The sequence below is a fragment of the Leifsonia sp. Leaf264 genome (assembly GCF_001422325.1).
GTDB lineage: Bacteria > Actinomycetota > Actinomycetes > Actinomycetales > Microbacteriaceae > Orlajensenia.
Window position 1 is genome coordinate 1 of the sequence record NZ_LMMR01000005.1, and the last position, 107,528, is coordinate 107,528.

General features: G+C 65.0%; 127 protein-coding genes, 40 tRNA genes, 1 other RNA gene and 1 riboswitch (1 of these 169 running past the window's edge). Of the genes, 60 read left to right on the top strand and 108 right to left on the bottom strand.

Going from position 1 to position 107,528, the window contains the following annotated elements; all coding sequences use genetic code 11:
• Positions 1–208: 208 nt before the first annotated feature.
• The 32 genes from ASF30_RS08745 to ASF30_RS08895 all read right to left on the bottom strand — a co-directional run bounded on the left by ASF30_RS08745 (position 209) and on the right by ASF30_RS08895 (position 11,954).
• Positions 209–469 carry a hypothetical protein gene (locus tag ASF30_RS08745; protein ID WP_055904888.1) on the bottom strand — a complete coding sequence of 87 codons (261 nt, stop codon included), beginning with the start codon at positions 467–469 and terminating at the stop codon, positions 209–211.
• 20 nt (positions 470–489) lie between these two features.
• Entirely contained in the window at positions 490–765 is a 276-nt protein-coding gene (locus tag ASF30_RS08750) for a hypothetical protein (protein WP_055904891.1), read from the bottom strand.
• Positions 766–786: 21 nt separating this feature from the next.
• Complete coding sequence (locus ASF30_RS08755; protein ID WP_055904894.1) at positions 787–1,323, bottom strand: HAD domain-containing protein; 537 nt, start codon at positions 1,321–1,323, stop codon at positions 787–789.
• Positions 1,324–1,458: 135 nt separating this feature from the next.
• Entirely contained in the window at positions 1,459–2,508 is a 1,050-nt protein-coding gene (locus ASF30_RS08760) for a DUF4190 domain-containing protein (RefSeq protein ID WP_157497112.1), read from the bottom strand.
• A gap of 122 nt (positions 2,509–2,630) precedes the next feature.
• Positions 2,631–3,113, bottom strand: a complete 483-nt coding sequence (locus tag ASF30_RS08765) for a hypothetical protein (protein WP_157497114.1) — start codon at positions 3,111–3,113, stop codon at positions 2,631–2,633.
• Positions 3,110–3,517, bottom strand: coding sequence for a hypothetical protein (locus ASF30_RS08770; protein ID WP_055904904.1), 408 nt, complete (start codon positions 3,515–3,517; stop codon positions 3,110–3,112). The genes ASF30_RS08765 and ASF30_RS08770 overlap by 4 nt, the downstream gene beginning before the upstream one ends.
• A gap of 56 nt (positions 3,518–3,573) precedes the next feature.
• Positions 3,574–3,948 (bottom strand): hypothetical protein, encoded by a 375-nt coding sequence (locus ASF30_RS08775; protein ID WP_055904907.1) that lies wholly within the window; start codon positions 3,946–3,948, stop codon positions 3,574–3,576.
• A 50-nt stretch (positions 3,949–3,998) separates the two neighbouring features.
• Positions 3,999–4,178, bottom strand: a complete 180-nt coding sequence (locus ASF30_RS08780; protein ID WP_055904910.1) for a hypothetical protein — start codon at positions 4,176–4,178, stop codon at positions 3,999–4,001.
• A complete protein-coding gene (locus ASF30_RS08785) occupies positions 4,178–5,239 on the bottom strand; it encodes an RNA ligase (ATP) (RefSeq protein ID WP_055904913.1) in 1,062 nt (353 codons plus the stop codon). The genes ASF30_RS08780 and ASF30_RS08785 overlap by 1 nt, the downstream gene beginning before the upstream one ends.
• 17 nt (positions 5,240–5,256) lie before the next feature.
• The gene (locus ASF30_RS08790; RefSeq protein ID WP_055904916.1) at positions 5,257–5,493 is read right to left on the bottom strand and encodes a hypothetical protein; all 237 of its coding nucleotides are present in this window, start codon (positions 5,491–5,493) and stop codon (positions 5,257–5,259) included.
• Positions 5,490–5,858 (bottom strand): hypothetical protein, encoded by a 369-nt coding sequence (locus ASF30_RS08795; RefSeq protein WP_082467651.1) that lies wholly within the window; start codon positions 5,856–5,858, stop codon positions 5,490–5,492. Before ASF30_RS08795 ends, ASF30_RS08790 begins: the two co-directional genes overlap by 4 nt.
• A 35-nt stretch (positions 5,859–5,893) precedes the next feature.
• Positions 5,894–5,970, bottom strand: a tRNA-Arg gene (locus ASF30_RS08800).
• A gap of 85 nt (positions 5,971–6,055) precedes the next feature.
• Positions 6,056–6,128: transfer RNA gene (locus ASF30_RS08805), tRNA-Thr, on the bottom strand.
• Positions 6,129–6,136: 8 nt separating this feature from the next.
• Positions 6,137–6,211 (bottom strand) — tRNA-Arg (locus ASF30_RS08810).
• A 77-nt stretch (positions 6,212–6,288) separates the two neighbouring features.
• Positions 6,289–6,361 (bottom strand) — tRNA-Gly (locus ASF30_RS08815).
• A gap of 42 nt (positions 6,362–6,403) precedes the next feature.
• A tRNA-Gly gene (locus ASF30_RS08820) sits at positions 6,404–6,475 on the bottom strand.
• A gap of 57 nt (positions 6,476–6,532) precedes the next feature.
• Positions 6,533–6,604, bottom strand: a tRNA-Arg gene (locus ASF30_RS08825).
• Position 6,605: 1 nt separating this feature from the next.
• Positions 6,606–6,682 (bottom strand) — tRNA-Ser (locus ASF30_RS22615).
• Between the two features lie 23 nt (positions 6,683–6,705).
• A complete protein-coding gene (locus ASF30_RS08830) occupies positions 6,706–7,473 on the bottom strand; it encodes a tRNA(His) guanylyltransferase Thg1 family protein (protein WP_055904922.1) in 768 nt (255 codons plus the stop codon).
• A 32-nt stretch (positions 7,474–7,505) separates the two neighbouring features.
• A tRNA-Gly gene (locus tag ASF30_RS08835) sits at positions 7,506–7,577 on the bottom strand.
• 36 nt (positions 7,578–7,613) lie between these two features.
• Positions 7,614–8,195, bottom strand: coding sequence for a hypothetical protein (locus ASF30_RS08840; protein WP_055904925.1), 582 nt, complete (start codon positions 8,193–8,195; stop codon positions 7,614–7,616).
• Positions 8,196–8,268: 73 nt separating this feature from the next.
• Positions 8,269–8,341: transfer RNA gene (locus tag ASF30_RS08845), tRNA-Gly, on the bottom strand.
• A 21-nt stretch (positions 8,342–8,362) separates the two neighbouring features.
• Positions 8,363–8,435, bottom strand: a tRNA-Val gene (locus ASF30_RS08850).
• 23 nt (positions 8,436–8,458) lie between these two features.
• A tRNA-Lys gene (locus ASF30_RS08855) sits at positions 8,459–8,530 on the bottom strand.
• Between the two features lie 139 nt (positions 8,531–8,669).
• Positions 8,670–10,232 (bottom strand): TROVE domain-containing protein, encoded by a 1,563-nt coding sequence (locus tag ASF30_RS08860; protein ID WP_055904928.1) that lies wholly within the window; start codon positions 10,230–10,232, stop codon positions 8,670–8,672.
• A gap of 272 nt (positions 10,233–10,504) precedes the next feature.
• Positions 10,505–10,579 (bottom strand) — tRNA-Val (locus ASF30_RS08865).
• Positions 10,580–10,714: 135 nt separating this feature from the next.
• Positions 10,715–10,789: transfer RNA gene (locus ASF30_RS08870), tRNA-Pro, on the bottom strand.
• 4 nt (positions 10,790–10,793) lie between these two features.
• A tRNA-Pro gene (locus ASF30_RS08875) sits at positions 10,794–10,866 on the bottom strand.
• 29 nt (positions 10,867–10,895) lie between these two features.
• Positions 10,896–11,249, bottom strand: a complete 354-nt coding sequence (locus ASF30_RS08880; protein ID WP_055904932.1) for a hypothetical protein — start codon at positions 11,247–11,249, stop codon at positions 10,896–10,898.
• Positions 11,250–11,343: 94 nt separating this feature from the next.
• A complete protein-coding gene (locus ASF30_RS08885; protein WP_055904935.1) occupies positions 11,344–11,643 on the bottom strand; it encodes a hypothetical protein in 300 nt (99 codons plus the stop codon).
• Positions 11,644–11,709: 66 nt separating this feature from the next.
• Positions 11,710–11,783 (bottom strand) — tRNA-Pro (locus ASF30_RS08890).
• 99 nt (positions 11,784–11,882) lie between these two features.
• Positions 11,883–11,954 (bottom strand) — tRNA-Phe (locus ASF30_RS08895).
• Between the two features lie 62 nt (positions 11,955–12,016).
• Positions 12,017–12,134, top strand: a riboswitch (SAM riboswitch).
• A gap of 24 nt (positions 12,135–12,158) precedes the next feature.
• On the opposite strand from ASF30_RS08895, the gene ASF30_RS08900 reads away from it, so the two are divergent.
• Entirely contained in the window at positions 12,159–12,557 is a 399-nt protein-coding gene (locus ASF30_RS08900; RefSeq protein ID WP_055904938.1) for a hypothetical protein, read from the top strand.
• Positions 12,558–12,569: 12 nt separating this feature from the next.
• Here the strand turns inward: ASF30_RS08900 and ASF30_RS08905 are convergent, their stop codons facing one another.
• From ASF30_RS08905 to ASF30_RS09110, 47 genes are all read right to left on the bottom strand, one after another.
• Complete coding sequence (locus ASF30_RS08905; RefSeq protein ID WP_055904941.1) at positions 12,570–13,115, bottom strand: hypothetical protein; 546 nt, start codon at positions 13,113–13,115, stop codon at positions 12,570–12,572.
• A 20-nt stretch (positions 13,116–13,135) separates the two neighbouring features.
• Positions 13,136–13,214: transfer RNA gene (locus ASF30_RS08910), tRNA-Met, on the bottom strand.
• A gap of 29 nt (positions 13,215–13,243) precedes the next feature.
• Positions 13,244–13,317, bottom strand: a tRNA-Glu gene (locus ASF30_RS08915).
• A 68-nt stretch (positions 13,318–13,385) separates the two neighbouring features.
• Positions 13,386–13,628 carry a hypothetical protein gene (locus ASF30_RS08920; RefSeq protein ID WP_055904944.1) on the bottom strand — a complete coding sequence of 81 codons (243 nt, stop codon included), beginning with the start codon at positions 13,626–13,628 and terminating at the stop codon, positions 13,386–13,388.
• A gap of 11 nt (positions 13,629–13,639) precedes the next feature.
• A complete protein-coding gene (locus ASF30_RS08925) occupies positions 13,640–13,930 on the bottom strand; it encodes a hypothetical protein (protein ID WP_055904947.1) in 291 nt (96 codons plus the stop codon).
• 15 nt (positions 13,931–13,945) lie between these two features.
• Positions 13,946–14,311, bottom strand: a complete 366-nt coding sequence (locus tag ASF30_RS08930) for a hypothetical protein (RefSeq protein WP_055904950.1) — start codon at positions 14,309–14,311, stop codon at positions 13,946–13,948.
• Positions 14,312–14,412: 101 nt separating this feature from the next.
• Positions 14,413–14,811, bottom strand: a complete 399-nt coding sequence (locus tag ASF30_RS08935) for a hypothetical protein (protein ID WP_055904953.1) — start codon at positions 14,809–14,811, stop codon at positions 14,413–14,415.
• Positions 14,812–14,924: 113 nt separating this feature from the next.
• Positions 14,925–14,997, bottom strand: a tRNA-Glu gene (locus ASF30_RS08940).
• Between the two features lie 35 nt (positions 14,998–15,032).
• On the bottom strand, positions 15,033–15,350 hold the full coding sequence (locus tag ASF30_RS22225; RefSeq protein WP_157497116.1) for a hypothetical protein: 318 nt from the start codon (positions 15,348–15,350) through the stop codon (positions 15,033–15,035).
• Positions 15,351–15,441: 91 nt separating this feature from the next.
• A tRNA-Ile gene (locus ASF30_RS08945) sits at positions 15,442–15,515 on the bottom strand.
• A 10-nt stretch (positions 15,516–15,525) separates the two neighbouring features.
• Positions 15,526–15,611 (bottom strand) — tRNA-Leu (locus ASF30_RS08950).
• A gap of 108 nt (positions 15,612–15,719) precedes the next feature.
• Positions 15,720–15,803 (bottom strand) — tRNA-Leu (locus ASF30_RS08955).
• Between the two features lie 6 nt (positions 15,804–15,809).
• Positions 15,810–16,118, bottom strand: coding sequence for a hypothetical protein (locus ASF30_RS08960; protein ID WP_055904956.1), 309 nt, complete (start codon positions 16,116–16,118; stop codon positions 15,810–15,812).
• A gap of 84 nt (positions 16,119–16,202) precedes the next feature.
• A tRNA-His gene (locus tag ASF30_RS08965) sits at positions 16,203–16,278 on the bottom strand.
• Between the two features lie 2 nt (positions 16,279–16,280).
• Positions 16,281–16,353: transfer RNA gene (locus ASF30_RS08970), tRNA-Gln, on the bottom strand.
• 54 nt (positions 16,354–16,407) lie between these two features.
• Positions 16,408–16,497: transfer RNA gene (locus ASF30_RS08975), tRNA-Ser, on the bottom strand.
• Between the two features lie 205 nt (positions 16,498–16,702).
• A tRNA-Ser gene (locus ASF30_RS08980) sits at positions 16,703–16,787 on the bottom strand.
• A gap of 197 nt (positions 16,788–16,984) precedes the next feature.
• Positions 16,985–17,266 carry a nucleotidyltransferase family protein gene (locus ASF30_RS08985; protein WP_055904959.1) on the bottom strand — a complete coding sequence of 94 codons (282 nt, stop codon included), beginning with the start codon at positions 17,264–17,266 and terminating at the stop codon, positions 16,985–16,987.
• Positions 17,267–17,310: 44 nt separating this feature from the next.
• Positions 17,311–17,649, bottom strand: a complete 339-nt coding sequence (locus ASF30_RS08990) for a hypothetical protein (protein WP_055904961.1) — start codon at positions 17,647–17,649, stop codon at positions 17,311–17,313.
• 273 nt (positions 17,650–17,922) lie between these two features.
• Positions 17,923–18,011, bottom strand: a tRNA-Ser gene (locus tag ASF30_RS22620).
• A 229-nt stretch (positions 18,012–18,240) separates the two neighbouring features.
• Positions 18,241–18,314: transfer RNA gene (locus ASF30_RS08995), tRNA-Ala, on the bottom strand.
• A gap of 9 nt (positions 18,315–18,323) precedes the next feature.
• Positions 18,324–18,398, bottom strand: a tRNA-Thr gene (locus ASF30_RS09000).
• A gap of 22 nt (positions 18,399–18,420) precedes the next feature.
• A tRNA-Ala gene (locus ASF30_RS09005) sits at positions 18,421–18,493 on the bottom strand.
• Positions 18,494–18,641: 148 nt separating this feature from the next.
• Positions 18,642–19,035, bottom strand: a transfer-messenger RNA (tmRNA) gene (gene ssrA / locus ASF30_RS22230).
• A gap of 522 nt (positions 19,036–19,557) precedes the next feature.
• Positions 19,558–19,633, bottom strand: a tRNA-Asn gene (locus ASF30_RS09010).
• A 58-nt stretch (positions 19,634–19,691) separates the two neighbouring features.
• Positions 19,692–19,764 (bottom strand) — tRNA-Asn (locus ASF30_RS09015).
• Positions 19,765–19,868: 104 nt separating this feature from the next.
• The gene (locus ASF30_RS09020; RefSeq protein WP_055904964.1) at positions 19,869–20,615 is read right to left on the bottom strand and encodes a hypothetical protein; all 747 of its coding nucleotides are present in this window, start codon (positions 20,613–20,615) and stop codon (positions 19,869–19,871) included.
• Positions 20,616–20,667: 52 nt separating this feature from the next.
• Positions 20,668–20,751, bottom strand: a tRNA-Leu gene (locus ASF30_RS09025).
• Positions 20,752–21,033: 282 nt separating this feature from the next.
• Positions 21,034–21,121: transfer RNA gene (locus tag ASF30_RS09030), tRNA-Ser, on the bottom strand.
• A gap of 104 nt (positions 21,122–21,225) precedes the next feature.
• Positions 21,226–21,304 (bottom strand) — tRNA-Asp (locus tag ASF30_RS09035).
• A 5-nt stretch (positions 21,305–21,309) separates the two neighbouring features.
• A tRNA-Asp gene (locus ASF30_RS09040) sits at positions 21,310–21,384 on the bottom strand.
• Positions 21,385–21,433: 49 nt separating this feature from the next.
• The gene (locus ASF30_RS23145; protein WP_200918452.1) at positions 21,434–21,580 is read right to left on the bottom strand and encodes a hypothetical protein; all 147 of its coding nucleotides are present in this window, start codon (positions 21,578–21,580) and stop codon (positions 21,434–21,436) included.
• Between the two features lie 32 nt (positions 21,581–21,612).
• Positions 21,613–21,689: transfer RNA gene (locus ASF30_RS09045), tRNA-Ile, on the bottom strand.
• Position 21,690: 1 nt separating this feature from the next.
• Positions 21,691–21,767: transfer RNA gene (locus tag ASF30_RS09050), tRNA-Lys, on the bottom strand.
• Positions 21,768–21,961: 194 nt separating this feature from the next.
• A tRNA-Tyr gene (locus tag ASF30_RS09055) sits at positions 21,962–22,044 on the bottom strand.
• 235 nt (positions 22,045–22,279) lie between these two features.
• A tRNA-Trp gene (locus ASF30_RS09060) sits at positions 22,280–22,352 on the bottom strand.
• 97 nt (positions 22,353–22,449) lie between these two features.
• Positions 22,450–22,587, bottom strand: a complete 138-nt coding sequence (locus tag ASF30_RS22625) for a hypothetical protein (protein WP_157497118.1) — start codon at positions 22,585–22,587, stop codon at positions 22,450–22,452.
• 189 nt (positions 22,588–22,776) lie between these two features.
• Entirely contained in the window at positions 22,777–23,154 is a 378-nt protein-coding gene (locus ASF30_RS09065) for a hypothetical protein (protein WP_055904967.1), read from the bottom strand.
• A 99-nt stretch (positions 23,155–23,253) separates the two neighbouring features.
• Entirely contained in the window at positions 23,254–24,240 is a 987-nt protein-coding gene (locus ASF30_RS09070) for a hypothetical protein (protein ID WP_055904970.1), read from the bottom strand.
• A gap of 31 nt (positions 24,241–24,271) precedes the next feature.
• Entirely contained in the window at positions 24,272–24,808 is a 537-nt protein-coding gene (locus tag ASF30_RS09075; protein ID WP_055904973.1) for a hypothetical protein, read from the bottom strand.
• A gap of 68 nt (positions 24,809–24,876) precedes the next feature.
• Entirely contained in the window at positions 24,877–25,188 is a 312-nt protein-coding gene (locus ASF30_RS09080; RefSeq protein WP_157497120.1) for a hypothetical protein, read from the bottom strand.
• A gap of 209 nt (positions 25,189–25,397) precedes the next feature.
• Positions 25,398–26,153 (bottom strand): hypothetical protein, encoded by a 756-nt coding sequence (locus ASF30_RS09085; RefSeq protein WP_055904979.1) that lies wholly within the window; start codon positions 26,151–26,153, stop codon positions 25,398–25,400.
• Positions 26,146–26,970, bottom strand: a complete 825-nt coding sequence (locus ASF30_RS09090) for a hypothetical protein (protein WP_055904982.1) — start codon at positions 26,968–26,970, stop codon at positions 26,146–26,148. The genes ASF30_RS09085 and ASF30_RS09090 overlap by 8 nt, the downstream gene beginning before the upstream one ends.
• A gap of 29 nt (positions 26,971–26,999) precedes the next feature.
• A complete protein-coding gene (locus ASF30_RS09095) occupies positions 27,000–27,938 on the bottom strand; it encodes a hypothetical protein (RefSeq protein ID WP_055904985.1) in 939 nt (312 codons plus the stop codon).
• A 23-nt stretch (positions 27,939–27,961) separates the two neighbouring features.
• Positions 27,962–28,471, bottom strand: coding sequence for a hypothetical protein (locus ASF30_RS09100; RefSeq protein WP_055904988.1), 510 nt, complete (start codon positions 28,469–28,471; stop codon positions 27,962–27,964).
• Between the two features lie 14 nt (positions 28,472–28,485).
• Positions 28,486–29,646 carry a hypothetical protein gene (locus ASF30_RS09105; protein WP_055904991.1) on the bottom strand — a complete coding sequence of 387 codons (1,161 nt, stop codon included), beginning with the start codon at positions 29,644–29,646 and terminating at the stop codon, positions 28,486–28,488.
• The gene (locus ASF30_RS09110; RefSeq protein ID WP_055904994.1) at positions 29,646–30,458 is read right to left on the bottom strand and encodes a hypothetical protein; all 813 of its coding nucleotides are present in this window, start codon (positions 30,456–30,458) and stop codon (positions 29,646–29,648) included. Before ASF30_RS09110 ends, ASF30_RS09105 begins: the two co-directional genes overlap by 1 nt.
• A gap of 73 nt (positions 30,459–30,531) precedes the next feature.
• Between ASF30_RS09110 and ASF30_RS09115 the strand changes: the two genes are divergently transcribed.
• The gene (locus tag ASF30_RS09115) at positions 30,532–30,990 is read left to right on the top strand and encodes a DUF1643 domain-containing protein (RefSeq protein ID WP_055904997.1); all 459 of its coding nucleotides are present in this window, start codon (positions 30,532–30,534) and stop codon (positions 30,988–30,990) included.
• A 72-nt stretch (positions 30,991–31,062) separates the two neighbouring features.
• On the opposite strand, the gene ASF30_RS09120 is transcribed toward ASF30_RS09115, so the two are convergent.
• A complete protein-coding gene (locus tag ASF30_RS09120; protein WP_055905000.1) occupies positions 31,063–31,938 on the bottom strand; it encodes a hypothetical protein in 876 nt (291 codons plus the stop codon).
• A 120-nt stretch (positions 31,939–32,058) separates the two neighbouring features.
• On the opposite strand from ASF30_RS09120, the gene ASF30_RS09125 reads away from it, so the two are divergent.
• Complete coding sequence (locus ASF30_RS09125; RefSeq protein WP_055905002.1) at positions 32,059–32,412, top strand: hypothetical protein; 354 nt, start codon at positions 32,059–32,061, stop codon at positions 32,410–32,412.
• On the opposite strand, the gene ASF30_RS09130 is transcribed toward ASF30_RS09125, so the two are convergent.
• From ASF30_RS09130 to ASF30_RS09190, 13 genes are all read right to left on the bottom strand, one after another.
• Positions 32,409–33,203: a hypothetical protein gene (locus ASF30_RS09130; RefSeq protein ID WP_055905005.1), complete on the bottom strand. Its 795-nt coding sequence runs from the start codon at positions 33,201–33,203 to the stop codon at positions 32,409–32,411. The genes ASF30_RS09125 and ASF30_RS09130 overlap by 4 nt on opposite strands.
• A gap of 24 nt (positions 33,204–33,227) precedes the next feature.
• Positions 33,228–33,872, bottom strand: coding sequence for an NUDIX hydrolase (locus ASF30_RS09135; RefSeq protein WP_055905008.1), 645 nt, complete (start codon positions 33,870–33,872; stop codon positions 33,228–33,230).
• A gap of 2 nt (positions 33,873–33,874) precedes the next feature.
• Complete coding sequence (locus ASF30_RS09140; RefSeq protein WP_055905011.1) at positions 33,875–34,168, bottom strand: hypothetical protein; 294 nt, start codon at positions 34,166–34,168, stop codon at positions 33,875–33,877.
• Positions 34,165–35,757 carry a nicotinate phosphoribosyltransferase gene (locus ASF30_RS09145; protein ID WP_055905014.1) on the bottom strand — a complete coding sequence of 531 codons (1,593 nt, stop codon included), beginning with the start codon at positions 35,755–35,757 and terminating at the stop codon, positions 34,165–34,167. The genes ASF30_RS09140 and ASF30_RS09145 overlap by 4 nt, the downstream gene beginning before the upstream one ends.
• Before the next feature lie 13 nt (positions 35,758–35,770).
• Positions 35,771–36,625 (bottom strand): ribose-phosphate pyrophosphokinase, encoded by an 855-nt coding sequence (locus ASF30_RS09150; protein WP_055905017.1) that lies wholly within the window; start codon positions 36,623–36,625, stop codon positions 35,771–35,773.
• A 183-nt stretch (positions 36,626–36,808) separates the two neighbouring features.
• Positions 36,809–39,238, bottom strand: a complete 2,430-nt coding sequence (locus tag ASF30_RS09155) for an FtsK/SpoIIIE domain-containing protein (RefSeq protein ID WP_055905020.1) — start codon at positions 39,236–39,238, stop codon at positions 36,809–36,811.
• Positions 39,239–39,428: 190 nt separating this feature from the next.
• On the bottom strand, positions 39,429–40,319 hold the full coding sequence (locus ASF30_RS09160; RefSeq protein ID WP_055905023.1) for a hypothetical protein: 891 nt from the start codon (positions 40,317–40,319) through the stop codon (positions 39,429–39,431).
• A 36-nt stretch (positions 40,320–40,355) separates the two neighbouring features.
• On the bottom strand, positions 40,356–40,652 hold the full coding sequence (locus ASF30_RS09165) for a hypothetical protein (protein WP_055905026.1): 297 nt from the start codon (positions 40,650–40,652) through the stop codon (positions 40,356–40,358).
• A gap of 108 nt (positions 40,653–40,760) precedes the next feature.
• Positions 40,761–42,842 carry a DNA gyrase/topoisomerase IV subunit B gene (locus tag ASF30_RS09170; protein WP_055905029.1) on the bottom strand — a complete coding sequence of 694 codons (2,082 nt, stop codon included), beginning with the start codon at positions 42,840–42,842 and terminating at the stop codon, positions 40,761–40,763.
• A gap of 14 nt (positions 42,843–42,856) precedes the next feature.
• Positions 42,857–45,223: a DNA gyrase/topoisomerase IV subunit A gene (locus ASF30_RS09175; RefSeq protein ID WP_082467775.1), complete on the bottom strand. Its 2,367-nt coding sequence runs from the start codon at positions 45,221–45,223 to the stop codon at positions 42,857–42,859.
• Between the two features lie 216 nt (positions 45,224–45,439).
• Entirely contained in the window at positions 45,440–45,772 is a 333-nt protein-coding gene (locus ASF30_RS09180; protein WP_055905035.1) for a hypothetical protein, read from the bottom strand.
• Positions 45,769–45,957, bottom strand: coding sequence for a hypothetical protein (locus ASF30_RS09185; RefSeq protein ID WP_055905038.1), 189 nt, complete (start codon positions 45,955–45,957; stop codon positions 45,769–45,771). Before ASF30_RS09185 ends, ASF30_RS09180 begins: the two co-directional genes overlap by 4 nt.
• Positions 45,954–46,187, bottom strand: coding sequence for a DUF3039 domain-containing protein (locus ASF30_RS09190; protein ID WP_055905041.1), 234 nt, complete (start codon positions 46,185–46,187; stop codon positions 45,954–45,956). The genes ASF30_RS09185 and ASF30_RS09190 overlap by 4 nt, the downstream gene beginning before the upstream one ends.
• 99 nt (positions 46,188–46,286) lie before the next feature.
• Here ASF30_RS09190 and ASF30_RS09195 point away from each other — a divergent pair, with 99 nt between their 5' ends.
• A complete protein-coding gene (locus tag ASF30_RS09195) occupies positions 46,287–46,553 on the top strand; it encodes a hypothetical protein (protein WP_157497122.1) in 267 nt (88 codons plus the stop codon).
• On the opposite strand, the gene ASF30_RS09200 is transcribed toward ASF30_RS09195, so the two are convergent.
• From ASF30_RS09200 to ASF30_RS09255, 12 genes are all read right to left on the bottom strand, one after another.
• Complete coding sequence (locus ASF30_RS09200; RefSeq protein WP_055905047.1) at positions 46,550–47,455, bottom strand: hypothetical protein; 906 nt, start codon at positions 47,453–47,455, stop codon at positions 46,550–46,552. The two genes, ASF30_RS09195 and ASF30_RS09200, sit on opposite strands and share 4 nt — an antisense overlap.
• Positions 47,456–47,464: 9 nt before the next feature.
• Entirely contained in the window at positions 47,465–48,406 is a 942-nt protein-coding gene (locus ASF30_RS09205; protein WP_055905051.1) for a hypothetical protein, read from the bottom strand.
• A gap of 42 nt (positions 48,407–48,448) precedes the next feature.
• Positions 48,449–49,420 carry a hypothetical protein gene (locus ASF30_RS09210; protein WP_055905055.1) on the bottom strand — a complete coding sequence of 324 codons (972 nt, stop codon included), beginning with the start codon at positions 49,418–49,420 and terminating at the stop codon, positions 48,449–48,451.
• Positions 49,421–49,438: 18 nt separating this feature from the next.
• On the bottom strand, positions 49,439–50,293 hold the full coding sequence (locus ASF30_RS09215; RefSeq protein WP_055905058.1) for a hypothetical protein: 855 nt from the start codon (positions 50,291–50,293) through the stop codon (positions 49,439–49,441).
• A 23-nt stretch (positions 50,294–50,316) separates the two neighbouring features.
• Entirely contained in the window at positions 50,317–50,727 is a 411-nt protein-coding gene (locus ASF30_RS09220) for a hypothetical protein (protein ID WP_055905061.1), read from the bottom strand.
• A gap of 22 nt (positions 50,728–50,749) precedes the next feature.
• Complete coding sequence (locus ASF30_RS09225; protein ID WP_055905064.1) at positions 50,750–52,885, bottom strand: helicase-related protein; 2,136 nt, start codon at positions 52,883–52,885, stop codon at positions 50,750–50,752.
• Positions 52,886–52,904: 19 nt separating this feature from the next.
• A complete protein-coding gene (locus ASF30_RS09230; protein WP_055905067.1) occupies positions 52,905–53,753 on the bottom strand; it encodes a hypothetical protein in 849 nt (282 codons plus the stop codon).
• A gap of 21 nt (positions 53,754–53,774) precedes the next feature.
• Positions 53,775–54,707 carry a thioredoxin-disulfide reductase gene (gene trxB / locus ASF30_RS09235; RefSeq protein WP_055905070.1) on the bottom strand — a complete coding sequence of 311 codons (933 nt, stop codon included), beginning with the start codon at positions 54,705–54,707 and terminating at the stop codon, positions 53,775–53,777.
• A gap of 105 nt (positions 54,708–54,812) precedes the next feature.
• Positions 54,813–55,949 carry a hypothetical protein gene (locus ASF30_RS09240; protein WP_055905073.1) on the bottom strand — a complete coding sequence of 379 codons (1,137 nt, stop codon included), beginning with the start codon at positions 55,947–55,949 and terminating at the stop codon, positions 54,813–54,815.
• Positions 55,950–56,003: 54 nt separating this feature from the next.
• The gene (locus tag ASF30_RS09245; RefSeq protein WP_055905076.1) at positions 56,004–56,444 is read right to left on the bottom strand and encodes a hypothetical protein; all 441 of its coding nucleotides are present in this window, start codon (positions 56,442–56,444) and stop codon (positions 56,004–56,006) included.
• A gap of 28 nt (positions 56,445–56,472) precedes the next feature.
• Positions 56,473–57,261, bottom strand: a complete 789-nt coding sequence (locus ASF30_RS09250) for a hypothetical protein (protein ID WP_055905079.1) — start codon at positions 57,259–57,261, stop codon at positions 56,473–56,475.
• Positions 57,262–57,363: 102 nt separating this feature from the next.
• Positions 57,364–58,341: an HNH endonuclease family protein gene (locus ASF30_RS09255; protein ID WP_082467777.1), complete on the bottom strand. Its 978-nt coding sequence runs from the start codon at positions 58,339–58,341 to the stop codon at positions 57,364–57,366.
• 113 nt (positions 58,342–58,454) lie between these two features.
• On the opposite strand from ASF30_RS09255, the gene ASF30_RS09260 reads away from it, so the two are divergent.
• The 9 genes from ASF30_RS09260 to ASF30_RS09290 all read left to right on the top strand — a co-directional run bounded on the left by ASF30_RS09260 (position 58,455) and on the right by ASF30_RS09290 (position 67,034).
• Positions 58,455–58,910 carry a hypothetical protein gene (locus ASF30_RS09260; RefSeq protein ID WP_157497124.1) on the top strand — a complete coding sequence of 152 codons (456 nt, stop codon included), beginning with the start codon at positions 58,455–58,457 and terminating at the stop codon, positions 58,908–58,910.
• A 30-nt stretch (positions 58,911–58,940) separates the two neighbouring features.
• Positions 58,941–59,132: a hypothetical protein gene (locus tag ASF30_RS22630; RefSeq protein WP_157497126.1), complete on the top strand. Its 192-nt coding sequence runs from the start codon at positions 58,941–58,943 to the stop codon at positions 59,130–59,132.
• A gap of 665 nt (positions 59,133–59,797) precedes the next feature.
• Complete coding sequence (locus tag ASF30_RS09265; protein ID WP_055905084.1) at positions 59,798–60,319, top strand: hypothetical protein; 522 nt, start codon at positions 59,798–59,800, stop codon at positions 60,317–60,319.
• 241 nt (positions 60,320–60,560) lie between these two features.
• On the top strand, positions 60,561–60,701 hold the full coding sequence (locus ASF30_RS22635; RefSeq protein WP_157497128.1) for a hypothetical protein: 141 nt from the start codon (positions 60,561–60,563) through the stop codon (positions 60,699–60,701).
• 70 nt (positions 60,702–60,771) lie between these two features.
• Positions 60,772–61,371: a YgjV family protein gene (locus tag ASF30_RS09270; RefSeq protein WP_055905087.1), complete on the top strand. Its 600-nt coding sequence runs from the start codon at positions 60,772–60,774 to the stop codon at positions 61,369–61,371.
• A 21-nt stretch (positions 61,372–61,392) separates the two neighbouring features.
• Positions 61,393–62,616 carry an MFS transporter gene (locus ASF30_RS09275; protein ID WP_055905090.1) on the top strand — a complete coding sequence of 408 codons (1,224 nt, stop codon included), beginning with the start codon at positions 61,393–61,395 and terminating at the stop codon, positions 62,614–62,616.
• Between the two features lie 56 nt (positions 62,617–62,672).
• Positions 62,673–64,451 (top strand): RCC1 domain-containing protein, encoded by a 1,779-nt coding sequence (locus tag ASF30_RS09280; protein ID WP_157497130.1) that lies wholly within the window; start codon positions 62,673–62,675, stop codon positions 64,449–64,451.
• Between the two features lie 128 nt (positions 64,452–64,579).
• Positions 64,580–66,292, top strand: a complete 1,713-nt coding sequence (locus tag ASF30_RS09285) for a hypothetical protein (RefSeq protein ID WP_055905097.1) — start codon at positions 64,580–64,582, stop codon at positions 66,290–66,292.
• Between the two features lie 31 nt (positions 66,293–66,323).
• Positions 66,324–67,034: a DUF262 domain-containing protein gene (locus ASF30_RS09290; RefSeq protein WP_082467657.1), complete on the top strand. Its 711-nt coding sequence runs from the start codon at positions 66,324–66,326 to the stop codon at positions 67,032–67,034.
• 66 nt (positions 67,035–67,100) lie between these two features.
• Here ASF30_RS09290 and ASF30_RS23150 read toward each other — a convergent pair whose 3' ends face one another.
• The 3 genes from ASF30_RS23150 to ASF30_RS09305 form a co-directional block, all read right to left on the bottom strand.
• Positions 67,101–68,711 (bottom strand): right-handed parallel beta-helix repeat-containing protein, encoded by a 1,611-nt coding sequence (locus tag ASF30_RS23150; RefSeq protein ID WP_200918453.1) that lies wholly within the window; start codon positions 68,709–68,711, stop codon positions 67,101–67,103.
• A gap of 158 nt (positions 68,712–68,869) precedes the next feature.
• Positions 68,870–69,571 carry a hypothetical protein gene (locus ASF30_RS09300; protein ID WP_055905105.1) on the bottom strand — a complete coding sequence of 234 codons (702 nt, stop codon included), beginning with the start codon at positions 69,569–69,571 and terminating at the stop codon, positions 68,870–68,872.
• Positions 69,568–70,230 carry a hypothetical protein gene (locus ASF30_RS09305; RefSeq protein ID WP_157497132.1) on the bottom strand — a complete coding sequence of 221 codons (663 nt, stop codon included), beginning with the start codon at positions 70,228–70,230 and terminating at the stop codon, positions 69,568–69,570. The genes ASF30_RS09300 and ASF30_RS09305 overlap by 4 nt, the downstream gene beginning before the upstream one ends.
• A gap of 103 nt (positions 70,231–70,333) precedes the next feature.
• Between ASF30_RS09305 and ASF30_RS09310 the strand changes: the two genes are divergently transcribed.
• From ASF30_RS09310 to ASF30_RS09520, 47 genes are all read left to right on the top strand, one after another.
• Entirely contained in the window at positions 70,334–70,660 is a 327-nt protein-coding gene (locus ASF30_RS09310) for a hypothetical protein (RefSeq protein ID WP_055905111.1), read from the top strand.
• A complete protein-coding gene (locus ASF30_RS09315) occupies positions 70,653–71,051 on the top strand; it encodes a hypothetical protein (protein WP_055905113.1) in 399 nt (132 codons plus the stop codon). Before ASF30_RS09310 ends, ASF30_RS09315 begins: the two co-directional genes overlap by 8 nt.
• Positions 71,048–71,581, top strand: coding sequence for a hypothetical protein (locus tag ASF30_RS09320; RefSeq protein WP_055905117.1), 534 nt, complete (start codon positions 71,048–71,050; stop codon positions 71,579–71,581). The genes ASF30_RS09315 and ASF30_RS09320 overlap by 4 nt, the downstream gene beginning before the upstream one ends.
• Complete coding sequence (locus tag ASF30_RS23575; RefSeq protein WP_162240739.1) at positions 71,578–72,453, top strand: group I intron-associated PD-(D/E)XK endonuclease; 876 nt, start codon at positions 71,578–71,580, stop codon at positions 72,451–72,453. Before ASF30_RS09320 ends, ASF30_RS23575 begins: the two co-directional genes overlap by 4 nt.
• Positions 72,450–73,511: a DNA-methyltransferase gene (locus tag ASF30_RS09325; protein ID WP_162240740.1), complete on the top strand. Its 1,062-nt coding sequence runs from the start codon at positions 72,450–72,452 to the stop codon at positions 73,509–73,511. Before ASF30_RS23575 ends, ASF30_RS09325 begins: the two co-directional genes overlap by 4 nt.
• Positions 73,504–74,040: a hypothetical protein gene (locus ASF30_RS09330; protein ID WP_055905123.1), complete on the top strand. Its 537-nt coding sequence runs from the start codon at positions 73,504–73,506 to the stop codon at positions 74,038–74,040. Before ASF30_RS09325 ends, ASF30_RS09330 begins: the two co-directional genes overlap by 8 nt.
• 213 nt (positions 74,041–74,253) lie before the next feature.
• Entirely contained in the window at positions 74,254–78,831 is a 4,578-nt protein-coding gene (locus ASF30_RS09335; protein WP_055905125.1) for a hypothetical protein, read from the top strand.
• Between the two features lie 64 nt (positions 78,832–78,895).
• The gene (locus tag ASF30_RS09340) at positions 78,896–79,360 is read left to right on the top strand and encodes a hypothetical protein (protein WP_055905127.1); all 465 of its coding nucleotides are present in this window, start codon (positions 78,896–78,898) and stop codon (positions 79,358–79,360) included.
• Positions 79,361–79,395: 35 nt separating this feature from the next.
• A complete protein-coding gene (locus ASF30_RS09345) occupies positions 79,396–80,301 on the top strand; it encodes a hypothetical protein (RefSeq protein ID WP_055905130.1) in 906 nt (301 codons plus the stop codon).
• A 59-nt stretch (positions 80,302–80,360) separates the two neighbouring features.
• Positions 80,361–81,011 carry a hypothetical protein gene (locus ASF30_RS09350; protein ID WP_055905133.1) on the top strand — a complete coding sequence of 217 codons (651 nt, stop codon included), beginning with the start codon at positions 80,361–80,363 and terminating at the stop codon, positions 81,009–81,011.
• Positions 81,012–81,059: 48 nt separating this feature from the next.
• Complete coding sequence (locus tag ASF30_RS09355) at positions 81,060–82,259, top strand: metallophosphoesterase family protein (RefSeq protein WP_055905136.1); 1,200 nt, start codon at positions 81,060–81,062, stop codon at positions 82,257–82,259.
• Entirely contained in the window at positions 82,256–82,870 is a 615-nt protein-coding gene (locus ASF30_RS09360; RefSeq protein ID WP_055905142.1) for a peptidyl-tRNA hydrolase, read from the top strand. Before ASF30_RS09355 ends, ASF30_RS09360 begins: the two co-directional genes overlap by 4 nt.
• A gap of 80 nt (positions 82,871–82,950) precedes the next feature.
• Complete coding sequence (locus ASF30_RS09365; RefSeq protein ID WP_055905145.1) at positions 82,951–85,389, top strand: AAA family ATPase; 2,439 nt, start codon at positions 82,951–82,953, stop codon at positions 85,387–85,389.
• An 84-nt stretch (positions 85,390–85,473) separates the two neighbouring features.
• Positions 85,474–86,367: a metallophosphoesterase gene (locus tag ASF30_RS09370; RefSeq protein ID WP_055905148.1), complete on the top strand. Its 894-nt coding sequence runs from the start codon at positions 85,474–85,476 to the stop codon at positions 86,365–86,367.
• A gap of 93 nt (positions 86,368–86,460) precedes the next feature.
• The gene (locus ASF30_RS09375) at positions 86,461–86,622 is read left to right on the top strand and encodes a DUF4236 domain-containing protein (RefSeq protein ID WP_200918454.1); all 162 of its coding nucleotides are present in this window, start codon (positions 86,461–86,463) and stop codon (positions 86,620–86,622) included.
• A gap of 93 nt (positions 86,623–86,715) precedes the next feature.
• A complete protein-coding gene (locus tag ASF30_RS09380; RefSeq protein ID WP_055905154.1) occupies positions 86,716–87,996 on the top strand; it encodes an acyltransferase family protein in 1,281 nt (426 codons plus the stop codon).
• A 20-nt stretch (positions 87,997–88,016) separates the two neighbouring features.
• Positions 88,017–88,313, top strand: a complete 297-nt coding sequence (locus ASF30_RS09385; protein WP_055905157.1) for a hypothetical protein — start codon at positions 88,017–88,019, stop codon at positions 88,311–88,313.
• A gap of 93 nt (positions 88,314–88,406) precedes the next feature.
• Complete coding sequence (locus ASF30_RS09390; protein WP_055905160.1) at positions 88,407–88,625, top strand: hypothetical protein; 219 nt, start codon at positions 88,407–88,409, stop codon at positions 88,623–88,625.
• Between the two features lie 28 nt (positions 88,626–88,653).
• Positions 88,654–89,121 carry a hypothetical protein gene (locus tag ASF30_RS09395; RefSeq protein ID WP_055905163.1) on the top strand — a complete coding sequence of 156 codons (468 nt, stop codon included), beginning with the start codon at positions 88,654–88,656 and terminating at the stop codon, positions 89,119–89,121.
• Positions 89,122–89,154: 33 nt separating this feature from the next.
• Positions 89,155–89,709, top strand: coding sequence for a hypothetical protein (locus tag ASF30_RS09400; protein ID WP_055905165.1), 555 nt, complete (start codon positions 89,155–89,157; stop codon positions 89,707–89,709).
• Entirely contained in the window at positions 89,696–89,887 is a 192-nt protein-coding gene (locus ASF30_RS22640; RefSeq protein ID WP_157497134.1) for a hypothetical protein, read from the top strand. Before ASF30_RS09400 ends, ASF30_RS22640 begins: the two co-directional genes overlap by 14 nt.
• A 57-nt stretch (positions 89,888–89,944) precedes the next feature.
• Complete coding sequence (locus ASF30_RS09405; RefSeq protein WP_055905168.1) at positions 89,945–90,376, top strand: hypothetical protein; 432 nt, start codon at positions 89,945–89,947, stop codon at positions 90,374–90,376.
• 70 nt (positions 90,377–90,446) lie between these two features.
• Entirely contained in the window at positions 90,447–90,854 is a 408-nt protein-coding gene (locus tag ASF30_RS09410; protein WP_055905170.1) for an NADAR family protein, read from the top strand.
• A 28-nt stretch (positions 90,855–90,882) separates the two neighbouring features.
• Complete coding sequence (locus ASF30_RS09415; protein ID WP_157497136.1) at positions 90,883–91,437, top strand: hypothetical protein; 555 nt, start codon at positions 90,883–90,885, stop codon at positions 91,435–91,437.
• A 116-nt stretch (positions 91,438–91,553) separates the two neighbouring features.
• Entirely contained in the window at positions 91,554–93,476 is a 1,923-nt protein-coding gene (locus ASF30_RS09420; protein ID WP_162240741.1) for a BRCT domain-containing protein, read from the top strand.
• Positions 93,477–93,560: 84 nt separating this feature from the next.
• A complete protein-coding gene (locus tag ASF30_RS09425; protein WP_055905178.1) occupies positions 93,561–93,749 on the top strand; it encodes a hypothetical protein in 189 nt (62 codons plus the stop codon).
• 77 nt (positions 93,750–93,826) lie between these two features.
• Complete coding sequence (locus ASF30_RS09430; protein WP_055905182.1) at positions 93,827–94,420, top strand: RNase H family protein; 594 nt, start codon at positions 93,827–93,829, stop codon at positions 94,418–94,420.
• A 58-nt stretch (positions 94,421–94,478) separates the two neighbouring features.
• A complete protein-coding gene (locus ASF30_RS09435) occupies positions 94,479–94,775 on the top strand; it encodes a cyclic-phosphate processing receiver domain-containing protein (protein WP_055905186.1) in 297 nt (98 codons plus the stop codon).
• Entirely contained in the window at positions 94,772–95,020 is a 249-nt protein-coding gene (locus ASF30_RS09440) for a hypothetical protein (RefSeq protein WP_055905189.1), read from the top strand. The genes ASF30_RS09435 and ASF30_RS09440 overlap by 4 nt, the downstream gene beginning before the upstream one ends.
• A gap of 24 nt (positions 95,021–95,044) precedes the next feature.
• Positions 95,045–95,398 (top strand): hypothetical protein, encoded by a 354-nt coding sequence (locus ASF30_RS09445; RefSeq protein ID WP_055905191.1) that lies wholly within the window; start codon positions 95,045–95,047, stop codon positions 95,396–95,398.
• A gap of 78 nt (positions 95,399–95,476) precedes the next feature.
• On the top strand, positions 95,477–95,878 hold the full coding sequence (locus ASF30_RS09450; protein ID WP_055905194.1) for a hypothetical protein: 402 nt from the start codon (positions 95,477–95,479) through the stop codon (positions 95,876–95,878).
• Positions 95,879–95,961: 83 nt separating this feature from the next.
• Positions 95,962–96,510, top strand: coding sequence for a ribonuclease HI (locus tag ASF30_RS09455; RefSeq protein WP_055905197.1), 549 nt, complete (start codon positions 95,962–95,964; stop codon positions 96,508–96,510).
• On the top strand, positions 96,510–96,665 hold the full coding sequence (locus ASF30_RS23155) for a hypothetical protein (RefSeq protein ID WP_200918455.1): 156 nt from the start codon (positions 96,510–96,512) through the stop codon (positions 96,663–96,665). Before ASF30_RS09455 ends, ASF30_RS23155 begins: the two co-directional genes overlap by 1 nt.
• Before the next feature lie 72 nt (positions 96,666–96,737).
• On the top strand, positions 96,738–97,571 hold the full coding sequence (locus tag ASF30_RS09460; protein WP_055905200.1) for an endonuclease/exonuclease/phosphatase family protein: 834 nt from the start codon (positions 96,738–96,740) through the stop codon (positions 97,569–97,571).
• A 41-nt stretch (positions 97,572–97,612) separates the two neighbouring features.
• Positions 97,613–98,455, top strand: a complete 843-nt coding sequence (locus ASF30_RS09465; RefSeq protein ID WP_055905203.1) for an endonuclease/exonuclease/phosphatase family protein — start codon at positions 97,613–97,615, stop codon at positions 98,453–98,455.
• 56 nt (positions 98,456–98,511) lie between these two features.
• The gene (locus ASF30_RS22645; protein ID WP_157497138.1) at positions 98,512–98,730 is read left to right on the top strand and encodes a hypothetical protein; all 219 of its coding nucleotides are present in this window, start codon (positions 98,512–98,514) and stop codon (positions 98,728–98,730) included.
• Positions 98,727–99,299, top strand: a complete 573-nt coding sequence (locus ASF30_RS09470; RefSeq protein WP_055905206.1) for an exonuclease domain-containing protein — start codon at positions 98,727–98,729, stop codon at positions 99,297–99,299. The genes ASF30_RS22645 and ASF30_RS09470 overlap by 4 nt, the downstream gene beginning before the upstream one ends.
• A 4-nt stretch (positions 99,300–99,303) precedes the next feature.
• Positions 99,304–99,747, top strand: a complete 444-nt coding sequence (locus tag ASF30_RS09475; RefSeq protein WP_055905209.1) for a hypothetical protein — start codon at positions 99,304–99,306, stop codon at positions 99,745–99,747.
• Positions 99,748–99,802: 55 nt separating this feature from the next.
• Positions 99,803–100,219: a DUF4870 domain-containing protein gene (locus tag ASF30_RS09480; RefSeq protein WP_055905212.1), complete on the top strand. Its 417-nt coding sequence runs from the start codon at positions 99,803–99,805 to the stop codon at positions 100,217–100,219.
• Positions 100,220–100,240: 21 nt separating this feature from the next.
• On the top strand, positions 100,241–102,451 hold the full coding sequence (locus tag ASF30_RS09485; RefSeq protein ID WP_157497140.1) for a WD40/YVTN/BNR-like repeat-containing protein: 2,211 nt from the start codon (positions 100,241–100,243) through the stop codon (positions 102,449–102,451).
• 278 nt (positions 102,452–102,729) lie between these two features.
• Positions 102,730–103,506, top strand: a complete 777-nt coding sequence (locus ASF30_RS09490) for a sigma-70 family RNA polymerase sigma factor (protein WP_082467667.1) — start codon at positions 102,730–102,732, stop codon at positions 103,504–103,506.
• A gap of 202 nt (positions 103,507–103,708) precedes the next feature.
• On the top strand, positions 103,709–104,560 hold the full coding sequence (locus ASF30_RS09495; RefSeq protein WP_055905222.1) for a flagellin N-terminal helical domain-containing protein: 852 nt from the start codon (positions 103,709–103,711) through the stop codon (positions 104,558–104,560).
• Between the two features lie 138 nt (positions 104,561–104,698).
• Entirely contained in the window at positions 104,699–106,093 is a 1,395-nt protein-coding gene (fliD, locus tag ASF30_RS09500; RefSeq protein ID WP_055905224.1) for a flagellar filament capping protein FliD, read from the top strand.
• 30 nt (positions 106,094–106,123) lie between these two features.
• Positions 106,124–106,522: a flagellar export chaperone FliS gene (fliS, locus tag ASF30_RS09505; protein WP_055905227.1), complete on the top strand. Its 399-nt coding sequence runs from the start codon at positions 106,124–106,126 to the stop codon at positions 106,520–106,522.
• A complete protein-coding gene (locus ASF30_RS09510; protein WP_055905230.1) occupies positions 106,515–106,808 on the top strand; it encodes a hypothetical protein in 294 nt (97 codons plus the stop codon). Before fliS ends, ASF30_RS09510 begins: the two co-directional genes overlap by 8 nt.
• A 181-nt stretch (positions 106,809–106,989) precedes the next feature.
• A complete protein-coding gene (locus tag ASF30_RS09515; RefSeq protein ID WP_055905233.1) occupies positions 106,990–107,331 on the top strand; it encodes a flagellar basal body rod protein FlgB in 342 nt (113 codons plus the stop codon).
• Positions 107,331–107,528, top strand: partial view of a flagellar basal body rod protein FlgC gene (locus ASF30_RS09520; RefSeq protein WP_055905236.1) — the start only. The gene runs 198 nt beyond the window's last position; the window shows 198 of its 396 coding nt (coding positions 1–198); the start codon lies at positions 107,331–107,333; the stop codon falls past the right edge of the window. Before ASF30_RS09515 ends, ASF30_RS09520 begins: the two co-directional genes overlap by 1 nt.

Consider the following 107,528-nt stretch of genomic DNA (forward strand, 5'->3'; position numbering starts at 1 on the left):
CCACGAAGAGTGTTACACACGCCTCCTGGCGTCGAATATCCACGAAGAGTGTTACACACGCCTCCTGGCGTCGAATATTCAGTTGTGGGGTATCGCGCTTCTCTTGGTGACACGGCGGCACTGTTACACGCCATTTCCGCAGCAAAAGAGCGGCACTCTGGCCTCTGAGTTACTGGGGCATGGCGACCGGTTGAGCCGGTCAGGCTTTCTAGTAGTCGAACTTGTGGGCGCCGGCCGGGTGCTGGACCAGGCCATCCTTCTCGAGGTGGTCGATCAGCGGGACGCTGGCGACGAACATGCCGACGAATGCGAGCATGCCTTCGAAACCGACGGTCAGCAGCATGTGTGCGCCGGCGGGGATCAGGATGGGTGCGAGCGCGTGGCCCAGGCAGGCACCGGCGAGGCCAGCTGCGACGACAAGGGCGGAGAGGAGGATGAGCTTCTTCATGACACCCACATGTGCGGACATCCTGGTTCCTGCAGACAGCCTCAGATCGTCATCTTGTAGACGGTGGTGACCGAAGTCACCTCGTTGTCCTGGACGACGTCGATGACGCCGGTGATCCCGTCGAGCTCGGCGAGGTAGCGGACAGCACCTCGGTACGACTTGACGAACTTCTCGTCCGATCCGTCGATCGTGACGACGTAGTGGCCGCCTTCGGAACGCCACACATGGGCTGTCTGCTCGCCGACCATGACCATGGCGGAGCCCGCCTGCATGATGTCGATGGTGGCCTGCGTCTTGGACGGGTGTGCGATCTTCATGTCACCAACATGTGCGGACGATCAGGACTCTGCAGGCAGCCCTTCGAGGAACTCACGGATCTGGGTCAGGTGAGCCGGCTTCAGCCCGAAGTCGAACTGCGGCTCCACCAGCAGGCTGGGCGTGGTGCCGACAGCCTGAAGGACGAACGGGCCGTGCGGCGCGACTTCGAAGTCGTCAACCCAGATGAACGGTGCCGGCGACGCAACCTGATCGGCGATGATCCCGTCCCGTTTCCACCATCCGGCGCCGTCCCACCCGCCGTCGACGTACGGCATGACACGGCCGGAGCTGATCCCGGGAAGGTCCTCGTTGGCGTTCAGGTTCGGGACCACACCGGTGAGGATGGAGTCGTCTTCGCACCAGGTGGTGACCCAGACGAGCTCGACGTCGAACTCGGTGATGATCTTGTCGAGGGCGCGGACCATGTCGGGAGCCCACTGGATCTTGAACACAGCCTGGGTGGTGCCGGCGTAGGCGACAGCCTTCTCGTCCCAGAGGGCAAAGGCGAGGGGTGCGTTGATGCAGCCATCGAAGTCGAGGTAGAGGCGGGGTCGCATGAGAGGGTCCTTCGGTCGGGGTAGGGGTGGAGCACCGGGAGGGCATGTGGCACACAGAGAACGGGCCGTCCCAGGAGGTGGGACGACCCGTTCGGATCCGGTCAGGATGGGCGGCAGGGCGCCCAACCGGCCAGGTTAGACAGCCTTGAAGAAGTACGGTTCGTCACCGAACAGCGGCGAGATCGCCCACGTGCCCTTCTCCGCATCCGCTGAGGGGATCAGGATCAGCACAGACGCATCCGTTGACGCGCCGGTGAACATCTCCGTGGTGCTGTCCAGGTCACCTTCGATGTACCCGCTTGCGAGCTCGTTGTACGTCTCGTACGTGTTCCCGTCAGCGCCGACGAACTTCACCTGGATGTCGTACCCGGGAGTGGAGGACCCCTCACCGATGTAGGTGAGGTGCAGCGGCAAAGTCGCCCACTGGTACCCGTCCGGGGCGGGGTCGCTGAACTGGTTCGTCGCAGCGACAGTCTCACCGGCGTTCAGGTTCGAAGCGCCCGGGGTGATCTCCCAAGTGCTCGCACCGTTCTCCGTCATCGTGATCGTTGTCCCCAGCGCAGCCGGGTTGTCACGGGTTCCTACCTCAGGAGCGGCAGGCTCAGCAGGCTCCTCAGCCGGTTCCTCCGCAGCGTCAGACTCAGCCGGGGCTTCCGTGGCGGTGTCCACCTTCGGGAGGCTGTCATCGACCGCCTTCACGAACACGGCGGCGTACACGACGATCATGATGATCGCCAGGACCGCAGCGACACCGGACAGGATTGTGCCGACCAACGCCAGCGTCTTCACCTTGTTCTTCTGCGCCAGACCGATCGCGCCGAGGACGACACCGACGAGCGCTACGACGATGGCGAAGAAGTTCACGCCGGGGATGAACGCGAACAGGAACGCGACAGCGCCCAGGATGACCGACGCCAGGCCGAGCCCGTTCTTCTTCGACGGGGCAGAGGCGTTCGGGTCGACGAGAGTGGGAGCGGCGTACGGTGCGGCCGCAGGGGCGCCGGGGTACACAGGCTGAGCATCCGGGGCGGGCGGAGCGGCCGCGGCGGGGGTCGCGGTGTCAGGGGCCGGCGGCGCTGCGGGCACGGTGTTCTCAGGTGCCGGCGGCGCGGGAGGTGCCGGCTGGTCGGAGCCGGAAGGCTGCGCCGGCTGTTCGGGTTCGGTGGGCGGGAATGTGTTGGACATGCGCCTAGGGTGACAGACACCCTCTGACATTGGAGAGCGCTATGAGGTCCCTGACCCCGAACTGGGGGCGCACTCTGGTGTTCCTGAAAGTCGGAAGGAGGTCAGCCGAGCTTGCGTTCGGCTCAGATGTCCACCTTGGACCCGGCGGGCGCTTCCGGGACGTCGTCGATCCGGCTGAACACGTCGCCCTGCTTGATCGCTGCGTTCAGGATCTGGACCATGTAATTGAATCGGCCGCGGAGCTCTGTGAGCGACCGCGCCTTGCGGTCGGCGTACTCCAGTCCGCTTTCCGGTGTTCCTTCACTGCCGGAGGTGAGCATGTCGGCGTTCTCCCACAGGGTGTTCGACGCCTCCCATGACATCTCGTTGAGGATGAACCGGAAGTAGTCGTGGTTGATGTCCACGCCGTAGTGCTTGGCGCGCGCCTCAGGGTAAGAGATGACGGGGTAGCCGTCCGCTTGGAACTCCACCGTCATGTCCAGGTTCGTCACGACGGTCAGAACCCTGCGGCGCATGGCACGGTCCTCGTCGTCGAGAGGTCGGCCGCGTAGCCACGCGATCGTCTCGAACGCCTCGTAGACGGTGCCTTCGTTCGACTTGGTCACGCCGCGCCCCACCTCGTCGCGTCGGCGACATCGTCGAAGAGGAGCGGCACGCCGCTGTGGCCGTCGGCCGGGACGATGCCGATGATGCGTGTCCGCTCTCCGGCCTCGCGGACCACCTTGATGGGCTGGCCGACCAGTTCCTCCCAGTTGTTGACGCCGACGGCGCGGATGATCGCGGAGATCATCTGCATGCCGTACTCCGTCGGGATGCGCTCACCGCGGTGGCCCGGGTGGGGATGTGGTCGGTCGAGGGCGTAGTCGCCGAACCCGTGCCCGCCGCCGCCTTCGAGGTCCACCCACACCCAGAAGGTGAAGAACAGACGCTCAGGGTCGAACCCGAGGGTGGTGCGGGTGATGGTGGCGTTCTCTTGGAAGAGGTACTTGGGGATCGTCGAACCGGTCATGGGGTGGTTCCTTTCGTCACCACCCACATGTGCGGCTCCCACGGAAAGCGCGGGAGTTACAGCGAACCGCCTTGCTGAACGGTCAGCGACTCGAACAGGCAGTGGGCGAGGGACGCGTTGGCGTACTCCGTCCAGTTGCGACCGGTGGTGTCCTGGTAGGACCAGATTGTGGGGATTCCGTACCCGGTCAGCAGCCCGCCTGTCTTGCTCGTGCGGGTGCCAAGCCGTTCGCTTCTCACGACGACGCCGACGGGTTCCCCGTCGAGGAACACGTCGCGCTCCACCAGGGCGTGCCAGCCGCCGTGGCGCAGTTCAGAGCCGTCACCGCCGTCCCGGGACGGCTTGTCGAGCTCACGCGGTGTGCCGACGGTGATTCGCCCTTCGAGCGCGCGAGCGCCGTTGTGGCCGTGGCGGGGTTTGCGGATCAGCATGCGTTCCTGTTCGTGAGTATTGGCCCCATCGTATGAGCGTTGGATGGCGGTCAGAGAAACAGCGCGACTTTCATCTCCGGTCGGAGGTCGTAGCGCCGGGGCTCGTCACGGCTCGGTGCCGGGTTGGGCACCATGACCCGCCGGCCGATGTTGGCCTTCACTGTTCGAGTCTCCTGGACGGGTGCGGTGCGACGCGTGAGCTTCGTCCGCACCTGGCCGAGAAGTTCCATCAGCGGTCAGCCTTCATGAGGTATGCGTTCGAAACCACTTTCGCGCTTGCGCGGACGAACCGCTCGTTCACCTGGATGAGTGTCTTGTCGGTGGCTCGCCAGACGAGGCCTTCGGCGTTGCGGGTCGGGTTCACCAGCGACTTCAGCTTGTCCACTTGGGCGAGTGCCTCATCGACGGTCTCCGGGAACGGGAGCGGGTGGATGGGGACGGCGATCGCCTGAACGAACTCGGGCCACTCGTCGCGGGGGATCTCGACCCCGTCGACGATGACGGTGAACGCAGCGAATGTCGCCTCGGTCACCTGCAACGGGTTCGACGTGGCGCCGGACCCGGGGCCGAACAGCTCACCCTGCACTGCAGCGCGAGCGCCGGGGTAGGCGGCGGCGATCTGCTCGTGCAGGTTCAGCTTGGCGGCGACCTTCCACATGATGTTGTTCTCGTCGAACTTCAGCTCGTAGTTCCGGAACGCCACCCCACAGTAGTCACCGTCGGTGAGGACAGTCATGGAGGTGCCGTCGATCTTCTCGGTGGCGACCCAGTTGGCGTCACGGCCGTCGCGGAGGAGGTCGCCGAAGTTCTGCAGGCGCTCCTCGCCGGTGCGTGGGATGCCAGCGGGGAACCCGCCGACGACGATGTGCTTGATGTCCTCCGGGATCGGCTGGTCCCACTTCACGACACCGAGCTCGTCGGTGACGTTGTCGCCGGGCTGGCGGCCGGCGAGTTCCGGGAACAGGTTGATCGGGAGGACGAGGCCCTGGGAGTACTGGCCGCGCAGCTTCGCGGTCTTCAGCACGTGGCCGGTGAATCCGTCCTCGTTGGTGCGGATGCCGCGGGGTGCGAGGAACTCGTAGCGGGGGTCGGTGGTGTCCAGGTGGGAGTCGACCTCGAAGTAGACGGCGAGGTCACCGACGACGAACTCGCCCTTCTTCACGACGACGTCCCAGCCGCGAACACGGGCGCGGACGATGGCGTCAGCGTCGGGGATGGGGTGGATCTCGGTGATCGTCTCGACGGTGGCGAGGGAGCGGATCTCGGCGGGGGCTTCAAGGGTGATGGTCATGGCTGTTCTCCTGATGGTCAGTTGCCGGCGCCGGTGGCGCCGCAGTCGTTGCAGACGGTGTCGTTGTTCTCCGGGCGGGCGACGATCGTGTACTCGGGGTTCTCCGGAGCGTCGTCCGCGTCAGCGGCAGCCAGGAGTCCGTGCGCGACGTTGTCGTGCTGGTGGAGGTGCTCGGCGCAGTAAGCCGTCTCGTTCATCGGGGCGCCGGACGGGTCCGGGGTGTGGATGGCGTAGATGATGACTGCGGCGCTCATGCGGCGGCCTGCTTCTGGTCTTCGAGAGCACCGAGGATGTGGGCGGCCGACTCGACAAGGTAGCGGCGGCGGGTGTTGACGTCGCCGAAGATGCCGAACCCGTCGTCGCCGGCTGTTTTCTCGAAGAAGGGACGGCTGAGCTTGTCGCCTTCGAACAGGTAGACACGGAACACGCCTCCGCGGAGGCGGACGAACGCGGCGGGAAGGTCGCTGTCGGCTAGGAACACCTCATGCGTTTCAGCTGCGGCGATCCGGGTCCGGACGAAGGTGAGCTCGCCCACCTGGATCTCCGTGCCGATCTCCTCGTCGGGGTTTGCCGTTCCCAGCCATTCATGGTCGGCGGGGTTGGTGATCGTCTTCTCCATGTCACCCACATGTGCGGATGGCGGGAAGACTGCGGTGGTGCGCCCGGAGAGACTTGAACTCCCGGCCTTCGGATTCGTATTCCGACGCTCTATCCAACTGAGCTACGGGCGCGTGTCCCGGAACCTCCGGGGCAGGGTTCTTGCCGCATCCGCAGTTCTGCTTATCTCCTTGCGGAATAAGCAAAAGGGCGGTGTTGAGCCTCGTGTCGGAGTTGAACCGACGGCCTATCCCTTACGAGGGGATCGCTCTGGCCACTGAGCTAACGAGGCGAGGATGGTGGTGCCCCCGGAGAGGATCGAACTCCCGACACGCGGTTCCGAAGACCGCTGCTCTTCCGCTGAGCTACGAAGGCGTTTGCCCAGCGCACGGCCGGGCGGGATGCAATAGATTCACACGGAAGCGGCTCCTGTGTCGAAGTATTGCGGTGAGAGCGGACAGCGGGACTTGAACCCGCAACCTCCACCATGGCAAGGTGGCGCTCTACCAATTGAGCTATGTCCGCGTGGCCGGCTTTTGAGGCAGCCGACGAGCCCTAGTTCATGTGAGCGGATGACGGGATTCGAACCCGCAACCCTCTGCTTGGGAAGCAGATGCCCTACCGTTGGGCCACATCCGCGTACGACACGGCGCACGTGTCATTGATGACTGTCGGCGGTGGCCGCCTGACGGTCAGTGCGCTCGGCGGGGATCGAACCCGCGGCCTACCGCTTAGGAGGCGGTCGCTCTTCCGCTGAGCTACGAACGCATGGTGTGAGGAGCCGGGTCTCGCACCCCGGATCTCTCCGCGGTTCTCGCAGAGGCTCTGGTTGAGCTACTTCCTCACTGGTCTTGGATGTGCGGCGAGCCTCAGCTCGCGTTCCGCAGCTCCGCGACTGTCCCGTCGACGAACTCGTCGAGCCCGTCTGCTGGTGCGTCAGCGAAGTACGGTTTGCGGCGGGTGAACGCCGCGACGCCGGTCTCTCCGGTTCTCGTGTTGACGAACTCGCTGAGCCCCGATGTCATTCGCTTGTACAGGTGTCGGCCGTTCCGGAACCCGTCCGGGGTGAAGTCCGGGTCGGTGCCCTGCTCGGCGATCCTTCGTCGGACCTCGTTGACTCCGACGCCGTCCAGCTGGTGGTGGGAGAAGAACGTGCGGGCGGTCATCGTCATGGAGTTCGCCCACCCGACCTGCTGGCGCCACAGGAAGTACCGTCCGATCTCGTCCCATCTGATGTTGAACGCGCGGCCGTCGAACGCGGCTGCCGCGTCGCCACCGTCAGCGCTGCGCTGCTCGTTGAACGCGGTCGATGCGACGGATGCTGCGATCGACACCAGCTTCTGCTGGCCGGCGCCGTAGGGGAGCTCGCCGAGCGCAGACGGGAGGATGAGGATGTTCGCCTCGTCGGACTGCACGAACACGTACTCGACCTGCGGGATCCGTTCGGCGAGAGCGCGAGCGGAGGCGTTCATCGCGTCGATGAACCGGTCATCGGCTGGTGCCTGCAGATGCTTCGTGTACTTGGAGAACCCGACACCGTCGACTCGGACGATCACCGGTCTGGTGCCGTCCAGGTGGGTCTTCGAGGCGTCCTCGCGGGCGCCGAAGAGGTCGGTGGAGTTCAGGTTCTGTGCCATGCAACGAACATGTGCGGCACGACGGGATTCTGAGCGGATGACGAGATTCGAACTCGCGACCCTCACCTTGGCAAGGTGATGCGCTACCACTGCGCCACATCCGCGTTGCAGGTCTTTCCGGCGCCTGCGATCCGTTGGTTCTAGTCGTCGATCTCGAAGATGATGTCGAGCCCGTTGTCCGGGTGGTAGCCCCATGAAGCTTTCACTTGGGTGCCGTCCACTTCCCAGTCGCCTTCCTGGCGTCCGTCGAGGGACCTCGTCTCGAACATCAGCGACTTCACCGACGTGGGGGTGCCGACCGCGTCGATGATGCATTCCAGCTTGTCGTACTTGACGTCGCCGGAGCCGAAGTCCTCACCTGCTCCGTCCACCACCAAGGTCTTGCCTTCGTCGGCGACGTCGACCAACGACTTGATGGCGCACTCTTCAGCGGCGTCCGCGAACAGGGTCGCCTTCGCTTTCTCGGCGGCGTTCGCAGCGCTGCTGGACGCGATGGACTGCTGCATGTTCGTGACAGCGCCGGTGACGGCTGATCCGAGGATCAGACCGAGGACGAGGCCGGCGGCTCCGGTAGCGACAGGCCAGAACCACGGCTGCTTCGTCAGGGGCGGCTTCGGTGCCGGCGTCTCCTGAGTCGTAGCGATGGGCTCAGCTGGTGCAGGCTGCGCGGTCGGCTGGGCTTCCGGTGCCGGCTCTGCCGGTGGGGTGGGCGCATCGGACATGGTGTCTCCGTTCAGGAAGGCGTGTGGGCGCTTGAGCGCTCACCGGAGAGTACATGCCACCGGGGACATGGAGAGCGGATGGGGAGATTCGAACTCCCGTTGCCGGTTTGGAAGACCGGGGTCCTGGGCCGCTAGACGACACCCGCGTAGACCGTCGAGACGGTCAGTGCATCGACCAGGGATCGAACCTGGGGCCTCCGGCGAGTCATGCCGGCGCTCTGCCAACTGAGCTATCGATGCGCACAGCCAATCGGCTGCGGTAGTACCCCCGGTGGATTCCGACACCACGACCCGCTGATTAAAAGTCAGCTGCTCTTCCTCTGAGCTACGGAGGCTCACACCCTTACGGGTGCAGCGTTGAGGCGAGAAGGTGCTCGCTTCTGGATCCTTCATGCGCGGACCTGCCCGGTTCTGCGGCAGGGGGTCCGCGACCGGACGGCGACCCGAAGGTGCCGCCCGGCCACGGTGCAGGTCCTAGAACCCGCGTGAGAACTCCGTGACCAACGAGGGCACGTCGGCCGAGAAGCCAGCCACGTCCAACATCCCCGGGTCCCGAGGGTCGGCGATGGTGAACGATGTGGCGGTGACCGCGAGGACCACCAGCTTCGCCGGGATCCCGGTCGCGTTCCGGTAGTCGCGGAGCGACTGGAACACGTGGGTTCCGCGGTTCACCTCGTTGTCGGTGATCACGACGAACGTGTCCACCTCCAACTTGTTGGCCTGCGCGTACCGGATGGCCAGCCCTGTGTCCGTCGCCCCGAAGTTGGCGTCGTGAGCGAGACGCATGGCCTCGTTCAGACGGGTCTTCGGGGTGATGCCGAGCTCACGGAACGTGTCCGCGAACCCGAACACGTGAGAGTCAGGCTCCGTCGCCAATGTCACCATCGACAACGCAGCACCGACCTCGCATGCTGACAGGCCGGCAGCGCCCATGCTCCATCCCATCGACGCCGAAACGTCGAGGGCGACCAGGGTGCGCTTACCTGCCGGGGTGAACGAGTGGAACGAACCGTAGAACGCCTCGTCGAGCGCGTCGACCAGCGCCGGGACCGGAGTCCAGGTGGACGACTCGCCACGACCGGCCGCGTACGTCTTCCCGGCCAGGAGGACCTGGATCGGGTGGACGCGTGCGGCGCGCAAGCGGTCGGGGTCGACCAGCTGCGCGGCGGTCTCCTTCGTCCGTCCGCCGAGCGCCTTGACGACGCCGAGGCGGGTCAGGCGTGGAAGCTGACGGATGAGGGCGGTCTGCGGGATCCCGACGTCCAGGAGCGCATCCCAGGTTGCCGTCTCGGTGAGAGCGGCGTCCGGGAGCATGTCCCAGGTCAGCCCGTACTCGCGGACGAGTGCGGCGGGGTTCTCGCCGGCCTGAGCCTTCAGGAACCCTTCGACGACCCTGGGGACGTCGGTGCTGACCGTGTCGTTGATCACCCAGTCGAACAGGGCGCGGCGTGCCGGCTCTGCCGTCTTCGGGTGCGAGATCCGGATGGCGTCCTTGTGGGTGTAGCCGGCACGGGACCGGTACTTCACCATCTGGTGCGCTGTCTTCTCGACGTCCTTCTCCGTGTACCAGCGCGCGACCGCGGTGCGGAGGCCGCGGCCTTCGCTGGCGGTGAACTGCTTCCGGTATCCGAGGAACTGGAACAGGTGCGTGCTGGTACGAGCCACCCGGGTCAGGGCGGCGTACGCGGCGGAACGGGTTGCGTCGTCGCCGACAGCCGAAGCTGCAGCCAACGCGAACAGGGTCGGGTCGACCTTCGGGGCGAGCCCGCGGACGGACACGTCGACGATCAGGTCGACGACGGCGACGCCGTCAGCGGCGATCGCCTCGAGCAGGGTGTCGGTGTTGTCCAACGTCAGCTTGCGGGCGTCAGCGTAGAACGACCCTGCTTCGGTTCCGAGGATCAGGAACCGCTTCACACGCTCGATCGGGGTGATCTCGAACACGTACCCGCCGGTGCTGTTGAGCACCTGGTCGTTGCGGGCCTTCTCGGCGGACGGGGTGGTCCACTTGTTGATGGTCTTGAGGATGCTGGTCATAGCGGTTCCTCCTTTCGGGGTTGGTTGATGGTGTCTAGTGGTTGGTCTTCGCAGATGTGTGGGGTGAGCACCGGGGTATTCGTGACAGGAGGTAACCGATGTTCTTCGACCCGCGAAGGGTTGAGGCTGGCAGCAGATGTGGGGGTAGCGTCCGGTGTTGTAGGCGCTCTACCAAACTGAGCTACGGGGCGCGGCTGCGCCACCGGTGGGATTCGAACCCACGACTTCCCGCGTCCGATGCGATAACCGAACACTGTCGACCCGCTGCCAGCTGGTGCGCCTTCTGGGATTTGAACCCGGAACCTTCTGCGTGTGGAGCAGCTGCTCTGCCGTTGAGCTAAAGGCGCGTGACTACGGTTTTGTCCGACGTTCTACGTCACCAGCTCGGTGGCTGGGCGGCCCGCATGTCCGCATCGTGAGGTTGGTCGGCGCTCCCCCGCACACGGCGGGTTCCCCTGTCGGCTGCCCACGCAGCAGCCTCGTCCGGATAGGGAGATTTGAACTCCCGGCCTCTGCGTCCCGAACGCAGCGCTCTAGCCGTGCTGAGCTATATCCGGTCAGTCGGGATAGCCGGTCTCGAACCGGCGACCTCCTGGTCCCAAACCAGGCGCGCTACCTACTGCGCCACATCCCGTTGTCGGCGTCGGTCGCCACCCATGGTCATCAGTACCCGCGTTGAGCAGCGAGTCTGGCTGCAGCCTTCTGCTTGTTCGCACCGCACCGGTTGCAGACCGGCACCCGGTCGTCAGCACGTGCCCCACAGTTCGGGCATTTCGACGGCTGGTTGCGGATCACCCAACGGATGATCGCGACGACAGCCCAGATCAGGGCAATCGGGATCAGCCACCAACCGAACAGGGCGACCGCGCCGAAGAAGTCACCGTGACGCCATTCCTTCTCCACAGCTCCCCACCACGCCTGGAACACCAGGACGATCATGGTGATGATGGCGATCGGGAGTGCGATCACTCCGGCGCATCCGACTGCGGGGTCTTGCTTGGTCTTGGGCTGAGCCACTGTTCTCCTTCGTGAGCAAACGAGCTTCATTCTGGAGGTGGGCTGCGGCTCGGTTCTGGTCGACGCGCGCCACTCCCCCTCCACTGGGGCGGGGTCAGCCGCCGACGACCGGCCAGTCCTCCGGGTCGTTCATCGCGTCGATGAGGCCGGCGATGGTGGACGATCCGCGGTACGTGTCGTCGTTGCCCCGCTTGTACGTGTACGCGACGGAAGCGCCTGTGGGGCTGTTCTTGTCGAGCATCGGGACGAGGGCCTTGTAGACGGTGGTGTTCCGGATCTCTCCGGGGCAGCATCGCCGTTCCAGCTCGTCGGGGAGGTCGTCCCAGGTGGCGTCGGCGGGGATCGCTGGCTGTTCGATTGTGGTGCCGTCAGCCGGCTGGAGCTCGTCGCCCATGGTCGTTCCTTCCTCGGTCCGCCTCAGTGGGCGTTACCTGTCCATTACCTGCATGTGCGGTAACTGTCCGATTGGCGGGATTTGAACCCACGGCCTTCTGACCCCCAGTCAGACGCGCTGCCAAGCTGCGCCACAATCGGTCGACCCCCGCTGTGATGACGGAGTGCGGCGGTTTGGCCCTGTCTCCGGCACGAACCGTTCGCGGCCGGCGCCGACGTGGGACGGGTTGACGTGCGTTGTGGCTCCGAGCGGGATTGAACCGCTGCGCCTCGATTTTCAGTCGAGAGCTCTACCAACTGAGCTACAGAGCCGTTGCCGGTGTCCGTCACCGGTGGACGTTCTTCCGTCGGACCGCGCATGTAGGATCCGAACAGGTCAAGAGTTCCACCCGCACGCCTCCGGACGTGGGTGGACGGCAACCGCGCAGCTTGCGCACGGTGCCTTCCGGAGAAGACCCGATCGACCACGACCGTGGCCGGTAAGAGCGGGCGATGCCCCAACACAGGGAGACATGCATGTCGGACGAGATCCGCGACTGCAAAGAGCAGCCGTGCCGGTACTTCTGGCCGGGTCACAACCTCAACCCCATCCAGGCCAGGATGCTCAGGGAGTCGCCTGAGCAGTGGCGTGACGCAACTGTCATCGCCGTGGAATGGCGGACGATCACCGCCGAGTACGTGAACGGAGATGGCACTGTCGCTGTCTGGCATCACCGTGACCTCGAACGGGTCGTCCGTCCTGGCGAGCCGGTGTCCATCCACGAGGACCTGCATGTCTTGCAGGTCGGCCGGCAGCTCTTGAATGTGAACGTCATCTTCGGCGCCGGACCTGTGCCGGACCACGTGGTGACAGACCGGGCTGGGGGCGAGGTGTTCATCGTCGACCTCGGCGACGGCACCGGGGAGTCCGTGTAGGACGCCAGGCAGTTATGCGGCTGCAGGCCAGAGACCGCCGGCGGCGAGCCAGCCAGTGGTGAACTTCGGGATCTGCTCGTCTGCCGTGACCGGCGCCAGTCCTAGCATCAGCTGCTCGAACAGGTCGCAGAACTCGTCCTCTTCGAGGAACCCGGCGTACTGCTCACCGGTGACGTCCTGGCGGGACGCGTACCGGGTGATGCGGTTCGGGTAGTACTGGAGGTCGTCCGCGGCCTGGGGTCGCTCCCCCACGGGCCGGCTGGAGCTCATCATCAACCAGAGTCGGTCGTCGATGTCGTCCTCAGGGAGGGTGGACAGCTGGATCTGGTCCCGTTCGCGGTGGCCGACGTTCTGCTGGGTGGTGCGCAACGCGATGGCCATGTCCAGCTCAGCGTCGACCGGTCCGACGGACAGCTGGGCGCAGTCGTGACGGAACCGGAAGTAGAACCGATCCTCACCGATCCACCCGTACGCCTGGGCGGGGACACCGCCGAGGCCGCCGGGTGAGAAGCGGAGTCCGAGGTCGACGTGCTTCCGTTCGAGTGCTGCCCGATCCATGGATTCTCCTTCGTGTGACGTGGTTGCGGTGACGGGATTTGAACCCGTGATCTTCGACGTATGAAACCGACGGGGACAACCGAACTCCCCTACACCGCGGCTTGTCGACGGAACGATGCCCGTCTGTGTGACCCCTGCCGGATTCGAACCGGCGATTCCTGCGTTGAGAACGCAGTGTCTTAGACCGCTAGACGAAGGGGCCGTTGCGTCGGCCGCCGCGGATCCCGCCACGGCTGACGCATTTGTGTCCGGCTGTTCCGGACGTCACCGTCATCGACCGAGGACGGTGAGGTACCTCTCCGCGAGCTCCTGCGGAGTGGCGAGCTTCACCAGGGCTGCAGCGAGCTGCTCCTTGGTGGCGCCGGTGTTGTCTGCGAGGACACCCGCCAGCATCAGGTCGATCTGATCGAAGGACGCCTCGTCAAGCGGGACGTACTCACCGGTGATGCATTCGGTGCAGCCGCAGCCGACCGGGTCGATCGCCAACAGCTCAGGGCGGTGGTACTCGTTCATCGGTTCCTCTTTCAGTTGGTCGTCGATCGCGTCGTGCGCTGATTCGGGTTTCCGTTCATGGCGACCCGGACTGCAGAGTCGTTGGTGATTGCGCTGGCGCCGTGGGCGCCGGGCTCCCAGTCGCTGTGGTCGCACTCATCCGGCCAGGAGCACACCTCGAGGTAGACCATGTACTCGACAGGGTCGACGCTCATCAGCGTCCCGTAGACCGGCCAGTCGTCCCAACCGTCGGTGAACATCGCTTCCACGTGCCGGCCGACGTACTGGTGTGCTTGGTCGGCGCGGATGGTTTTGGTGGTCATCGGTGGCCTTCCAGGTCAGTTCCAGTAGCCGCCCTTGTAGGTGTGGTGGCGGTGGTCGCGGGTGGGGGCGTCGGTATCGTCGGCGACGGCACCGTAGGTGTTGTACTCAGCTGCGAACCCTCGGAGGGTGTCGCGGTTATGGCTGCGGTCCGGAGCCCACCAGTCGCTGTGACGGCGGTCCTTCTCGGTGTCGCTGCGGTAGTGCTTCTTCCAGACATCCCAGGGGGTGTCATAGTCGCAGCGGGACCACTTCTTGGTCGCGGACACCTGGCCGAGGTCGCAGTCGTGGCCGCGTTCGATGCAGGTGTGCTCTTCGAGGGTGCTGGGATCGGGCCGGAGCTGGAGGACCCAGACCGGGGTGTGGACGTGTGTTCTGGACATGGTCGGACTTCCTGCCGACCGTCACGGGCAGCCGGTGTGGCTGCCTTGGGCGTGACGGCGACTATAAGTCCGTGAACAGAGCCTTCATGGTTGGTGTCCTTTCAGTCCGCCCACCATCCGTAGACGGTGTTGCGTCGCTGTTCGTTGACGATGTGGGAGTCGTCCGGGTCGGCGCCGGCTCGGTGGTTCTTGGTGAGCTGGCGGAGGTTGTCGCGGATCTCGGGGCGGTCGGAGCCGAGCGAGGCTCGGCTGCCGTTGGACGGACGCTTCCAACCCCAGCATCCGGTGTGCTGCCATCCGAGCTCCTCTCGGAGGATCGGCTTGCAGCGCTTGTAGCCGCGGGGGTCATAGGGTTCGTGGGCGTCGCACGGCTGGTGGCCGGCGACTCGGCGTTCGCGGCGGCCGTAGGACCAGCCGCCGCAGTTGTGGCGGTAGCCGATGATGTTCTCAGGCTGTCGCATGAGGACCCAGAGCGGCGTGGTGTTGTCGGTGCGGGACATGGCGTCCCTCGCTTTCCGACCGTGCGCCCCGCGCTTCTACGGGGTCTCGGTCACGGTCCCTACAGGTCTTCCGTGCACATGGCGTGTCCTTTGCTCTGGTTGTTCGGTTGTTGTGACCCCAACGGGATTCGAACCCGTGCTAACGCCGTGAAAGGGCGCCGTCCTAGGCCGCTAAACGATGGGGCCGTCACTTGTGACCATCGGTCACTCTTGCTGGTTTGTTACCTGAAGACGGTGACGCCTTCGGCAACCTTGCGGCGGAGCTCCTGGGCGTCGCCCTCGAACTCTTCGCCGTCCTCGTTGTGGAAGGCGACTGTGCCGTCCTCCGGGAGGTTGTTGATGTCGCGGATCAGGAAGGTCTCAGTCACCTCGCGGGCGATGGGACCGTCGAACTCACGGTCGGCGAACCAGGAGTTGAAGTCCTCGCCCCATTTCGCGACCCACCGGTTGCCGGCCTGCCACAGCCAGTGCGTTGCGACCTGGATCTCGTCGACGCCCTGGCGGCAGTCGTTGAAGTCGTAGAAGGTGGGGGTTGCCATGATCGCTCCGAGCTGTCGGTTGTCCTTTGTCGAAACCAACATGTGCGGATCGTGCACCTTCTGGCAGATGGTGCCGCAGAAGGGGCCGACGTCGCTCGGGCAGGACTTGAACCTGCGCATCTTTCCGTTATGAGCGGAATGCCTTTCCAGCTTGGCTACCGAGCGTTGGGTGTTGTGCTCACCGCGGGGGTCGAACCCGCACGCGCATTCCTGCGCACTGGCCCCTCAGACCAGCGTGTCTACCTGTTCCACCAGGTGAGCGTAGTGTCGAGCCGCGCTTTGAACGGTGCGGTGTCCGTGGTCGTGCTCGACGTCACGGCGTCGACGAGTCCATCTGTGCGGGCAGCGTGCCGCGTCGTCGATGCGTGCTGGTGCCCATCCCGGGACTTGAACCCGGACGCCTTGCGGCGGAGCATTTTGAGTGCTCTGCGTCTGCCATTCCGCCAGACGGGCGTTGGTTCACCGGGTGGCGATCGGCCAGAACCTCGGGTCGTTGACCTTTGCGGTGAGCTCGGCGACGGTGTCGAACGGTCCGAAGAACGTCTCGCCGGTGTCGCCGACGTACTTGTAGGTGATGCCGGCCGGGGTGATCGTTCCGGCTTTCGTCACGGTGACGTTCCGGCATTCCCGTCCGGGGCAGCAGCGACGCACCATGGTCGCCGGAAGGTCGGACAGGTCGGCGTTCGACGGGTATGTCGGCTGCTCTTTCGCGTCCTCCGGGATGGTGGTGTTCGCGGGTGCGGGTGCGTTCCGGTTGATGCTGTGCATACCCGTCAGGCATGTGGCGGGATGCGCCAACTTCAGAGGGTACGGCGGGCCAACTATCGGCCTTCAGCCGGCGCCGCCTTGACGTGGGGTGACCGACGGGGCTTGAACCCGCGACATCCTGGTCCACAACCAGGTGCTCTACCAACTGAGCTACGGCCACAGCTCCCCGAGCTGGATTCGAACCAACAACCTCCCGCTCCAGAGGCGGGCGCTCTACCAGTTGCGCTATCGGGGACCATCCCACCGTTGCCGGCGGGTGGATATTGCGTCACCTCGGAAGGTGGCGACTTGGCGGCGAGGGCGGGATTTGAACCCGCGAGGGACTCACGCCCCAACCGCCTTAGCAGGGCGGCGCACTAGGCCGCTATGCGACCTCGCCAGGGTGGCCGGCTTGACGAACCGACCTGAGGGATTACCTCCGCTGCCAGACAGCTTGCGCTGCGAGGGGCGGATGCCGCGTTTCCCATCGACCGTCCTCACCGACCGACCTGAGATCGGAGGGTTCTGTTTCGGGGACGGCGGTGCCTGCCTACCGTTTGATCCTGACGTGCCTGAGCAGGTCAGGTCGTTTCGGGCGGCGTGCGCGGAGATGAGAGGATTCGAACCTCCGAGGGGCGGACCCCAACCAGCTTTCCAAGCTGGCGCCATAGGCCTCTAGGCGACATCTCCATATCCACACGTCTGACGCAGGTCTGCCGTTACAGGGGAAAGAGGACCAAGCATCGGAAACCCCCAGTCAGCCTTCACCCTAAGAACATGCCTGGCTTGAAGCCTTTTGCTTGGAAGGTGTTGACGTCATTCGTGTGGTGACGGCATCTGCGCCGTCATTTACCTCATGTGCGGACGGATCCGCTTTTGCGGGGAAGTCAGAGAGGTCTGGCTTCCCGAACGATCTCTTCCATCCCGTGGGCGTCGGAGCTGATCACATCGGCCGGCTCCCCGATCGCCTCAACGATCTGCTTCTCCAGTTCCACGATCTCCTCCAAGGAGGGTGTGGCTGGGTAGGTGACGACGAGCTCGATGATGTCGTGGTCGGTGTCGTCGCCTCGGGCGATCGCCCCGAACACGGCGACGAACGTGACGCCGTGGGCGTAGGCGACTCGGAGGATGTCGTTTCGATGTTTCGCGAGCCGTTCCGACGCTCTCATGGGTTCACGGTACCGGCTTCCGGGTACGCGAAAGAGACTTCTGGCTAGGCTGCGACGGTGCCGGCGACCGTGTTGAACGTTGCGGTCAGGGTGCAGAACTGCTCGGCGGACAGCTGGTCGCGGAACATGTCGGCTGCGACGGCGCTGCGTGCGGCGGCGATTGCCTTCTCACGTCCGCCGAAGAACCCGACGGTGTTCATCCGCTCGGTGACCTGCGGGCCCACTCCTGCTGCAGCTTCGACGGATCCGGGGATCCGGGCAAGTGCGGCGCGGGCTTCGGTGTACTCGGCGCGGTTGGTCCGCTGGATGCTGAGGTGCTCGACGACCAGCTCTCCGAACTGGTCCGCGGTGAAGTGGTTCAGCTTCTCGAGGATGCTGTTCATGGTGTTGCTCCTTTGCATGTGTCGGCCGGCGGTGTGCTCGGCGGTAAGTGTGTGGTGCCCTGAGGTATGCACCTCCGCTTGACAGCATCCGGTGCCAGATGTCCAGGCTCTGTTGTTGCTCGTCCTGGCCGGTGGACCCTCACCATGGGTGAGGGCGCGATTCCCGTGTCTCCTTCTAGGTCCTGGGGGCGTGCCGCGCACATCCGCTTCCCTTGTGACGGCAAGCGCTTGTCGTCGGAAACGGACGGCCGGTAGAGGCCGATCCAGGACTCGCGGAGGGGGTGGGATTCGAACCCACGTAGCGACTCCCGCCGCTCACCGCTTTTCGAAAGCGGACCGATGGGCCTCTACGGGACCCCTCCATGACCACTCGGGACGTGACTCCCTTCGGGTGCTGCATCCGTCTCCCCCGAGGGGGAACGTCCAGGAACTGACGGTGGCAACACCCCCGGCTGTGGTCCGCCGGGTTCTTCGGGCTCACGGGCCCTGACAACCGATCCGTGACTCTGCCTCCCCGTCGGAGATCAACCCGGCTTCGCGGCATCCCACGTCACTCCCCTCGAAAGGGCAGCTAGGGGTGGAAGGTTTCTGTGGACCTGCTCGGATTTGAACCGAGAACCGTCTCCTTGCAAAGGAGCTGCTCTGCCAATTGGAGCTACAGGCCCGCGTACTTCTGGAGCCATCTGTGGGGCTCGAACCCACGACCTCTTCCTTACCAAGGAAGTGCTCTACCACTGAGCTAAGACGGCGTTGCCGGGATGCACCGGTGTGTGGACCCTGGGAGGCTCGAACTCCCGACCTCCTCACTGCCAGCGAGGCGCTCTACCAACTGAGCTAAGGGCCCGTGCCGCACGGGGCGAAAACCGACTCCGTGCCGTCTGCTTCCGGTCCGGTGATCAACCCGGCCTTGGAGCATCCACTTACGCAGGCTGTGCGTTGCCGCGTTGCCTGGAAGAGGTGGAGGTTTGTTCTGGTGAGCAATGTGCTCGCTCTGGTGGAGATGCCGGGAATTGAACCCGGGTCCATTGCTGCTGAACGAACTCTTCTACGTGCGTAGTTCATCGTGGGCTGTTTCTCGGCGTTGGTCTCTGCGATGAACAGCGCGACCGCCTGGCCTAACCAGTTCGTGTTCGCCGGAGAAGCACTGGTGGGCGCTCCGGCTCAGGCTGACGTTTGCTGACGTCGACCAGCCCTGGGTGTCAACCGTGGATCCGTGGGCGGTGCGACGGACTCGCTATGAGTCTCGCGGCTGCTAAGCGGCGAGAGCGAAGTCGGAACGAGAGGCGTTGGCGTCTCTTGGCGCAGAGTCTGATTTGCGAGGTGGCTCTGCAACCCTCGGCACGCTTCTTTTCGAAGCAACCAGCGATGTCGAAACCGATCATCCCCGATCGTGGTGCGCCTCACGGCGATCCGGTTGTGCAGGGCTCACGGCCGGCCGATTACCTGTTGGTACCGACCGGCCGACCGTGTTCCCTTGCTTTCCGCAGCCGAAGCCGCGTCCTATCTGACGCAGGTCATGCAAGCCGGCACTGTGGCCTCTGCCATGACGTCATCTGCGCCTTCCAGTCACTCCATGTACGGCACCCGAAGGTGACGCGGAGAGGGAGGCTGCCGTCGGTGACCAAGGCGATTACGCGATTCTCGCACCCGACCATCCGGTGCGCTCGCCTTGGTTCTCATGTCGATGTCCTCACCGACGGCCAACCATTCACATCTATGCGCGCGGGTCGCCCCGCACGATCAATCAGGAAGCTGGCATGGTTCGCGTACGCTGGCCCAGGCCCGGCCTCGATAGCACTTCGCAGGTCAGGCGAGCGCTTCCTGTCGCTCTTCCTGCAAGTGTCGTGTGGTGCGCTAGGCGCACCCATCACATCGTCGATCGCTGTGTAGTTTTCTCTGATGTGATGTTGGCTCCCCGCCTTGGACTCGAACCAAGAACCTGTCGGTTAACAGCCGACTGCTCTGCCAATTGAGCTAACGAGGACCACGTGAACGCGGACGTTCTGGTTTTCGACGATGACATTTCTGTCGCCGTCGGACCGCTCCCCCGCGAGGACTCGAACCTCGAACCTTCCGGTTAACAGCCGGATGCTCTGCCAATTGAGCTACAGGGGATCAGTGCCCGGCCGTGCGGCCGGGGCAGTGATTGGGCATGTGGCGAACCCGTAGGTCCATCACGAAAGTGTCATGTGCGGACTGCGCAGGAAATGCGGAGTTCGTCAGTGGTGGTAGTCGAACAGGACCATCGCCTTCTTCGGCTTCGCGCCGGCTTTGACGGTGTGGACCTCGATCGTGCCGGTGACCTTCACGGTCCGGTCCAGGGGCCGCTCGATGACCACGAGGGCGACGTTGTCGTCACGGCGAACGTCGGCGCGGACTTCGTAGCGGAGGGCGGGCTTGTCAGCGGTGTTGGCGTGCTCAACTGCCGCAGCTCGGGCTTTCGCCATCGACTCGAAGCCTTCACCGACGACCTTGGGTGTTTCGTTGCGACCGCCGTGGAAGCCGACGATGCTGTAGACCGTCTTGGCGGTGCCTTCGGTGGCGGCTGCGGTGAACTTCCGCAGCTTGATCGGGTCGAGCTTCATGTCGATGACGAACGCGCCCTTGTGGAGGTCGCCCACCTTCTTGAACAAGTCGAAGTAGGAGTCGTTCCACCAATCGGTGGCTTTGATCTGGTTCGCCTGCGTCTCGGGGATCTCCACCACGAACTTCACCGTCTTCACGGTGACGTCCTCCGGCTCGGCGATCGGGACGATGAACGTCCCAGGAGAGTAGTCCTCGAGCTCAGTTGGGTTGGCAGCGAACTTCTCCGGGTGGGTGGCCAGCCGGCGCGGGTGCTCTTCGTTGGCGTCGGACCATCGGCCGGCTTCCTCGTCGTACCACTTGCTGACGGCCTCGGTGACGAGGTTCCAGTCGGACTTGCCGGGGGTAAGGTCGACGACGACCTGCGCAGTTGAGTGACCCATGATTCGTGCTCCTTCTTCTCACCACCTACATGCGCGGCGTGGAGAAGGTTTGTGCCCACCCCGGGATTTGAACCCGGACGCCCTTTCGGACACTGGCACCTGAGGCCAGCGCGTCTGCCAATTCCGCCAGACGGGCATGAGGGACCGCGTGTAACGACGTCGCTCACCTCGACGTCACACCGTCCTCACTCCGGATGCCGCCCCGGAGCTCTACAAGATTTGGTGTTCCCGTCAGCGCGAAGGAATCGAACCGACCTGGCAGGCTCGTGCACAAGCGTTGCCACTGACCCGCTATGCGGGGCGTGCTGCTGTCCAGCAGCTCCCGCCGACGGGAACGAGTCGACGTGAACCGGTCTCGGGTGGTTCACATCACAGCTGCGTCAACGCTCCCCGAGAAGGTGTACGTGTTGACGCGCAGCGGAGGGAAGGGGATTTGAACCCCTGGTCGGCTTCAAACCGACATCCGTTTTCAAGACGGGCACCTTAAGCCGCTCAGCCATCCCTCCGTGACATCGATGTGCGCGGTAGCTACCCGCGTGGCCGGATTTGAACCGGCCTTCATGCACCCTGCGTGGCCGGAGTGGAACCGGCCTCCCGCGCTCATCGATGTTGGCGGTCTTGACGGGATTTGAACCCGCGATTTCCGCCTTGACGGGGCGGCGAGGACGGCCAAACTCCTCTACAAGACCATGTGCGACCCTGACCGGACTTGAACCGGCGACCTCCACCGTGACAGGGTGGCGAGCACTCCAAACTGCTCTACAGGGCCATCGTCGTGTTGGTGACCCGGTTGCACTCTCCGGGGTTCCTCGTGGCTGTCAGCGCTGATCGTTGACGGCCTTGTTCTTCGCGGCGCCGCGGGTGCGGCTCCGCTTGCTGCGCTTGTCGGCGTGGGTGCCGGCGGCCCCGGATCGACGGAGCTCGGCGATCTCGCGGGCGTACTTCGGGTTGGCTATTCCAGCCATGCAGATCCCCCTCCTTCCTGGTTGCGGGATCGTGGTGGTCTATCAGGGTTTTGAACCCCGCACCTCTTCGTTATCAGCGAAGCGCTCTAACCGAATGAGCTAATAGACCGTGGTGCTCCCCCTCGGGCTTGAACCGAGGACCCTCCGCTTAAGAGGCGGATGCTCTGACCAACTGAGCTAGAGGAGCGCGGCGCTGGTTTCGGTGCGCTGAGCCGCCCCGTCACTTCCTTCTGGGGAGAAGCTGCTCCTTTCAGCGGTCAACCGGTTCGCCTCCTGCACGGAGACCGAGACGAGGGTTCGCGGCCCTGGTGCCTCGGCTGGCGTTCTGCCCGGTGTACAGCTGACTCGGCGTGCGACCGCCTGGTCAGTTTCCGTACGCGGTGGATGGTGAGGGATTTGAACCCCCGCGCCCCGAAGGGACCCGGTCTACAGCCGGGCGCGATCAGCCTCTCTGCCAACCATCCATGTTCGAGGCGCGGCCGCGACTGACGCCGGCATGCTTTGCGCAGCGGCCGGTAGCGCGGCCGCGCCTCGAGGTTGCCGGAGCTTGGCTCCTTCGGCGCGCGAACGCGCCTCCGGTCTCCGGCTATTTCTTCATCCACTGTGGAGTTCTCAAACCGGGAGCTACCCGGTGTTCTTTGCCGTCCCCTACATCAGAGGAGGCGTTCATGTTCTGTTGTCCCACCCGAGGGTGGTTCGCAGGGCAGACAGGACTTGAACCTGCAACCGTCGGTTTTGGAGACCGGTGCTCTACCAATTGAGCTACTGCCCTATGTGAAGTTGTGGGGGTTAAACGAGAAGGGGAGCCACCTGGTGCCTGTGCGGCGACCTGAGGTGACTCCCCTGAAAGTTCAGGAGTGGCTGGGCCACTACATGGGAACCACCTGTCCGGCGGGCTTCGGCTGGTCATATCCTGCGGTCAACGTCGACCATCCGAAATCGAGCTCGGAGGCGCGCAGAATCGCGGCGCTGTGGCCGTGATTTTCTTTGCGGAACATGGGTGACATGCTCTCTCCTTCGTTCGTTTGGGCGGCGGTTGCCGGGTTCATTACTACCATGTGCGGTTGTTATGAGTTTTGCGGAAACGGGAATGTTCCCGTTTCGTGATACATGCTTTTGACGGCATGCATATGAGGTAAGCAGATCAGTATGCGGGTTTATTCCCGAAACCTCAAGAAGTTTTTCAGGAACTTGTGCTAGCGGATTCCGCGCATCCTCTTGGCGACCTTCACGGCCTCCGGGCCGGACAGTGCGCCGGGAATCTGACCGCGGTCGATCTTCGCTTCGCGGTCTGCCCTCCAGTAGGCCCGGTCGAGTGCACTGGTCAGTCTGGGGACCTCGCGGGCGGTGACCGTGACGTCGTCGGTGACGCGGGTGCGGCGTCCGGGGTTGAGGGTGTTGGCAGCGTAGTTGACGTCGCTGTCGGCGGATCTGATGTCGCGGAGCGCGGCGGTCAGCTGCTCGACGGTGCGAGCGGCGACGATCACCGATCCGTCGTCGGTCATGGTCACCGTCGACTGGACACGGTACCGACGGATGATGTTGTCGAGGCGTTGGGCGTCCGGTGTCAGCACGTGGTTCTCCTCAGGGTGATGACCGCATCATGTCACGCTGGTCGGACATCTGACGGGTGTCTGTTCAGCACCTACATGCGCGGACAGGTGATGTCCTGGTCAGAGGCCGGCGACGGTCCGCCAGACCTGCACGGTGATGTCGGGGTGGTCGAACCCGTCCGCGTCTGGGGAAAGCGAGTCGACGATGGCAGCGACGACAGCGTTGGAGGGCCCGTCGACCAGGTCCCGGTTGGAGGGGAGGCCGGCGACGGCTTTCGCTGTGTGAATGAGGCTGAGCGGCTCCGCAGCACCGAACCCGTCCAGGCGTTGCTCTGCCGACCCGAACAGTGTCAGGGCGCCCGCGGCGTCTCCGTGTCGTGCGGTATGGAGACCGCGGACAGCTTCGAGGATGGCCGCACCGACCACCGACCCGAGTTCCTTGTTGTGGTCGACGGCGAGCTGCAGGGTGTCTGGTGCGTCGTCGGCGCCGTCCACCGTTTCGGAAAGAGCGAGGAGTCGGAGGATACGGGCGACGTCGAGGTGCCGGCCGCTGTCGAACGCGGCGTCGGCGGAGTCGCGGAGACGGGATGCTGCGGTGACGAAGTCGGCGTTCCAGAATGCGACCGAGCCGAGGATCTCGTCACGGTCGCCGTGGCGATCCTCCGGCCAGCTGTTCGCCAGGGTCCGGGCTGCGGTGAGCTGGCCGTCGCTGATCAGTACGTTCGCGTCCAGGAGATCCGCTGCCGCAGCCACCTCGGGGCTGCCGGTGGTCACTCCCCCGGCGAGGCTCCGCGCCGCGCGGAGATGCCCGCCGAACAGAGCGTGCCGGCCTACGGCGATCCGGGCGATGTCTGCAAGCCAGTCCGGGCCGACGGTGGGGATCTGGGCGCGGAGGGCGCTGCTGTCGAACGGGTTCCGTTCCAGGGCGAACAGGGCATCCGAGATCGTGTGGAAGATGCTTCCGGTGGAGGTGCCGGGGTGGGCGCCGGCTGCGGCTGCCGACAGCAGGACACCTCCCACCGAAGTAGGCAGGTCAGACGTCCCGGCGTAGATGTCCGCGTAGGAGTCGATCGCGCTTCTGATCAGGGCGGTATCGGCGGCGGTCATACCCGTTGGGCATGTGGCGGACCGTCGGTCGTCAGTTCGCTCCGAGAGTGATGACGGATCCGTCAGGCATCTGCATCTTGATGAGCTCGCCATCGGCGTAGAAGTGCTTCTCGTCGTCCTCGAACTGGAGGGCGGCGCCGGTGCGAGGCCAGCCTCGCTCGTCGAAGGCGATGGAGCTGCCGTCGGTGAACTCCTTCTTGGTGAGGATGCCGTGCTGGTAGAACGACTTCGTGCCGTTCGGGTGGATGAGCGCTGGGCCGTTGTCTGAGTGGAGCTGCCCGTCGGCGTCGTAGGTGCCGGTGCCGAGGTCCGGGTTGATGGTCCCGTCGGCGGCGTACATGTCCAGTCCGAGGTCGTTGGGGCTGTAGCTGGTTCCGGCGGCGGCGACGATCGCCTCGTAGTCGTCGGTGAATGCGTCGACGGGGTTGATGTCGAGGGTGATGGCTGCGGCGGTGCCTGTGCCGGCGCCGAACGTACCGGTGAGCTTGTTGCGGCGGGATTCCAGGTCGGAAAGCTCCGCAGGGGTCAGCTGCCGACGGGTGGCGGTGAGGTTCGGATTCTTGCTCATACTCCGTAGGTGTGCGGCACCTGTTTCAGGGTGCCGTTTTGCCGCGCGGTTCGCTGACCTGGGTCGTCTTAGTCGGCGGCGCCGCGGAGCGGGAGGATCGCGGTCAGCCGTGTCGGGTCGACGGCGGCCATCTGCTCGTACAGGCGGTTGAAGAGTCCGATGGTGTCTGTGGCTGCGTCCCAGATGACGGTGCCGGCGCGGTCGCGGATGACTCCGGGAGCCCAGTACAGCCCGCCGACGTCGTCGAGCTCCAACGTCCACGCGTTCGGGAGGGCGGTGAGCGCTGCAGCTTCGATGGAGGATGTCGGCCAGTCGTACTCGTCGACGTAGTCCGGGGTGGTGTCGAGCTCGTAGTCGAGCCGGGCATGGGTTGCTGACATGGTTTCTGTGTCCTTCGTCACTTGAGCGTTGGATTGGCGATGAACACGCCGTTTCCGTCGTCGTAGTCCGCCTGTGTGTCCCCTGCTTCGTGCACGCTCATGGGCACCTCCTGGTTGTTTGGCATGTGGCGAAGCCCCAGTCGGTGGCCAGGTCGGACAACGAAAGAAGCCCGCCATTGCTGACGGGCTTATTCGGGGTGCTGATGCTGCTACTTGCGCGTTTTCACCCGGCTGCTGCCTTCTGCAGCGAGGAGGATCGGGCCGAACACCGTCTCGACAATGACGTAGTCGTCGCCGAATGCGGAGTCGGGTGAGAATCCGCCGTTGTTGGTCACGTTGATCCCGAGGATCTTCAGTTCGGAACGCCCGTCGTCACCGATGATGGTGTCGCCGGCGGTCAGGTCGGTGTTGTCACGGTCCTCGGTGTCGAACTCGCGGGCGACAGGGGTGGGAACGACCGGCTTCTTCAGGATGGAGCTGACCGCTGATGCGACAACGATCTCATCCGCCGAGGCGATGGCCGCACCGTACATGTCCGCCTCCAGGGCGTTGTGGATCGCGTCGCCCCATTCCAGGAACCGTTCCTCCACTTCCTCGTCGACATCACGGTCAGCGTGCGGGGTCATGCCGTCCTGGATGGAGTTGCATGGCTCGTCCTGGCTGTCCGTCCAGAACGACACCATCTTGTCGTTCACAGTGATGTAGGTCTCCCAGCGGCCGTTGTCGTAGCCGCCGTCGACCTTCGGCTCAGGCAGTTCCTCCGGGTAGGCGGGAAGGTCCCAGCCTCCGCGGAACGTGGCCGTGCCAGCGAGCTGTACGGTCACGGGCTCCGGTGTGCCGTACACGGCAACCTCCGGTGCGGTCTGTCCGCCGGGCTTCCCGCCGAACTGTCCGCCGGCGGGCTTGCCGTCGACGCCGATGGTGCCGGCGGTGTTGTGGATGTTGCCGTGGATGTCTTCAGGCATGGGTGGGCGCTCCTGTCTTTCGGTTCAGGTTGAGTGAGTAGATGGTGTCGCCCTTGTCGTCTACGTGCGTGTCGAGGAAGTGAAGGGCGCGGTCGAGCGCGACGGTCAGGTCGTTGAGCTCCTCGAACTCCTCCGGGTCGAACCCGTCGACGGGCTTCCCGTCCGCGTCGAGCAGGGCCGACACGATGAAGAAGGGGCTTCCGTCTTCGGTGATGTCTTCCAGTTCGAGTCGCTGTGCTTGGTCGCCGAAGGAGTCGCGGAGCGTGTCGCGGATCTCGGTGGCGTTCTCGTTGTACATGCGTGTGTTGATGCGTTCGAGTTCGTAGTGGAGGAGGGTCCATTCGTTCTCGTCAGCGAACTTCGCCGGGCCGGTCAGGTCCAGTTCGTACAGTTCGGCGCTGCGCTTCGTGCCCTCTCGGAAGAACGAGTCGATGTCGTTGTTGAGGGTACGGAGGTAGTCGGCGATGTGGTCGTTGCCCTCGTACCGGTAGTTGATGACCAGCTCGCCGTTGGCGTCCACGGCTTCGGTGGCGGACATGCTGTCGTAGTCCTCCATCAGCAGCTTCGCCGGCACGGCGGTGCCCGACTCGACAGCGTCGGCAAGCACTTGGGCGCGGAGGTGCTGGGAGGCGACCTCGACGAGGCGCTGCCTGATGATCGATTCGGCGTTGGCGGTGGACAGGTCGTCGAAGTTGAACCCGATCGCAGATTCGAGTGGTGCGACCTTGCCGGTGAACTGGCCTCCGGCGGCTTCGCCGTTGGCGTTGACGGCGCCGGCCTGGGCGTGGGTGTAGCCGTTGATGTCTGGTGTGTTCATACCCACGTAGGTGTGTGGCGCCTCAACGCTCAGATGCGGCCGTTCCGTTTCGCGACCAACCAGGTGCCGAGCATGTGAAGACGGGCGAGGTCGTCGTTGTTCGTGGGGTTCGAGTCGTAGATCTTGCCGAGCTCGATCGCTGCGCGGGCCTGGTTGCAGTACCCGTATCGGTTCAGCTTCCGGAGCTCCGGCGTGTCCTCCGCTGAGATTGCGAGCAGCTCACCGGCACAGATGACGGCGACTGGGTCGGTGATCTCTCGGGTGCCGCCGACCTTCCCGTTGACGTCGAGCATGGCGTCGGCCAGCTCCATCTCGGCGGCTTCGTTGATGACTGCCCACCGGTCCCCGATGACGATGCTGTCGACGAGCTCTTCGTGGAGGAGCCGGCCGAGGTTCTCGGACCCGAAGGTGCCGTGGTCGGATTCGTTGTGGAACTGGACACCGCCGGTCTGCTCCCACAGTGCGTGGAACGCCTGCTCACGGGTGAGCGTGTCGCGTCCTTCGAGCCTGACGGTGAACCGGATCTGCTCGAGTTCGTCCTCGTAGTCGGGCAGGTCAACGGAAGCTCCGTAGCGGCCTTCGAGGAACCCGATGGCAGCCGGTTGCTTGCGGTCGAGGTCGCCGATCCACTGGGCGGCGGTTCGGTTGTCGGGTTTGAAGTCCAGGAACCGGAACTCGGTGAGCCCCTCCACCCAGAAGCCGCCGCCGTCCTCGTCGCGGGAGATGTCGACGGCCATGAACACGTCTGCGTCCTGACCGATCTCCACCGGACGGAACGACGCCATGCCGCCTTCGGTGTCGAAGTCGATGGGGTCGCCGCCGATGCTGTCGAGCGGGTCAGCCTCCAGGGTGAGCGCATCTGTGACGGCCTGGTCGGGTCCGGTGGGGACGTAGGTCTCGTACTTGCCGTCTCCGTCCCGAACATTCTGGCGGGCGAGCTGTGCGGCTGTGGGCTGGTTTTCGGTCATGCCACGTAGGTGTGTGGCCGAGCTCAGCTCTCCGGGTGGAGCTTCACCCACATGCGGCGAGTCAGCTCGTCCAAGTCCACGTATTCGGTGACGTCCCGGTTGGTGGTGCCGTCCTCGTTCAACGCGAAAGCGTTGTAGGAGCCGTCGTGGTTCTGCAGGTTCGAGACGGATTGGTCGTCGCGGAGCTCATCCCAGGTCATGGCGTGAAGCGTGGCGAGGCGAGCGTCGCGTCGGGCGTCGTTCCGTCTCTCATCGGCGGTGCGGCGGGCTTTCGCTGCCGCTTGCTTCCGCTTGTATGCAGCGGCGGTGTACGTGTTCGTGCCGGACCCTTCGCAGCCCCAGCAGACGCCGTACGCGAAGTCGCCTGACCCGCCGCATTTCCAGCATGGGACGGTGACGTACTCGTCAGCGGGAGCGAGGGTGACCTCCGAAGCGGTCGGCTCGTCCTTGCCGGTGAACTGGCCGCCAGCCGGGGCGCCTGCGGCGTCGCGTGTTCCGGCTGGGCGGTGCTTCTGTGGGTTGTTGGTGACCATCGCCGTCTATCCTCCTACCAGCCGCGCGGAGGCCGCGCCGCACCGATGTGCAGGTTCAGGACGTGGAGTGCAGCCTCACGTGCATCCTGGTCGGTGGTGTCGTCAGCGAGCTTCTGCAGACGGGCACGCTCCGCGCGGTACTGGTCCATGCGAGGTGCGAGCTTGTCGAATGCGAAGTCGACGGTGTCCATGGTGCGGCCTGACTTGACCTTCTGGTACACCTTCTTCTTCCATTCGAGGATGACGGCGTCGGTGGTCGTTTCACGCTTGGCGGCGATGCCGTCCAGAACCTCGGTGACGAGCCGGACCTTGCCGGCTTCGTACTGCGGGTTCTCTCCGAAGCCGAAGTAGACGAGGGACTCGACGGCGCTGATAGCGGCGGACTGGGCGGTGACTTCGTTGTTGAAAGGGCGGTTCCAGTCGTCGTAGATCGGTTCGCCGGTGGCGGTGACGATCGCCTTGGCTTTCGCCTTCGCTTCCTTCTCCGCCTTCTTGCGGTCACGTTCGGCGCGCTCAGCTTCCTTGCGCTCACGTTCGATGCGCATCTCGTCCGGCTCCAGCTTGCATTCCCGCGGGTTGGAGAGGTCGATGACAGGCGCTGACGGGTAGCAGCGGGTGCAGGCCATGTCGGCAGCCAGGTCGACGATCTCGTCTTCGTCCATGCCGGACACGCTCGGCAGCCAGCCGAACCGGGTGGTCGGGTAGCAGGTGGAGCAGCTGCGGGAGCGGTGAACGTGACCGTTGCCGTTCAGCACACGGAAAGCGCGGGTCCATCCGCCGCGGGCGTCGAACTCATCGTCGAGCGGCTTGATGCGCTCATCGACGTCGTCGACCAACGCCTGAAGCTTGGCGATCTTCTCCGTGTGGTACTCGAGGCTGCTGTCGGTCAGGACATCCCAGCGGTTCCGCTGCCGGCCGGGGTTCTCCTCCCGGTACTTCGTCTCCTGGTTGTGCTTGAACACCGCGTCTGAGTGCTGCGCGAGCGGCGCTGCGGACTTCTCCCGCTCGATGAACAGAGCTTCCAGCTGCAGGTCCACCTCGATCGGAGTTTCGTTGGCGTGTCGGCCGACGACGATCTCGTTCGGCTCCCCGTGGGTGCGGATGGAGAACTCCCCGGAGGAAGCGTGCGCGCCCTTACGGGCTCCGCCGCGGTTGGGGGTGCTGGGTCCAGGCATCAGTTGAGCTCCTTGTTGCTGTAGGTGACGTTGATCGTCGGGTCGTTGTCGGCGACGTTGGTGTCGCGGGGGAAGGTGGTCTGGGAGTACGACTCGGCGAAGTTCTTCACGGGACGCATCAGCTCCCAGTAGTCGGGTGAGTCCGGGTGCGGTCCGCCAGGCAGGTGGACGTGGATGTGCACCTCGTCGGCACCCGAGGTGACGTCGATGGCGGCGTCCTGCCGGATGATCCCCATCTGCTGGGCGTAGCTGATGGCGTCGGTCAGCTTCTCGTGGGTGTCAGCGATCGTGTCTGCGGTGCTCCAGCCGCGTCCGGTTCGGACGGTCGCCGGGATGCCATCGGCGAAGGTGGCGTTCGCCCATTTCGAGCCGGGAGGTGTGGGTGCTGCGACCGGGTTGCCGTGCATGAACCACTGCGGCTTGTCTGCGGAGTTCGCTGCTGGGATGAACGCCGGGGCGCCGTCCCGGTGGAGTTCGTCATCCTTGTAGAAGCGGGTCTCTCCGGTGATGGAGACGGTGGTCTCGCAGCGGCGGTCTGCGGACACCCAGTGCTGCCGGCCGTCCGGGTCGACGCTGATCAGGGTGAGGTGCAGGGGTGGGCCGTCCAGGTCCGGTTCGATGAACTCGCCGGAGGTCAGGGAACGGCCGTCGTAGTCGAAGATCGGTGTGCCGGTCAGGTCCAGCGCATCGATCTCGGCCGGGTTGTTGCGGTAGGAGGTGAACACCGTTGACGGGATCCCCGGTGCTGTGAGCTCCCCGAAGTCGCGGGCGCGCGGCTGCTTCGTTGCGGTTCCTGTCGCGTTCTTGGCCATGTGGTCGTAAGTGTGCGGCCGGGAACTCCGGGTGTCGCCGCATCCGAATAGGATCTGCCGGGAGGAGGTTCTGATGACCGAGTTCGTTTCCGCCACTGCGCACATTGACGGCGACTACCGCTACACGCTGACTCGCGTGTGGGATCCGGCGTTGCCGACGATGACGTATGTGCTGCTGAACCCGAGCACCGCCGATGCTGTCGAGCTCGATCCGACGTTGCGGAGGTGTGTTGCTTTCGCGAAGCGTGAAGGGTTCGGCGGGATGGTGATCCTCAACCTCTACGCGTTCCGGACGAAGGATCCGAAGGTGATGCTGGCTGCGGCGGACCCTGTTGGGCCTGAGAACGACCTGGTATTCGCCGGCGTGACCGGCACCGTCGTCGCTGGGTGGGGCACGAACGCTGATCCCGCCCGCGTGGCGCAGGCGGTCGCGCTGCTACCGCAGCTTCATGCTCTGGGTGTCACCAAGGACGGGCACCCTCGGCATCCGTTGTACGTGCGCGGGGATGCACCACTGGTTGAGTGGCCGTAGTAAGTCGAGCCCCACTGCTGCGAATGCAGAAGGAGGGCCGCACCGTGGCGCGACCCTCCTGCCCAACGACGATCAGAGTTGGTTGGTGGCGATCTCGTCGATCGCGTATCCGAGCGCTTCGGTGACCGCGGTCGTGGTCAGGTCGCTGACTTGGTCGTCGAGGTTGCTGGCCCAGGAGCTGGTTTCGATGACCTGCTGGATGAACTGGTCCTCGCCGCCGGCTTTCTCCACCAACTCTTCGATACGGGTGCGGTCGAAGCCGTAGGGCTCCGGGTTCTCGATGAGGCGGTAGTGAACCTCGGTGCGGTCCATGTACCCGCCGACCTGGCCGAGACGGTACGCGGTCGCGGCCATGATGCCGTTGACCTCGTGGACGTTCATGTCGTCGATGCCGAGGGCGTCCCCGACGCTGTAGTTCTTCGGGGTCACGGAGACGGTGAGGTCCAGGGACAGGTTGTCGCTGCCGCCTTCAGGGTCTTCGGAGTGGTACTCGAAGTAGGTGCTGGCGTCGTCGGTGCCGAACTCGATGAGGCGACGGTCGATCTTGTTGACGGGAGTCTGCTTGATGATGTTGTCCTCGTAGGCGTTGTCCTCGTCGAACAGGATCGTGCCGTCCAGACCGATGATCTGGGTGACGTGGAACGCGTCCTTCTCGTCGTCCCAGCTGTGGCTGATGATGAGGGTCTTCGCCTGCCCGCCGGATGCCACCTGCAGTTCGGCGCGGGTGAGGTCGGTGAGGTTGTTGAGGCGGTACGCGGTCATGGTCGCCGCCATCTGCACCACCGACGCGGCGTTGTTCTCGAGAGCTGCGAGCTGAGCTTCGGTGGGGATGGTCACCTCCCCCGGCTTCGTCTCAGCGGCGCTGTGGCCGTGCTCACCGAACTGGCCGGTGCCGCGGTCGCGGTGCTGTTCGAGCTCCTGGGCGAGCTGCTCCTGGGTCTTCGTCACGTCGTTCCTTTCCTTTGGCGGGCGGACCCGCTGACATGTTCAAGTCCCTACGTGTGTGGCCGAGCTAATCGTCGGCTGGCTGGTAGCATCGCTCGAACCCCGAAGGAAGGGCCCGCCCGGATGCCTGCACTCGACAGCACAGTCGTCAGTTTCGATGACGCCGCAGTGGTGTCGATTTCACGCACCTTGCAGGTGTTGGCGTCGGGAAGCGACCCGGAACGGGTGAGTGCCCCGTGCCACAAGCGGATGGAGCATCACTCCGCGATCCGTGCCGGCTACCGCGGCCGCGGCGACGTCCTCGCCTACAAATGCGACTTCGAGTGGTGGGTGCGTGTGTACGACCACGGCGACCTTCCAGACCGCGGGAAGCAGCTCGGGCCGCACGATGTGATGTGGGCGGCGCCGATCATGTTCAGCAGCGCTGGTTCCAGACCCAGCGATGTCGCGTCAGCCCTGTCGGAGCAGCTGCCTTAATAGATCAGTCCGTGCTTGACGAAGACGTCGGAGACGATGTCGCCGGCTTCGGTGCGGTACTTCGTGTACTCAGGGTCTTCCTCCAGTGCGTCCATGGCCAGGTTCGTGTGGATCGACACCTTGCCGTCGAGGTCGCGGGTCCCGTTCACGGAGCCGTTGAAGAAGATCTGAAGGTCGTCCCAGGTGTCGCTGGATTCGAACTGGACGTCCACCTTCATGTTGTCGAAGTTGGCGTGGAGTGCGGCGAGGACTTCCTGCTCGATCTCCTTGCGGGTCTCCGGGTCGAGGTTCTCCGCCTCTTCAGCGAGAGAGCGGTACGGGTCGAGGGTGATGGCGTACTGCAGCTGGATCTTGTCGTTCAGCCGGTCGTTCTCCGTGCCGATGTACAGACGGTCGGTTTCTGCGCCTTCGGGGAGCTCGAACTCGCGGAGCATCTCCTGCTTCTCGAGTTCGTCCTCGTCCTCGGGCAGCCGGTCCAGGCCGAACAGCTGCGGGACAACTTCGATGTAGCCTCCGTTGGCGTCGAACTGGACCCAGTAGTCGTTCCAGCGGCCGTGGCCGCCGACGGGTGACTCGACGATCGTGGCGTGCTGGTAGACGCCGGCTTGCTCGTACCCTCCGGTCCAGTCCGGTGCTTCGTGGAGGCTGCACTGGATGGGAGGTGCAGGCTTGATAGCGTCCATGACCTCAGTGGCCGTGGCGGTGTTCGCGTAAGCGGAGTAGGTGCCGTCGCCGGCGCGGACATCCTGGCGTGCTGCCTGGGCGGCGGTGAGCTTGTTGTCGTTTTCCATACCGCCTAGGTGTGTGGCCGGCGTTTATCCGACGGCGAACCGCCACCCGTTGGCGTTTCGGCCGCTTCCGACGCGGACGGCGTCGGCTTTGACCACCCACGGGATCCGCGACAGGGTACGGGTCAGGTAGGTGCGGTTCACGGGTGAGCCGCCGTTGACGCCGGTGAGGCTGTCGGTGATGTCGGCGACGTCCAACGTGGTGAACTCCTGGCCGAGGAGCGTCACGGTGAGGACCCTGTCTGACCACAGCTTGTCGTGGATGACCTGCGCGGCCTGGCGAACGATGGAGTCGTGGTCGAACGGGAGTCCGGTGGCGTCAAGGAGCGGCACGGCGGCCACAGTGACGGTGTCGGGAAGTGTGAAGTCCGGGCTGATGATGGCGTACCTGGTGATCGACAGGGTGGGGCCGCGAGGATCGCGGTCGGGGTTGTCGAACACGCCGACGTCACCGATCGTGAGCACGGCGCCTGCTGTGATGCCGACCTTGTCGCGGAGCGCGCGGTAGACAGCTTCGTCGAGGCGTTCGTTGCTGTCCAGCAGCACACCGGGAAGGGCGTTCTGGCCGAGCGCCGGCTCGAAAGCGCGGCGGCCGAGGATGACCTCGACCTGTCGGGTGTCGCGGTTGAACCGGACGGGGACGACGTCGATGGAGATGAGTGGCTGGGGCATAGTTACTTCCTCTCCGACGGCTGGTGGCAGTACACGCAATCATCCCAGTAGGAGTCGTCGGCGTCGTTGTAGACGCACTGACGGGTGGGTGAGGTCGGGCATTCGTGGTGTCCGAGGACAACATCTCGTTTGGGGATGCCGAGCTCCCCCGCGATCAGGGCGGTGATCTGTCCTGTGAACTGGCGTTCCTGCTCCAGGTACGCCCGCACCACAGCGAACGCTTCGCGCCGCAAGGAGCGGACCCGGTCGCGCTCGGCGATCAGGTCCGCTACTGCGGCTTCAGCTGGTGTTGTCACGCGGCGTTCCGGGCGGCACGCGCCGCGCGCTCCGCCTTCAGGGTGGCGCGGACATCAGCGAACGACTGGATGGTGACGAACCCGCCGTCCACCCACACCGGCTGGAGGAGGCTGTTCGCCTCGTCCTCGGGGGTGGCCTGCTGGATCATGACGATCTCGCCGCTCTCGTCGCGGGTGAGTGCGAGACGGCCCTTGGCGCTCTTCTTGCCGCCGCCGGTCTTCGGATCCTTCTGGATGTCGACGGGCTTGCTATCGACCTCAGCCCAGGTGGCCTTGACCGCGCTGCCGAGGCTGTCGCGGGTCTGGTACTGGAACGTGAACGAGCCGATGCCGAGCACGACGTTGGTGGATGCCCACCCCTTCGCCTCGAGACGCTCGAAGATGCGCTGGGCGCGGTCGAGGGTGATGGAGTCGCCGTAGATGAGGCCGATGTGGCTGTCGAGCTCCTTGAAGCCCTTGGCGTTGATCGTGTAGCCGAACAGGTCGCCGAGGATCTCGATGGCACCCTTCTGCTCGTTGGTGACGGTGCCGGTGGCCTTGGCCTGCTCGTAGGTGGCGAGGGCCGCGTTGCGGTTCTGGGGCTCCTCGTCCATGAAGTTGACCTCGCCGGTGATGATGTCCACCGGGTCGCCGCTGTCGGGGCGGATGACGAGCTTGCCGTCGCGGGCCATGATCTTGTCCTTGAGCTGCGGGAGGATCTCGGTGAGGACGCCGAAGAAGTCGTAGCCGTCGGAGACGGCGGAGACGATGCCGGTCGGGTACAGGTCGAGGAGGCGGTCGAAGGTCTCCAGCTCGCCGTCCTGGCCGCGCAGGCACATGACGGAGTGCTCGGTGGCGGGGACGGACGCTGCGACCCAGCCGTTGTCGCCGGGGTAGAACCGGTCGATGAAGTCGATCGACGGGAGGCTGTCGGTGCCGAGGAACGAGAGCAGGTGGCCGGCGCCGCTGGCTGCAGCGGACGTGATGCTGGTCTGGCCGCGCATCGAGAAGTCGTGCGCCTGGAAGTCGATGGCGGTCAGGTCGCCGCCTGTGCGCTCAGCCCACGCCTCGAACAGCTCGCGGAACAGGACGGAGATCGTCGCGGTGGTTGCCGGGTGCCAGATGGAGGCGCTGAGGGCGGTCTCGATGTAGTTGGGGAGCCAGAAGAACTCGGGGAGGGTGTTCTCGATGGTGAGGGCGGCGACGCCGAACGGGAGGAGGGTGCCCTCGGGGACGGCGCGGATGATCAGCGGCAGGTAGCCGAGCTGGTGGAGCGCGCGGACGTGGGCGGAGCCGATCTCGTTGGGGCCGAGGTAGCCGGTGAGGACGCGCTCGTACTCGCTGGCGACGAAGTCCTCGTCGGCGGCGAAGAACGGTGCCCACGCCTCGGTGAGGTAGGACTGGCAGAACGCCTGCAGGCCGAACGCGACGGCGTGCTGCGCCTCGGGGAGGTGGTGGTTGGACCGGTTCGTCCAGTTGATGAGGATCTGGGTGACTCCCGGGCCGTAGGCGCGGAGGTGGTCGAGCTTGTACCCGTCGGCGGCCATGAGAGCGGCGATCGGGGTGGGGGCGGTGATGCGCGGGGCGATGGTCTGGATGGTGTTCGTCATGTTCGTGGGTTCCTTAGTTGGTGACGGCGTTGATCAGGGTGGCGTTCAGCGGGATGATCTTGAACTCGGGACGGTCGGGACGGTTGTCACCGATGGAGTCGGTGGTCCAGATCTCCGAGAAGTAGTCGGCGAGGTTTGCTGCCTGGCCGGTGAAGATGCCGTGGGAGACGTACAGGCCGAGGCGGTCCTTGCCGATTCCGGCGGCTTCTGCGAGCCCCATGAACGTTCCGCCTGCATCGCAGATGTCGTCGACAACGAGGAACTTGCCGGTCTCGGGGAGCGGGTCGACGCTGAATCCGTCGAGCTTGCCGCTCGGGCCGTTGCGGTGCTTGTGGGCCTGGTAGAGCGGCAGGTGGCAGGCTTCGGCGACGGCGGTGGCGCGCTTCACAGCTCCGGCGTCGGGGGCGATGATGCCGTCGTAGCGCTGGGCGATGCTGTCGCGGTCGGCGCGGCCGACGACGGACTGGCGGACGATGCGGGTGGAGTCGACGACGGTGAGGCGTTCGATGTAGCCGGGCATGACGGGCGAGTGCGGGTCGTAGCAGACGACGTTGTCGGCGTTGATCATGTTGATGAGCTCGGCGTAGGCGCTGGCGCCGGAGGGGACGTCGTGGTCGGTGCGTGCGCCGGGGAGGAACGGGACGATGGCGGTGAGCTTGGCGTCGGGGCGCTGCGCGCGGGCGGCTTCGACCCAGAGGCGTGCGGTGATGTAGTCGTTGGCGTCGGTGCCGCGGATGATCAGGTAGGCGGGGGTCTCGGTGTCGCGGAGGGTGCCCTTGATGAACTTCTCGCCTGCGGGGAAGGTGAACTCGGTGAGCGAGGAGATCACGTGGTGGTTGTGATCCTTGCTGTGGAAGGTGATGGTCACGGCTTCCCTTTCTGTTGTTGGTACCCACATGTGCGGATTCTCAAGTTTTTGTATGCCATCGGCATAGTAGGTATAACAAGAATCTAGCGCTTCTATTCCATCGGCATAGGTAGCCTGTGGCCCCAGAACAGGGGACGGAAAAGCGGGCCGGTCCCGGAAGACCGACCCGCTTCAGTTCACGGCTCAGCCGATGAGCGCCTGCAGTGAGAACTTGCGGCCGGTGACTGCGAACTGGACCAGGTCCACCGCCAGGACCTCCGCCATCACCGTCGCTGCGGCTCGCAGCTGGTTGCCGTGGGAGAGGCCGTTCAGGTGACCTGAAACCATCACGACCGTCTTGCCGTCCTCGTCCTGGAACCGGACAGATGTCACATCCGGGCGCTCCACCCCGGCGATGTCAAACGCGTCGTTCACGAGCTTCCCGACGATGATCCGCATCGGCTCGTCCTCGATGCTTACCGAAGCCTCACGAAGCACCAGGAGTTCGGCCAGGTCGTCAGGCATCTCAGCCTCTGACCAGTGGACTGTGAACGACCCGACGCTCCGCTTCGCACCCGTGGTCGCGGCCGCCCCCGAGATCGACAAGAACGGAGCCGACTTCAGGGTCGTGGCGAGTTTCCCCTCAACCGTCCGGTTTAGGAAGGTGTCAACAGTCAGCCCCTGCTCGAACACGAACGTCTCGCTCTGGATCTTCCGTCCGTCCCAGGCTTCGGTGGTCGCCGACGCGGACGGGAGGATGGCGACGGAGTGGTTGGCGGCCCCGCTGAACACGCCTGACCAGCGCTGCTGCCACCTGGCGGCTTCGCTCTCCTGGCTGTGGGAAGTGTGCGGGTCGTCCAGCGAGGCGACGAACTCCTCCATGGACTGACGGTTGCCAGAGACGGTGGCCAGCTTGACTTCGACGCCGTCTGGTGAGACTCCCGCGACGATCATGACTGTGCCCTCACCAGTGTTGGCGATACGGAGGTAGTTGACTCCCAGAGCAGCCGCGATGCGGTCCTCCCGGGAGCTGACCTCGGGCGGCACCACTCCCCCGTACAGCTTGACGCGCATCTTCCAGATGTGCCCGCGGCTGTCGGCTGAGGTGACGGGGATCGCGTCGATGAGCTGAGGTCGGGCCAGTCCCGCCTTGTCGAACGCGTCGTTGATGAACCCGGCGAGCAGCCACTCGGCCGCCTGGTTGTCAGCTGACGGGCAGAGGCTGCCCGGGGTGGTGGGGACGGGCTCATCGCTCCACCGGACGACGATCCCCCGGTTGTGCCGGTCGCCGGGCTTGATCCCGGACATGCCAGCCAGTCCCGTGACGGACACGAACGGGGCGCCGGCCAGGGTCGTGGCCAGCTTGTGTTCGTAGGGGACGTTCGCTCGCAGGAAGTCCTCAGCCGTGACACCCTGCGGGAGTACCATCGGCTGATTCCTGATGGTCACCATCACCCTGCCCGGCCCGACGGGGAGTCGAGCGTCCATGTAGGTGTTGACCTGAGGGACCGGCAGGTGCTTCGACCCGTGAGGCAGGACCTTCGACCAGCGCTCGCTCCACCGCTGCTCGAGGTTGAACGTGGTGTCGGGCCCTGGACCGGTGGTCGGCTTCGAGGGCTTCTCCAGCGACAGGCTTGTGCGGTTGTCGAGAGGGATGAGGCGTTCGTCAAGGTTCTTGGCGAACAGGTCACTGCCGTGGCCCCACCACACCTGCACCGGTTTCGCTGGGCCGACGGATTCGAACAGTGCCCGGCCACGGGGCACGTCGTCGCCGAGGGAGGGGGCGTCGACGAAGTTCCGCAGCCCGGAGGCTCGGTCGCCGGCGGACAGGTTGCCGAGCAGGAGCCTTCCGATGGAGGACTTCACGTTGGTGATGTTGGGGATGGCGTCGAGCAGCCGCGCTGTCAGACGTGAGGTGGTGAGGATGAGTGTCATCCCGAGGGCACGGCCTTCACGCAGGATCTGTCCGAGGACCACGGCGATGAAAGCCCTGGCCTCGCTCTCCCGCACCAGCTCGAGGCGTGCTTCCTCCATCACCGGGTCGAGGGCGATCGCCTGCGGGACGGGAACGTGGATGAGGAGGTCAGCGAACTGCTCGACGATGACGACGATCTGCTTCGGCTGGACGGCTTCGGGCATGTCGCGGAGGGACCGCGCCTGGAAGTCGGCCATGTACTCCCGACGCATCTTGATCTTGGTGGCGAGGCGCTTCATCATCTCGGCGGCCATGGTGGCGGATGTCGCTACCGCCTTCGCGTACGGGACGAACTCCTGGTACTCGCTGGCCTCCTTGAAGGGTTCGACGATGTAGACGTCGGAGTCGTGCACCAGGGCGCTGTAGGCCAGGTTCTTGGCGGCTTCAGTCTTGCCTGATCCGGATGCACCGGCGATTAGGAGGTGCGGGGTGAGTGCCGGGTCGAACGAGACGGTGCCTTCGTTGTAGCCGAACGGCAGGACACCCTTCGACGAGTCGATGATCGACCAGTCGAGGTGGACTCGGTCTGGCAACTCTGGCGTGGCGGGTTCCGTGATCCCGAACGCTTCGCCGGTGTGCCGGCGGGCTTCGGTGTAGCTTTCCCCGGTGGCGGCTGCACGGTCACGTGCGTCCGCTTTGGCTCGACGGTTCTGAGTCATTGCATTTCCATATCCCGGGTGCTCCCGTGTCATCACCCGTTCTTGAAAATGGGTTGGTTGATGAGTCCCGATTCGATGAACCTTGCCTTCTGCACGGGTTCGTCACACGGGGACGTTCGCCGCTCAGGAGCGGGCCGGGGTAGCGGCCACACTCAGGACATGTGGCGAATGCGCTGCGGGCTCGGCGGGCCTACCGATCCGCCCACTTGGAGAGGGCGTCCTTCCAGCGGGAGTCGACGCTGTCGGCGTACCCGTTGGCGTAGATGCGGCCGAGCTCGGTGATGAGGTGCCCGCCGTCGGTGTACTGGTTCTGGATCAGCTGGTGGAGACGGCCGGTGTGCTCCGCTGACCCGGAGGACTTCTCCGCAGCGTCGCGGATCCGTTTCGCGATCGCGTACGCGACGTCATCGGTGATGATGTCGGTTCCGACTCGGGAGTGTGCGACATCCGTGCCGATGATCTCATCGGAAAGCTCCACGACACCGCCCGCACCGTGCGCCCAGCCGGGCAGGTCCGCGACGACCTGACGGCCGACGTGTTCGAGAAGGTTGTGCTGCAGGCTTCCGGGGCCGGAGGCAAGAGCATCGGTGTGAAGCTGGGTGAGCTTCGTTTGGGTGCGAAGGGTGTCGAGCGCCTGCTCTTCAGTCAGTTCGACGTGGTCGTCGACGTCGAGCTCGACGTAGGTGACGTAGCTGGGGACGCCTGCTTCGTCGAACCCGGCGCGAGTGGCGGTGTAGCGGTCGAGGATGAAGTCGTCGATGACCCGCCAGTTCCGATCCGCCCAGCGGCGGCCGTCGAGAACGGCAGGCGCGAGGGAGATCATGTCGACGAACTGCTGAGCCGAGACGGTCCAGCCGTAGTCGACGTCGTAGTGGGCGGACGGGTTCTTCAGGATCCCGGTGGGGTCGGTCAGGTCGTATCCGCCGTCACCGTCGACGACGATGATGCGTCCGCCATTCCCTGCGACGACGCCGTCCACCGGTGGGGTGGGCACCTGGGATGAGAAAGTGCCGGGCTTGTTCACCTCTCCGGACTTCAGGTCAGGGGTGGTGCCGTTGGATCGGTTCGTTGTTCCGCTCATGCAGCGTAGGTGTGCGGCGGGAGCAGGCGGCTCTCTTCAGTTGCTGGGTTCGTTCAGCTTCTTGATGGCCCAGGCGATGATTCCGCAGACGAACGCAAACGTTGCGGTCGCAGCACCCCCGGCGGTGCTAATGCCGGCGAGCCCGGTGATCGGCTCAACACCGCAGACCCACGGGTAGTCCGATTCCATGAGGTCCTTCCCGAACTTGTAGGGCATGACGGGAGGGCAGCTGAGCTTTTGGGAGAGCGCTACGGCGAAAGCGATTCCGGCTCCAACCGCGAAAGACCACCCGTAGGTGGCGACATCCTGATACCACGGTGTTTCCGTGCTCACGGAGACATCATCCACCCTGCGATAGGGCCGCCGCCATACCGGATTCGTGTGGCGGGAACCGAGAACGCCCCACAGCCATGAGCTGCAGGGCGTCTTCGTCTTGGGGCGCTAAGCGTCGATGCGGTCGCGGTCCATGCCTGCTGCGGAGCTGATGATGAACTCCTTGCGCGGCGGCACGTCGGATCCCATCAGCAGGTCGAACGTGTCGGCTGCGTCCTGCGCGTCGGTCACGTTCACGCGCCGGAGCAGACGGTGGGACCGGTCCATGGTGGTCTCTGCGAGCTGGTCGGCGTCCATCTCTCCGAGGCCCTTGTACCGCTGGATCGGCTCCTGGTACTTCTTGCCCTTCTTCTTCAGGTCGGCGAGGACACCGTTGAGTTCCGTCTCCGAGTATGTGTAGATCATGTCGTTCGGCTTGGAGCCGGGGTTGACGACGATGACACGGTGCAGCGGAGGGACAGCGGCGTACACGCGGCCGGCTTCGATCATCGGGCGCATGTACCGGAAGAACAGGGTGAGCAGGAGGGTGCGGATGTGGGCGCCGTCGACGTCAGCGTCGCTCATGATGATGAGTTTGCCGTAGCGGGCTGCGTCAAGGTCGAAGGAACGGCCGGAGCCGGCACCGATGGTCTGGATGATGGCGGCGCATTCGGCGTTGCCGAGCATGTCAGCGACCGATGCCTTCTGCACGTTGAGGATCTTCCCTCGGATCGGCAGCAGCGCCTGGTGCTCGCTGTCGCGGGCCAGCTTCGCGGTGCCGAGTGCGGAGTCGCCCTCGACGATGAACAGTTCGGTGTGCTCCGTGTCGGTGGAGTGGCAGTCCGCCAGCTTCGCCGGGAGGGACGACGTCTCCAGAGCGTTCTTCCGACGCTGCGTCTCCTTGTGGGTGCGGGCGGAGATGCGGGACTTCATCTCCGACACCACCTTCTCCAGGAGCAGCGCAGTCTGCGCTTTGTCGTCACGGTTCGACGAGGAGAACCGCTCCCCGAGGGTCTTGGCGACGACGGACTGGACGATCGCTCGGACCGCGGGGGTGCCGAGGATCTCCTTCGTCTGCCCTTCGAACTGCGGCTCGGCGAGGGACACGGTGATGACGACGGTGAGGCCGGCGAGGATGTCATCCTTCTCCGGCTTGTCGGTTCCCGACTTCAGCTTCCGGGAGTTCGCGTCCACCTGGGTGCGGATCAGCTTCAGCAGGCCCGCTTCGAATCCGGCCTGGTGGGTTCCGCCCTTCGGGGTGCTGATGATGTTGACGAAGGAACGCATGACGGTGTCATAGCCGGTTCCCCAGCGGAGGGCGACGTCGACGTTGCAGGTGCGCTCCACCTCGGTGGGGACCATCGCGCCGTGGTCGTTGAGGACGGGGACGGTCTCCTTGAACTTCCCCTCACCGTTCAGGCGCCAGATGTCGGTGACCGCGGTGTCGGGTGCGAGGTGGTCGACGAACTCGCTGATGCCGCCGTCGAAGTGGAACCGGTGGTTGACGGGGTCCTCGCCGCGGAGGTCGTCGACGGCGATCGCCAGGCCAGGTACGAGGTACGCGGTCTGTCGGGCGCGTCCGAGGATGTTCTCCAGTTCGATCTGCGCGCCGGGGATGAAGATCTTCTTGTCAGCCCAGTAGCGGACACGGGTGCCGGTGACACCCTTAGCGACCTTCCCGGTGATGCGGAGCTCGGACTTGCCGGCGAACGGGGTGAAGTCGGAGTCGGGGCTCTTGTCGGTCCCCTTGTCGGCGAACGTGCCGGGGATGCCGTGGCGGAACGACATGAGGTGCGTCTTCCCGTCACGGTCGACTTCGACGTCGAGTCGGCCGGAGAGGGCGTTGACGACGGAGGCGCCGACACCGTGGAGGCCGCCGGCTGCGCCGTAGGAGCCGCCGCCGAACTTTCCGCCGGCGTGCAGCTTCGTGTACACAACCTCGACACCGGTGAGTCCGGTCTTCGGCTCCACGTCGACGGGGACGCCGCGGGCGCGGTCCCGCACCTCGACGGAGTCGTCGTCGTGGAGGATGACGGTGATCTCGTTGCCGTGGCCGGCGAGGGCTTCGTCGACGGAGTTGTCGATGATCTCCCACATGCAGTGCATCAGGCCGCGGGAGTCCGTCGACCCGATGTACATGCCGGGGCGCTTGCGAACCGCTTCGAGCCCTTCGAGGACAGAGAGGTTGTTGGCGTTGTAGTCAGTGCTCATGTTCTTCTTCTCGTTCAGCTGATTCGGGCGCCGAGGGCGGCGACGGTCTTGGTGATCGGGTCTCCGGAGCCGTCCCGCTTGCCGTGGGTGGCGGGGAGCGGTGCCGCGGCGCCGGTCTTCGTGTTCGCGTAGGCGGGGCCGGTTCCGACCCAGGCTGCGGACACACCGTCCTGGCCCTTGAGGAAGCGCATGGCGCGGACGCCTCCGCCGCCGCGGCCCTTGCCGGGGTACTCGGCGAACGCGGTGGTCTTCACCGCCTGTGTGTCGGTTCCGGTGATGGTGACCACCACAGCGGCGTCAGCGTCGGCCTTCGCGACGGCGTTGAATGCGATCACCTTCGCGTCGGCGGCCAGCTTCATGCCGGCGACACCTCCGGCGGGGCAGCCTTGCGGGCGGACACCAGCTGCCGGGAAGTGCAGCAGCTGGGCGTCGGAGGTGACGAATACGATCTCTGCGTCGTCGCTGGCGTGGACAGCACCGACGAGTTCGTCGCCGGCCTTCAGCCCGATGATCGGGAACTCGTTCGCCTTCGGGTAGGAGTCCGTGGCGACACGCTTCACGACACCCAGGGCGGTTCCCAGTGTGATCGGGTCGACGGAAGTCAGGGATACCACGGCGATGACGCGTTCGTTCTTGTCGGTCACGTTCACGTAGTCGACGGCCTTCACTCCGGCGGCCAGCTGGATGGCGTCCGCGGGAAGTGCGGGCAGGTCGGCCGGGGTGAACCGGATGAGGCGGCCGCGGTTGGTGACAGCACCGATGTCGGCACGGCTTGTGGTGTTGAGGGCGGATGCGACGGTGTCGTGGGAGGACCGTCCGGTGGGGACGCTGATCGTGGCGTCGTCAGCGAGGTCGACTCGGGCGAGGAGCCCGGAAGCGGTGAGGAACACGCGGGTGGGGACGTCAGCGAGTTCGAGGCTGGCGGTGGCGCCCTTCTTCGCGATCGCTGCGGACACGGGGACTGCTTCGGACAGCTGGGTGCGTCGGTCGTCGCCGTACAGTTTCGCGGCTTCTCCGAGCTCAGTGGATACGAGGTCTCGGAGAGCCTGCTTGTTTGCAAGCAGCCCCTTGAGGTAGGCGATCTGGGCGAGAAGGTCAGCCTTCTCGGTCTCCAGCTCCGTCATGGAGAACTTCGTGAGGCGGCGCAGGCGCAGTTCGAGGATGTACTCGGACTGGATGAGCGACAGGGCGAACTGCTCGATGAGGGAGGTGCGGGCCTGGTCGACGTCGTCACTGGTGCGGATGATCGCAATGACCTTGTCGATGTCGACGATCGCTTTCAGCAAGCCTTCGACGAGGTGGAGCCGTTCGTTGCGGCGGGCGAGGCGGAACTCTGTGCGTCGGGTCACTACCTCGATGCGGTGTTCGAGGTAGACCGACAGCAGCGCTTTGAGGCCGAGGGTCTGGGGCTGCCCGTCGACGAGGGCGACGTTGTTGATGGAGAAGCCGTCCTCCAGCGGGGTGAGCTTGTACAGCTGGTCGAGGACAGCCTGTGGGTTGAACCCGGTCTTCACGCCGATGACCAGGCGCATGCCGCGCTTCCGGTCGGTGAGGTCGGTGAAGTCGGAGACGCCGGTGATCTTGTTGTTCTTGATGCCGTCCTTGATCTTCTCGATCACCTTCTCGGGGCCCACGCCGTACGGGAGCTCGGTGACGACGAGTCCGGTCTTCCGGGCGGTGAGCTGTTCGATGTTGACCTTCGCCCGGACCCGGAAGGAGCCGCGGCCGGTTGAGTATGCGTCTCGGACTCCGGCGAGGCCGACGATGGTGCCGCCGCTGGGGAAGTCGGGGCCGGGGACGAAGCCCATCAGGTCTTCGAGGGTGGCGTCGGGGTGGTCGATGAGGTGGCGGGCGGCTTGGACGACCTCGACGAGGTTGTGTGGTGCCATGTTCGTGGCCATACCGACGGCGATGCCCGAGGATCCGTTGACGAGGAGGTTGGGGATGGCGGACGGGAGCACTTCCGGCTGCTGGTGGGAGTTGTCGTAGTTGGGGATGAAGTCGACGACGTCTTCGTCGAGCCCGTCGGTCATGGCGAGAGCGATGGAAGCGAGCCGGGCCTCGGTGTATCGTGCGGCGGCGGGGCCGTCATCGAGGGAGCCGAAGTTGCCGTGCCCGTCGATGAGCGGGTTGCGGAGGCTGAACGCCTGGGCCATGCGGACCAGGGAGTCGTAGATGGCGGAGTCGCCGTGGGGGTGGAGCTTGCCCATGACCTCGCCGACGACGCGGGCGGACTTCACGTGCCCTCGCTCGGGGCGCAGGCCCATGTCGGCCATCATGTAGAGGATGCGTCGGTGGACCGGCTTCAGCCCGTCGCGGGCGTCCGGGAGGGCGCGGGAGTAGATGACGGAGTACGAGTACTCCAGGAACGAGGAGCGCATCTCGTTGGAAACGTCGACGTCTTCGATGCGCTCGGGGGTGCTGATGGTCACTGGTTCTCCTGATGTGACACCGCTGGCGGTGCGCCGGGTGCGGTGAACGGTTCGGGTCTGATGTCGGCACAGTCATGTGCGGACAGACCTCGTTTTGCCTGCGGGCCCGGCGAAGCACGGAAGAAGCGGGCCGCACCCGAAGGTCCGACCCGCTTCTCGTTGGGGCTAGTAGCCGAGCTCGGCGGCGACTGCCGCGTCGATGCCGACGGCGCGGCCGATGAGCGTGCGCTTCGCCTGGCCGTTGTCGTTGAACACTCGGATGACGTAGGCGCCGGCGGTGTTCCGGCGTTCGAGGTAGTCGAGGAGTGCGGGGACGCTCACGCGGTTCTCCCCGTCGACCAGGACCGTTTCGAGCTCCTGCCCGTGCTCCGGGTCGTTCTGGATCAGGCGGGACAGGATCCGCTGGCTGCACCCGAGGTGCTCGGCGGCCTGTTCGAGGGTGATGGTGAACGTGTCGAGGTCGCTGCTGAGGATGTAGTCGTTCTGGGTGTCGGTCACTGGGTCGCCGCCTTTCTGATGAGGGTTACGTGGTGGACTCCGGCGGAGAACCAGGTGCCGGCGAGTTGGATGCCGACGACTCCCCAGTCAGCGGCTGTCTCTTTGACCACGCCTTCTACGGAGCCGCCGTCGACGTCGAAACGGACGACGTCGCCGATGCTGACGTCGCCCTGTCGGAGGCTCACTCGTCCCTCATGGTTTCGAAGATGTCCTTGCAGGTTCCGCAGACGGGGTACTTGGCGAAGTCCTTCGACGGGCGCCACATCTTGCCGCAGAGAGCTTTGATCTCGATGCCGGTGAGCATCGAGTTGGAGATGTCCGTCTTCGAGCAGTAGTGCGCGAAGGTGTCGTGGTCGCCGTCGTCGGTGACGCGGAGGTCTTCCTTCTCGAGGACGGAGCCGTCGATGCTGGGCATGGTGTTCCTTTCAGGACTGTGATTCGTCTGAAGCCTTCATGCGCGGATCCGGTCGGTCTTGTGCTGCCCATGTCGGACGGTGGCTGCACACTGGTCCGCATGAACGCTTCGACGAACACCTCCACCCTGGAAGCCGAGCCGTCACCGGAGTTCGGGACGTTGACCAGTGACCTGGAGGCGTTCGCCGGCCGGTTGAACGGGCACACCTGGGTGGGGTCGCCGTTCGGCGAAGCGTTGGTGGAACGTGGGATCAGGGAGATCCTTGACCGGCACGGTGTTCAGTCGGATCCGGTGTCTGTGACGTTGGTGTCCGGGGTGGTGTACCGGGCGTTGGCCAGGCAGGTGCTGGCTCACGCCGCTGTCTAGGCTGCGACGGCTGGTTTGAGCTTCCCGGCGAGCTTGTCCCAGAATCCGTCCCCACCGATGTTGTCGAGCAGGAACTTGGCTCGGTGGCCGGACCCGGCCATCGTCGCGATGAACCCTTCTCCGTCTTCCGGGAAGTCGCCCTCCCAGTTGATCGGGTGGGTGAGGCGGCCGCTTTCCCAGTCCACGGTCTTCTCGTCGTTGTCGGACGATGTGACCCAGCCGGGGGCGACCTGGCCGAGGGCGTCGATAACGGCGTCCTTGTTCTCGTCCAGCCAGTCGTAGATCTCGTCGAAGGTCATGCCGAGGCGCGGCGCGAGGTGACCGAAGTCGGCGTAGTTGTAGGCGATCGCTGCGTATCCGGCGCCTGACTTCTGCACCTCGAACCCTTCAACACCGAACTCTTCCGCGTCGAAGTCGCCCTCGGCGTGGCTGATGATGAGGACGTCGCCGTCTCCGAGACCGTCGAACACCTCGTCGCCGCAGCTGGCGCAGTAGTTGTCGGAGCGGTTCCGTTTCTCGGCACCGCAACGCTGGCAGGCCATGTGGGAGTAGTCGATGTCGGCGTGGTCACCGCAGAGGCCGTCGTAGCCTTCGTTGTCTTCGAGGCTGTTGTCGCAGTCCTCCTCAGAGCAGGTGTTCATGGCACGGCAGTCGCTGCAGATCCCGCCCTGGATGTCGTCCTTGTCGGTGTGGGTGCCGCAGTCGTCGCATTCGTACTCCTCTGCACACTCGGTGCAGCGGCCGCCGAGGTGCGCTTCGCCTTGCGCGGCGCTGCAGTCGACGCAGACGCCGGGAGGGACGATCTGACCTTCGAAGGCTTCCGGGTCGGGCTTCATTCCGAAGGTGCCGTCGCCGGTCCGGTTGACGGTCTGTTCGAACTCGGGGTTGGTGATGTCGGTCATGGTCGTTCCTTAGTCGGTGGGGCGGAGGTTGGTCCGCCAGGTGTTGAGGTTGAAGGCCCATTGGTTGTTGTCGATCTCGCGGCCGTCGTCGTCGATCTCCGGGAAGTCCTCGAAGAGGAAGCCGCGCTCGTGGGGGCTGTCGAACTTCGAGGCGAAGGTGCGGACGACGTCCTGAGGGGTGACGGAGCCTTCACCTTCGGGACGGTCGTTCCTTATGTAGTCGCCGTTCTCGTCGGCGAAGTGGGAGAACTCGACGTTCTGGTCGCGCTCGTCTGGGTCGGAGGCGTTGAACACGACCGCGGCTGCACTGGGGACAGCGGTGCGGACGTACTCTTCGAGCTTCTCCGCGTAGAACACCTGCTGCTTTCGCTCGAGCGCTTCGAGCGCGTCGCGGGCAGCGTCAAGCTCTGATTCGACGTCGGCCGATCCGGTGGTGGCCGCGGTGAATGCCAGCGGCACCTGCTTGATGCGCTCGAGGTTCGCTTCGTGCCGACGCAGCTGGGTGCCGAATCTGTCAGCGCCGTCGATGTCCAGGAGGAGCTCGTGGCGGCCGATAAGCCCCCGGTCGTCCTGGAAGTAGTCGGTGTAGTCGGCGAGCTTCTTGTACAGCTCCGGGTTGTCTCCGTTGCCGAAGTCGACCAGCACGAAGCTGTTGCCGGTTTCCAAAGAGGATGGTGCGAGGAAGGATTCAGCGTCACCGTCAGCGCCGTGGTCTTCGATGAGGAGGACTGCCGCTTCGCCGTACTGCTCCCGGACGAGAGCTGCGATGGTCTCACCTGCGATGATCGCGGCGTTGCGGGTGTTCCCGGCGGCACGGTACGCGGCGATCCGTCGGTCCGCGTCGTCCAGGTTCACCGAGGCGACAGGAACAGCAGCACCAGGCTGGGGCGGCAGCTTCCCGAACTCGCCGTTCTCTCGGCGTGCACTCTTCTGCTCAGGTGTCAAAGTCATGGGGTGGTCCTTCCGGTTCACATCCGTAGGTGTGTGGCCGGCTCAGTCCCAGATGCCGTACTCGCCGCCGGTGACCCACGGGACACGGGACACGACGAACCCGGACACGTTCACGAATCCGACGCCGGCGTTCACACCGGACGGGCCGGGGCCGTGCTCGTCGTGCTCATCATCGGTTTCGTCTTCGGTGCACTCCTCGTCGTCCGAGTCGTGGATCGTCCAGAGGTGCCGGGAGATCTCCTCATCGGACAGGTCGGCGCCCAGGGTGGCACGGGCGAACTCCTTCGCCTCGTCGAACTCCATCGGGTGTAGCCCCTGGTTGCCGTCCTCGACCATGCCGAACACGTCAGCGAGCTGGTCGATGGTCGGTCCGTCCTCACCGAACTGGGTGGCGGCGTGGTTGGCGTAGCGGACCAGGTCAGCGGCCAGCGGGTTGCCGGGGACGGTCAGGCCGTCGCGGATGTAGCGGGCGCCGGCGTTCTCGTTCAGCTTGTCGGCTGCCTTCTTGAAGGTGACGTCAAGGGAGCGGGCGGTGAGGGGTACGGGGATGTTGATAACGACGTCGGCGTTCTCCCAGTCGTCGTTGATGATCGAGGCACCGTGGGCGTCGAGGAACTCGGTGATGTGGTCCTCGTGAACGGCGAGCCACTCGGACACGTCGCTGTCGTGGTACTCCTCACCGTCAGCGAGTTCGGTGCCGATCGCGTTGAAGAAGTCCTGCCCGTTGAACTGGGCGGTGACCACCGGCTGCTTGTCGAGAAGGTGGAGGTAGACGGCGTCGGCGCCGGCGAACACGCGGCCCGCATCCAGCCCGTCGTCATCGGAGTACACGGTGTGGTTCAGGATGGTGCTGACATGGTCGACGAAGAACGCGTCGTCCTGGTCATCCACCCAGACGGTCGGGTCCAGAGGGGCGCCCGGTTCGCCTTTCCGGGCGTGGAACTGGCCGCTGCCAGCCGGGTCACGCTCGACCGTCGATTCGAAGCCGGGGTTGGTGGGGATGCTAGTGGTCATGCCTTCGTAGGTGTGTGGCTAGCGGAGCCAACCGTTCGCGGTTTCGTGGTCCCAGCTGTACCGGGTGGTGACGTACCCGTCGGCGCCCGGACGGAACCCCGCAGTGATCTTCGTCCGGTCACCGACTGGGACGAGGGTCCACACCTTCGTGGGGTCCAGCTCCGCAGCGGCGAACTCGTCCTTGATGGTGACAGCCTCCCCATCCCGGTCCAGCCGGTAGATGTTGTCGAACACGTCCTGGGATGGGATGAAGTTCTGGTCGAAACCGTTCTCTGAGACGTACTCGAGGAGCTCCGTCACGAACCGGCCATCGTCGACGGAGTCCCTCAGGTACGCGGCGCTGTCCGCTTCAGCGAGCACATCCTTCGCGGCATCCCAGGTGGGCGTGCCGGTGAACGTGGATTCGGCGTACAGAGAGGCGCGCCCCCACAGGTCGCCGTTACCGCCGACACCCTTCGAGCGGAGGAATCGCTCGATCTCGTTCGCGTTCGCTTCGAACCACGACTGCAGGAAGATGCGGTCCCGCGGGTCGCTCAGGTTGATGTCGAGGTGCCGGGAGATCGCGTCGACGTACTGAGCCTTGTCGAAGTTGGCGCGTGCGAGATAGTTGCCGTTCAAGTCCCCGCGGATGACCACATCGCTGGCGCCGTCGAAGATGGTGTCGGTGGTGGGGTGCCCCGCTCGGTCAGTGCGGACGTCGTTGCGGGTGGCGTACGAGCGGATGTCGCCGGTGAGGTCGCGGGTCCACGGGTTCTCACCGATCGGCGCTTCCGTCTCCCCACCCTTCCGGGCGTGGAACTGGCCGCTGCCAGCCGGGTCACGCTCGACCGTCGATTCGAAGCCGGGGTTGCTGGGGGTGCTTGATCCGCTCATACCTTGTAGGTGTGCGGGGAGGTTTACGCGACGATCCGCATCGGGTTGGTGTCCGACTTCACCGGGGCGTGCAGCTGCTCGTGCATCTCCTTCGTCATCCGGTGCCCGCCGGCGTACAGGGATGCTGCACCCAGTTCGGTGACTTCCCATCCGCCGTCATCGGCGAAACGGATCAGCTCACGGAACTCCAGGAAGAACGCCGTCTCGGACCTCTTCTCGTCAGAGAAGGACGCGCTGCGGCCGGCGGCGTTCACGTCGGCGATGTCGTTTAGGAGAACAGCCATGGTCGAGGACAGCTTCACGGTGTTCTGGGTGAGGCGGAGCTCCGGGGAGGACAGCAGGCGGTCCGAGTAGGACTGGCTGTTCCCGCCGGTGAGTCCGGATCTGCGGAAGCCGCCACGGGAGGTTGAGTTGTTGTTGGTCTGGAAAGTCACACCATGTAGGTATGTGGCTTATTCAGGCCGCGAAACACGTGTCGCAGAAACGGAAATGCGGGGCGCAGGGCTGACCGCAGTCGGCGCAGAACCCGGCAGAGGATGTTCGCAGCGCCTCCATCAGCTCAGCGGTGATCGTCTTCGCAGCCTCCTGCTCCACCTCCACCGCTGTGCCGTGCAGATGCCCGACAAGCTCCGGGAAGCAGCGGGCGACCACCATGACGTCGCGGGCGATGCCGGCGGCGCGTTCAGCTTCCTCCAACCCGAGCGGCGCATCCCGTTTCGCCTGCTTCAAGATGTAGGAGAGCTTGTTGGAGCCGGACGCGACAGTGCGGACCATCGGAGCGAACACGTCACTGTCGGTATCGACCGGGGCGGTGATCACCTTCCACAGTTCAGAACCCGGGATCGGCCACCGCTGACCGAGGGTAGTGGTCCCGCGGAGCCCCAACACGTCAGAGGCGTACAGGAACCGTTGGACGAACGGTTCCGCAGGGACCGGCGCCACGTCACGGCGGTGCTTCAGAGCGACGACAGCCTGAGCGTTCCAGGCGCCCATGGCCACACCGATCTGGTGCGCTTCCGGGTTTCCGAGGTCGGTGAACTTCGGTCGGATCAGTCCGGAGCGGACATCCATGCCGTCAGGGGCCTTCCCGGCAGCGGCTTCCGCGCCGAGCTCCACGATCCGCTGCTTCGGGTTGAACCCCGTCTGCCCGCGGAGGGTGTACACCTTGCCGGCGTCAGCCAACCCGAAACGTCCTGCGCGGCCTGCGATCTGCGCGGCCTCCCACGTCAGGAGGTCACGGACGGTGCGGCCGTCGAACTTGCTGGTCTCAGCGAACACGACATTCTCCGCGGGGATGTTGATTCCGTGGCCGATGACGTCGGTGGTGACCATCACCTCCACTTTCCCGGAGATGAACGACTCGATCTGCTCCACACGGTTCTCCGGAGGCAGCGCCCCGTACAGAACACCGACAGTGCGGCCGGCAGCCATCAGCCGAGATGCGAGCGCGTGGACACCCTTGCGGGAGAACGCCACCAGCAGAGACTTCGACGGGATGGTGTCCACCGTCGTGTCACCGCAGTACGACAGCGGCGACAGGCGTTCGTGGTAGATGACTTCGAAGTCGGGGGCGCCTTCGAACACGGACCGGAGGAACGGCTCCGCGCCTCGGGACGCCGCAACCTCCACGATGTCGTAGTCAGCGCCGACCAGAAGGCGTGTCCAGGCGTAGCCGCGGTCCTCATCCTCAGCCCAGTGGGCTTCGTCCAGAACCAGGGTGCGGCCGTGGTCTGGCGCCATCTCAGCAGTGCAGCAGAGGATCGGGGCGTCCGGGTTCCACTCCTCCTCACCGGTGATCAGACCGACATTCTCCTCGCCGAGCTGAGCCGCAAGCTTCGTGTACGCCTCACGGGCCAGCATCCGCAACGGTGCCGCGTAGGTTCCATGGCCGGACTCAGCGAGACGCTGCAGAGCATGGAACGTCTTCCCGCTGTTCGTCGGGCCCAGATGGATGCGGACAGTCTCCGGGTGCCGGTTCCGGTCACGGACGGCGACCTTCACCCGGCCTTCGATCTCACGGACCTCGTCTCGGGTGTTCTGCGGCTTGTGCAGAGCGCCACGGATCGCGTGCAGGTGGGAGGAGGCGATCATGCGGCCGCCCCCGGACACCCGGTGGATGCGAGCGCCGACACGGCTCGCGGCAGCAACCACCACCGTCTCGTCGACCTTGAACTCAGCTGCCAGGTCAGCCACAGCCGTCTGGCGGGCACGTCCTGGTTTCCGGCCCGGCTGGGCGGCGATCCGATCGATGTCAGCAGCACGCCAATACAAAGCGGTGCCGCGCTTCACAGGACCGGTCTCCACCGGCTGCACGCCGGAGTCGGCGATGATCTTCTGGAACGTCTTCACAGACACCTGCAGCCGAGCTGCAGCATCCGAGGCGTTCAGCCGGTACTCCGACTCCAGCTTCTCCATCCACTCCTTCGACCGTTGGGCGCGGCGAACCTCGAACAGGTCCACCTTCCCGTCAGGGCCACGGGTCAGCAGACCCGTCTTCACAGCCAGGTCGTACTGCCAGACGGCGATCTGAAGCAACTCGCGGACACGGTCACGTCCGATACGGGTCGGTGCGGGGGCTGCAGCGATGCTCATGCGACTCTCATGTGCGGCTTCAGCTGGAAATGCCGGCAGCGTCACGGATGTCGATCACGACAGTGCCGTCAGGCTCACGCGACAGCCAGGAACGAGCTCCTGCACGCGGGACCGACGACAGCGCACCGTTGAAGAACAGCTGCTCATCGCAGACAGACTCGTCAGAGTCGTTGACGATGTCCTCGATCACCCACGGGCCCTCACCGCCGGGCTTCCCGGAGCGGGGAGCGAGGATGATCTTCGAGGCTGTCGGGGCGAACTCCAGGACGGTTCCCGCAACAAGCTTCGCACCGGTGTCAGCATGCGTGCTGACCGCGAGCCGGTACGCCTCCAGCGCTGCAGGCAGCTCCGGGACTTCGAGGGCGGCGGCGGTGAGCAGGTCGATTTCGCGGCGGCCGTCTTCCTTCTGGGCGTACCACTCGAACTGGCCGTCCATGGGGCTGTCGGAGTCGTCCGGGGTGTTGAGGTGGCTGAACCCGAGGTTGTCGATCGGCAGGTGGAAGGTGTCGTCGGTGGTGATGTCGAAGTCGTGCGCTTCACCGGCCAGGTATCCGTCCCAGGTGTAGACGGACTCGGCGAGGAGTCGGTCGCCGGCGTCGTTGACATGCAGGTGCAGGGTGCCGGCGTCAGCGTCCTCCGAGATGATGTTCTGCGCGAGGGCGGCGGCAGCTGAGAGGTGAACGGTGAGCTTCGCGTTCTCGCGGTCGCGGACGGCGCTCTCGTACGCTTCCTCGGCGGCTGCGATGTCGACGGCGGTGAGCTCACCGGCGAACGGCGGGTGCTCCTCCGGGGCGAATGACCCGGCGTTCATGCCGGGCTTGTGCGGAGCCGCGTTGCCGAGGCGCTTCTGGTTGTCGTTGTCTGCCATGAACCGTAGGTGTGCGGCCGATCAGCTGATGGTGCGGGCCAGGTACCGTTCAGCGTCGAGGGCGGCGACGGTTCCGGATGCGGCGGCGGTGATCGCCTGGCGGTAGTCAGGGTCGATGACGTCGCCGGCAGCGAACACCCCGGGGAGGTTCGTCTTGGAGGACCGACCGGAGACGGCGATGGTGCCCTCTGCGGTGAGGTCGAGCTGGCCGTGGACCAGGTGGGTGCGGGGGTCGTTGCCGATGGCGATGAACACCCCGTCGACGGTGAGTTCGGTGGTCTCAGCGTCGCCGGCGATGGAGTCGATCAACGTGGCGGACGTGACGGTGTCCTCGCCGTTGATCGAGGTGATCTGGCTGTTCCAGATGAACTCGATCTTCGGGTTCGCGAAAGCTCGCTCCTGCATCACCTTGGAAGCGCGGAGGGTGCGGGAGCGGTGGATGACGTACACCTTGGTGGCGAACTTCGTCAGGAAGATCGCTTCCTCCATTGCGGAGTCGCCGCCGCCGATGACAGCGAGGGCCTTCTCCTTGAAGAAGAACCCGTCGCAGGTGGCGCACCAGGAGACGCCGCGGCCGGTGAGTCGTTCCTCGCCTGGGATGGTGAGCTTCCGGTAGGCGGACCCGGTAGCGACGATGACGGCTCGGGCTTCGAGCGGTTCGGAGTAGGCGAGCTCCACCTTCTTCACCGGGCCGTCGAGGGTGACGGAGGTGACGTCGTCGTAGACGATCTCAGCACCGAACTTCTCCGCCTGCTCGAGCATCCGTCCGGTCAGGTCGGGTCCGTCGACGCCGTCCGGGAATCCGGGGAAGTTCTCCACCTCGGTGGTGGTGGCGATGTCGCCACCGATCCGGTCGGTGGAGGCGATGACGATCGGGTTCAGCTGGGCGCGGGCAGCGTAGATCGCTGCGGTCAGTGCGGCCGGGCCGGAGCCGATGATGACGAGTTCATGCACGAGGGGTCACTCCAAGGTGAGGCAGGTTGATAGGTCCCGTCGGGTCGTCGGGACAAAGTGGGCATGTGGCGACAGCCGCCATCACACCGGTGGGTGTGTGACGGGTCAGGAGACCCAGCACTCCCATTCGATCCAGGAGGCGTCGTTCGCCTGCCGGCTGATACGCGCGGCCACCTTGGCGGTGGGGACGCCCAGGATCTTGGCGGCGTCGGAGCGCGCCCACAGCTCACCGGGGGCGGTGGCTTTCCGGAGTTGGGCGCGGGTCTTCCGGACGGTGACGCGACCCGGGGTGGTCTCCTTCGCAGGGACGATCTCCGCAGCGGCTGCGGCGCGTTCTTCGGTGCGACGCTGGACGTGCTGGCGGAGCTCCGCTGCCAGGATGTGGTGGTCGATGTTCTTCAGCCCGGTCAGCTGGGTGTCCTCTTCGGCTCGCTCCAGCATCCCCTCGACGGACTCGACGGCGGGGCCGGCATCGGCGTAGCGGACGAAGAACCCGACGGCGACGTCGCCCTTCTCGCCGCGCCGGATGGCGGTCCCTTCGAATGTGGCCTGGAAGTACGTTTCGAGGTCGTCTGTCGCCCATTCGACAGCGTCGATCCGGGCGAGGTAGTCAGAGTCCTTCTCGCCGGGGAGCTTCTCCCCGAGGATGGCGGGGCCGAGGAGCTTGTCGATCGGGTAGCTGAGACCGAATGTGATGCCCTCGTCGCCGATGTCGGCGTAGTCGGCCTTCTTGAACAGCTGGTCGGAGTCCCACCGGTCGCCGATCCGGTCGGATGCACGGCTGAGCTGGTATTCGCCGTTCCAGTCGTGTGGGCGGCTGAGGCCGCCGGGGTTCTCCTTGGCCCGGGCGGTGACCTTGTCGATCTCCGCGGAGAGGAGCTTGTCGAGGCTGGGGACGATGCCGCGACGGCGGCTGAACTCGTGGATCAGCTTCTCGTCGTAGGCGAGCTTCGCAGCGTCTTCGATGAGGTCCTCGTTGTAGGCGTACGGGTACTCGAACTCGATGTCGTGGTCACCGTCGGTGACTGTCCACCAGCCTTCGCCGGCGTCCTTCACGTGGAGGGAGACGCCGTCCTCGTGATCGAAGGTGTAGCTGGCGGCGTTGAGCTCTGCCAGGTAGATGAACGCTGGGGTCTGGGTCTTCTCCCCCAGCGTCCCGTCGAGGCTTCGGGCCTGCTGGTCGCTGGAGTGGAACCCGTCCTTGCGGGTGTTGCCTGTCAGTGGTGCCGTCTGGGTGCCCATGCGCTTGTCCTTCGTTCGTGAGTCAGAGACGTAGGTGTGCGGCGCCGGCGGCGTTCAGGCCGCTTCGCTGCGGCGCTGGTCTCGGCTGTAGAAGATCGCGGACCGCACCTGCTCACGTGTCGGGAGCTCTTTCCACCGGTTCGTGGTTGTGGTTCCGCGCAGTATCCCGCTCATCGATCCGTAGTCGGAGTAGCTGGTCCGTTCCAGCAGGGCAGACCACAGGGTGGAGGTTCTGGAGATCTGGATGTCGTAGGCGTCCTCCCAGGTCTCTTCGTCGTTGTAGTCGAAGAACCGCAGGATCGCGTCCTGGTCGCCGGGACGGAGCGTCTCTCCGCAGTGGTTCGTGCACGCTTCGAGGGCCTCTTTGATGTCGAGGCGGTCGCTAAGCGGCGTCCGACCTCCAATGGCGAGGATGAACTCCGCCTGGGGCCTAGTGGACCTCCACTGTCCTGCGCGGTCACGCGGCTGAAAGTCGGTGTTGGTTGCTGGGGGCATGGACCCTAGGTGTGTGGCTGGGTGCGTGTCAGGAAGGGGGCGTGTCGTCCGGGTGAACCACGTCGAACGTGCTCGCCCACGGCTTCACGAGCAGGTCGTATCCGCGCTGGGTGAGGCCGTGCGCGGTGCCGATGTGCGGACGGATGAGGAGGGCTTTCTGCGCGTTGGCGAACGCGTAGTGGCGGTTCCAGTCCTCCGTGGTCAGCTCGGTGGTGTGGCGGAGGTTCTGCTCGGATTCGTCGACGAACTTGCTGTACTCAGCGACGATTTCCTCATCGATGGTGTGGTCGGCGACGAGCTCGTCGAACGCGTTCTCAGCACCGGAGACGGCGGACAGGTCTTCGAGGGTGTAGTCCTCACGCTGGGCGATCGCGTTGGCGGCGAGGGTGTCCAGCTTTTCCTGGTTGACGTTCCGGTAGATGCCCTTCACGTACTCCATTTGGTCGAACACCTCGATCAGCCATTCCGTCTCTTCGTGGGTCCACGGGGCGGGGACGACCTCGTCGGCGGCGATCAGTCCGGAGCTGTCGCCGTTGCCGTAGTTGACGACGAGGTAGCCGTCGGGGTCGACGTCGGCGACTCGGCCGATGCGGGTGGCGAAGATGCGGGTGCCGTCGTTGAGGATGTTGGTGAGCATCTGCTGCTCGACCCGGTCGCCGATCTGGACGGGAGCGTCGATGGTGAGGGTGACCCCGCCGGTGCTGGCGGTGGTGCAGGCGTCTGCATCAGCGGACCCGTAGACGTGAGAGCCCTTCACGCCGCACTGCTGCGGGTGCGGGCAGCGGACGGATCCGGCGGGGATGGTGAGGTGCGGCATCGGCTGCTCTTTCTGTCTCGCCCACGGGCGGGCTCAGAGCTTTAGGTGTGCGGCTCAGCAGAGGACGGTTCGGCGTGCGCCCGTCCGAGCAATCCTGTCCGGTCAGCTGTTCCAGTGGAACTTCCCGGCCTTGTCCGGGCCTTTTGAGCCACACGTGTACGTCTTGCCGTTGGCGGCAACTCCGGTCTCACCCTGGGTGGAGCACCAGGATCCGGGGTGGATGGTGGCGGCCCGCCCGGCAGCCGGTGCGTCAGGTGCGGGAGCAGGAGTCTGAGGGGCGGGCTGCTCGACGATCGGGGCGGCCGGCGGGGTGTAGGAGGGGTTTCCGCAGTTGGCGAGGATCCCAGCGATGGCGTCGTGTTCGGCCGGAGCGACCCACAGCCCGTACTTCGCCTTCACCTGGACCTGGGCGGACACGTAGGTGCAGCGGAAGGATTTGTTGGACGGCAGCCAGGTGGCGGCGTCGCCATCGCCCTTGGCGCGGTTCGCCGGCCCATCAACTGCGAGAAGGTTCAAGGGGTCGTTGGCGATCTGTTCACGCTGCGCCTGAGACAGCTGCTGGCCGCCGGTGACCCACACATTGCCGAGAGCGACCAAGTGGTCGATGTCTACGAGGACGTCGCCGCCGCGGGCCCAGTTGAGCGTCTTGCCGGTGTACGGGTCGGCGAGCGTTCCGGTGAGGACCTTGCAGGAACCGGACTTGATCTCGTCGGTCATATCGCGAGCCAGGACGTCGTCGCGCTGGCCGCAGTGGTTGCCGTCCTTGTCGAGCCACGCGGCTCCGAACATCTCGGTGCGCTTGTACCCGGTCATCGGCGCCTTCCCCTTCACGGGGATGGTGGCGAGGAGGGCGAGCATGTCCGACTGCGCCGCCGGTGTTGCCGCAGAGGGCGAGGCGGACGGGGTGGGGGCCGCTGTTGCATCCGTTGCCGGCGCGTCGGGTGCGGCCGACGCGGGCGGCTGAATTGTTGCAGCCGAAGTTGCTGAAGGCTCGGCAGCCGAGTTGGTGGCGAGGTCGGCGTCGCCACAGCCGGTGAGACCGGCGATGAGCGCGCCGGCGAGGGCGATGGATGCAAGCATGTTCTTCTTCACGTCACTTACATGTGCGGAGGTTCCCGCTCCTGCACCGTCAGTCTTGCCGCATGCCGCACATGAAGGTGATAGAAGAAGTAGTCGACCATCTGGAGGGCACCATGTTCCGTATCACCGACCTGATCATGCCGGAATCACCGGGCACGTCGGCGACCTCCTGGGCCGTCGTCGTCGCAGTCGCCATCGCAGTTGTCGTCGGCGTCGTCGCCTTCCGAATCGCGAAGCGTTTCCTCCGCCGACGTATGAAGGCGATCCTCATCGCCGCCACCGTGTCCATCGCGGCCGGCGCCCTCGGCGTCAGCGCATTCACCTTCTCGACCGCCGATGCGGCGAACACCGCCAAGGCCGCATTCGAGACAGCACAGATCCAGGCGGTGACCGGCTGGGCCCGTACGACCTACGGCGTCGACATCAACCCGTCCGAAGCTCTGGACCTGGTCGCCGGCCACCCCGTAGAGATCTCCGTCGACGGCGTCACCCAGCGGGTGTCGCTCAGCACCGACGTGGCTGGAACCAAGCTGACCGTAGCCAACAACGAGATCCCCACCCTCGGCTGAGTGCCGACCAATCCGACCAGAGAGACAGCCATGCCACTGACATTGGAAGAACGAGTCCGCCGAGTTTTCAAAGCCGAGAAGAAGCGTGAGTCGATGTCCCGGATGCACGGCGGCCCGCACTCCGGGATCACCGTCAAGCAGGCCGCCTACCGGCGGACCGCTGCCATACTGGGTCTCCCGATCGGCCAGGTCAAGGAGATCGTGAAGGCTCGAGCCGAGTAGGTTCCGACACCCCGCCCGTTCAGAGTGGCAGAAAACAGACGAATGTCGAAGAACGGCCACGCTATTACCTGATCATTACCCGGAAATGTCAACCATAGTTGACAGTGCCCGTAAAATCTCGGGCGGACTGCTACCCAGATTACCCAAATCTGTCAACATCGGTTGACCGGGGCTACGTCAACCGCAGTTGACTTCTGATTCGATGTCACCCGGACGAGGGTCACACTGCTTCGATCGGTGGCCGTGACCTCGTGGCCAGGTGATGGAGGTAACACTGAGCATCTCTCAAAAGCGATGGCAGTTTCCCGTCTTTGAGCGAAAAACTGCCACAAAATTGCCAGGCTGTCACCCAGATCACCCGGAGTTACCACCCCTCGGTAACGGCCAGATCCCAGTAAACACAAGGCCTCTAGCTACTACTTACTACTACTGAAACCTTGTTACCTCTTAAGTTAAGTAGTTAAGGAGAGAGTCGCTATATCTTTCCGCAGAAGCAGTAAGCATTCCCTTCCTCCTCTATATGCACCACAGCGCCAAAAGCTGGTATTTCGGTAACAAGCAACAGAAATCCCAGATCAAGAGTAATAAAATGCGATACCCGGCCTTGGTTACGGCCGGTCACGCGGTAATTCCGGCCGGTAAACGCCGCCACGCACCTACGTTGCATGACAGCAACCGTTGCGCACAGGCACGACCTCCGAGGCGGCGACCGCGCCCACCCCTCGCGGTGGTCACCCGCAGCCGCGCACCCCTCCGAAGCCGCTGTCAGCTACGACGTCATCCCCCAGCTGCTCGCCAAGCAGGCACACTCGCTCACCGTTCTCGCCGAACACGGAGGCTCGATCGCCTTCGCCGACCGGTCCGGGTTCCGCCGCGGCGGCTTCCCCGTCCACCTCGACGAACTGGGCGACCCCGACCTCGCACGCGGAAACTGCTGGGCAGCCACCAACGAACTGCTCGACCGAATCGACCCCGAAGAGCTCGGCGCCACAGCGATCGACGAGATCACCCTCACGAACCGACGAGACCACGTCGCCATCTCCGCCACCGACGGAAAGACCGACTGGGTCGTCGACTACACGATCAGGCAATTCGACGCCGAACTCGCCTTTCCCTGGGTCGGAACCGAAGCCAGCTGGAAGTCCACCATCGAAGTATCAACCGGGCAAACATGGGCCTTCACCTGACTCATTCCAACCAACGAAATGTGTCCAGACGCAGCCCCGAAAACTGCCACATACCTACATGACAAGGCCCCGAGGGATCGCGAATCGCAACTCCGGGTAGGGCTGGACGCACTGCTGTGAAAGGAGGTCTACGGATCCCCGAGCGCAGCACGGGCAGATCCACTATCTCGCAAAGCCCCCGGCGTCACGCCGGGGGCTTTCGCGTTCCACAGAACCCGAAGAAGCCGCGCATGTTGGGGTCATGAACACCACAGTCACCACCGTCGCCGCGGCCGTCATCCTCAGCATCGGCGCAGCAGCGATCGCCCTGCGCAACCGACGCCCCAGCACCCTGGGTCGCCCCAACACCGCCGGATACGGAGGCTTGCCAACCGCAACCTGAACGCCGACGGAGGTCGCCACATGCCTTGAAACCATGAGCGCAAACCCCGCCGACACCACGGAGATGATCCGTGGTTGAGATCGGCTCCGCCGCCTGGCTGACCAGTCAGATCTTCGCCGCGATCGGCTACCCGATCAGGCTGTGGTCCCACTGGCAGACCACACGCACCCGCACCCTCGCCGGGTCCGCGATCGGCGCAGCGTTCCAGACCCTCGGACTCATCTGCCTCGGCATGTACGGAGCTGCCGCCGCCGGCAGCCTCTCCGTCATCCGCAACCTCATCCACCTCGGCTCCGACAAGACAACCCGCAGAGAGCAGGTCGGCCTCGGGGTCACCTTCGCCGTCCTCGCCGTCATCGCCTACATGGCCTTCGAGATCAAGATCGACAGCATCGCCTGGTGGTTCCCGGTCGGCAGCGTCGTCGTCACAGCCATCGGCCAGGCGTTCCCGTCCCGGTTCGTCGTGAAGCTTTCGGCGTTCATCGGAACCGGCCTGTGGGCTGCAACCTACGCCTCCGTCGGCGCTTGGGTTGCGTTCGCCGGCGACACCATCGGCGCCACCCTCGCCCTGATCGCGCTCAGTCGAATCTGCGTCGACTGGTACCGGAAAGCACACGGTCTCCCGATCCCCGACCGGACCAAGAAGCCGAAACCCGTGAAGGCCGCATAGCGCGCCACATGCCCCTGGGGAGTGTTCCGCTCCTTCGCCATCCGCAACTACCGACTCTGGTTCACCGGCGCTTTCCTCTCCAGCATCGGCGGCTGGATGCAGTCAACAGCTGTGTCCTGGATCGCACTGACCGAACTCACCGACTACGACGCCGTCGCCGTCGGGATCACCATCGCGCTCCAGTTCGGACCCCGAGTGTTCCTGCTCCCGGTGACCGGGTGGGTGGCAGATCGTTTCGAGCGGCGGAAGACCATCCTCGTCACCCAGGCGACCATGATGGCGACCGGTATCACCTTCGGCATTGCCCTCCTCGCCGGCACCGCCCAGCTCTGGCAGCTGTATCTGATCTCCGCAATCATCGGCGTCGTCGGAGCGGTCGAGAACCCGACGAAGCAGGCGTTCGTCCCCTCGCTCGTCCCGGAATCGATGCTCTCCAACGTCGTCGCCTTGGAAGGAGCGACCTACAACACGGCCCGGATGATCGGACCGGCAGCCGGTGGTCTGCTCCTCGCAACAGTTGACCCAGGATGGTTGTTCGTGGCCAACGGGTTGTCCTTCGGCGCGGTCATCTCCATGCTGCTGCTCTTGCGAACCGCAGACATCCGGGACCACCGGACGACCAAGGCTGCATCATCCGGACTCGTCGTGGCGCTCCGACACATCAGAACCGACAGGTCAGTGATGATCGCCCTGGCGATGATCCTGCTGATCGGCTCGAGCACATTGAACTTCTCCGTCTACGTGCCCGCAATGGTCGTCGAGTTCGGCGGTCAGTCGAGCATCTATGGGCTGATCTCGTCAGTCATGGCTGCCGGCGCTGTCCTCGGTGCCCTGCTGGCGGCTAGGACGGAACGGCCGGGCGTGGGCAGGATGGCGGTGGCCGCCGGCTTCGCTGCAGTCGCAGCCCTCGCTGCAGCCTCTTCCCCAAACCTGGTGTGGTTCACCGTTGCCTGCTTCGCGATCGCGTTCGCGAACATCACCATCACCGCCGCGGTGAACGGCCACCTCCAAACCTCCACTCCCGCTCACCTGCGCGGTCGGGTGATGGCGACCCTCATGGCGGTTCTTGCCGTCGGAGCTCTCGCCGGCGCGCCCGCGCTCGGCGCTGTCGTCAACGAGTTCGGCGCCCAGACGTCACTGATAGCCGTCTCCGTAGCGTCCGCGATCGCTGCAGCCCTCTGGTTCGCGACCCGACGCCCGGCTCATCCACCGACACCGGCGACGGCTGTACCTGCAAGCAACTGAACTCCGCCACATATCTCCTCGGCGAGGTACGCCCTCCGACCCGAGAAGGAAACGCCGTGCGCCGCTACCCAAGTTCGCTCACCATGATGCGCTCGATTCGTGGAGCCATCGATCTCGGATCCATCATGGTCGGCGTGATCGTCATCGCCATCTTCGCCGGCATCATTTCCGTGTCCGTGTTTGCTGTGATCCCCTGGAGCCAGGACGAAGCCGCCAAGCAGAACCTCATGTCTGTCGCGGACGCTGAAGCGGTGGCGCGGACTGGTTTCGCAGATGGGGCTCCCGCCGCATATCTGAACAGTGCGGGCCTCGACGGGGCTGAGCTGCTGGACGCCGACCCGGACGCGAACTTGGTCGTCGGTACGGATGCCACAGGCTCCTGCTGGGTCGCACTGTCCCGGTCTGGCAGCGGGGACCCGTTCTTCGCGAGCAGCAAACACCCGAAGCCTGTCGGATACGACACCCAGAACGAATGCGTCGACGTGCCCGCCCTGTTCGCCACACTGCATGACCCGAACCCGCCCGTGCCGCTGGTCGCCAGCTACGCCGACGTCACCTTCGACCGCAGCGGTGGCGGGTCTGTCGCCCCTACCGTCACCGGCCCAGCCGGCGCCAAGACGTTCACCTCCACCGACCTGCCGGACGGCGTGAACCTCAACCCGACCACCGGCGAGATCACCGGACCGCCGGCGTGGCGGTTCAACGCGAAGAAGGTCGCCGTAGGCGGCATGCACACCTGCGCCATCACCCTCACCGGAACGGTGAAGTGCTGGGGCTACAACCTGTTCGGTCAGCTTGGCAGCGGCATCACCAGCTACATGGAACCCCTTCCGGTCGACGTGGTGGGCCTCACCGACGTGAAGGACATCTACCTCGGAGGCATGACTACGTGCGCCCTCACCTCGACCAACGGCCTGAAGTGCTGGGGGCTCAATTCCGACGGCGCCGTCGGCGACGGAACGCGGATCAACCGGGACCTTCCCACCGATGTCATTGGGCTCACCAGCGGCGTGAAGACCGCCTCGTTCTCCGACAGCCACATCTGTGCAGTCACCACGGCTGGTGCCCTCTTCTGCTGGGGGAACGGCGACTACGGGCAGATCGGAAACGACGACACCAGACGTAGCGTGACCCCTACCCCCGTGCACAACTTGGGCAGCGGCGTCAGCAGCGTGGCCGTCGGAGGAACTCAAAGCTGCGCCGTGACAGACGCCGGTGCCGCGCTCTGCTGGGGTGCCGGCAACTCGGGACAGCTCGGCGACGGCACCACCTGGGGCCGCCTCGAACCGAACCCGGTCCTCGGACTGTCCAGCGGCGTTGCTGAGATCCGCGCGGGCGCGAACTTCACTTGTGCCCGCATGGACACCGGAACCGTGAAGTGCTGGGGGAACAACGTCTACGGCGCTCTCGGCGACGGCACCACCGACAACAAGTACGCTCCAACAGACGTGCCCGGGCTCGCCAACGTGGCGTCCCTCGCAGGGACCGGCGCCTCAATGTGCGCAGTGACCACAGGCAAAGACCTCTACTGCTGGGGCGGCAACGACATAGGGCAGGTTGGCACCGGAAGCGCAGATGCGTCCGTTCTGACACCCACCCTCATCAGCTCCAACGTCACCACGGCATCCATTGGCTCCCAGCACAACTGCGCCGCCATCGACACGGAGCTGGAATGCTGGGGCGCCGGCACCATCGGCCAGCTCGGCACCCAGCCCTACGCTGACCACCTCGCACCTGTCGACGTCTACCGTGCTGGGTTTGACCAGACAGCCACTGTCACCGTGAAGTCCGGCGGCCAGACCGTCCAGGCGACACTGCGGTTGAAGCTGTCATAGAAGCGGCCGCCCGTAGGCGCCGGCTCCGCTGAGCTCCTCCGCCAGCGCAGTGAGAGGTTGACACTACCCCCGCCGGGGAGGATCGTGTTTGGCACCGCTCGTGACCCACTAGACGACGGAGTACCACCATGAACGCGACCCCTCCCCGGATCCCGAAACCAGACACCCACGTCGGACCCACCAAATCGAAAGCAGATTCCGGGTTCAGCGGCAAGAAGGATCCCGGGCTCCAGGAACTCACCCACTTCAGTGTTCAGATCAATGACCCCGTCCGGATCGCAACTCCGTTCGGGTACAACGACGAGACCCACAAGTACAAGAAGGAGTTCGTCAACCCGCGCGAGTTCCGCTTCGCTCTCAACGCACGGGATGGCCTGAACTCCTACCGCAGCAGGACCGTAGCCAAGTCGGCGTTCCTGCCAGCACTGAAAGCCAAGCCGGGGTTCCCGGGCAAGCCGGGCAGGATCGACGATCTGAAGGACGAACTGGCCCCACCGGACCCGATCGACCCAGGAAGCGGCGACGGACCCCCACTGTATCCGGATGAACTCGCAGCGTTCGTGTGGACCGTCACCCAGAAGGGCGGGCCCTACCACGAGCGGAAGATCGTTCCCCGCAAGATGATGCCGATGGAGGTCAGCGGAGTCTCGGTTCCTGAGCCCGGCACCTATGTGATCACCCTGCGCGCGGTCACAAACGACAATCGCTTCTTCGAACGGTCCATGCAGGTGACTTTCCGGTCGCTGTTCTTCGCTTCCATCGGAGACTCCTCCGCGTCTGGTCAAGGGAACCCGCAGCAGGCCGGGTCGCCGGATTTCAACCTTCAGCAGGACAGGTTCTGCAGGAACGCGACCTTCACGATGGCCATCGAAAAGGCGAGCGTGAAGATGAGCAACCCTGTGGAGTGGATGGAGGCGAAGGCGTATCGGTCGATGGGTGGGGCACCTTCCGTCGCAGCGATCTCTCTGGACAACAGCAGCGCTACGACGAAGAGGGGGTCGGTCTTCGAGCTGGACGTCATCACCTACGTCACGGTTGCTCGCAGCGGCGCTGCGATCATCGAAGGGCTGCTGAACACCCAAACCCAACCACCCAACGACGACTTCATCGGAGTCGGGCAGATCGACGAACTGGAACGCACCGCCAAGGGTCGCCGGATCGATGTGCTGATGATCGACATCGGCGGCAACGACTGCGGGTTCTCCGATGTGTTCAAAGACCTGGTGAGCGGTGACAACGTCTTCACCGCGGGGTTGCCCGGTCTCGCTTCCGCTGCGCTGGACACCCTCGCCGGCACTGCGGGCATCGACCCTTCTTCCCGGCCCACGATCGGAGACGACCGAGTCGCGCGCAACGACGTGGAAGAAAGACTCATCGCCCTCCTCGCTCCCGGCGGGCAGGTGGAGGTGAACTTCAACAGCCTGAAGGCCCGGCTGGATACCCTCAATGACGACCTCGGCGTCGAATCCATCTTCATCACTGGCTACCCGATCGGGATCTTCCAGTCGAAACGGGACGGCGACCTGGTGTTCGAGTCGTGCGGGGTGTTCTCAGGCCCCGACCTGGACCTGTCCGGCGCCGACATCGAGCTCGTCGTCAGCCAAGGCTTCTTCCTCAACGCGCTCATCCAACGGAAGGCCGAACAGTTTGGGTGGCATTACGTCGAACCGGTTAAAGCGTTCCAGGGCCACGGGTACTGCGCCGACGACAGCTGGTGGGTGAGCGCGGAGACGAGCTGCATGCAGCAAGGTGACTTCGAGGGGATGGTTCACCCGAACCACGAAGGCCACAAAGCCTGGGGCAAGGAGTTCGCGAAGTCGATCCGTGAGCACGCGCTGTGAGGTAGGCGGGCCGCCCACACACCTACGGTGCATGAGCACACAGACCCCTGGCCCGATCCAGTCGAACCCGAGCCTCCGCTTGGGCAAAGGCGACCCGTCGAAGGGTCAGTCGCCGGTGAACCGTCACCGCCGCGCGAACACGGACAGCGAAACTGTCCTCGAGCCTGCCGTGAAGCCGACCTTGCAGACGGCCGAGCCGATCAAGCACATCAACCTGTCCGCCGGGAACCGCCACGCCCGCGAGGTCGCCCGCCTCGTCGGCGAAGGTCACATGGACATCTCCCCCGAGTACCAGCGTCCCAGCGTGTGGACGCAGGAGCAGCGGATCAACCTGGTGAAGTCATGGGCGATCGGCCTGCCGGTCCCAGCGATCCTGGTGAACGACCGCGCCAACTGGAAGGGAATCTCCCCCGACGTGCCGTGGTACGCCGTCGTCGACGGGAAGCAGCGGCTGGAAACGGCCATCATGTGGTTCGACGGCGACCTCGCCGTCCCCGCCTCCTGGTGGCCGGAGGAATACATCGAGGAGACCGTCGACACGGACGACGGACCCTACGTCACCTACAAGGGGATGACCGGTACAGGACAGCGGCTCATGTCCACCCGCTCTCCCCTCCCCGTCATCGAATGCAACGTCGGGTCTGTCGAAGAGGAAGCAGCGCTCTTCATGCTGGTCAACACCGGCGGCACCGAACAGACCGCGGACTCGCTGGCGAACGCCGCGTCGGTTGCCACGAGGTAGCTCGTCTCCGTAAGCGAAAAGGGCACGACCACCCGGATGGATGGCCGTGCCCTTTCAGGTCGGTGGCTAGTTCTGCGCCACGCGTCGGCGGATCAAGAGGTACGCGCCGGCGATCACGGCGAGCGTCGCGACAGCCGATCCAGTGAGGATGGAGCTGTCCACTCCTGTCTCCGCGAGCTCGGTGCTGGTGATCCCAGTGCCCGCAGGAGAGGACGTGTCAGCCGGATCGTCGCCAGACCCGGCGAGGTCGCTGGGGTCTGCGGGATCGGACGGATCTGACGGGTCAGCGGGGTCAGACGGGTCCGACGGGTCAGACGGGTCAGACGGGTCCGAAGGGTCCGAAGGGTCTGCGGGGTCTGACGGGTCGGCCGGGTCGCTGGGGTCATCCGGGTCGCTGGGATCAGCGGGGTCACTAGGGTCCGCGGGGTCTTCCGGGTCTGCAGGATCGGGATCTCCGGCGAGGAGGGCCGGGTCGCAGGTCGCGCCGATCATCGTCACGCCTCCGTTGTTCGTCCAGATCGCGGCTGCGGTGTCGTCGTGGCAGTCGGCGTTCCCGTCCCCGGGCGTGGTCCCTGAGGCGAGGTTCCCCGTCAGGGTGATGTCGGTGCCGCCTTGCAGCCAGATGCCGTTCGCGGTGGAGCCGGTGATGACGTTGTTCGCGATGGTGAGGCCGTCCACGACGGATGTGTCCAGCACTCGGATGCCGTTCCGCCGGCCGTCGATGGTGTTGTCGGAGATGGTGATGCCTGATGAGGTTGATCCTGCGTCGGCGTCGTTCAGCTTGATGGCGTCCCAGCCACCTCCGGTGATGGTGTTTCCGGTGAGTGCCGTTCCGTGGTTGTTGCCCCACAGGAGGATGGAGGTGTTCTCGCTGTACGCGGATCGGGTGATGGTGTTGCCGGACACCGTGGCGGTGTCGGTGCCGTTCAGCACGGCGAACGTTCCGCTGTCGGTGTCGACGTTGTCGGAGATTTCGGCTCCGCGGACTGTTCCGGGGAGGCCGATCAGGTTCACGCCGACTCCGACGCTGCGGAATGTGTTCTCGGTGACGACGAGGCCGTCGACCGGTGTGCCGGCGTTTGTCACGGAGACTGCGCCGACGCCGCCTCCGGTGCCACTGCCGATGAAGCTGTTGTGGGTGACGTGGGTTCCGTCGGCGTTGGTGTTGAGGCCGTAGTACCCGTTGATCTTGACGATGTTGTTCACGAGGTTGATCGGAGCGCCGTTGTTGAACGCTGCGATGGCTGTGTTGTCGCCGTCTGCGGTGGTGCGGATGGTGAAGCCGTCGATGGTGCCGCCACCAGTGCCCGTGAACGTGAGGGCGTTGGTCGATCCTTCGATGACCGACTCCTCGGTCGTCTCGTCGGTTGTCCGGTCCCGTCCGTCGACGCCGTGCTGCGCTCCGAGGAGGGTGACGTTGGTGCTGAACGTCGCCGGTGTGTAGACGCCGGGGCAGACGTGGATGACGGTCCCGTCGGTGGCGACGGCTGCGGCGTCCTGGAGGGTGGTGAACGATGCGGCCGCGGCTGCGCAGGCGGTGTCGCCTGCTTCGTAGACGACGACGTCAGCGGCTGGTGGGGTGGGTACGGCTGCGAACGCGGGGGTTGCGGTGAGGGCGGCGGAGAAGGCTACGCCGACCCCGATGAGACCCATGCGTAGGTATGTGGTTTTGGGCATGAGCTTGAGGATAGGGACCACAGCAGACATTCGGGAAGCATTCAGGCGCCTCACACCCTAGGACTGGGGTAGCGGCAATTCGCGTTCGCCGCATGTCCCCTTGCGAGGGACATAGAGGAAGAGCCCCGCTGGTGTCAGCGGGGCTCCTCTTCGGTCGGTCAGAACCGGTCGGCGTCCGACACAGGGTCCTGATCCTCCGGTGCCGCGTCGGCACCATCCGACTCAGCTCGCTCCGGCTCCGTCGCGATCTTCGCAGCGGGGAGGATGCCGAGGTTCCGCTTCATCTGCGTGTGCGGGTGCTCCCGCGGGGTGCCGTCCGGCGCCGCCTCCAGCTCCGGGGCCTTCTTCAGTTCGAAGTCGGAGACGCCCATCTGGAAGAACGCCAGCTGGTTCCCCATGCGGGTCTCAGCGAGCATCCGCTCCATCAGCTGGTTCTGAAGCAGCAGGGCCGCCAAGTGCGCAGCCTGAACCTCTGTCTGCCGGTCGATCGCTTCCACATGGGCGAGGGTGGCACGGACGAGTGCTGCGGCCCGCTTCGCCTCGCTCTGGTTGAACTGGGCACCATCAGCGAGAAGCTGCAGGGCACGGTCCTTCTGCGACCCGTCGGAAGCGAAGGCGTCCTCAGTGTGGACCGCGATCGAAGCCGACACCGTTGCAGGTGACTCCTGCTCCAGGATCTGCGGCATCGGCGCCGGCGCGGCCGGGCTGGTCACCGCTACAGGGACAGACGGAACCTCCGGCTCAGGTGCGAATGGAGGCGCCTGGTTGGCGAACTCCTCGATGCGGTCCAGGCTGGCGTCCACGGACACAGTCCCAGGCGCGGTGAAGCCCTCGTCGTCGTACTCATCGAATGCGCTCATCGGTTGCGCTCCTTGTCACGCTTGGCTCGGTCCTTGGCTCTCTTCTTCAGCTGCGCGTCCTCCTCGTCGGGGTCGACGAAGGCGAGGTAGATGAGGATCTCAGTCATGCCCAGGGAGAAGATCGGGATGAGGGAGGAGATCAGCACGCCGATCCAGGACTGGAAGGTGCTGAGGTCGCCCTCCCAGTAGTCGATGGTGTGCGAAGCGTTGGCGACCACGGACAGGACGGTGGAGAGGAAGAGGAAGAACCGTGCAAGCCACACAGCTCGCTTCGATGCGGTTCCTCGGTTCTTGAACTGAGCGAGAGCCGCGGTGCAGCCGATGATGGTCATGTCGATGAAGATGGCAGGCAGCCACTTGATGGCCTCATCCGGGCCCATCCAGGCGCTCATCTTCACGATGGTGTTGAACGAATACACCATGGACGATCCGAGGATCAGCAGGAACACCGCGACGGTGGTCAGCACGATCCACATCTGGTTCAGGTCGAGCAGCTTGAACCGGCTGGTGAGCCGGGACTGCTTCTTCGGCTTCTCGTCGACGATCTGCGCGAACACGTCGGGATCGAGCTCCACGATGGAGGTTCCGGCGATGGTGTCGGGAACGGTTCCCACGAGGGTTGGTGGCGCTCCGGTCGGCCGCATCAATGTGTCTGTCATGTATATCTCCTAGCTCTGTGCCATTCGGACATGACCTTCATGTGCGGTTTCTGCCGGAACTGCCGGATGACAGCCGGCCGATGCGCTCGCGCATAGAACCCGTATGACCGATAACTACACGCCCGCGGTGGCCACCGCCGGCGACACCGATTTCAACTGGCGAGGAGCGATCGACCCTGACCTTCAGGAGGCGATCGCCCTGCTCGGCGACGACGAAAACAGGCTCCGTCTCGCCAGCCACCCGGGGCTCGTGCACCGCGCAGCCCGCCAGCTCCTGCTGGTCGGCGACGCTGCCATCGACGCCGCCGTCGCAGCGAACCCGAACGTGCCGGCCGCATGGCTGCCCACGCCGAAGAAGGAGACGCTGCTGACGCGGCTGTTCCCGCAGAAGCCTTCCAAGCCTCGCGGCAAGGGGGTGCGTCGTGGCTGAACCCACCCTCGTCCTCGCACCCGCCCCGGTCGTGGAGACCGACACAACCCTGTGCTGCGGCGTGTTCATCAACGCCGACGACTTCGGCATCTGCCACAGCTGCGACATGCCGGCGCCAGCCGCCACCGTGTTCACCTGCGGCGGATGCGACAGCCTGATCGTCGACCTGAACCCCGGCGACGAGCCGATGCTGTCCTGCCGAGGCTGCGGCGCACGCTGGATCGCCGATCAGTCCGAAGGCGCATTCGCCGACGGCTGGGACCCGGAGAAGGCAGACGGATCCCTCACCGACGGGCTCCGCTCCTTCCCGGACGACGCCGACTTGCTGTACTTCCCAGACGCCGAACCGACCTTCGCCCAGGTGTTCGCGATGATCGGCGGCGACCTGTGACCGACATCGAGGCGGGAGTCGGCCCAGCCATCGCCCTTGCAGACGCCATCGGCCGTGACGACCTGGACGCCGCTGTGGCGAGCATCTCCGAAGTGTTCTCCGCCAACGAGCTGGTCGCGTCCTGCTGGCTGCTCAGCATCAACATCGCCATCCACGCGAACACGCACCTCCCTGCAGGGAAGGACGGGCAGACCCCTGCTGTCAAGGTTGCGCTGGAGGCGCTCCGCAGCATCACCAGGACTCAGCTGTGGCAGGCCCGCGAGTTCGGATACATCGGCAAGGGCTTCACCTCGGTCGGCACCGCTGTCGTCGAGGCCATGACCGCCGCCGGCCGCTCGGGCGTCGACCACCTGCATTTCCACATCGAACTTCCGGACACCGCGGACGCTCAAACTGACACCGTCCGCGGCGCCGCCATGTTCGCGTTCGCGATGATCGTCACCGAAGCCACCGTCCACCGGACGCACCCGCTTCAGGTGATCGACTCGTACCGCGACGGTCTCGCCACCGCGATCGGCGGTGCCGCATGAATCACAATCTCGACGCTATTGATGACACGACCGCAGGCACAGCGGCGGAGCACCTCGTCTGTGCAGATCTGCTGTTGTCCGGATACAGCGCCTTCCCCGCCGATCAAACGCGCCCATACGACGTCGTTGTCGACGTTGGGGGACGAATGCTTCGGGTCCAGGTCAAGTCCACCAGATATGCGAAGCCACTCCCTCAAAGGCAGGCAGAGATTCTCGCCTACCACTGGCACCCCCGACGTCGTAGTTCGCGGACGAATCAGACGCGGCCGAGGACCTATGGCGCCGAGTTCGATGTGCTTGCGGTGGTCGCCTTGGATTCCCAGCAGATCGCCTACCTACCCGCCTCCCAAGCAACTCAGACCATCCAAATACGTGCGAAGACGTCTGGGCCCGGGAAACACTTTTCCGATTTTCCAGCTCGGAACGTCTTTGGCGTGAACGAGTCGTCTGGTCCCGTAGGAGATCTCGAGCTGGGTACTGCCGGCGCGCACTTGGTCTGCGCGGATCTTCTGACGGCTGGAGTGGGGGCATCTCTCTCTTCACCGGACAGCGCATTCGACGTCGTCGCAGGACGAGGGCAAGACCAGATCCGACGAGTCCAAGTCAAGTCCACTCGCTCAACGCCTGGACCAGGCCGCCCATCGCGGGTGCCTTCGTACAGGTTCCTAATCCGAAGGGGTAGGAACAGGCAGAACGACTACGAGGGGACGTACGACGTTCTTGCACTCGTTGCGACAGACATCCGGCGTATCGCGTATTTGCGACCCGTCGTCGACAGAGACTGCGTGAGCATTCGACCGCCTGGAATGTCCGGAACTCTTACATTCGGGGATCTCACGTGGAGCGCCGCGACGGCGGGAGAACCATCGTGACGCACCCGTTCTATGTCGACGCCACCACGACTGTGTACGCCGGCGAGTCACTTGAAGTGCTTCGCGAGCTCCCAGACAACTCGGTGGACGCGATCACCACAGACCCTCCCTACGGACTGACGGAGCTCCCCGAGAAGAAGGTCTCCGAAGCCCTGGCTCGATGGCTGTCCGGTGAGCTCGACTTCATCCCCGCCGGCCGCGGCTTCCTCGGCGCCGAATGGGACCGGTTCGTGCCGCCCCCTGCCCTGTGGAAGGAGTGCCTGCGGGTTCTGAAGCCCGGCGGGTACCTCGCAGCGTTCGCCGGCGCCCGCACCCAAGACCTGATGGGGATGTCGATCCGCCTCGCCGGGTTCCGGATGCGCGACCAACTCCACTGGATCCGCGCTGACGGTTTCGAGAAGTCCAAGCATGTGCTGAACGGCGGGTACGAGCCGGTGATCCTGGCTCAAGCGCCGCTGGACGGCACTCTCACCCAGACGATCGAGAAGTGGGGAACCGGCGGGATCCTCGGCGAGCAGTCCCGCACCCCGTTCCGTTCCGACGCGGACGAGAAGGAGACGAAGGGGAAGAACCAGCACGGAAAGTACGGCACCGTCCACGGCGGGAACCGCGTCTACGGCGACTACACCGCCGGTGGCGCCCGACAGGACAGCACCTACCCGGGCCGCTGGCCGATGAACCTGGCCCTGGACGAAGCCGCGGCCGAGCTCGTCGACGACGCTTTCCCCGGCCGCCTCGGGCCAGACTTCGGCCCGTCCCGGTTCTACCCAGTGTTCGACGCCGACCCGCTCCCCTTCCACTACGCAGGACGCGCCACCAAAAAGGAACGCCCGGTCGCCGGTGACGTCCAACACAACACCGTGAAGCCACTGTCCGTCATGGAGTGGCTGGTGAAGCTTCTCGTCCCCGAGAACGGCATCGTCCTCGACCCGTTCCTCGGCTCCGGCACCACCGTCGAAGCCGCCAGGATCCACGGACGGAAATCCATCGGCATCGAAATGCACGAACCGTACCTCGACCTTGTCCGCGTCCGCATCGAACGGACCACCGGTGAGTGAAGACACCGTTCGGTTCGAAGCCGGCCCCGCGATCGTCGCCGTCGACTCCTTCCTCGAGGGGAGGATCACCTCCGGAGTCACCGACCTCACCGAAGTGTTCACCCCGGCCGAGCTGATGGTGTCATTCTGGGGGTTCTCGATGAACATCATGGATGCCGCCCCGGAGTTCATGCCGGCACACCACACCGGCAGGCACCCCGGCGTCCGGATGGCCGCCGCGGTCATGGAGGCAGGGATTGCCGTCGTCGACACCCACGCGAACCCCGAGTACCGAGCTGCACTCCGGTCGTCGTTCCATGAGCTCGGACAGAACGTCATCCAGAACATCGAGATGATGGAGGGCGGAGGCTCGCTCAGTGACCTCGACGTCTCACTGCCCAGTCTCCACGGGAACCACACCACAGCCACGCTCATCGGGGCTGCCACGTTCACATCCGGCCTCATCCGGGTTGAAGCGCTCACCCGGAAGGAGTCATCAGGCGACGTCCTGAACCGGCACCGGGCACGGTTGGCAGCACAGATGGCGTGACCTCGCGGCGGTCTCCGAGCGGTTTGTGCCACATGTCACCCCGACATGAGCACCACAGGGGTACCCGGAACAGGCCGAAACCGTCACCGATGGGGGTGGAAGGCCGCGCTGTCCGCGACCATCAGTCTCGCGCTCCTCGCCTCCGCGGTCCCCGCCAACGCGATTCAGGCAAGCCCCGACAGTGCCACATCTCTGCGTCTGGAGGGCACCCTCATGCTGATCCAGCCCGAGGTGACAGGCTCCCTCGAGCCCGGCGAGAACAACACCGATTACTTCATCTCCACAGCCTCCGGCGCTGCCGTCCCGATCGACGGAGCTCAGATCCCGGCAGACGCGGTATCTGGATCCACCATCACGGCTGAAGCCACCCCGTCCGCGTCCGTCCTCCACGAAGCCGATGTGGCGCCTAGCGGTTCGGTGACGGTCGACTCCGAAGCCGGCAAGCAGATCATCGCCGCGGCTACCACCCTCGACGAGCCGTTGAAAGCTGATGTCGCGGCGATCGGACCGCCGGTGGCCCGTGCAGCCGCCATCAGCGGAAACCACGTCACCGACGTCGCTGTTGTTACAGCGGCGAACGGGAAGGTCGCCCCGACGACCGACACGTTCATCGATCAGCTTCTCTCGAAGTCGTCGATCTACTACTTCGAGCAGACCGGAAACCAGATGCCGTCGCTCACGGTACGCACCGTGAAGCGGTACCAGACCACCGGCGATGTCTGTGACCAGCAGGCCATGTGGACTGAAGCGGCCGCCAAGTTCGGCAGCACACCCCAGGCGTACTACACCTCATCTGGGCTTCACCTCCTCGTCATCGCCCCTGACTACTGCGGTCTCGACTCGGGGCTCGGCACCGTCGGCGCCGGCGTCGCCTCGGGAGGCGTCCTCTGGGCAGCACTCGGAGGCCCCGGCTACGTGGATGACCTCACCATCGCCCATGAATACGGCCACAACTTCTCCCTGATGCACTCCAACCTGGAGGAATGCACGTACCCGCAGCAGGACGGCGCATCCTCCTGCCAGCCGCACGAATACGCCGACCTGTACGACGTCATGGGGATGGGTTACCTCATCTGCGACACCGCCTGCCACGGGAACAAGCAGCTCCCCGCCATGAACGTGACCAACAGGGCCCGCCTGAACTCCTACCCCGAGGATCTGAAGACCGTCACCCTCCCCCTGGAGTCGACCGTTCAGACCACATCGGTCACGCTCAGCGGACAGAGCTCGCTGACCGGCACCCGAGGCATCAACATCACCGACCCGGCCACCGGCACCCACTACTACGTCGAGTTCCGAAGCGGCTACGGCCGTGACTCTGAGGCGCTGTACACCGTCCTTCCGAACATGGGCAAAGGCGTCCGGATCCTGAAGTACGGCGCTAGCCAGTCGTCCGTCGTCATCCCCTATTCGACGTCCTCCGCCCGCAACTTCATCTGGCCCGTCGGTCAGACATTCACGGCGAAGTCCGGCAAGGTCTCAATCTCCGTCACAGCGGTGACTACGACGACCGCCACGGTGTCCATTACCCTCCAGTCGCCCAGCCTCCCCACCTTCGACGGAGAGGACCTGCCGACAATCACCGGAAACCTCTGGCTGGACCAGACGTTGACTGCGAACCCAGGTGCAGGCTGGGCGCCCACACCCACCGGCTACACGTATCAGTGGTTCCGTAACGGAGCTGCCATCTCCGGCGCCACCGCGAAGACCTACCGGGTGACGGCAGCCGACGTGCCGAACGACATCTCCGTCGACGTGACGGCGACAAAGGTCGGCTACGACGCGCGGACCTGGCGCAGCCCCAAAGTCAGCATCCTCTCAACCCCCTACTTCCTCGGTGATGCCCTCCCCACAATCACTGGGGTCACGTCCCCAGATCAGCTGCTCACCGCGAACCCCGGCGCAGGCTGGACCCCCTCAGCCACGTCGTACACCTACCAGTGGCTCCGGAACGGGTCTGCCATCGGTGGAGCATCAGCGAAGACTTTCACCCCTTCGGCTTCTGATCTCGGCGCCCAGATCACGGTGGCGGTCACTTCGCTGAAGTCCGGGTACACCACCCGCACCCTGACGAGCGCACCGGTCACAATCGTGCCGCTGCCATCGATCTCCGGCACGTCGCTCCCGTCGATCACCGGCACGCTCCAGGTCGGCGGTGTCCTGACCGCGCTCAACGGCAGCGACTGGACCCCCACCCCGTCCTCGTTCACTTACCGCTGGTTCCGGGATGGTGCACTGATCGCCGGAGCAACCGGGAAAACGTACACACTCACCGCTGACGACGCAGGTGCCTACTTCACCGTCGAGGTGACCGGCTCCCGGGCCGGGTATGTGTCCGCGAAGTGGACCAGCTCCCCCGCAGGCCCGGTAGCTGAACTGCCGACATTCATCGGCGATGACCTCCCAACCGTCACCGGTGAGCGGAAGGTCGGCCAGGTGCTGGCTGCGACTCCTGCGAAGACCTGGGTCCCCACTCCTTCCTCGTACACCTACCAGTGGCTCCGCAACGGACAGCCGATCGCGGGTGCCACCGGCACCTCATACAAGCTCGTGGACGCGGACATCGACCAGGACGTCACGGTCGCCGTCACAGCTGTCAAGATCGGCCTGAAGAACCGGACATGGGCGTCTGCAGACGGAACCCCCGTTGTCGGCTACCCGCAGTTCACCGGCGACTCTCTCCCGACAGTCACCGGCACCCGCCAGCCCGGCTATTCACTCACAAGCGTGGTCGGCGCAGGGTGGGCACCCACACCCACCACAACCACGGTTCAGTGGCTCCGCAACGGATCCCCGATCGCCGGGGCCACCGGCACCATCTACAAGGTCACCGACCAGGATGTCGGCACGAACCTCAGCGTCGCGATCACCTATGCACGTTCCAGCTACACGAACCGGACGTGGACGTCGCACGACGACGTCATCGTCGCCAGCCTGGCCACGTTCACCGGCGACACCAAGCCCTCGATCCGAGGGTCCCGGCAGGTGGGGCAGACGTTGATCGCCGGCCCAGGGACCGACTGGGCTCCCGCCCCGACGTCCTACAAGTACCAGTGGCTCCGGGACGGGGTTGCCATCACGGGAGCCACCGCCATCTCGTACAAGCAGGTCGCTGCCGACATCAACCACGTGATCACGGTTTCTGTGACTGCGGCACGGGCGAACCTGAAGGACCGGACCTGGACCGCTGACGGTGACGTTCGCACGGTCGCCGACAACGTCTTCTCGGGAGAGAACCTCCCAACTGTCGAGGGTGACCGCCTTGTGGGAGTCACCCTGACCGGGAAGGCCGCATCCGGATGGACCCCCGCACCGACAACGGTGACCTACCAATGGCTCCGAGACGGGCAGCCGATCCCCGGAGCTACGAAGCTGACGTACCTGCAGACGTCCGCTGACGCCGGCCACCAGGTCACGCTTGCCGCCACCGCGAAAAAAGTCGGCATGATTGACCGCACCTGGGCATCCGAAAACGCCGGGCCGACCCTCTCATCCGGCCAGTTCACCGGCGACGCGAAAGCTTCACTGAGCGCAGCGCCACGTTCCGGTGTGTCCGTCAGCACCGTGTTCGGGTCCGACTGGGCCCCGAAGCCTGACTCCTACACCTACACCTGGTCTGTGAACGGGGTTGTCATCGCCAACGCCGCCTCGAAGTCGTACACCCCGAAGGTCGCTGATCTCGGGAAGTCACTGACAGTGGCGGTCACCGTCCACCGTCTCGGGTACGAGGACCGGACCTACACCAGCGCCGGACAGGCCATCACCCAGCCCGACTTCGTCGGCGGAGCTGGCGCGAAGATCACCGGCACGCCTCAGGTGACCAAGTCATTGAAAGCCAAAGTACCCACGGGCGTGCTTCCTGCTCCGTCGTTCCGGTTCCAGTGGTTCGCCAACGGGGTTGCGATCCCGCGCGCCACTGCAGAGAGCTACCTCCTGACGGACGCTGAGATCGGCAAGTTCGTCTCCGTGAAAATCAGCGCAGTCAAGACCGGCTACGCCACACGCACCTGGACGGTGCAGGTCGCCGTCCCGATCGCCGACTACAACCAGTTCGTCGGAGATGACGTCCCGTGGTTCTCCTTCGATGACATCTCGGACGATGAGGGCTTCGGCCAAGGTGACGCCGAGGCCGACCTCGATGAGAACGGAAACGGAGATGGATGGTCTGACGGGAAGTGGGTCGGCCCAGACGGGTCCGGCGGATACCCCGGCACCGAAGGCCGGGGAGGCACCATCACCGGCGACTTCGTTGTCGGTCAGCGAATCTGGGCGAACCCCTCGCTGACATGGGTTCCGAAGCCCACCGGATACAAGTACCAGTGGTTCCGCAACGGCGTCCTCGTCCCGAAGGCGACCGCCCGGTCGTACCTGCTGAAAGCCGCAGATGAGGGAGCGACCATCACAGTCTCGATCACCGGATCGCGCAAGGACTACCGACCGCGGACGTGGCTGAGCTTGCCATCCCCCGTCATCAAGCCGATGCCGACCTTCACCGGCACCGCCGGGGCGACCATTCTCGGAACTGTGGCTGTTGGGAACATCCTCCGGGTCCAGAACGGCGCCGACTGGAAGCCGCTGCCTGCGATGGTGAAGTACCGGTGGATCCGGGACGACAAGGTTGTCCTCAGCACAGCTGCGACGTTCAAACCGCGCGTGGCGGATATCGGGCACACCATCTCGGTGGAGGCCACCGGAGTAACCGCCGGGTATGTCACCAAGGTCTGGGTCGGCGTGCCCTCAGCGAAGGTTGTCGCTGCCCCAGCAGCCCAGAAGGTAGCCGTTCGGAAGTGAGCCCAATCTGTCCGGTGTCGCCACATGGCTTAAGGCCGACCGACACCGGATAGAAAGGGACCCGATGACCGATGTGGCGCTCCCGCTGAACAAGCAGACTCTCGCCGCGCTCGAACGTCAACCGAGCCGCGGGCCCGTTGTCGGCGAGCTCTGGGGCGTCGGCCGGCACGGCGATGTCGAAGCCCTCGCACTTGTCACACTGGATCTCGGCGGAATGTTCTTCCTCGCCGTCCCAGTCATCCCGGTGTCCGGCTGGGCGACCCCTTCAGAGTTGATCCTCCCCGACGACGTTCTCGGCGTGGAGGGCACCGTCGTGTTCAACGCGGAGTCCGGCATCCCGTCCCAGCTCTTCCTCCGAAACCTCGCCCCAGTGATCACCGTCGCGGAAGCCGAGCAGCTGCGGGCCGCTATGCAGCACGACCTCGACCTCCCCACACCGCTGGAACGCGGAGCACAGGAACATTCAGCTGAGTCGGTGCTGTGGCTCGACAGCATCCTCGAGGGGTTCCGGGCGATCACCCTCACCTGACGACGGTTTCTTTGCCGTCCGCGCATGTTGGTGTCATGACCCAGAAGAAGTTCCGCGCCCCTACCGCTGACGGCCGCCTGCTCTACGCAATCGACCCGTCCGACGCCGACGCACTCGACGGCAGCTCCGACTTCCTCGGCGACACCCGTGGCATCACGTTCCTCACTGATGGCGTGGAGATGGTCCGACGCTCCGGTTACGGCAACCAGCCACGGTTCCTGACCGCACCCGCCAACGTTGCGGCGGTCCAGTACGAAACGTCTGTTGGGAGCCGCCCGGTCCTCGGACACCGTCGAACCGCGTCGATCCCCGCACTCCCGGAGTTCGTGTCGCCCGACGAATGGGTGATCCTTCGCCCATCAATCGGCACGGACGATGACGGCGACTACCTCGCCGACGCATGGTACCGGGCTGAGTACGGCGAGCAGCCCACCGAGGTCCGCACGCTCGACCTGTCCGGGTACAGCGACTTCCCCGTCGACCTGCTCGACACCGAGTCGCTCACCGACCCGGACCCGTCCTTCAAGTGGGCGGTGTCCGCACCGTACCTGGTGTTCGGCAACGAGTACGAGTACGCCCTCCCCGGCATCCTCTCCGGGTACGCCGAACGGCTCGCGAAGGCCGTCGACGCGCGCACCACAGCGCAGATCTGGACCCACAAAGCGAGGGAAGACAGCACCGTCTCCGGCAACATCACCCTGACATTCGAGGACAAGCGCACCTACCCGGTGAAGAACACCCGCGGCCGCACCACCCACCAGGCGAGCGGCACGAAGTCGTTCAGCTTCGACATCCCGTTCCCGAAAACGATCGCGGCGAAGTCGAAGGCTCAGGCGATCGCCAAGTTCGACAAGCTCGTCGACGAGATCGCCGAGCAGATCGCCGGGAAGAACGCGGTCGTCTGCGCCCACTGCTCCGGCGACGGCGTCATCGTCGACTGACCCGACCGGTTCCGCCGGCATCCGCACATGTTGGTCGTGAACAGCCTGGAAGGATCACCATGCCGAAGCCCACTCTCGTAGTCACCCTCCCTGACGGATCAACCGCGAAGCGTCAGACGGAACGTGCGTACCTGTACGTCCTCGCGCAGGGACCCCGCCCTGCATCAGCCGAAGCCGCCACCCTGAACGCGGAAGCCGCCCGCGAGGAGGAGCTGGCCGCTGACCTGGCCGCTGCGATCGCCGCCGCCACGGTGAGCGTGGAACGCCGCAACTTCCGGACTACGGACGACCCGGACATGGGCTTGTGGGGGACGGTGACGTACACGAACTACCTCGGCACCCTGCACGTGCCAACACGGGGCGCGGACGCTCACAGGACCTCGGTCATCACCCACTGCAACTCCCGCAACGAATCCGAGGTCTGGGGCACCCACGACGCCGATGGTGCGTACACCGAGACCGGCCGCCAGATCGTTGACCTGACCGACGCACTCCTCGGCAAGGCCCGTGGCATCGCTCGACACCTCCGCGACTCCGCCGCAACAAAGCGCAGCCGAGCAGCAGGTCTCCTCAACGGAGACGCCGCTCCAGAGGCAGGGTGGGAGGTCCTCCGATGGACATCCCGCCTCGACCTCGCCAATGCCGCCAAGTCCAAGTTCGAGCACCGCATCGCACTCGGGCACGATCTGCAGATCATCCCCGTCGGGTAGGTCGATCAAGTCCCGGCAGAAGCGCAGCGCTCCGCACATGTTGGTGGCATGAAGACGACATTCATGCACACCGGCGATGAGCACATCGACTCCGACACCCACGGCTCCATCAACCCGATCACCGGGCTGAACACCGCCTGGGAGTCGAACCACCAGGTGGTCCGCCACCTCGCCGACCAGGCAGTCGCCCAGAACGTGTCGTTCTTCCTGTCCGCCGGTGACAACTTCAAGACCGGTCGTCCTTCGCAGGAGGCGCTGCTACTCTTCGTGGACGCCATGTCTCCGCTGGCTGAGGCTGGCACCCCGATCGTGCTCCTTGACGGGAACCACCACCTAACCGGCGTCCCCGCCGACCACCGCACCGTCATCCACGTCGTCGCGGAGATGCTCCGTGCCAAGGGCGCCACCGTCCACATCTCCTCCCAGCCGGGCCTGATCCGCCTTGACACCGGCGAGCAGATCGCCTCACTCCCATGGCTCAGCAAGAACCGAGTGCTCGCGGAGCTCGACCAGCTGGACCTGACGGGACCTGAAGCCGACAAGGCTGTCGCCGACTACGGCATCCGGAAGCTGACGGAGATGGCTGAGGAGGCCGACTCGTCGCTGCCTCTGATCATGGCGTCACATGTCACGGTCGACCACCTCCGGATCGACGCTGTCGCCGAGGGGTTCTCCCGCGGCTCCGAAGTTGACCTGTCCCACCTGTTCTCCGAACCGGTCCTCCCGGTGAAGGAGCTGGCGGCGCTGCCGTTCCAGTACGGCGCTTTGTCTCACATCCACACCCCGCAGCACTTCGCCGGCGGCCGCTACTGGTACGCCGGATCCCCGAACCGTCTCACGTTCACTGACATGAACGACGAGAAGGGCGGCAACGTGGTCACCATCGACGGCACCGACATGTCCGTCGAACGTGCAGTGACACCGGCTCGCCGTATGGTTTCAGTCGACCTGGAGAAGGACGACTGGGAGGCTGCCGTGGAAAGCATCGACGAAGGAACTCTGGTGCAGGTGCACCTTGTCACCGGCGCACCTGAGGTGCCCCGTGAGCTGCGCAAGCAGATCGCCGAGCACGGTGGCATCCTCGCCAGCACGAAGGCCCGCCCGAAGGCTCGTGTGGTTGCAGAGCGGGTCGCCCTGCCCGAGAAGGTGGACCCAGTGACCGCGCTGCGCGCCTGGGCTGAACGGAACGCCCCCGAAGGCGTCGACGTGCAGACGCTGGTCGATGCCGCAGAGAAGCTCTCCGCATGACCGAGGACCGACGCCTCGTCCAGCCGATCGTGATCGAGACAGGACCGGACGCCACCCATCAAGGCACGGTCCGAGCCGCAGCTCTCGCCTGTGTCGCCGCGTACGCCGCCGACCGCGACAACCCCGAATCCCTCTGGGAGGAATGGCTGTCCGGACCGTTCACGAAGGTCGTCCGCCGCGCCAAGCCAGCCGTCTTCGCCAAGCTCACCCCGCTCGTAAGCATCGAAGGCCCCGGTGGCCGTGCCGCCGCATTCGGCCCCGTGGATGACGCCGACGTCCCGAAGGATCTCTCTCGCCTGCAAGTAAGCGGCACCGACCTCCCCCGCGCAGCAACACGACCACAGCCTGACCCCCGCGCTGTCGTCGTCGTCAACAAGGATCTCGGCATGACCACCGGCAAGACAGCCGCTCAGGTGTCCCACGCCCTGCTGTCGCTTGCTCTGGAGAACCCTGACGTCACCATCGAGGACTTCGCCTTCTACGAGCTCTCCGTCGCGGCCGGGTTCGAAACCCACATGGGACGAAACCCCGGCACCCGGATCATCGTCGACGCCGGCCGCACTGAAACCGAGCCGGGAACCACCACAGCGTTCGCGTACCTGCGCCCGTAGCACCGGCGATTCCGCCGCAATCCGCACATGTAAGTGCTGAAGATTCAGGCGCACCCCGCCTGCCAGTAAGGAGAACTGCCGTGCAGATCAAGTCGATCGAAATCGAAGGCATGTGGTCGTACCGCGACCCGCAGCAGGTCGTCATCGACGGTCACCCGCTGGTCGTCGGCGTCGGCGAGAACGGAGCCGGCAAATCCGCCCTCCTGGTCGCAGCAGTCGTTGCCGCGTTCTACGCGAAGTTCCCCACGAAGACCGTGCAGGAGTCCATCACCACTGACGTGCCGCAGGGCCGAGTCAGCGTCGAGTTCGAAGTCAACGACACCCTCTACCGCGTCTCCCGCACCTTCACCCGCAAGGGATCCGGTTCCGCCCAGGTTCTGGTCGCCGACCCGTCCACCCGTTCCGGATGGCGTGGAGTGACAGAGAAGGGCGTCAAGGAGGTCGACGAGTACATCGTCGGCCTGCTCGGCATGGACTACCAGACGGCGACGATGACATGGATCGCCGAGCAGGGCACGTACGGCAAGTTCGCGGAGTCTCTGCCATCGAAGCGGTTCGAGCTTCTGTCCCAGATCTTCGGCCTGGACATCTACACCCCGAAAGCGAAAGCAGCGAAAGCTGCCGCAGATGCCGCCGCCATCCTGGTAGCCACCGTCGACGGGAAGCTCGCTGAGCTCTCCGGCACGATGGACGCCGCAGACGGGCAGCAGTTCGACCTTGACGGGATGACCGACAAGCAGCTGTCGAAGAACCTGTCCGACGCGAACGACGACGTCGACCGATACACCCAGCAAGCCGCCGAGCTGAACGCCACCGACCCTGCCCGCCAGACCGTCGAAGCGCGCCAGGCCTACGAGCTCGTCAGGAACGACCGAGTCGCCAAACTGACCGCAGCCACCCAGCAGGTGGAACGAGCGGAGCTCGCAATCGGCCAGGCGAAGAACCGCGCAGCGGCCACCCGCGCCGCCGCTGAGGCACGGTTCACCCGCGACCTCGCCGAGGCATCCACACGTGCAGAACGCATCCGCGAGCAGGCCACCACGCAGCGCCGTGCCGCCGCGGAGCAGAAGCTGAAGATCGCCTCCGCCGAGCGTGACCTCCCCACCTTCGTCGATGAAGTCACCGCTAGTCGGGAGACTGCTGATGACGCTCGCCGGTCCGCCGACGCCGCATTCCAGAAGGCTGCGGACCTCCGCGGTGCCGTGGCCCAGCTTCGCGCTGAGTCCGCCACCGCGAAGGCAGCTGTCGCCGACGCCGAAGCACGGATCTCCCTGCTGGAGAAGAGCGCAGCCGACACTGACCACGCCGAATGCTTCACCTGCGGACAGCACCTCTCCGCTTCGGACGCAGCCGCACTCATCGAACTGCAGCGCGACGCGATCGCTTCGCTGAAGCAGAAGATGCTGGACCTCCGCGACTCCGGCATGAAGACGAACGCCGCCGCAGAAGCGGCTGACGCTGAGCGTGCAGCCCACCTCCAGGCCGCGAAAGCCGCTGATGTCGAAGCGGACCGCATCAGCACCGCGATGGCCTCCCTCCATGCCCTCATCGGGTCGAAGGAGCAGGCCGACGCTGCCGAGCAGGCTGCAGCCGAAGCGTTCCAGCAGTCATCGAAGGATGAAGACGCTTGGCGACGCCAGGCTGCTGACGCTCACAGCACCCAGATCGCTGCCGCCGACGCCGACGAGCAGGCAACAGTCGACGCCGCTGAGACTGAGCTGTCCAGCGCGCGCGCTGTGGCAGCGGAAACCGCTGAGCCCACGGCGAAGGAGACCCACCTCCTGGAAGACCTCCGCGCCGCCGAAGCTCTGGTCGCCGGTGAAGCTTCCGGCTACAACGAACGCCGCATCGAGCTGGAACGGCTCCGCAGCGAAGCACGCCGTCTCGTGACCGTCTACTCCGCTGAGGAGCACCGCCGTACCGAGGCTGCTCTGCTCCGCGCCGACCAGGAGGATCGCCTCGCGGCCCTCCGCGTCGAGAAAGCTGACGCACAGCGGGAGATCCTCATCAACATGACGCTGATGAAAGCGTTCTCCCCCGCCGGCATCCCCGCGATGATCCTCAACACCGTCGTGGAACAGCTGAACGAGACCGTGAACTCGTCGCTGGAGCGACTGTCGAACGGCGAACTGAAGGTGGAACTCCGCACCAGCCGCGAGAACACCAACGGCACCCCCGACAACAAGATCAGCGTGTACGTGGAGACACCCACCGGTGTTCGCGCCTACGAGACCCTGTCCGGCGGTCAGCGCTTCCGTGTGAACGTCGCGATCCGCGTCGGTCTGCTGGAGTCGATCTCACGCGGAACCGGAACGCCAATCCGATCCTTCATCCTCGACGAGGGTTGGGGAACGCTGGACGAGAAGGGCGTCATGTCGACCATCGGGACGCTGTTCCGACTGTCCGAAGAGATGAACGTCATCACCGTCAGCCACATCGACTCTGTCCGCGACGCGTTCCCCGCTCGCGTCGAGGTGGTGATGGACGGCGGAACCTCCGTCGCCCAGCTCGTCGCCTGACGGACCACAGACCGCACCGGGTGTGCGGTGTGACGGACGCCTGCCTCGTAGGGGAAGCAGGCGTCCGCCACATGCCTTCACAGCATGCCCCGTTACACCGAGCACCCGCGGCCGCAACACACATTCGTGCACATCTCCGACACCCACCTTGTCGAGGACTACAAGCTGTACGGCCGCTTCGACTCCGCCGCCCATCTGGCCACCACCATGGCGCACCTGGAGCAGTCCGGGATCCGACCTGAGGCGATCATCCTGACCGGCGACATCGCCGACGAGGGCAGCGCCGACGCTTACCGCGCGGCCCGTGCCGTCGTGCACGCTACCGCGGCCAGGATCGGCGCTGACGTGGTCTGGCTGATGGGCAACCACGACAACCGAGCCGCGTTCCGCACCGAACTCCTCGACGGTGTCGGCAGCACCGAGCCGGTCGACGAGGTCCGCTGGTTCGGCGGCCTCCGCCTGATCAGCCTCGACTCCACAGTCCCCGGATTCCACCACGGGCATGTGTCGAAGAAGCAGCTGGAATGGCTGAAGGCTGAACTGGCTGAGCCTGCACCGGACGGCACAATCCTGGCTCTCCACCACCCTCCCCTGCCGACCTTCACAGACCTCGCAGTAGCGGTCGAGCTCCTCGACCAGGCTTCGTTGCGCGACGTGGTCGTCGGGTCGGATGTCGCAGCGATCCTCGCAGGTCACCTGCACTACCCGGCCAACGGCATGTTCGGTGGTGTTCCCGTCATGGTCGCCGCATCGACCGCCTTCACCCAGGACCTGACGTCTGACTGGCGGGGCGAAGCCCAGGTGGACTCCGGGCAGTCGTTCAACGTCGTCCAGGTGTACCGCCACACCGTCGTCTCCACTGTCGTGCCGGTGTCGCCGGGACGATCCCTGGCGAAGCACGACGCCGCCGAGTCGGCCCGGATCCTCGCCGATGCCGGTGTGGTGTGGCGAGACGCGGTTCCTGACCTGGAGCACTGAGCCCGAACGGGGAACTTCCTCGGCCGGCCTGGCCGCGAGAATATGGCTTGCCGCACATGTAGGTTGCGTCAACCCAACAAGAAGGAGCCCACCGTGGGACTGATCTTCCGCAAGAGCATCAAGGTCGGACGGCGCAGCCGAGTCAACGTATCCAAGTCCGGCGTGTCCGCCTCCACGCGTGTCGGCCCGTTCTCGGTGAGCTCCCGCGGTCGTGTCAGCTTGCGCATCGGGAAGGGCTTCAGCTGGCGCTTCTAGTCGATCGCTGACCCAAAGATCAGGGTAACCCCGGAGCGGTTCCCAGTGCATGCCCGCTCAAGCATGTACAAGCTCTCCACATGTCATTGAGACATGAGCAACCCCACCGTTGAGGTTCCACCGTCCACCACTGCCGCGTTGGCCAAACGTGACCTCGCCGTCGACTTCGCGCGGGTCGTATCCGTGGTCGTGGTGGTGATGACCCACATGCTGATGGTCGGCGTCGGAATCGGCTCGGACGGGAACATCATCGTCAGCGAACCGTTGACACCGCAGCCCTGGTTCCCCGTGGCGACCCTCTTCCTGCAGATCATGCCGCTGTTCTTCATTCTCGGCGGGTTCTCCTCGCTGACGAGCTGGCGTTCACTGCAGCGTCGCGGCGGTACAGCAGCGGACTACATCCGCAACAGGGTGATCCGGCTGGCTCGTCCTGCGATCCCGGTGTTCATCTTCTTCGCGGTCGCGATCAACGTGACTGCCGCCTTCGTCGATCCCACCTTCCTCAACGGCGTCGTCACCGGTATCGGCACACCGCTGTGGTTCGTGGCCGCCTACATCCTCTGCCAGTTGTTCGTGCCGCTGATGGCCAGGCTCCACGAGGCTGCACCCTGGAGGACGTTGGCCGCACTTGCCGCCGGCGCCGTCCTCGTCGACGCCCTCCGCTACTCGCTCAACCAGGAGTGGATCGGTCTTGCCAACCTGTTCTTCGTCTGGCTTTTCGTCAGTCAGCTCGGTTTCCTGTACGCGGATGGGTTCTTCTTCCGAATCGGCCGTGCCCGTGTCGCCGCGATCGGCGCCGCCGCTGCAGCTGTCCTCTCCGCGATCATCATCAGCGGGTTGTACGTGGCGGACATGCTGCACAACCTGAACCCGCCCACAGTCCCGCTGATGCTCCTCGGCGTCATTCAGATCAGCGTTCTGGTGCTCATCCACCCGGCCCTCACCAAGCTCATGCAGCGGAAGCCGGCGCGGGTGTTCACGTTCCTGTTCGGGACCAGGCTGATGACGATCTACCTGTGGCACATGACCTGCCTGATCCTGGTCACCGGTGTCACGCTTCTGATCCCTGACGCCGCGCCGGCACCGGCGACGGAGGGATGGTGGCTGTCCAGACCGTTCGTCCTCATCGCCACGTTCATCCTGGTGTTCATCTTGTCGAAGTACGTCGCCCGGTTCGAGAACGACCCCGTGGTGCCGCGGAAAGCCGGTGAGGACGTGTCCCTGCTGAACGCCGTCATTTCCGCCGCCCTGGTGTTCGCTCCGGCGTTCTACGTCATGAGGAACGGACTCGACGGCTATGTCGCCGTCGCCGGCGTCATCGCATTCACCGCTGCGGTCCTTCTGGTGATCCCGAGGAAGCTGCCTACTGCGTAGTTGCCACATGGCTTCCGGACATGAGCATCAACCTCATCGACGACGCCTGGCCTGGCGATGCTGAACGCAGCGCCGACCTCTCCCTCGACGACATCCGAGAACGCTACGCCGGTGACCTGCAGGACCAGATCGGGAAAGCGTCCGTCGCATTGCTGAAGGCCGAAACCGCCCTCATTCTCGACGGCGACTTCCTCACCCGATCCGAAAGCAAAGCCGCGCAGGAGGCGATCGACCGGGCCGCAGAACGGCTGTCCAAGCTGGAACTCAAACTCCAGCGGGTGCTCGACAACGAGATCACCGTCGAGGTCCGTCACTAGGTATCCTTCCTCTCGGTGGCGGCCCTGCCTCCATCAGGTATAGCGTGATGGCAACTTGCGGAGCGGGTGGGCCAGAACGCAGGAGGTGCTTCCATGTTCAAGAAGCTCGGCGCTGTGATCGCCGTCGCGGGCGTGCTCGTCCTTGCCGGATGCGGTGATCCGACATCGGAAGAAGAGAAAGCGGACATCCAGCGGTGCATCAAGCAGCTGGAATCGACGCTGGCTGAGGCGGGTTCTGACCGCGATCTTCGCCAGGAGGAGATCGACAGCTGCAACGACCCGGACAAGCGAGCGGTCATCCTCGGCGACTGACAGGCCTCCCGCCACATGTCATCTCGGCATGAGCTTCGAGGATCCCCACGGCCAGATGCAGCAGAGCCAGATGTTGCAGATGCAGGCCGCGTCTGCTCATCAGCCGAGAAGCATCTGGTCCGACTATCTCATCCGACAGAACACGTTCTGGTGGATGGTGAACGCATGGATCGTTGTCGTCGTCGCCGCATTCGTGTTCTGGGGCATGCCGATCGTGTCGGAGACAATCCACTTCGCACCTCGCCAGATCGCCACGTTCGCCGGCAAGGCTGACACCGTCCTGTACGCGTGGGTCCTTCCGACTGTCGCCGCTCTGACTCTTGCTCGAGGCGTATCGCTCTGGGAGGGGCTCACCACCGAGCTCGTCGACCGGTCCGTGGTCATCCGGCGACTCATCTGGGTGCTGGGCGTGGTCGGTCTCTGGTTCGTCCTTCACCTGCTGGGTGCGACCATCGACGGGTTCGTAGCAGGCTTCCTTCACGCAGCCATAGGTTGAGCATTCGTCGGCTGATCCGCACATGTGGGTGGCATGACGACGACACCTCTGTACCTCGGTGGGTACCGCACCTCCGCGATCCGCGCCTTCCTCATCGCACTTGACGACGCGAACCGCAACAACCTCACAGTCCGCTATCCCGACCTGCTCGAAGCCGCCGGGCTCCCCGAGAATCTGTACCGCGACCTCATCCTCACCAAGCTGGGCGTCGTCGTGTGGCGGGAGACGGAAGGCGCTGTCGTCACCGACAAGGGGCGGGAGATCATCGCCCAACCGAACCGGTTCGAGGATGCAGCCCTCGACGTCATCGAAGAGTCGATCGCGCAGTCGTGGGATCCCGACCAGATCCGTGGCCACCTCCTCATGGCCCTCGGCTCACCCGACCTGCCAGCTGCCGTCTCGTCTGGAGAAGCCAGCACAGCTTCGCTGACGATCACGGTGACGCGGGAGCAGCTGCTCCGCCGGCGCCGCATCGTCGAGCGACAGCTCGCGCTCCTCAACAGCCTGCCCTCTGAGGCCGACCTTCAAGATGATCTCGATGGCATCCGCTTCCTGCTGGGTCAGGAACGAACCGATGTCGACCACTAGGGCCGCCTCCCGCACGGCAGCCAGAACTGACGCCGAAGCACTCGACCACGCCTATCAGGCCGGAGTAGCCCGGTTCCGCGCCAGCTTCGACGACGGTGGATGGTCAGACCCGGAACACCGCGCCCACCTGGCGGGCCTCACAGCGGCGGCGGAGCTCGCAACATCGCAACGTCCGTAACATGCGCCACATACCTACAGGTGACGTAGCTCGCTGACGAGACCTGTAGGGACGGCCATGATCCGATTGCTCCACCGCACACGCAACCAACGCGCCGTTGTCGATCTCGCATCTGTCATGGTCGGAGTCATCGTCATGGCCGTCATCGCGACATCCGTCGGCGTCGGACTGTTCGCTGTGATCCCTTGGACGCACTCGCAGACCGCGATGTCGCAACTGGAGGCAATCCGGGCAGCTCAAAGGAACGCTTTCATCGGCAACGGCTCCTACATCGACAAAGCCGCGCTCCTCAGCAGCGGGAAGCTGTCCTCAACGGTGGCCGCAGCCGTGTACGTCAGTCCGGACCGCAGCTGCTACACCGCCGTCATCAAGACGCCGACAGGTGTCGCCTACTGGATCGACAACACCACTTCGGCCGCGGGCGCCGTCAGCGGTGGCACCAGCAGCTGCACATCTCTCACGGCGCTGGCTGCGACCATCACTTTGTGACGAGCCTGCTGGGCACAGTCGCCGGCATCCGCACATGAAGGATGCACCAGCCCGCAACGGAAGGAACCCCATGGCCGAGATCATCCCCGAGTTCGTCGGGCAGTACCGATTCCTGTCGAACTTCCACGTCGAAGCCGACGGGAAGACCGTTGAGCACCGCTTCCAGGCCGCGAAGGCAACCACCCCGGAAGACCACGCCCGCGTTATGGCAGCCGTCGACCCGAACAAGGCGAAGTACGCCGGCCGTTCCATCCAGCTCCGCACCGACTGGGAACAGGTGAAGGTGCAGATCATGGTGGGTCTGCTGCAGCAGAAGTTCGCCGACCCGGAGCTCCGCCAGAAACTCGCGGACACGGGCACCGCCTACCTCCAGGAAGGGAACCACTGGAACGACCGGTACTGGGGAGTGGACAGGAAGACGGGGATCGGCCGGAATGTCCTCGGCCACAGCCTGATGCTGGTCCGCGCCACACTCTGACCCGACCTCGCCACATGCCTGACCGTCGATGAGATCGACTGGAACCCACCCCGAGCTGAGCGTGCTTCACGCCTCTGAGCTGCGCCCGGACGACATCGTCCTGTACACAGCCGCGACCTGGTGGCGGGTTCTGTCGGCCACCCCCGCCGGCAAGTCAGTCGACATCGTCTACGTCGTCGAACAGGACCTCTCGGATGCCGGGACCTCCGGCACCAACGGCGAGCACCGGTTCAGACAGTCGACTCAGCTGCTGGTGACCCGGACCGGCCAAGGCTTCGCGGAGCCCCCGATGACCGTTACCGCAGGTGAGCTCGCGCACGGGCACGTCGTCCATGTGAACGCGAAGCAGACTTGGTTGGTTGAAGCCTCCGAACAGAACGGCAAGTCTGTGGATGTAGCCTTCACGGTCGTCCGTGACGACGATCCGTTGCTCCTACAGACGGACGGCACTCACCGGTTCAGGCAATCCACATTCCTGCTGATCGGCCCTCCCGACCGCGCAAGTGGCCGGCGCCGCACCGCCAGACACCGTTCCACAGATACGGCATCGGACACCGTGGAGAGCGTCGCCGCGTTCCTCTGATCGCCGCCCATCTGGGCCCGAATGGGCGTCGTACGTTGGTGCCAGAATCAGTACAAATCCCCGCTCTACCGCGCATGTAGGCGATGAAGAAGAACGACGCCTACCAGGAGACGCACATGACTGACATCGACACCCTCATCGCCACCCGCAACGCCGCCGCTGCCGCCTACTACGAGGGCGAGTCCATCATGGACGACGCCGACTTCGACAAGCTCACCGCCGAGCTGGCCGAGCAGGGCGTCGAAGAGGTCGTGGGCCACGGGTACGTCCCGGAAGGCAAGGTGAAGCATGAGCGTCGGATGCTGTCGCTGGACAAGATCCAGGCTGACGAGGACGGCAAGCCGGAGCATGCGTTCAACGACCTGGCGAAGTTCGTCGAGAACACCGACGCCTGGAATTACGACGTCGAGTTGAAGTTCGACGGGAACGCTGTCGCCCTCACCTACGTCGACGGGAAGCTCACGTCAGCTGTCACCCGCGGTGACGGAACGTTCGGCGAGTCGGTCGACTATGCGGTCGGCCTGATGGCTGACGCCGGAGTGCTCCCCCGCACCCTGATCGGCGCTCCCCCGAAGCTGATCTTGAAGGCTGAGATCCTGTTCAAGCTTCCCGTGTTCGAGGAGCTGAACGAGTCGCTGGAGGAGTCGTACTCCAACCCGCGCAACGCCGCTGCCGGCATCGTCCGCCGCCAGCACGGAACCGAGGCAGCCCTCCTGTCTCTGATCGTCCACGATTCCGACATCGTCGACGACGACCAAGTGTCCCACTGGGGGTTCACCACCTCCGCGAACATCTTCAAAGGCAAGGTCGGCGGAACCGTCGGCCGCACTATCGGCTTGGTGACACGAGACCTGTTCGAGCAGATCGACCGGATCGACAAGCTCCGCGGCGTCCTCGACTTCGAGACCGACGGCGCAGTCATCAAGGTCACCGACCGTGTCGACCGCCGCACCCTGGGCGAAGGCTCCCGCACCCCGAAGTGGGCTGTGGCGTACAAGTTCAACTCCGCCGTCCACGAGGTCGTCGTCACCGGCCTGGAATGGCAGCTGGGCCGCACCGGCAAGCTCACCCCCGTCATCACGTACACCGCTCCCCCGGTCGCCGGGTGGACGAACACGAAAGCCACCGGCCACAACTTCGAGCTGGTGGAGAAGCTCGACCCGCGCGTCGGCGACACCCTCCGCATGAAGAGGAGCGGTGAGGTGATTCCGTTCATCATGGGCCGACTCGAAGGCGCACCCCGCGGCGCTGAGGAGATCATCTACCCGACCGAGTTCACCGCCCCCGACGGTGTCACCTACCCGGTGATCCGAGACGGCGTGAACCTGAAAGTTGACGGCTACCTGAACCCTGTCCAGCTGATCGTGTACGGCCTCGGGATGCTCGGCGTGAAGGGTGTATCCGACTCTGTCGTCAAGAAGCTCGTCGACGGCGGCGACGTGAGGATCCTCGCCGACATGCTCACCGTCACCGTTCAGGACGTCGCGAAGTACCCAGGCGAAGGTGTCGGCTCCGGCACCGTCGTCGTCAACGCCATCAAGGACGCCCTCCGCGGCGCCACCGTCGTCCAATGGTTCGCCGGCATCGGCCTGCCCCACATGGCGTTGACCACCGGCGGCATCCTCGCCGACCGGTTCGGTGACCTCGACACGATCGCTCAGGCAACCGAAGCTGAGCTGCTGGTCCTACCGAAGTTCGGACCGATCAAGACCGCCAACTTCCTCGCCAACCAGCACAAGGTCGCCGAGCTCGCCGCGGCGCTCCGTGAGCGCGGCTACACGCCGCTCCCGAAGGAGCAGATCGTCGCAGTCGAGTCGCCCCTCACCGGGAAGAACGTCGTCCTCACCGGCACGTTCCCGAACCTCAGCCGATCCGGCGCCACCGACGCCGCGAAGCGTCTCGGCGCGAACACCCAGTCCTCCGTGTCGAAGACCACCGACATCCTGATCGCCGGAGACGGCGCCGGATCGAAGATGGCGAAGGCTGAGTCGCTGGGTGTGCAGGTGATGAGCGCTGAGGAGTTCGAGGCGTTGATCTAGCCGGAGCTCGGGCGCGGCCCGCTTCGGCGGGTCTGTTCCGTTCGCCCGCCACATGCCTCCAAGCGACCCACAAGGAGGAGCCTCATGTCCGATCCCACCATCGCCGTGACCGAGAAGACCCGCACGTATGTCTACGACGACGGCCCTGCGGTCTACCGCAACGTCGTTGAGGTCACCGAACGCGCCGGCGGCTTCCACACAGTGAAGACGGCCGATGGCCGCGAGCATGCTGTAACTCCGGGCTGGCTGTGGGCTGAGCCTGTCCCTGTCTGAGGCCCCGACCAGTTTTGCCGCATGCCGCACATGTGGGTAACGAAGGGGAAGGGGTCCCCGGGAATGGCGGGATCGACATGGCAAAGAACCTTCGCGGCATCGGACTGAACATCCACACGGTTGAGTTGGAACTCGGAGACGCCACCCTCGTCTCCGACCAGCATGTCACCGTCGCCACCGACGGCTCCCACGACATCCAGGGCCGCTTCGGCACCTACGCGTGGATCAGCGACGACGGACGTTTCCGCGCTGGGCTCGTTCAGGGTGCGACCAACTCCCTCATCTCCGAACTCACCGCCATCTTCGAAGCCATTCGCGCCTCCAAGAAGGACCGCATCACCCTCCTGACCGACTCCCGCCTATCCCTCGGCCTCCTCCGAATCCTCCTCGACCAGCAGGAAGCTCCGGCCACCGCACGGGAAGTGCGCATCGCCCGCCAGATCCTCGCCGCCGTCGACGGTAAGCACGTCACCCTCCGCTGGGTGAAAGCCCACGTCGGCTACACGATGAACGAAGCAGCAGACACCCTCGCTCACGCCGAACTGGTTGCCCGTCGCACCAACCCCGACACGGACGCCTATAAGACGGTGAAGCCTGAGCTCCTCCGCCGTGGGCAGAAGCTCGCCAACGGCATCCGCCGCACCCGCAGCGAGTTCGCACTCGTCGCCTGAATTGAGAACAAATCCAAGTGGCGCCGCACATGACAGTGACGAACAGGAAGATGGAACCATGAAGCTCTGGATCGACGACCTTCGTCCTGCACCTCCCGGCGACTGGGTGATCGCTCGCACCTCCGCAGAGGCCCTCGCAGTGCTCGAGGAACATGCCGGCAAGCCCATCGAGGAGATCAGCTTCGACCACGACCTCGGTGGTGACGACACCACCCGCCGGGTTCTGATGTGGATGATCGAGAACGACGTGTGGAGCTCCACTGTGTACATCCACACTGCCAATCCGATCGGCCGGAACTACTTGGCGGGCACCGCCCGTCGGTATGCGCCTGACTGGGTGAAGGTGCTCCCGTGACCGGAGACGAAGCGATCGCCGCGGTCCGCGTCACCGGTGTCCCGGCGCCGCTCGTCGCTTACTCCTTGGACGAGTTCGCTGACCTCGGCTATCGGGGTTGGTGGTCTGTCGTTCAGGATGACGACGCGGTGGGCGGTCCGATTTTTGTCGTGTCGCAGATCGGGCAGGTTCACCGGTTCGGCAGCATCCCGCCGTGGGTACAGGGTTTGACGACTGCGCATGTGTTGGCGGGCCGGAGGTTCTGAGCTGCTGCCACATGCCTTTCCGGCATGATCCCCATTGTCGAAGTCTCCTTGGAGAACCGTCTCGCCCGTCTTGATGAGATCGCGGCGACGGAGCCCGGCTGGTACGACGGTGACGGTGAGACACCCCCGGCGGAGTCGGTGGCTTTGGCTCGGGAGATCCTCGTGACCCTGTTTGAGGCTGGGGTGCCGACGCCGGGCATCTTCCCCGGCATCGACCGTCCCGCTGTCCTCGTCGAATGGCTGACGGACTCTGTGCATGAGTCCTGGGATGTCGGTTCTGACGGCACGGTGGAGCGTTACGGGTATGACGCGAACACGAAGCTCAGCAAGTACGACGTGTTCGTCTGGACCGGCGTCGAGCGCCCCATCCTCGTCTGAGTTCACGATTTCCGGCGGGTCCGCGCATGTAGGTGGCGACAGAGGACGCTTTCATCCGTCCCGGAAGGACCAGCCGCCATGTACTTCACCGGAACAGCGACGCTCGATGTCCCCGCGTGGGAGTCCCGTCTGGCCCTGGTGTCGCATGTGGAGACCGGCTGGTTCGACGGTGACGGCTATGCGATCCACCCGCATTCGTCTGAGCTTGCTCGCGCGATCCTTGCTGAGATGGACGAGTCCGGGCTGGAGATCCCTGGTATCTTCCCCGGCATCTGCCATGACCTGTCCGACGGGGAAGTGGTCCGCCTTGAATGGCGCACCGATGAACTGTCCGCCACCTGGGACTGCCACCGCGACGGAACTGTTGACGCTTTCGCGATCCGGCATTTCTTCGACGAGCTCGGCAACCGGGAGCACGAATCGGTTGACCGGATGTTCCACTGGGACGGGTCGCAGCGACCGTTCGACGGGCTCATCTGATGAGCTCGCCCATCCTGCATCCGAATAGCCGACCTGCGAAGGCTTTCCCTCTTCCGCAGCCGTCGTCAGCGAAGTTCGTCCGAATGCTGGACGATCCGAACGTCCCGCAACGCCAGGACCGGAACTTCACCTTGTTCTCCCCCGAGAGCACCCGTATCGTCGGCGCAACCGACGGAGCATTCCACCCGCAGGCCGGCGGTGCCGCTTACGGGTGGATGACTGAGGATGGGGCACGGGGGTTCGGCCCGCTGGGCGGTGCGAGAAGCGCTCTGGCTGCCGAGATCGGCGCCGTGAAACGGTTCCTTCGAGTGAACAAGAAGTACCGGTCGGCGACGATCTACATGGATTCGAAACGTGCGATCGAGGCGATCACCGATGCCCGGAACGGGCTGATCCGCTCCTTCCACCCTCTCGATGTCATCTCCGAGCTGAACAAGGTCGTCGACGCGTCCCGGACTGTCGACCTTGACCTCCGCTGGGTCCGCGGCCACAACAACCACCCTTTGAACGACGCCGCAGACCGCCTCGCCCGTCTGGCCAGGCAGACGAAGAACTTCCGAACTTCCAGGAGCACCTCCGAGAAGATCGCCGATGAGATCGTCGCCGCGGCGATCGGGAAGAAGACCACCTGATGTATGCAGCACTCTGGAGAGCCCTGCCCGGCCCGCGCTGGGTGAAAGCGATCACCATGACCGTCGGGTTCGCAGCAGCGATAGCAGCGCTGGGGCTCTGGGTGTTCCCCTGGCTGGACGCCACCTTCCTCACGGAGGCACCGTCAGTCGGCTGAGGCCGAGCGTTGCCACATGCCTTCACATCCGGACAGCCTGACGGCTGATCGGACCCTGGAAGGACCCACCCCATGCCGGACATGTACAGGCTCGCCTCGCTGAACCTGCTCCATTCCGGCGAACGGATCGACGACAGGGTCAGCCTGATGATCGCTGAGGCGGAGACTCTGGGCTTTGACGCGCTCCTCCTCCAGGAAGTCCCGGAACGCATGGACGACATCGTCCGCCGGGTCCGCGCTGAGCTCGGATGGGAAGGTTTCACCTACCGCCCGGTGCCCCACCCCTCTCTTCAGCTGGTGGCCGGCAACGCGATCCTGACCAGGACAGCTCCTTCCGCGGTGCGCGACGTCCGCCGCGTGACCGACGACCCCAGCGAGGTTCCGACGATCACGACGACCGTCACCGAGGGCGGATACGAGATCCATCTGATCTCCTCCCACCTGTACTGGGGCGCTGACCATGAAGGCGTGCGCCTCCGGCAGGCTCTCGCCATCGACCAGCACGCTCGAGAGCTCCGGCTCGCCAACCCGGACGCCGTTGTGCTGTGGGGCGGGGACTTCAACATGCTGCCCGATTCGGACACCAACCGGTACCTGTCCGGGGCCGGTGTCGTCGACGGCGGTTCAACCTTCTGGGTGGACGCTTTCGATGTCGCCGGCGCCCCTGAGGATGAACTCACCAGCCGCACGGACAACGACCTGTCGGTGGCTACAGCTCGCAGCGTCGGCATCGCCCGGCCTGAGCTCGTCCCTGCCCGCCGGATCGACTACCTGAAGGCTTTCGGCTGGGCGTACGGCCGCGCCGGGCACCCGATCGGGTTCGGACGATGGGCAGGTTCCGAAGGCGAAGACGGACTCACCATCTCCGACCACTACGGCGTCTGGGCTGACTTCCTCCTCCCCTGACTCCGCCACATGGCTTCACGGTGATCCCGAAAGGACCCACCGTGCCCGAGACCTTCCGCCTCGCATCCCTGAACATCCTCCACGGCGAGGACACCATCGACCAGCGGATCACCTTGGCGATCGAGGAGCTGCACCGGCTCCAGCCGGACGCCCTCCTTCTCCAGGAAGTCGAGGAGCGACAGCCTGACACGCTGAGACGGATCGCCGACGCTCTCGGCTACCACGGCTTGATTCACAATTTCGGCCTCCACACTGAGGGCTTCCATTCGGGCACCGCCATCCTGTCCCGCACCCCGTTCGACAAGGTCACGGAGCTGGAGCAGGTCGGCAGGCAGCCCGGGCAGATGTTCAACAACCCTCCGATCACCGCAGGCACCGTCGACAAACTCGGCTGGAAGATCAACCTGATCAGCGCCCACCTGGCCTGGGGCACCTACGCGGAGACGATCAGGCTCCGCCAGGCACGCATCATCGACCGTCACGCACGCGACCTGGTCGAAGCAGAACCCGGAACCCTGGTCCTCCTCGGTGGCGACTTCAACGCACTCCCCGACGGAGCTGTCAACAGCTACCTGTCCGGGCGGAGCGTCGTCGACGGCGAGTCGACCCTGTGGGTAGACGCGTTCGACATGGCCGGCCACCCGTCATCGGCGATCACCAGCCGCACCGACAACGAGACAGCGTGGGCGACCGCCCGCCTGTTCGGCGTCCCCCACCCGGAGATGATGCCCGGCCGCCGCATCGACTACCTGAAAGCACACGGGTACGTGTTCGGACGAACCGGCCACCCGATCGGCTTCGGACGCTGGGGCACCACCGAGACCGAAGACGGCATCGGTGTGTCCGACCACTACGGAATCTGGGCAGACTTCCTCCTCGGCTGAGTCCGCCACATGCCTCCTCGCTACCGCCGGCCCCCGTCCGGCCAGAAGGAGACCCTGTGCCCGACCTTGGACACCTGACCGCAGAACCTGCAGTGCTCGCGCACCAGTGGGGCCTGTCCCGGACACGCTCCGTCACCTGCGCCAGCTGCGGAGCTCTCCGCGGCTCCCTCTCCGACATCAAGCCGTGCCTCCCCGCCGTCGCCGGCACAATTCAGCCGGCATCCGCACATGACGGAGCCATGCACACACCCGAACCCGGAACGGCCCTCCGATGAGCCTGGATTTCGTGGCGATCGACTTCGAGACAGCCAACCAGAAGCGCGCCTCCGTCATCCAGGTCGGAGTGGCGAAGTACAAGGGCGGCGTGATGGTGAAGTCATCCAGTCGGTTCATCACCCCGCCGTCCCAGTACGGACGGTTCGATCAGAGATGCATCGACGTTCACGGCATCACACCGGACATGATCGTCGGAGCCCTCGAATGGCCTGCGATCCTCGAACGCCTGAAGATCTACACCAACGGTGGGCAGCTCCCCCTCGTGGCGCACAACGCTTCGGTGGAGCGTTCCTGCATCACCCAGGCAAGCGAAGCCACCAAGGTCGTCGCTCCAGACTTCAAGTACTTCTGCACGCTGAAGATGGCCCGGAAGGCGTTCCCTGCCGAGCCCACCCACAGCCTCAACAAGCTGACCGTCTCCCTCGGACTTCCCGACTTCGACCACCACGACGCTGGCGCTGACGCGCAAGCCAGCGGTGACATGCTCATGCACATCGCCCGCACCGCCGGCGCAACCACGTTCGACCAACTCGCTCACGGCTGGATGGCCCCGCCCAAGGGTCGGTAATGACATGGGCGCACTGATCATCTCTCAGGGCAGGCTGTTGGACACGAAAGCTCCAGCCATCGCCCAGGGCGTCAACCTTGCCGGCTCCGCCGGCCAATGGGCGGGCCCGTCTCTGAAGACGCACTTCCCGAAGATGTTCGAGAAGTATCGGTCGGCAGCGAAGTCCGGCGCGCTGCGCGGCGGCGGAGTGTTCGTCTGGTCGCAGTCCACACCGATGATCTACAACATCGCGGTGCATGCCCGGCCGAACACCCCTGTGCATCTGGACTGGTTCGAGAACGGGCTCGACTTCACGTTGTGGGACGCCGTGAAGCGTGGGCACCGACAGGTGGCTTTGCCGATGCTGAACCAGGAGGTGGTCGGCATCCCGTTCGGAGACGTCGAACCGATCCTTGCCGGCATGGCGGCCGGCGGAGCGTGCGACATCATCCTCCGGGTCCGCCGGTGACGACCCACCGCCACATTCCACCCCTCTGACCCACCCGCCTGACGAGAGTTCACCGATGTTCATCAGCAAGCCGAGCCACACAACCCGCTCGAAGACCAAAGACCTGCGACCGGAGCCGAAGCCGTACGCGGCGATGCCGTTTGATGACCAGCGCACCTGGGCCACCGTCGTCCACACCCTCGGCCTGTTCTTCGGTGCGACATCCGCCGCGTACGCCTACTGGCTGCTGCGGAAACGCGGCGCGTACATCCACGAGAACGTCCGCGCTGCCCTGAACTGGGAGTTCAGCATCACCATGTACATGTCGCTTCTGTCCGTGGCGATCCTGCTGTTCGACACTGTCGCCTGGTCCCTCGCCGTCGTCCTCTTCGTCTGGTGGGTGTGGCACACCATCGGGTCGCTCGCCCACATGGTTGCGGCTCACAAGGGCGTCCCGGTGAAGCCGCGGCTGACGGTGCGGATCTTCCGGTAGCGGTCGCCACATGCCTCCCAGGTGACCACCAGCCGGCACACAGGCGCCGGCGGCTCCTGGAAGGCAAAGATGTTCCTCAGGCTCCACCGACAGTTCCCCACGTCCGCACGCGCCGCGATCGACTTGGTGTCCATCATGGTGGGCGTCATCGTCATCGCGATCATCGCCGGGATCATCTCCGCATCGGTATTCGCTGTGATCCCCTGGTCCCAGGACGAGAAGGCGAAAGCCGACCTCACCGCCGTCAAGGACGCCGAAGCCATCGCGAAGCTGCCGGCACCAGCAGGCATCGGCAAGTACGGAACCCTTATCGAACTCGACGGGACGTTGGAAGACCCCGGCACCCTCCTCATCCAGACAGACGGCACAGGCTCCTGCTACGTCGCAACATCCCGGTCCGAATCCGGGAAGAACGTCTACTGGGTGACCGACAAGAAGCCGAAGCCGAAAGCGTATGCACCAGCTGACGACGCCAGCGTGAACTGCGGGACCATCGACCTGGGTGTGCAGGTGGACGACACCCCCGGGAAGCCGACAGGTGGCTCCGGAGGCCCCGGCGGTGGCCCCGGCGGCACGCCGGTTGCCTGCCCGACTGACGGCGTCGGCGTCACCTACGCCCGCGAAGTCGGCGGCAACAAGGGCGGCCGCGACTTCGAGGCATACGGCGGCGAGCCTCCCTACTCGGGGATCGATCCGTCACTCGATCCGTTCAAGACCTTCTACCCGTGGCTGGGCGGCGCCGTGAGCACGCCGGCCACGGGAACCGATGTCATCGTCTGTGACAGCGACGGAAAGAACCTCCCGGTGACTGCCGGAACCATCAGGATCGTCAACACCGGTGTCGCTATCTGGGGAGGGCCCCTCGTCATCAGTGCCGAAGGGTTGGTCGCCGGAGACGGCAGCAACAAGACGATGCGGTCCCTGTTCAACGGCGGGACCATCACCCTCACCCTCGACGGCGTCCCGAAGAACACCATCAAGTTCGACACGGCCAAGCACTTCGGCGACGACGAGTACCCGTCCGGCGATGACGGGACACCGGCCGGCGGTGACGTCATCCTGCCCCCGAGCATCATCGAAGACCCTCTCCCGTCCGGCCAGGTCAACAACTACTACTACGAGCGGGTCATGGCCGACGTCCCGGTCACCTGGGAGCTCGTCGACGGTGCGCTGCCCACCAACGTGGAACTGAGCACTGAAGTCTCCGACGAAGCAGTGCTTTCCGGCAGCCCGACCACGGCGGGGACGTTCACGTTCCAACTGAAAGCATCCACCAGCGCCGGCTCCGACACCGCCTGGTTCACCATCGACGTCGTCCCCACCCTGGCCTGGCAGGTCGTCGGCCCGAACACCGAATGGAACTGGGTCGCCACCAACCTGACCGGACAGTACGTCACCGCGTACACCCGCTCAGCCATGTACCGGTCCTCTGACTACGGTGCTACCTTCACACCCATCGCCGGCGGCCTCCCCGCCAACACCGTCGCTGCCGCCGACATGAGCGGTGACGGACGCATCCAGATCGCATTCATGGGAACCGCCGACGTGTACGTGTCCGAGGACTACGGCGTCAACTGGGTGAACCGTCTCACCACCACCCGCGCCTGCTCCTGCGACTCCGCCTACGGGTTCGTCACAGGCGCCGGGAAGATCGTCATCCACAACGGCACCGGCATCATCGAATCCACCGACGCTGGCCGGAACTGGACGCCCGTAGCGACGACCCCGGGCCTCGACGACTACATCGGTACCAAGTCCGGTGAGGCATCTGCCGGATACAACGACGAGTACTCCTACGTCGGCACCGCGGGGTCGCTGCAGCAGCGCGGCCAGTCCGAGTCCGGATACATGTTCCGGAAGATCGCCGTGAACAACGACGGCACCGTCCTTGTCGGAATCGAGCTGAAGGTCGGGGTCACCGCCCGCCGTCTCCTCATCTCGAAGGACAGCGGTGTCACATGGCAGCCGATCGCCAACGCCCCAGAGGTGAAGTACACCGACATCGCCATCTCCGGCAACGGGAAGACGATCGCCGCGACAGCCACCGACCCGTGGATCGACGGAGGCACGTTCTACTCCCAGGACGGCGGGCTGAGCTGGTCCAAGGTCACGGTCGGGGCAACCTACAGCGCGTACACGGTCGCAATCTCCGGTGACGGTCAGACCATCTACACCGGCACCGGAAACGGAATGTCCAGCGGGTCTCTGACTCGCGGCCGCGTCGTCGGCTGACCAGAGGCATCAGGGGCGGAGCGGACCGACAGAGCAGCGGTCTCGCTCCGCTCTTTCTGCGCGCACGGATCCGCCCAGCGGGAGTGTCCTCGATCAATTTTCGCTGGAACCCGCCGTTTTGCCACATGTCTTGATCTCGCCTGACAAAAGGCCAGCTTCGGCGCGTCGTCAAACACCCCGTTGACGGTCCCGGGCCCGGCTCCTCACCCGAGGGACCGGAACGGTCAGCGGCATCAAACGTAAGGTCCAGCAATTTGAATCGCCAAGAACGCAACCGCATGGTTGAAAACAACATCCCCCTCGTCGGCTACCTTGTGAACAAGGTCATGGCCGGCGCCACCAACCTCTCCCGAGAGGACCTCGCCCAGGCTGGGTGCATCGCACTCATCCAGGCTGTCGACTCGTTCGAGCCAGAGCGCGGCATCCCCTTCGGCGCCTACGCCCGTGAGCGCATCATCGGCGGCATCAAGGACGAGATGCGAGCCAACGACTGGGCGAAGCGGACCACCCGCACCCAGATCAAGGCGACACTCTCCGTGCTGGAGTCCCTCGCCGCCGACCTCGGCCGCGACGCCACGGTGGGCGAGCTCGCCGGCGCACTCGGCGTCTCCCGGGAAGCTGCAGGCGAGGCGATGGCTCTCAGCAGCCGCCGGGTCGTCGGAGTCGAACAGTTCGTGGAAGTGCTCGCCGCCGACATCGTCCTGCCCGGCGAGGACATCCTCGTCGAGGAACGCCTCACCATCCTCCGCACCGCGATCGAGTCCCTCCCGGAGAAGCTCCGCTTCATCGTCCAGGAGGTGTACCTGAACGACCGCCCCGTCGGTGACGTCGCAGACGAACTCGGAGTCACCCACTCCGCCGTGTCGCAGCAGCGAACCGAAGCCGTCCGCCTGCTGCGTGCCGGGTTCGAGAAGTTCTACCCGGACGGCGACAACATGTTCGGCGACGAGGAGCCCGAGGCAGCCAAGCGACCCTCGCCGCGACGCACCGAATACCTCTCCACCCTCGCTGACAAGCTCACCGCCAACCTGCGGATGCCGGCCATGGCCCTCTGAAGTGCAGGACACGGATGGCGGGTGAGGGACTCCTCGCCCGCCATTTCCGTACCCGGAATCGCTGCATTCAGCGGCTCCAGAAAAAAGTTCAGAAAAAGTTTGGTCAGGCACTAACCACCCGGCCGGCCATCCCGATGGTGGTTATTGCTGGCCCACGGATGGGTCGGTGAACCAACCCCCACTTTCAGGAAGAAGAAAACCCATGGGATCTCAGATCAACACCAACGTGTCGGCCCTCAACGCCAACCGCAACCTCAACTCCACCCAGAACGGCCTCGCGAAGTCGCTCGAGAAGCTCTCCAGCGGTCTCCGCATCAACCGTGCGGCTGACGACGCTGCTGGTCTGGCCATCTCCGAGGGTCTGCGTTCGCAGATCTCCGGCACGAAGGTCGCCCAGCGCAACGCTCAGGACGGCATCTCCGTCATCCAGACGTCGGAAGGTGCCCTCACCGAGGTGCACAACATCCTGCACCGCATGCGCGACCTCGCGGTCCAGGGCGCCAACGACTCGAACAACGACGACTCCCGCGCGGCCATCAAGAAGGAGGCGGACGCACTCGGCAACGAGCTGTGGCGCATCCAGGACTCGACGAACTTCAACGGCATCAAGCTGCTCCAGGGCGGCACGAAGTCGTTCCAGGTCGGCGCCGGTGACAACACCACCGCCAGCGACGTCGTCGAGGTCGACCTCGCCAACGTCAACACCAACGTCGGCGCTCTCGCGTCGACCGACGGCACCGACGGCTCCGGCGACTTCGACGTCACGGACAACGCCGCTGCGAACACCTCGATCACGGCCATCGACGCCGCGATCAAGGCTGTCTCGGAGACCCGCGCTGACCTCGGTTCGCAGCAGAACCGCTTCGAGTCGGCGACCCAGTCGCTGGCCGTCTCCGGTGAGAACCTCGCCGCTGCTGAGAGCCGCATCCGCGACACCGACATGGCTGCCGAGATGGTGACGTTCACCAAGAACAACATCCTCTCGCAGGCTGGTGTCTCGATGCTCGCGCAGGCCAACCAGTCCGGCCAGGGCATCCTCAAGCTGCTCGGCTAAGCCGTAACCAGCCAGCAGCAGAGCCTGGCGGTCTAGCGGGGGAAGAACTGGACCTCTTCCCTCGCGACAGCCGCCAGGCTCTCACCCTTTCACCACCAGAAACATCCGCTACACCCCGAGAACAGGAACACCGGAACCTTGACAGGCAGCATCGCACTCCCCGGACTCGTCTCGGGTCTCGACACAACAACCCTCATCTCCGCGCTCATGAGCGCCGAGAAGCAGCCGCAGGTACTGCTGCAGAAGAAGGTCGCCACGACTCAGTCGTCGGTCACAGACCTCCAGTCCCTCAACACCAGGATCGCCGCCCTCGTCGACGCAGCCAAGAAGGCTTCCGACGTCACAACGGTCCACGCTTTCAAGACCACGTCCTCCAGCGCGAACGTCACCATCGCCGCGACAGGGACAGCCAAGCCCACCGACCTCGACATCGTCGTCGACAAGACAGCCAGCACCCACACTGTGGTCAGCGGCGCCATGACCTCCTGGCCCGAATCCCCCGCCACACTGACATTCGTCAGCTCAGATGGCACCAAGACCGAGGTGACAGCTTCCCCCGGCACCATCGACGATGTCGTCCGGGCAGTCAACAACTCGACCGCCGGCGTCAAAGCGACGAAGGTCGCCTCCGGAGTCGACGGCTCCGGCAACCCGCTGTACCGCATCCAGTTCGGAGCCACAGCACCCGGTGAGGAAGCAGCCTTCGAGGTCTACCGAGGATCCAAGGCGGCTGTCGACGGTGGAACGGCCACCAACCTGCTCTCCGACTCCGGTGCCGCAGTCATCTCCCAGGGCGCCGACGCGGAGATCACCCTGTTCGCCGGCACCGCCGCCCAGCAGAAGGTCACCAGCTCCTCCAACACCTTCACCGGTGTCGTCGAGGGCGTGAACATCACCGTCGCCAAGGCATCCGCAGACCCGGTTCACATCTCCGTCGAGCAGGACACCGCCGCCACCGCAGCCAACGCGAAGAGCTTCGTGGACCAGCTGTCCTCGCTTTTCGCGTTCGTCAAGGGCCGTTCAGCCACGAGCTCCACCACCGACTCTGACGGCAAGACCACCACCACCGGTGGAACGTTCACGGCAGACCCGCTGGTGCGCCAGTCGAACCAGCAGCTCCACGATGCCGTCCAGTACCCCGTCAACGGTGTCAGCCCGTCGGAGATCGGCATCTCCTTCGACAAGTCCGGAGTTCTCAGCTTCGACGCGGACAAGTTCGCTGCGGCAATCAAGGCGAACCCCGACAAGGTCGACGCCGTGTTCAGCGGTTTGGCCACCCGGGTCCAGGACGCTGCCGCCAAGATCTCCGACAAGTACGACGGCGCGCTGACGAAGAAGATCCAGAACCAGCAGGCGCTCGTTACTGACATGAACACCCAGATCTCGAAGTGGGATGACCGCCTCGCGATCCGCCAGTCGGCGCTGGAACGCCAGTACGCACAGCTGGAGGTTTCGATGTCGAACCTGAACAGCCAGCTGTCCAGCCTCAACTCCTCGTTCGAGGCGTTGACGGCGTCGGCGAAGTCCAAGTAGTACCACCCTCCCCCGCAAAAGGAACACCATATGAATGCCGCACTGAAGGCGTACAAACGAAGTGCCAACCAGTCCGCGACTCCGCGTCAGATCGTCCTGATGGCGTACGACCGGCTGATGCTCGACCTGGAGCGCGCCAAGGCCGCCCAGGAGGAGCAGAACTGGGCAGAGGCGCACAACCAGCTGGTGCATGCCCAAGCACTGGTCACCGAGCTGCAGATCGCCCTCGACGTGGACGCGTGGGATGGCGGAGAGCGCCTGTACGCCATCTACGAGTACGTCAGCCAGTCTCTCGTCAAGGCGAACATCAACCGCAACATCACCCTGACCGAGGAGTGCCTGGTACTCATCGGCGAAATCCACGAGGCGTGGAAGGCGGCAGCAGCCAGCCTCCCCGCTGAGCACATGTCTGGAGCCTTCAATGCCTGAGAACACCGAACAGAAGTGGGACGACTACCTCACTGAACTGGAACTCGACTACTCGTACGCGTCCGCCCGCCGCGTCGCCCCGGACGAGCACACCTGGCGTGCCCCGGAAGACCTGGGACCGGTGCCGGAGAAGTTCGCCGACCGGGCCCGGAGGCTCATCGGACTGCAGACGACCCTCATCTCCGAACTGGCCGCAGAGCAGGAGGAAGTCGGCAAGCACCTCGCCGCCCTCCGCCAGGTCCCGAAGAAGCAGAAGACTCCGGTCTACCTCGACCAGACCGCTTGAGTAAAAGCTCAGCAGTCCGCACATGAGTGTGGGGCAAGGCAAGAGATAGGCCAGCCTTGCCCGCACACCACCCGATCTAACGAAACGGCGGTGGCGGCCGATAGCTAGAAGTGAGCACGGATTGCTCACCAACTTCTGGCCACGGATTCGGCCGCACCACCACTCACGTTAGGTACCAACCGTGACCGATTCCGTCACCATCAACGCGCTGACGAGCGCCGCCGACGGCCTTGCCGCACGCAACCGTGCGATCAACAACAACATCGCCAACATCAACACCCCCAACTTCCAGGCTTCACGAGTCCAGTTCGAGGACCAGCTCCGCGCCTCGGTCGCTGCCGGCGACGGAGCAGCCGACTACACGTCGAAGCTGTCCCTGGAACCCACCCGCCACGACGGCAACAACGTCAACCTAGACACGGAAACCGTCTCCGCGATCGACACGGTCCTCCGGTACCAGTTCGCCACACAGGCCATCAACGACGAGTTCAAGTCCGTCCGAAGCGTGCTGGGGACGAGCTGATGACCGCCTTCGACTCCATCGGAATCTCCGGCACCGGCCTCACCGTGAACCGCAAGTGGCTGGATGCGATCGCCGACAACATCGCCAACATCAACACCGCAGCCCCGACCGACGGCAACGCCTTCCAGGCCCGCTACATCGAAGTGCAGGCTGGTGAGAACGGCGACGGCGTCTACGTGAAAGCCACCCGATTCGGC

What these genes read in the sequence shown, in the direction of transcription:
- ASF30_RS09130 (WP_055905005.1), bottom strand. Translation starts at nt 33,203, where the DNA reads ATGGAAAACGACAACAAGCTCACCGCCGCCCAGGCAGCACGCCAGGAT.
- ASF30_RS22625 (WP_157497118.1), bottom strand. Translation starts at nt 22,587, where the DNA reads ATGTCACCCATGTTCCGCAAAGAAAATCACGGCCACAGCGCCGCGATT.
- ASF30_RS09420 (WP_162240741.1), top strand. Translation starts at nt 91,554, where the DNA reads ATGACTGACATCGACACCCTCATCGCCACCCGCAACGCCGCCGCTGCC.
- ASF30_RS09390 (WP_055905160.1), top strand. Translation starts at nt 88,407, where the DNA reads ATGTTCAAGAAGCTCGGCGCTGTGATCGCCGTCGCGGGCGTGCTCGTC.
- ASF30_RS09300 (WP_055905105.1), bottom strand. Translation starts at nt 69,571, where the DNA reads ATGAGCGCATTCGATGAGTACGACGACGAGGGCTTCACCGCGCCTGGG.
- ASF30_RS08830 (WP_055904922.1), bottom strand. Translation starts at nt 7,473, where the DNA reads ATGGCACAGAACCTGAACTCCACCGACCTCTTCGGCGCCCGCGAGGAC.
- ASF30_RS09075 (WP_055904973.1), bottom strand. Translation starts at nt 24,808, where the DNA reads ATGAGCAAGAATCCGAACCTCACCGCCACCCGTCGGCAGCTGACCCCT.
- ASF30_RS08745 (WP_055904888.1), bottom strand. Translation starts at nt 469, where the DNA reads ATGTCCGCACATGTGGGTGTCATGAAGAAGCTCATCCTCCTCTCCGCC.
- ASF30_RS09090 (WP_055904982.1), bottom strand. Translation starts at nt 26,970, where the DNA reads ATGAACACACCAGACATCAACGGCTACACCCACGCCCAGGCCGGCGCC.
- ASF30_RS09230 (WP_055905067.1), bottom strand. Translation starts at nt 53,753, where the DNA reads ATGGCAGACAACGACAACCAGAAGCGCCTCGGCAACGCGGCTCCGCAC.
- ASF30_RS22635 (WP_157497128.1), top strand. Translation starts at nt 60,561, where the DNA reads ATGAACACCACAGTCACCACCGTCGCCGCGGCCGTCATCCTCAGCATC.
- ASF30_RS08930 (WP_055904950.1), bottom strand. Translation starts at nt 14,311, where the DNA reads ATGTCCAGAACACACGTCCACACCCCGGTCTGGGTCCTCCAGCTCCGG.
- ASF30_RS08885 (WP_055904935.1), bottom strand. Translation starts at nt 11,643, where the DNA reads ATGGGCGACGAGCTCCAGCCGGCTGACGGCACCACAATCGAACAGCCA.
- ASF30_RS08920 (WP_055904944.1), bottom strand. Translation starts at nt 13,628, where the DNA reads ATGAACGAGTACCACCGCCCTGAGCTGTTGGCGATCGACCCGGTCGGC.
- ASF30_RS08785 (WP_055904913.1), bottom strand. Translation starts at nt 5,239, where the DNA reads ATGACCATCACCCTTGAAGCCCCCGCCGAGATCCGCTCCCTCGCCACC.
- ASF30_RS09285 (WP_055905097.1), top strand. Translation starts at nt 64,580, where the DNA reads ATGAACGCGACCCCTCCCCGGATCCCGAAACCAGACACCCACGTCGGA.
- ASF30_RS09415 (WP_157497136.1), top strand. Translation starts at nt 90,883, where the DNA reads ATGAGATCGACTGGAACCCACCCCGAGCTGAGCGTGCTTCACGCCTCT.
- ASF30_RS09360 (WP_055905142.1), top strand. Translation starts at nt 82,256, where the DNA reads ATGACCGAGGACCGACGCCTCGTCCAGCCGATCGTGATCGAGACAGGA.
- ASF30_RS09265 (WP_055905084.1), top strand. Translation starts at nt 59,798, where the DNA reads ATGACAGCAACCGTTGCGCACAGGCACGACCTCCGAGGCGGCGACCGC.
- ASF30_RS08990 (WP_055904961.1), bottom strand. Translation starts at nt 17,649, where the DNA reads ATGAACAGCATCCTCGAGAAGCTGAACCACTTCACCGCGGACCAGTTC.
- ASF30_RS23150 (WP_200918453.1), bottom strand. Translation starts at nt 68,711, where the DNA reads ATGCCCAAAACCACATACCTACGCATGGGTCTCATCGGGGTCGGCGTA.
- ASF30_RS09155 (WP_055905020.1), bottom strand. Translation starts at nt 39,238, where the DNA reads ATGACTCAGAACCGTCGAGCCAAAGCGGACGCACGTGACCGTGCAGCC.
- ASF30_RS09170 (WP_055905029.1), bottom strand. Translation starts at nt 42,842, where the DNA reads ATGAGCACTGACTACAACGCCAACAACCTCTCTGTCCTCGAAGGGCTC.
- ASF30_RS08760 (WP_157497112.1), bottom strand. Translation starts at nt 2,508, where the DNA reads ATGTCCAACACATTCCCGCCCACCGAACCCGAACAGCCGGCGCAGCCT.
- ASF30_RS08770 (WP_055904904.1), bottom strand. Translation starts at nt 3,517, where the DNA reads ATGACCGGTTCGACGATCCCCAAGTACCTCTTCCAAGAGAACGCCACC.
- ASF30_RS09290 (WP_082467657.1), top strand. Translation starts at nt 66,324, where the DNA reads ATGAGCACACAGACCCCTGGCCCGATCCAGTCGAACCCGAGCCTCCGC.
- fliS (WP_055905227.1), top strand. Translation starts at nt 106,124, where the DNA reads ATGAATGCCGCACTGAAGGCGTACAAACGAAGTGCCAACCAGTCCGCG.
- ASF30_RS09385 (WP_055905157.1), top strand. Translation starts at nt 88,017, where the DNA reads ATGAGCATCAACCTCATCGACGACGCCTGGCCTGGCGATGCTGAACGC.
- ASF30_RS09245 (WP_055905076.1), bottom strand. Translation starts at nt 56,444, where the DNA reads ATGCCCCCAGCAACCAACACCGACTTTCAGCCGCGTGACCGCGCAGGA.
- ASF30_RS09305 (WP_157497132.1), bottom strand. Translation starts at nt 70,230, where the DNA reads ATGACAGACACATTGATGCGGCCGACCGGAGCGCCACCAACCCTCGTG.
- ASF30_RS09100 (WP_055904988.1), bottom strand. Translation starts at nt 28,471, where the DNA reads ATGGTCACCAACAACCCACAGAAGCACCGCCCAGCCGGAACACGCGAC.
- ASF30_RS09250 (WP_055905079.1), bottom strand. Translation starts at nt 57,261, where the DNA reads ATGCCGCACCTCACCATCCCCGCCGGATCCGTCCGCTGCCCGCACCCG.
- ASF30_RS08925 (WP_055904947.1), bottom strand. Translation starts at nt 13,930, where the DNA reads ATGACCACCAAAACCATCCGCGCCGACCAAGCACACCAGTACGTCGGC.
- ASF30_RS09350 (WP_055905133.1), top strand. Translation starts at nt 80,361, where the DNA reads ATGCCGAAGCCCACTCTCGTAGTCACCCTCCCTGACGGATCAACCGCG.
- ASF30_RS23145 (WP_200918452.1), bottom strand. Translation starts at nt 21,580, where the DNA reads ATGGCTGGAATAGCCAACCCGAAGTACGCCCGCGAGATCGCCGAGCTC.
- ASF30_RS09210 (WP_055905055.1), bottom strand. Translation starts at nt 49,420, where the DNA reads ATGACCACTAGCATCCCCACCAACCCCGGCTTCGAATCGACGGTCGAG.
- ASF30_RS09445 (WP_055905191.1), top strand. Translation starts at nt 95,045, where the DNA reads ATGATCCCCATTGTCGAAGTCTCCTTGGAGAACCGTCTCGCCCGTCTT.
- ASF30_RS09380 (WP_055905154.1), top strand. Translation starts at nt 86,716, where the DNA reads ATGAGCAACCCCACCGTTGAGGTTCCACCGTCCACCACTGCCGCGTTG.
- ASF30_RS08900 (WP_055904938.1), top strand. Translation starts at nt 12,159, where the DNA reads ATGTCGGACGAGATCCGCGACTGCAAAGAGCAGCCGTGCCGGTACTTC.
- ASF30_RS09345 (WP_055905130.1), top strand. Translation starts at nt 79,396, where the DNA reads ATGACCCAGAAGAAGTTCCGCGCCCCTACCGCTGACGGCCGCCTGCTC.
- ASF30_RS09200 (WP_055905047.1), bottom strand. Translation starts at nt 47,455, where the DNA reads ATGACCGACATCACCAACCCCGAGTTCGAACAGACCGTCAACCGGACC.
- ASF30_RS09080 (WP_157497120.1), bottom strand. Translation starts at nt 25,188, where the DNA reads ATGTCAGCAACCCATGCCCGGCTCGACTACGAGCTCGACACCACCCCG.
- ASF30_RS08780 (WP_055904910.1), bottom strand. Translation starts at nt 4,178, where the DNA reads ATGGAACTTCTCGGCCAGGTGCGGACGAAGCTCACGCGTCGCACCGCA.
- ASF30_RS09480 (WP_055905212.1), top strand. Translation starts at nt 99,803, where the DNA reads ATGTTCATCAGCAAGCCGAGCCACACAACCCGCTCGAAGACCAAAGAC.
- ASF30_RS09430 (WP_055905182.1), top strand. Translation starts at nt 93,827, where the DNA reads ATGGCAAAGAACCTTCGCGGCATCGGACTGAACATCCACACGGTTGAG.
- ASF30_RS09240 (WP_055905073.1), bottom strand. Translation starts at nt 55,949, where the DNA reads ATGGGCACCCAGACGGCACCACTGACAGGCAACACCCGCAAGGACGGG.
- ASF30_RS09410 (WP_055905170.1), top strand. Translation starts at nt 90,447, where the DNA reads ATGGCCGAGATCATCCCCGAGTTCGTCGGGCAGTACCGATTCCTGTCG.
- ASF30_RS08960 (WP_055904956.1), bottom strand. Translation starts at nt 16,118, where the DNA reads ATGCACAGCATCAACCGGAACGCACCCGCACCCGCGAACACCACCATC.
- ASF30_RS09395 (WP_055905163.1), top strand. Translation starts at nt 88,654, where the DNA reads ATGAGCTTCGAGGATCCCCACGGCCAGATGCAGCAGAGCCAGATGTTG.
- ASF30_RS09160 (WP_055905023.1), bottom strand. Translation starts at nt 40,319, where the DNA reads ATGAGCGGAACAACGAACCGATCCAACGGCACCACCCCTGACCTGAAG.
- ASF30_RS09405 (WP_055905168.1), top strand. Translation starts at nt 89,945, where the DNA reads ATGATCCGATTGCTCCACCGCACACGCAACCAACGCGCCGTTGTCGAT.
- ASF30_RS09110 (WP_055904994.1), bottom strand. Translation starts at nt 30,458, where the DNA reads ATGGCCAAGAACGCGACAGGAACCGCAACGAAGCAGCCGCGCGCCCGC.
- ASF30_RS09115 (WP_055904997.1), top strand. Translation starts at nt 30,532, where the DNA reads ATGACCGAGTTCGTTTCCGCCACTGCGCACATTGACGGCGACTACCGC.
- ASF30_RS22640 (WP_157497134.1), top strand. Translation starts at nt 89,696, where the DNA reads ATGTCGACCACTAGGGCCGCCTCCCGCACGGCAGCCAGAACTGACGCC.
- ASF30_RS09135 (WP_055905008.1), bottom strand. Translation starts at nt 33,872, where the DNA reads ATGCCCCAGCCACTCATCTCCATCGACGTCGTCCCCGTCCGGTTCAAC.
- ASF30_RS09425 (WP_055905178.1), top strand. Translation starts at nt 93,561, where the DNA reads ATGTCCGATCCCACCATCGCCGTGACCGAGAAGACCCGCACGTATGTC.
- ASF30_RS08905 (WP_055904941.1), bottom strand. Translation starts at nt 13,115, where the DNA reads ATGGATCGGGCAGCACTCGAACGGAAGCACGTCGACCTCGGACTCCGC.
- ASF30_RS09455 (WP_055905197.1), top strand. Translation starts at nt 95,962, where the DNA reads ATGCTGGACGATCCGAACGTCCCGCAACGCCAGGACCGGAACTTCACC.
- ASF30_RS09260 (WP_157497124.1), top strand. Translation starts at nt 58,455, where the DNA reads ATGTTCCGTATCACCGACCTGATCATGCCGGAATCACCGGGCACGTCG.
- ASF30_RS08790 (WP_055904916.1), bottom strand. Translation starts at nt 5,493, where the DNA reads ATGAGCGCCGCAGTCATCATCTACGCCATCCACACCCCGGACCCGTCC.
- ASF30_RS08840 (WP_055904925.1), bottom strand. Translation starts at nt 8,195, where the DNA reads ATGTCCGATGCGCCCACCCCACCGGCAGAGCCGGCACCGGAAGCCCAG.
- ASF30_RS08935 (WP_055904953.1), bottom strand. Translation starts at nt 14,811, where the DNA reads ATGTCCCGCACCGACAACACCACGCCGCTCTGGGTCCTCATGCGACAG.
- ASF30_RS09335 (WP_055905125.1), top strand. Translation starts at nt 74,254, where the DNA reads ATGCTGATCCAGCCCGAGGTGACAGGCTCCCTCGAGCCCGGCGAGAAC.
- ASF30_RS09460 (WP_055905200.1), top strand. Translation starts at nt 96,738, where the DNA reads ATGCCGGACATGTACAGGCTCGCCTCGCTGAACCTGCTCCATTCCGGC.
- ASF30_RS23155 (WP_200918455.1), top strand. Translation starts at nt 96,510, where the DNA reads ATGTATGCAGCACTCTGGAGAGCCCTGCCCGGCCCGCGCTGGGTGAAA.
- ASF30_RS22630 (WP_157497126.1), top strand. Translation starts at nt 58,941, where the DNA reads ATGCCACTGACATTGGAAGAACGAGTCCGCCGAGTTTTCAAAGCCGAG.
- ASF30_RS09370 (WP_055905148.1), top strand. Translation starts at nt 85,474, where the DNA reads ATGCCCCGTTACACCGAGCACCCGCGGCCGCAACACACATTCGTGCAC.
- ASF30_RS09125 (WP_055905002.1), top strand. Translation starts at nt 32,059, where the DNA reads ATGCCTGCACTCGACAGCACAGTCGTCAGTTTCGATGACGCCGCAGTG.
- ASF30_RS09470 (WP_055905206.1), top strand. Translation starts at nt 98,727, where the DNA reads ATGAGCCTGGATTTCGTGGCGATCGACTTCGAGACAGCCAACCAGAAG.
- ASF30_RS09510 (WP_055905230.1), top strand. Translation starts at nt 106,515, where the DNA reads ATGCCTGAGAACACCGAACAGAAGTGGGACGACTACCTCACTGAACTG.
- ASF30_RS09490 (WP_082467667.1), top strand. Translation starts at nt 102,730, where the DNA reads ATGGTTGAAAACAACATCCCCCTCGTCGGCTACCTTGTGAACAAGGTC.
- ASF30_RS08860 (WP_055904928.1), bottom strand. Translation starts at nt 10,232, where the DNA reads ATGACCAGCATCCTCAAGACCATCAACAAGTGGACCACCCCGTCCGCC.
- ASF30_RS09190 (WP_055905041.1), bottom strand. Translation starts at nt 46,187, where the DNA reads ATGCCCAGCATCGACGGCTCCGTCCTCGAGAAGGAAGACCTCCGCGTC.
- ASF30_RS09145 (WP_055905014.1), bottom strand. Translation starts at nt 35,757, where the DNA reads ATGACGAACACCATCCAGACCATCGCCCCGCGCATCACCGCCCCCACC.
- ASF30_RS09095 (WP_055904985.1), bottom strand. Translation starts at nt 27,938, where the DNA reads ATGACCGAAAACCAGCCCACAGCCGCACAGCTCGCCCGCCAGAATGTT.
- ASF30_RS09355 (WP_055905136.1), top strand. Translation starts at nt 81,060, where the DNA reads ATGAAGACGACATTCATGCACACCGGCGATGAGCACATCGACTCCGAC.
- ASF30_RS09340 (WP_055905127.1), top strand. Translation starts at nt 78,896, where the DNA reads ATGACCGATGTGGCGCTCCCGCTGAACAAGCAGACTCTCGCCGCGCTC.
- ASF30_RS08795 (WP_082467651.1), bottom strand. Translation starts at nt 5,858, where the DNA reads ATGGAGAAGACGATCACCAACCCCGCCGACCATGAATGGCTGGGAACG.
- ASF30_RS09205 (WP_055905051.1), bottom strand. Translation starts at nt 48,406, where the DNA reads ATGACTTTGACACCTGAGCAGAAGAGTGCACGCCGAGAGAACGGCGAG.
- ASF30_RS08775 (WP_055904907.1), bottom strand. Translation starts at nt 3,948, where the DNA reads ATGCTGATCCGCAAACCCCGCCACGGCCACAACGGCGCTCGCGCGCTC.
- ASF30_RS09495 (WP_055905222.1), top strand. Translation starts at nt 103,709, where the DNA reads ATGGGATCTCAGATCAACACCAACGTGTCGGCCCTCAACGCCAACCGC.
- ASF30_RS09215 (WP_055905058.1), bottom strand. Translation starts at nt 50,293, where the DNA reads ATGAGCGGATCAAGCACCCCCAGCAACCCCGGCTTCGAATCGACGGTC.
- ASF30_RS09195 (WP_157497122.1), top strand. Translation starts at nt 46,287, where the DNA reads ATGAACGCTTCGACGAACACCTCCACCCTGGAAGCCGAGCCGTCACCG.
- ASF30_RS22225 (WP_157497116.1), bottom strand. Translation starts at nt 15,350, where the DNA reads ATGGCAACCCCCACCTTCTACGACTTCAACGACTGCCGCCAGGGCGTC.
- ASF30_RS09255 (WP_082467777.1), bottom strand. Translation starts at nt 58,341, where the DNA reads ATGCTTGCATCCATCGCCCTCGCCGGCGCGCTCATCGCCGGTCTCACC.
- ASF30_RS09175 (WP_082467775.1), bottom strand. Translation starts at nt 45,223, where the DNA reads ATGCGCTCCTCGTTCCTGGAGTACTCGTACTCCGTCATCTACTCCCGC.
- ASF30_RS09225 (WP_055905064.1), bottom strand. Translation starts at nt 52,885, where the DNA reads ATGAGCATCGCTGCAGCCCCCGCACCGACCCGTATCGGACGTGACCGT.
- ASF30_RS09070 (WP_055904970.1), bottom strand. Translation starts at nt 24,240, where the DNA reads ATGACCGCCGCCGATACCGCCCTGATCAGAAGCGCGATCGACTCCTAC.
- ASF30_RS09475 (WP_055905209.1), top strand. Translation starts at nt 99,304, where the DNA reads ATGGGCGCACTGATCATCTCTCAGGGCAGGCTGTTGGACACGAAAGCT.
- ASF30_RS09400 (WP_055905165.1), top strand. Translation starts at nt 89,155, where the DNA reads ATGACGACGACACCTCTGTACCTCGGTGGGTACCGCACCTCCGCGATC.
- ASF30_RS09085 (WP_055904979.1), bottom strand. Translation starts at nt 26,153, where the DNA reads ATGCCTGAAGACATCCACGGCAACATCCACAACACCGCCGGCACCATC.
- ASF30_RS09435 (WP_055905186.1), top strand. Translation starts at nt 94,479, where the DNA reads ATGAAGCTCTGGATCGACGACCTTCGTCCTGCACCTCCCGGCGACTGG.
- ASF30_RS09310 (WP_055905111.1), top strand. Translation starts at nt 70,334, where the DNA reads ATGACCGATAACTACACGCCCGCGGTGGCCACCGCCGGCGACACCGAT.
- ASF30_RS08750 (WP_055904891.1), bottom strand. Translation starts at nt 765, where the DNA reads ATGAAGATCGCACACCCGTCCAAGACGCAGGCCACCATCGACATCATG.
- ASF30_RS09020 (WP_055904964.1), bottom strand. Translation starts at nt 20,615, where the DNA reads ATGGGTCACTCAACTGCGCAGGTCGTCGTCGACCTTACCCCCGGCAAG.
- ASF30_RS23575 (WP_162240739.1), top strand. Translation starts at nt 71,578, where the DNA reads ATGAATCACAATCTCGACGCTATTGATGACACGACCGCAGGCACAGCG.
- ASF30_RS09450 (WP_055905194.1), top strand. Translation starts at nt 95,477, where the DNA reads ATGTACTTCACCGGAACAGCGACGCTCGATGTCCCCGCGTGGGAGTCC.
- ASF30_RS08985 (WP_055904959.1), bottom strand. Translation starts at nt 17,266, where the DNA reads ATGAGAGCGTCGGAACGGCTCGCGAAACATCGAAACGACATCCTCCGA.
- ASF30_RS08755 (WP_055904894.1), bottom strand. Translation starts at nt 1,323, where the DNA reads ATGCGACCCCGCCTCTACCTCGACTTCGATGGCTGCATCAACGCACCC.
- ASF30_RS09105 (WP_055904991.1), bottom strand. Translation starts at nt 29,646, where the DNA reads ATGCCTGGACCCAGCACCCCCAACCGCGGCGGAGCCCGTAAGGGCGCG.